This window comes from Clostridium pasteurianum DSM 525 = ATCC 6013, from assembly GCF_000807255.1.
GTDB lineage: Bacteria > Bacillota > Clostridia > Clostridiales > Clostridiaceae > Clostridium_I > Clostridium_I pasteurianum.
This window is the reverse complement of the sequence record NZ_CP009268.1, coordinates 3,690,980-3,806,322: the sequence shown is the minus strand read 5'-3', so window position 1 is coordinate 3,806,322 and position 115,343 is coordinate 3,690,980. Positions and strand designations below refer to the sequence as shown.

The window sequence follows — 115,343 nt, the reverse complement described above, 5'->3', positions numbered from 1 at the left end:
TAACCCTGATGTAACAGCTCATGTAACTTTAAGTGTAGAAAATTACAGACAAATTGTAGAAGTAACTATTCCTTTTGGAGGAGCTATACTTAGAGGTGAGGAGTCTAATACAGATATGTATGCTGCCATAGATTTAGTTACAGATAAAATGGAGAGACAGGTAAGAAAACAAAAAACTAAATTAGATAGAAAGAAATATGGTGCATCTTTAAGGTTCCAATCTATACCAGATTTCGAAGAAGATAATAAAGATGATGTAAAAGAACCATCAATAGTAAAAACAAAGAGATTTGCTATAAAACCAATGTCTGAGGAAGAGGCAGTTTTGCAAATGGAATTGTTGGCACACAATTTTTTTGTTTTTCAAAATGCTGATTCAAGTGAAGTTAACGTAGTGTATAAGAGAAAAGATGGAAATTATGGTCTTATTGAACCAGAGTTTTAATTATATAATTAAAAGAGTGTAGATTTGGAAATCTACACTCTTTTAATGTAAGACTTTATTATATAGTTATAATAATTATTAACATTATATAAGTTGAAGGAATGCATATTAGATGTTATAATTTATTAGATATAATAGATTTGTATAATTTTAGGAATACATTTAAAAAATAGTGAGGATGAATTGCATGGGAATTTTAGGGAAGATATTTGGAACTTATAGTGAAAGGGAAGTAAAGAGGATTATTCCAATTGTAAATAAAGTAGATAGTTTTGATGAAAAGATAGCATCTTTAAGTGATGATGGATTGAAATCAAAAACAGAGGAATTTAAAAATAGATTGAATAATGGAGAAACTTTAGATGATATATTACCAGAAGCTTTTGCCGTAGTAAGAGAAGCTTCTTATAGAGTGCTTGGAATGAAACATTTCAGAGAACAGGTTATTGGTGGAATTGTACTTCATCAAGGAAGAATTTCTGAAATGAAAACTGGTGAAGGTAAAACTTTGGTTGCTACATTACCTTCGTATCTAAATGCATTAACAGGTAAAGGCGTACATATAGTAACTGTAAATGATTATCTTGCAAAAAGAGATAAAGAATGGATGGGTAAAGTCTACGAATTTCTTGGCTTAACTGTAGGCGTTATACTACATAATTTAAATCAAGATGAAAGAAAAGAAGCTTATGCAGCAGATATAACTTATGGAACTAATAATGAATTTGGTTTTGATTATCTAAGAGATAATATGGTTATATATAAAGAGGAAAGAGTTCAAAAGCCATTAAACTATGCTATAGTAGATGAAGTTGACTCTATTTTGATAGATGAATCCAGAACTCCTCTTATAATTTCTGGGGAAGGAGATAAATCTACTGAGTTCTATAAAGTAGCAGATGGATTCGCTAAAACTCTTATAAAGGAAGACTATACAGTAGATGAAAAATCTAATTCTGTAATGTTAACTGATTCTGGGGTAGAAAAAGCAGAAAAGTTTTTTAATTTAGAAAATTATGCAGATCCTGATAATATGGAAATTCAACATCATTTAGCTCAAGCACTAAAAGCTAATTATATGATGAAAAAAGATAAAGATTATATGGTTAAAGATGGGGAAGTAATTATAGTAGACGAATTTACTGGAAGACTTATGGAAGGTAGAAGATACAGTGATGGTCTTCATCAAGCTATAGAGGCAAAAGAATTAGTAAAAGTTCAAAAGGAATCAAAAACTCTTGCTACTATTACATTTCAAAATTATTTTAGATTATATAATAAACTTTCAGGTATGACTGGTACTGCTTTAACAGAGGAAATAGAATTTAGAGAAATATATGGATTGGATGTTATTGTTGTACCAACTCATAGAGGAATCGCAAGAAAAGATTTTCCTGATTTAGTTTATAAAACGGAAAAAGGGAAATTTGATGCCATAGTTGAAGAAATAGCTGAAACTAATAAGAGTGCTCAGCCAGTACTTGTAGGTACTGTAAGTATAGAAAAGTCAGAGGTGCTTTCTATGCTTTTAAAAAGGAGAGGAATAAAGCATCAAGTGCTTAATGCTAAATATCATGAAAAAGAAGCTGAAATTATATCTCATGCAGGTGAAAAGGGCAGCATTACCATAGCCACAAATATGGCAGGTCGTGGTACTGATATTAAACTTGGAGATGGTGTTGTAGAACTTGGCGGATTAAAAATAATTGGTACAGAAAGACATGAATCAAGACGTATTGATAATCAGCTTAGAGGTCGTTCAGGACGTCAGGGAGATCCAGGAAGCTCTAGATTTTATGTTTCACTGGAAGATGATCTTATGAGAATATTTGGATCAGAGAAATTGAGTGGAATAGTTGATAAACTTGGGTTACAAGATGATGAAGCAATTGAAAGTAAGATGGTAAGTAATGCTATAGAAAATGCGCAGAAGAAAGTTGAAGGTAATAATTTTGATATAAGAAAGACTTTATTGAAATATGATGATGTAATGAATCAACAGAGAGAAATTATGTATAAACAGCGATCACAGGTGCTTGAAGGGGAAGATATGAAGTCACAAATTCAAGCTATGATCAAAGAAGTTATTTATACAGCTGTAGATTCACATTTAACGGATCTAGAAGAAAATATTGAGCAGGATTTGGAAAAATTAATTGAATTTTTGGAGGATATTTACCTTCCAAAGAATAAAATTACAGTTGACGAGTTAAAGGTATTATCTGATGAAGAAATTAAAGAAAAACTTTTAAAGATAGCTATGGATATATATGATGAAAAAGAAAATTCTTTTGGCTCTGAGCAGATGAGAGATATAGAGAGAGTAATTCTTTTAAGAGTTGTAGATACAAAATGGATGGATCATATTGATAATATGGATCATTTAAAACAAGGTATGGGACTTAGAGCATATAGGCAGCAGGATCCAGTGCAGGCTTATCAATTTGAAGGTAGTCAAATGTTTGACGAAATGGTCTATAATATTAAAATAGAAACAGTTAAATATTTGTATCGTGTTCAAGTTGAAAGAGCTCCTGAAAGATTAAGAGTGGTTAGACCAACCACTACAAATCATAATGAAGTGGAGGGAGTAAAAGAACCAATAAGGAGAAAAGAAGAAAAAATTGGAAGAAATGATCCATGTCCATGTGGATCTGGCAAAAAATATAAAAATTGTTGTGGAAAAAGAGCTTAGTTTTAAGGACGTGATTAGAATGATTGTAAAGCTAGATGAGTGCTTAACAAATGCAAAAGTGCTTGAACAAAAAATGAAAGAAATAAGGGATTCACTTTGACTTAGCTTCTATGCAGGTAAAAATAGAGGAGTTTGAAAATATTATGCAAGAACCTGAATTTTGGGATAATATGAAAAAAGCTCAAGAGATAACTCAGAAATCTAAAATGTTAAAGGATAGAGTGGAATTAGTTAATTCATTAGATGAGAGATTAGAAGATACTAGATCTCTTATAGAAATGAGTAAAGAAGAAGAGGATGAAGATATATTAAATGAAATAGTTTCTGAAATAAATGAATTAACTGTACGTATAGAAAACTTTAGAATAGAACTTCTTCTATCAGGTGAATATGATAGAAATAATGCTATATTGGATTTACATACTGGAGCAGGTGGAACTGATGCACAGGATTGGACAGAAATGCTTCTTAGAATGTATACAAGATGGGCAGAGTCAAAGAATTTTAAAGTTGAAACTATAGATTTATTACCTGGAGATGAAGCTGGTGTAAAAAGTGCTGCATTAAAAATAACGGGAGAATTTGCCTATGGGTATTTAAAAGCAGAAAAAGGTATTCACAGACTTGTAAGAATATCTCCTTTTAATGCAAATGGCAAAAGGCAAACTTCTTTTGCTTCCGTAGAAGTTATACCTGAACTTACAGAAAATCAAGATATAAATATAAAGGCAGAAGATTTAAGAATTGATACTTATAGAGCTAGTGGAGCTGGTGGACAGCATGTAAATAAAACTGAATCTGCTATAAGAATAACTCATATTCCAACGGGAATAGTTGTTCAATGTCAAAATGAAAGAAGTCAACATTCCAATAGAGAGTCAGCTATGGCTATGCTTAAAGCTAAACTAGTAGAGCTCAAAGAAAGAGCACACAAAGAAAAAATAGAAGATTTAACAGGCGAATTAAAGGATAATGGATTTGGTAGTCAAATAAGATCTTATGTTTTTCATCCATATACTATGGTAAAAGATCATAGGACTGGATTTGAAGTTGCCAATATAAATTCAGTTATGGATGGTAATATAGATAGTTTTATAACAGAATATTTAAAAAAGACTGGTTCTTAAATAAAGTGGAATTATGTCAAAAGGTATATATTAATTAAAATTAAAAATACACGTGATTTGTATTTTATATAGTATCCAAAAAGCTGTCTTGCAATACATATAAATATGCATTGCAAGACAGCTATACTTTATTGTACTTTTGAATAATTATTGAAATCTGATTTTTAATAATTAGGAGAGCTATTAAATGCAATTAATACTTAATCATCTTGAAAATAGTCCCCTTAAGTTATAATAATCAAAAATTGTAATAAAAATGCAAATTCATAAATATAAATAATATAGACTAATTAAAATTTAATATAGAAGAATTAACATCGGAAAGATTTGGTATTATCTTATCTGCCATATTTGGTTCTATGTTAGTTCCTATTCCTATAGCAGTCATGTTAAGAAGCTTTGCTTCATTTAGTCCGTCTATTTCGCTATCAAAAACAACACAATTTTCAGAAGGGATATCAAGCTTTTCAGAAGCTTTTAGAAGCAAAGGTTTAAAGTCGTCATCTAGATTGTTATTTAAAATAACATCAAAAAAATCTTCGATTTTCAACATTTTTATTATATCTAGCATATTGTTATTTTTAGAAATAACAGCTAATTTCATGTCTGACATTCTTAAATTAATTAAGAATCTTTTAAGGTCCTTTAATCCCATTGAGTTTGCAGAATAACTTAAAATGTAGTCAAGGTGAAAAATACATCCTTCTACTTTTTTCAAAATTACACCCCCGTTAATAGATATAATTAATATAAATCTATTAGTATGAAAATAATTTTTATACTAAATATAAAATTTAGTATTTATATTGAAATGCAGATACATTTCAATTCTATTATAGTATAATTTAATATGAATATTACATATGTTAAGAAAAATTAACATAATATAATCAATTTAGAGGAATATCACTAAATTTCACTTGAATTAGATATGGAAATTTTATTTAATAATTAATATAAATGAGAGGTGTAAATATATGAATCAATACTATCCTATAATGTTAAATATAAAAAATAGAAAATGCGGGGTTGTAGGAGGAGGAAAGGTTGCACATAGAAAAATATTATCTTTGTTAGAATGTGGAGCTGAAGTTATTGTTGTATCCAGAGAAATAATACAAGATATTGAAATATTAGTACAAAAAAATAAAATTCAGTATATAGAGGATAATTATAATTTTAAATATATTTCAGATTTATATCTTGTATATGCTGCTACAGATGAATATTATACAAATGTAGAAATATATAATCAATGTAGTAAAAATAATATTCTTGTAAATGTAGTGGATGAACCAGAGGTTTGTAATTTTATAGTGCCATCTAAAGTCAAAAGAGGAGATTTAACAATTGCTATATCTACTAATGGTAAAAGTCCTATGCTTGCAAGAAAGATAAGAGAAGATCTAGAAAAAGTTTATGATGATAGATATGAGATTTTTTTAGGTATAATGGGAAATGTGAGAAAAGAAGCATTTAATATTATAAAAGATAGTAAAAGACGAAGCGACTTTTACAGACACATAATATATTCAGATTTTATAATCAGATTGTCTTATGATAATAGGGATTTAATAGAACAGGAAATAATGAGTATTTTAATGAGTTATAGATGAGTTTTATTTAATTATAAATATTTGTTTTACTATAGTTCTATCTGTATTTATGGAGTATTTTATGTGGAGTTAAAATGTTAAATTAAATTTTTATAAAATTCATTGACATATGTAAAAATATAAATTACAATTAACATTGTATAGAAAAACCATATAAACAAAGCAGAATGCTTGGTGTTAATTGATTTTGATCCATAATTATTTTATTATTGGATTATTTTTATAAGTACTTTTTACCATTTTGGCAAAAACGATAGGTTAAGGGGTTTATAAATGACAAAAGTTATTGATAAGTTAAAAAATATTAATAAAGATGGGAAAAATATTTTCAGTATTGTTCAAAAAAATGGTCCATTGACAAAAGCACAGGTTTTAGATTTAACTGGATTAAAGCTTACAACCTTAAATCGTATAATTAAGCCTATTATTGATGAAAAGTTAATCGTTGAAACAAGCATAGGCGAGTCAACTGGTGGTAGAAGACCTAGTTTATATGATGTGAATACAATGGATTATATTCTTATAGGTATAGATATTTCTAGAATCTATACGCAAGTTATTTTTACTGATTTAAAACTCAATATACTTCATAAAGAACGTTTTAATATGGATAGTTCCTATTCTCCTGAAAAGACAGTTTCTAGGATAAGCAGTATATGTGAGAGTGCAGCTGAGATGAGTAAATTAAAGAATAAAGAAGTAGTTGCAATAGGACTTGGAACAGTAGGACCCATGGATATTAAAAAAGGCATAATGAAAAGTCCTGTAAATTTTATGTCAAAAAATTGGACAGGTATACCTATAAAGGAAATGCTGGAAAATAGTTTGAATTCAGAAGTGTATATAGACAATGGTGCTAATGCAGCAGTTATAATAGAACAGTTATTTGGGTGTGGAAAAAATCTAAAAAATATTGCTTATTTTAACTTTGGTATTGGAATAAGAACAGGTTCAATATCTGATGGTAATATAATAAGAAGTATTAACGATGCAGAAGATGCTTTTGCCCATATGGTAATAAATGTAGATGGTGAAAAATGTATTTGTGGTAATTATGGTTGCGTTGAATGTTATTCTTCTATAAAATCAATTACTAAAAATTTTAAGCAGAGAATTATTAATGGAGAAAGTACTAAAATAAAAAAATCTATAGAAGATATCAATTATATAGATATAAGTTTAGCGGCAGAAGAAGGAGATAATACTGCTACAAAAGTTATAAGAGAAGCTGCAGAAATATTTGGAACAGGATTATCAAACTTTATAAATTTATTAAATCCAGAATTGATTATTTTAAGTGGGCCGCTTATTATGGAATCAGAACTATTTTATAGAATCAGTGTAGATACTGCAAGAGAAAAATTTTATTTGAGCAAACATCATAATATTATTTTTAATAGGGGTGGATACTTTAAAGAAAATGCTATTTCTGCAGGGGCTGCTGCTATGACAATTGAAAATATAATTAAAAGCTGAAAATAATTAAATATGGTAAAATTTTAAGCATTAAATTTAAATATAGAGTTTTATGATAAATGAGGAGGATAATTATGAAAGTAAAAGTAAATGGAGAAGTTAAAGAAATAAAGGATGCAGTAACAATAACAGAAATATTAAAAGTTGAAAATGTTGAAATGCCTGATATGGTGTCAGTACAATTAAATGGAGAATTTGCAGAAAGAGATAAATTTGATACAACTGTTATAAAAGATAATGATGAGATTGAATTCTTATATTTTATGGGAGGTGGAAGCATTGGATTTTAATGAAGAACAAATAGAGAGATATTCAAGACACATTCTTTTAGAAGAAGTAGGTGTAGAAGGTCAAGAGAAATTACTTAATTCAAAGGTTTTAATAATAGGTACTGGAGGACTTGGAGCACCAGCAGCCATGTATTTGGCAGCAGCTGGTATAGGTACTATTGGTCTTGTGGATGGAGATGAAGTAGATCTTTCAAATTTGCAAAGACAGATAATACATCAAACTTCAGATGTTGGTAAATTAAAAGTTCAATCTGGTAAAGAAACAATAAATGCTATAAATCCAGATGTAAAAGTAATTACATATAATGAATTTGCTACATCAGAAAATATATTAGATATAATAAAAGATCAGGATTATGATTTTATTTTAGATGGAACAGATAATTTCCCGGCTAAATTTTTAATAAATGATGCTTGTGTACTTGCTAAAAAACCTTTTTCACATGCTGGAATAATAAGATTCCAAGGTCAGCTTACAACATATATACCTGACAATGGTACTCCTTGTTATAGATGTATTTTTCAATCTCCACCACCAGCAGGGGTTGTTCCAACTTGTAGAGAAGCAGGAGTTATAGGTGCTATGGGAGGAATAATAGGAACACTTCAGGCAATGGAAGCTATTAAATATTTACTTGGACTTGGAACAACTCTAGCAGGATATCTTTTAACTTATGATGCTTTAAAAATGGAGTTTAAGAAAATAAAAGTAAATCATAACAAAAAATGCGGAGTATGTGGTGATAATCCAACTATTGATACGTTAATTGACTATGAACAGGCGGCTTGTGATTTAAAAACTGGGAAATTAGGCTAGGTATGTAAGAATAAATAATAAGTCCAGCATACTGATTTAACTATTTATTTGAATATGCCGGGAACGGGTGATTATATGATTTATATAGAAAAAAAGGAATATGAAAAAATTGTAGAACAGGCTAAAAAAGAATTTCCCAATGAATGTTGTGGATTTCTTGCAGGTAATAAAGATGGTGAAGATTTATATATAAAAACTGTATATCCTTTAACTAATATAGATGCCAGCAGTGAACATTTTTCTATGGATCCAAAGGAACAGTTTAAAACTGTTAAAATTATAAGAGAAAATAAGATGGAATTGGTAGGAAACTATCATTCCCATCCTTATACACCATCTCGTCCTTCAGAAGAAGACAAGAGATTGGCTTTTGATCCAAAGGCAATTTATGGCATATTGTCTTTAGAAAAAGAAGAGCCTGTTTTTAACTTATTTAAGGTAGATAAGGGAAATGTAGAAAAACTTAAATATGAAATTATTTAAGGCATGTGAAAGTGAATAGTAAGTCAAAAATGCAGGAATATTTTGATGGATTATTCGCTTGAATATACCTGAAGCTATAAAATTCGATTTGATGGAGTGATATGTATGATAGAAATAAGTCAAGACCACTTTAAAGCCATAGAAGACTTTAAAGAAAAGGCAGACCAATATAAAAAAGGTGAAATAGATCCATTAAGATTTAAAGCTTTTAGAGTTTCTATGGGAGTTTATGAACAAAGGGAAAAAGAAACTTACATGGTTAGAACTAGAATCCCTGGGGGAGTTATAAATCTTAAACAATTTGAAACAATAAATGATATTGCTAAAAAGTATTCCAATGGAAAAATGCATCTTACTTCAAGACAGGATATTCAATTTCATAGTGTAAAACTTGAGGATGTTTACAGCATAATGAAAGAACTTATAGACATTGGAATAATTACTAAGGGAACTGGAGGAAATACTGTAAGAAATGTAGAATGTGCAGCACTTTCTGGTGTTTCTGCAGATGATGTTTTTGATGTGACTTCCTATGTTAAAGAAGTAACTAATTATTTGATAAAAGATCCTTCAACTATGAATCTTCCAAGAAAATATAAATTGGCTTTTTCAAACAGTCCAATAGACGAAGCTAATGCTACTATATCAGATCTTGGTTTTATTGCAAAAGTAAAAGATGGTAAAAAAGGTTTTGAGGTTTATGGCGGCGGTGGATTTGGTGGAAATCCTAGAGTATCTCTAAAACTTTCAGACTTCATTGAGGATAAGGATGTAATCTATTATGTTCAGGCAATGAAAGAACTTTTTGAAAAAGAAGGCGACAGATCAAATAAAAATAAAGCAAGAATAAGATATATAGTTGCAAGACTTGGTGAGGAAAAGTTCATTCAATATTTTGAAAGAGAACTTGCAAGAGTAAAAAGTGAAAAAGATCTTGATGTTATGATAGATGAACCTTATGAAAAATATGATACTGAAGACATAAAGCCTGCTCTAGGAGAACTTAAGAATGTAATATTCCCTCAAAAACAAAAGGGACGTTATGCTGTATATGTTCATCCTCAAAGTGGTAATTTAACTTCTGAAAATATGGATAAAATTTTTGGCTTTATAGATACTTTAGATTATGGTGTATCTATAAGAGTAACAAATACTCAAGCTTTCTTTGTTAGGGATTTAAAAGAAGAAGATTCAATTAAATTATCAAAAATAGTACTTGAATTTTCCTCAAAGTATAATATAGATAACTCTATAACTTGTGCAGGAGCTTCTACCTGTCAATTAGGACTTTGTCTTTCACAGAGACTTTTAGAGGGTATAAAAAAAGAATTTAAAGATGCTGATGATAGTGTAAAATTTGCTCTTCCAAGATTGTATATATCTGGATGTCCAAATTCTTGTGGTGTACATGAAAAAGGAAAAATAGGTTTAAGTGGAAGAGCTAGCAGAACAGAAGATGGACTTATACCAATGTATACAGTTTTCCTAGGAGGAAAAGTTGGAGCTGGCGGTGCTAAAATGGGAGAAGTTTATGGTGATATTCCTGCTAAAAAAATCCCAAAATATCTTTATAAATTAGCTGAATTAAAGAGTAAATCACCTTATGAAGATTTTGATGAATTTTTAGATAACAATAAGGAAGATATAAAAGAATTAGTAAAAGAATTTAGTACACTGGAAAGTTTTGCGGAAAATTCAGATCTTTATTATGATTTTGGTGCCTGTGATAAGTTTACATTGAAAGGAAGAGGCGCAGGAGAATGTAGTACAGGTGTTATTGATGTTATTAAGCTGGATCTTGCTAATGCAGAAGGAGCACTTCAAAAGTATAACAATACTAATGAAGATGCAGATCTATATTCTTCAGCAGTATCATCAGCTAGGGCATTACTTGTATTAAATGGAGTGGATACAAATAAGGACAGAGAGATATTTAGTTCCTTTAAGAAAATTTTTGTAGAAACAGGCTATGTAAAGGCAGAAATTGCAGATTTATTTGATACACTTATTGATTATAAACTAGGAGATATTAAGAGTATAGCTGACAAAGCTAAAGATATAGAATATCTTTTCAGCAAAGTAAAGGCTATGTATGAATCCTTGGATGGTCAGCTGCATATAACACTTCCAAAGGAAGTTGAAAAGGAAGAAAAAGAAGAAGCTGTTAACAGTGAAGAAAAAAATGCGTATGAAGTAATTGATTTTAGAGGAGTAAAATGTCCTATAAATTTTGTAAAAGTAAAGGTTGAATTGTCAAAAATAAAATCTGGTGAAAAAAGAGGATTTTATCTAGATGATGGAGCACCTATAGATAATGTTCCTAAAAGTGTGGAAAAAGAAGGACATAAAATAGTAAATATAGATACTAACTATGACGGATATAATTTGCTTGTGGTAGAGAAAAAGTAAGATCAATTGATTTGAATTTTACTTAAGTGGAGGTTGTATATGAAATTTAATACTAAACTTATTCATGGTAATCGAAAAGAAGATGAAACGGGAGCCACTAATACTCCAATATATCTTTCAAATGCATATTCTCATAATTCAGCTGAAAAGCTTGAAAGTATAATGATGGGAACTAGTATGGGTTATGCCTATACTAGGATTTCCAATCCTACAATTACTTCTTTTGAGAGGAGAATTGCCAGTATAGAGGGTGGAATGGTTGCTACATCAGCAGCTTCAGGTATGAGTGCAATATATCTTGCTATTACTAATATAGTGGAAACCGGAGATGAAATAATAGCTTCCAGTGGTCTTTTCGGTGGAACTTATACTTTAATGAGAAATTTAAAATCTTTTGGTGTAAATGTAAAATTTTTAGACACCATAAATGAGAAAACCTTAAAAGAAAATATTACAAATAATACAAAACTAGTATTTGCAGAAACTATAGGTAATCCCAAGCTGGATATTTTAGATATAGATGCTGTCTCAAAGGTTTGCAGTGAAAATGATGTAATTTTAATAATTGATTCTACTGTAACAACACCTTATCTTATAAAACCTCTGGAACATGGAGCTGATATTGTGATACATTCTACCTCCAAGTATATTAACGGTACCTCAAATGCTATAGGGGGTATAATAGTAGACGGCGGAAGTGATAAGTACAAGAATGAAAAGTTCAAAAATTTTGAGCTTTTTACTAAAAAGTATGGAAGAATGGCTTTTACAGCAAAGCTTAAAAATACCATTGGAAGAGATTTGGGAGCAGCTCTATCTCCAGTAAATGCCTTTCTAAATCTAACGGGTGTAGAAACACTATCCCTTAGAATGAGGGAACATTGTAAAAATGCTATTGCAGTGGCTGAGTATCTTAATGAAAATAGTAAAGTTGTTTCCGTAAATTATCCAAAGCTTAAGAGCTCTGAGTATTATGATTTAGCTGAAAAGTATTATAGTAAAGGTGCTAGTGGAGTTTTGACTTTTAGATTAGGCAGCAAAGAAAATGCATTTAAATTTATAAATAATTTAAAACTTATCTCCAATTTAACTAATATTGGAGATACAAAGACATTAATTATACATCCATCATCTACTATTTGTGCGGGAAATACAAAAGAAGAAAAATTACAAATGGGAGTTTATGATGATTTACTAAGAATGTCTGTTGGAATTGAAGATATAGAGGATATAATACAGGATATTGAAAATGCTTTAAAGGCAATATGAGGCAGGTGATTGTGTGGGAATAAAGTCAACAAATATAGTTTGGCAGAAAACAAATGTAAGCAGAGAAGACAGAGAAAAACTTTTGAATCAAAAGGGTATACTTATTTGGTTTACAGGACTTTCGGGATCTGGTAAATCTACTGTTGCTACTATGCTTGAAAAAAAGCTTCACGATATGGGAAAACTCACCTATCTTTTAGATGGAGATAATGTAAGACATGGATTAAATTCTGATCTTGGATTTTCCAAAGAAGATAGAATCGAGAACATAAGAAGAATAGCAGAAATTTCAAAATTATTTGTAGATTCAGGAGTCATAACTATAACTACTTTTATTTCACCTTTTATAAAGGATAGAGAAGCAGTTAGAAATCTTTTGAAAGAAGATTTTGTTGAAGTCTATGTAGATTGTCCAATAGAAGTTTGTGAAAAGAGAGATCCAAAGGGTATTTACAAAAAAGCCAGAAAAGGTGAAATAAAGAATTTTACGGGAATAGATTCACCTTATGAACCTCCTGTTAATCCAGAGATAACAGTACAGACCCATAAGAATAGCTTAGAAGAATGTGTAGGCCAAATTATAGATTGTTTAGAACTTGAATAATTTTACAGTAAATAGTATAAATGCACATTAAGATAGTTTAGCAAATTCAGTAATTATTTTAAAGATTTTAGTACCTAAGTCATATTCAAATAAATAACTAGTCAGTGTGTTAGACTATTTTGAATCCTACTGCGTCAGTAGAACCCTCAGATAGCTCACTATCCTGGTCACCTACTTCCTTGTTGGATTCAAAATATTTGTTGCATCTTCGACTTATTATTTATTTTCACATGCCTAAACGGATTTAAAGTGAGGATAATACAAATGAAGTTAGAATCTAAGATTATTAGTACAGATATTCTTATAGTTGGAGGTGGAGCTGCAGGGTGCTTTGCAGCTATTACCGCAGCTAAAGAAGGTGTAAAGGTAACAATTGCAGAAAAGGCAAACATAAAGAGAAGTGGATGCCTTGCGGCAGGAGTTAATGCATTAAATGCCTATATAACAGAAGGTGAAACTCCTGAATCCTTTGTAGAATATGTAAAAAAAGAGTTTGATGGAGTTGTAAGGGAAGATCTTGTATATTCCATTGCAAAAAGGCTTAACAGTGTTACAAGAGATATTGAAAAAGCTGGACTTACTATTTTAAAAGATAAAGATGGTAATTATGTAACTAGAGGTAAAAGAAGTATAAAGATAAATGGAGAAAATATAAAGCCTATATTGGCTGAAGCTGTTAACAAAGTAGAAAATATAGAAGTTTTAAACAAACTTAATATTATAGATTATATTAAAAAAGATGGAAAAGTAGTGGGGGCTTATGCATTTTCTATAGATGATAATAAGTTTTTGGTAATATATGCAAAGGCGGTTATATGTACTACTGGAGGAGCATCAGGAATATATAAACCTAATAATCCTACTTTTTCAAGGCACAAAATGTGGTATAGTCCTTTTGATACTGGTGCAGGTTACGCCATGGGAATAAGATCAGGAGCAGAAATGACTACTTTTGAGATGAGGTTTATAGCTTTAAGATGTAAGGATACTATAGCACCTACTGGTACTATAGCACAAGGTGTTAGGACTCCACAGGTAAATGGAGCCAAAGAACTTTATGTAAAAAATTATGGTAAACCTACAACTATAAATAGGCTGTATGCTACTGTTATGGAGAATAGTGAAGGAAGAGGTCCTTGTTATTTAAATACTGTTGGCATAACAAAAGAGCAAGATCAAGAACTGTTAAAGGCCTATTTAAATATGGCTCCAGCTCAGACGCTTAAGTGGATAGAAAATGGAACATCGCCAGCTACAGAGGACGTAGAAATTGAAGGGACAGAACCTTATATAGTAGGCGGTCATACGGCTAGTGGATATTGGGTTGATACAAATAGAAAAACTACTCTGGAGGGCTTATATGCAGCCGGAGATGTAGCAGGAGGCAGCCCTAAAAAATATGTTACTGGATGTTTTGCAGAAGGTGAGATAGCTGCTATAGAAGCAGTTAAATATATTAAAGATAAAAATATTAATATAGATAAAATTCCTGAAACCAGCATTCAATATGAATTAGAAAAAATTAATGCTTTCTTTAATAATGATTTTTCAATCTATAGTATAGAACAAGTAGAAGAGGCTATGCAAAAGGTAATGGATGAATATTCAGGAGGCATATCTCAAAACTATAGGTATAGCAGTAAAAAGCTTAAAATAGCATCCAAGAGAATTGGAGAACTTATTGATATAACAAATAAATTAAAAGCAAATAATACTCATGAATTGCTTTTTATATATGAGCTGCTGGATAGATTATATGTAGCAAAAGTATTAATTGCTCATTTATCTGCTAGACAGGAAACCAGGTGGAGATGCTATCAGGAAAATGAAGATTATCCACAGAAAGATGATGAAAATTGGTTAAGATATGTTAATTCTGTGTATGAAGATGGCTCTATAAAAATTATATTGAGAGATATAGTTAGAAAGGATGATATCTATGAGCATAAAGATTGATAGTAATAAATGTGTATCTTGTGGTAGATGCCTTGATGTCTGTCCTGGAAGTTTGATATATAAAGATGAAATGAATAAGGCATATATAAAGTACGAAAAAGACTGCTGGGGATGTACGGCATGCTTAAAAGAATGTAAGGTAGCCGCTATTAAGTATTATTTGGGAGCAGATATAGGTGGTAATGGAGCTTGTTTATATGTAAATGAAAATAAGGACGTTTTAAATTGGCATATAATTGACAAGAAAGGTAAAAAGTCCATAATAACTACTAGCAGAAAAGAGTCAAATAAGTATTAGTCTTAAATTTAATATACCTTATCATTGTAAATATGAGTTAATCTGCTGCTTACAATGAACAAACAAAAGGGAGGACAAGATGAAAGGTAAAAAAATAATACTTTCAATTATTGTAATATTAATCCTTGGACTCTTAGCAGGATGCGGAACTAATAAGAGTGACACTGATGATGGTTCCACTGTAAGGATTGCATATTTCCCTAACGTAACTCATGCACAAGCTTTAATTGGTATGCAAAATGGTCAATTTCAGAAAGCTTTAGGGGATACAAAAATACAGTGGAAGCAATTTAATGCAGGATCTTCAGAAGTTGAGGCGTTTTTAGCGGGTGCAGTAGATATTGGATATATAGGACCAGGCCCAGTTATAAATGGATATACTAAATCTAAAGGAGATATACAGATAATTAGTGGTGCTGCTGATGCTGGAGCAGTATTGATAGCTAGAAAAGATAGTACAATAAAAAGCATAAAGGATTTATCTGGTAAAAGAGTTGCAATACCGCAGTATGCTAATACTCAGGATCTATGTCTTAGATTTTTGCTTCAGGAAAATGGACTTAAAGATATGGCTAAGGGTGGAACAGTGGAAATAGTCCAGGCAAATAATCCGGATATACAATCACTTCTTGGAAGAGGAGACATTGATGCTGCATTAGTTCCTGAACCTTGGGGTGCTACCCTTGAAAATACAATAGGGGCAAAAGTGGTTTTAGATTATAATGAAATTTGGAGACAAGGTAAATATCCTGTAACAGTTATAGCTGTAAGAAGAGAATTTTTACAAGAACATCCGGATATAGTAGAAAAATTTTTAAGAGCTCATTTAGAATTAAGTGACTATATAGAAAAAAATAGAGATCAAGCTGCAAATGAAGCAAATGAACAGTTTAAAAATCTAACTAGGAAATCTTTACCTAAGGATGTTTTACATACTTCTTTTAATAGATTAAATATTACTTTGGACCCAGAGATAGAAGCTACTAAAGATATGATTAATATGTCTATAAAGACAGGTTTTATAAGACGACCTTACGATGATAAAGATCTATTTAAATTAGATATTCTCAATAAAATTTTAAAAGAAAAGGGTAAAGATACTGTTAACTAAAAGAAAAGAGGTGATGTAGTTGGGATTAGTAATTGAAGGAGTAAGTAAAAGATTTATAACGAGGAATAAAGAAACCTATACTTTAGACAATATAAATCTTTCTTTTAAAAAGGGGGAATTTATATGTCTTTTAGGGCCATCTGGTTGTGGAAAATCTACTCTTCTCAATATAATTGCGGGCCTTGAAAAACCAACAGAGGGCAGGGTGCTTTTAAATGATAAAGAGGTAAAAGAGGTTGGACCGGATAAGGCGTTTATGTTCCAGGAGGCAGCATTATTTCCATGGCTTAAGGTTATCGATAATGTGGAATTTGGAATGAAAATGGCAGGAATACCAAAGGATAAACGAAGGCAAAAAGCTCTAAAATACCTTAAAATGGTACATTTGACTAAATTTCAAAATTCTTTTGTACATGAGTTGTCAGGAGGTATGAGACAGAGAGTTTCTCTTGCAAGAGCTTTAACCCTTGATTCAGAACTTCTTCTAATGGATGAACCTTTCTCCGCACTGGACAGCCAAACAAAAACTATACTACAACAGCAGCTTCAAAAAATATGGTGGGAAACAAAGAAAACTATAGTTTTTGTTACACATAATGTAGAAGAAGCGGTACTTTTAGGAGATAAAGTAGTAGTAATGTCTGCAAACCCTGGAAGAGTTAAAAGAGAATTTAAAATTGAGCTTGCAAGACCAAGAGAAGCACAAAGCTGTGATCTTGCATATGTAGCTGCACAGGTTATGAAGGATCTCAAGGAGGAGGTGGAAAAAGTTGCAAGGACTGAATACGACAGTGATTGGAGTATTGAAAAGAATAACTTTTTATATAATTCTGATAATAATTTGGGAGATGGTCTATAAAATAGGAGTAGATGTTTTAGGGGTATGGAAGCCCTATACTTTTCCATCTCCTGTTGATGTATTTAGAACTTTGGTATCCCTTGTAGAAGACAATACTCTATTTATTGGAATTGCCGTAAGTCTTAGAAGGTTGGCATTAGGATACATAATTTCTCTGATTATAGGAATAGCACTGGGACTCCTCATTGTAAGATATAAATATTTGGATGAAAATTTTAGCTCTCTTATATTAGGATTACAGACTCTTCCAAGTATATGTTGGCTGCCTTTTGCGGTACTATGGTATGGAATTAATGAAAAATCTATTATATTTGTTATTGCAATAGGTTCTATATTTGCCATATCAATTGCTACAGAGTCGGGGATAAAGAATGTAAATCCGATTTATATTAAAGCTGGTGAAACTATGGGAGCAAAGGGAATAAAACTTTATTGGAATGTGGTACTTCCTTCTGCACTTCCTTCAATAATAACGGGAATGAAGCAAGGTTGGTCTTTTGCCTGGAGAGCATTAATTGCAGGAGAAATGCTTTCTGCCACCAGAGGACTTGGTCAGATACTTATGCTTGGTAGAGACCTTGCAGATATAAGTCAAGTTATGTCGGTAATGCTTATAATTATAGTTATTGGACTTATAATTGATAAACTGATATTTGGTACTCTGGAAAAGAACATTAGGCAAAGATGTGGATTAGACAGGTAAATTTGAAAGAACAAAATATCAATTAGTATTAAAATATAGAATAATTAAGTAAGATAAAAATAGGAGGAATTAATTATGGATCATTTAGACAGATTGGAAGCCGAAAGTATATATATATTGAGAGAAGCATATAAGCATTTTGGAAAACTTGGAATGCTTTGGTCAGTTGGAAAAGATTCAACGGTAATGTTATGGCTTGCAGAGAAAGCTTTTTTCGGAAATTGCCCATTTCCACTAATTCATGTGGATACTACATTTAAAATACCTGAAATGATACAATTCAGAGACAAAGTTGCTAAAGATTATAATCTGAATCTTATAGTAAATACGAACTGGAAGGCATTAGAAGAAGGTATGGGTCCTGAAAAGGGTAGATTAGTTTGTTGTAAGGCATTAAAAACTGATGGACTTCAGGAAGTAGTAAGCAAATATGAATTTGAAGGACTTATTGTTGGAGTAAGAAGAGATGAAGAGGGATCAAGATCTAAGGAAAGAGTTTTCAGTGAAAGAAATGCTGAATCTGAATGGGATTATACTGATCAGCCTCCAGAACTTTGGGATCAATTTAAAACTGATTTCAAAAAGGGAAACCATATAAGAATACATCCACTTCTAGGTTGGAGAGAAATAGATATTTGGGAATACGTTAAGAGAGAAAATATTCCTGTAGTTGATTTGTATTTTGCTAAAAACGGTAAGAGATATAGAAGCTTGGGTTGTGCACCATGTACTAATCCTATAGACTCCACTGCTTCGAATGTGGATGAAATAATAGAAGAATTGAAGAATACTAAAGAAACAGAACGATCAGGAAGAGCGCAGGATCAGGAAGATGCTCATGCATTAGAAAAACTTAGAAAACATGGATATATGTAGTGGAGGTGGCTAAAATGAAGGGCGAAAGAGAAAATTTAAATATTGTAGTAGTTGGACACGTAGATCATGGTAAGTCAACACTTATAGGAAGATTGTTATATGATACAGACTCACTTCCTGCTGGAGCTATAGAAAAAGTAAAAAAGATATCTGCAGAGAAGGGAAAATCTTTTGAATATGCCTATCTTTTAGATGCTTTTGAAGAAGAACAAAAGCAGGGTATAACTATAGATATAACTATGATTCAATTCTTTACAAAGAAAAGAGACTATGTAATAATAGATGCTCCAGGACATAAGGAATTTCTAAAAAATATGATATCAGGGGCAGCTAGTGCAGAAGCAGCATTTCTTTTAATAGATGCAAAGGAAGGTATTCAGGAACAATCTAAAAGACATGGATATATACTTTCATTACTTGGTATTAAGAAAGTTTATGTACTTGTAAATAAAATGGATCTTGTAGATTATTCAGAAGAGAGATTTAATGAAATACAGGAGCAGTTTAATGAATTTTTAAACAATCTTAATGTATATCCTGAAAAGTATATTCCTATATCTGCTTTCAATGGACAGAATATAACTTCAAAACCATCTGAGATGCCTTGGTATAAAGGTGATTATGTACTTGAGTGCATGGATAAAATAGAAAAGGCAAAAGGTATAGAGGAAAAGCCTTTAAGATTCCCAATACAAGATGTTTATAAATTTGATGACAGAAGAATAATATCAGGAAGAATAGAATCAGGTTCTCTAAAAGCTGGAGATGAAATTGTAATTTATCCTAGTGGTAAAACTACAAGAGTTAAGTCAATTGAAGCTTGGCAGAATAAGGATAAAGTTGATGTAATTTCTGCAGGAATGTCTGTAGGAATCACAGTGGAAGATGAGTTCTTTAACAAAAGAGGGGAAGTTATCTGCCATAAAGATGATCATGTAGCTACAGCTAATATTTTTAATGCAAATGTATTTTGGATGGGAAAAAATAATCTTGAGAGAGGGAAGAAATACAAATTAAAAATAGCTACTCAGGAAGTAGAATGTGAGGTCTTCTCAATTAATAAGATAATAGATGCAGCTTCATTAAAGACAAATACTGAATTGAACTATATAAAGAAAAATGATGTGGCAGAAGTTACGATAAAGACGAAAACGCCTATTTGCTTTGATGCTTTTGGAAATATACAGGCTATGGGAAGATTTGTAATTATAGATAATTATGATACTGCTGGTGGTGGAATAATATCAAATGTAGATGATGTTATAAATAGACAAGTGACAAATATAAAGAGTAAAAATATAACTATAAGAAAAAGACTTGTATCAAGAAAAGACAGAGAAGAAGTTCTAGGCCAAAAAGGTAAAGTGGTATGGTTTACAGGACTTCCTGGATGCGGGAAAAATGAGATTGCAGTTAAATTGGAGAAGAAACTTTTTGATATTGGTAAAAAAGTGTATTATATAGATTCTGCTAATGTGAGATTTGGATTAAGCAGTGATTTAGCCTTTTCACCTAAAGATTCCTATGAGCAGACTAGAAGAATATCAGAGGTGGCAAATTTATTTGCAGACAGTGGAACTATAACTATAGTAACTTCAGTAAGCAGATTTAGAGAAGCTAGAGAATATGCTAGAAATGTAATAGGAAAAGAGAATTATGCGGAAGTTTTAGTAGAAGCTTCTAATGAAATATGTAAGAAGAGAAATCCAAATGCCTTTAGTGAAGATTGTGATAGTGTGATGGATTATGAAAAATCAGAATATCCAGTTATAGCATTAAATATAAATGATGCAGAATTTAATTCAGATAAGAAGGCCGAAGCTATTATAGATTTGTTGGATCTATAAATCATAAGTAAAAAATTTACTATATTACTTGTTATTTTATTTAAGATGCTTTAAAATGAGTATTAGAATATTATTAGGATAAGGCAATATTGTGTCTTATCCTAATAATTTTTAAAGAATAATATAGAAGGTGAATAATAATGTATTATTTAGTTATGGCTGGAATTGATTATAAGCACAGTAAACTAGAAACCAGAGAAAAGGTAAATTTCACCTCTAGTGCTATAAAGAGAGCATTCCAAATAATAAAACAGGAAGGTGTTTTAAAGGAAGCTGTAATTCTTTCTACTTGTAATAGAAGTGAGATATATGGTGTTTTGGAAAGGGAAGATGGAGAAGATTATTTACGTAGTTTCTATTCTTCGTTTTTTGACATAGATATGGAAGAAGTTAATACTAATGTAGTCTGTAGATCGGGAGTTAATGTTATAGATCATCTTTTTAAAGTGACCAATGGATTTAAATCTATGGTTCTTGGAGAGGATCAAATACTAGGCCAGGTAAAAAATGCCTATAGTGAGGCACTTAAAAATAAAGCCAGTGGGAAAATTTTAAATAAACTTTTTTTGAGTGCAATTACAAATGCAAAGAAAATAAAAACAGTTACTAATATATCTAAAACCTCTATATCTGTAAGCTCTATAGGCATAAAGCTTATAAGCAGGTATTTTGGAAGTCTTAAGGATAAAAAAGTCCTTGTAGTAGGACTTGGCAAAATGAGTAAAATTGCTATAAAATATCTCTTGTCTGAAGGGGTAGAAAAAATTTATATTACCAATAGAACTAAAAATAAGATTATGGATATGGAAGTTATTGCAGATAATATAGAAGGAATAGATTTTAATAATAAATACAAAGTTTTAAAAGATGTGGATATAATAATAAGCTGTACAAGTGCACCACATTTTGTTATACATAAAGGGGAATTTTTAGATAATTATAATGGAAATTCTATGTGTATATTGGATTTAGCTGTTCCAAGAGATGTAGAACCTAATATAGGTTCAATAGATGGAATTAAATTATATGTAATAGATGATATTGAAAAAATAGCAACAGAAAACGAAAATAAACGTAAGCAGGAACTCAGTATGAGTATGACATTAGTAGAAGAGGATATGTCAAAATACCTAGATTGGCTTAGAGCTGAGGAAATAGATATATTTGGATGTTATGATTTGTTTAAGATTCAAATTGAGAAAAATATTGCTTTATAGGCATATCTCAAACTCTTACCAAGTAAAATTTATTTATTGATATGAGATTGAAAGAGGTTTTTATATGAAGTCCAAAATTATAATAGGTACACGAGGAAGTAAGCTTGCACTTACTCAAACAAATATGGTTATAGAGGCTATAAAAAGGTGTTACCCTGACATAATAGTAGAAATAAAAAAAATTAAGACTACGGGAGATAAAATTCTTGATAAAAGTCTAAGCAAAATAGGCGGTAAGGGATTGTTTATAGCTGAAATAGAAAAGGCATTAAAAAACTATGATATAGATTTAGCAATTCATAGTATGAAGGATGTACAAAATATTGTATCAGAAGAATTTGAAATTTTATCTGTATTAAGGAGAGAGGATCCAAGAGATGCACTTATTACTAAGGATAAAATTTCTCTTTTGGAATTGCAAAAAGGGGCCATTATAGGAACCAGCAGCCTAAGAAGAATGGTTCAGATAAAAAATATTAGACCAGATTTACAATTTAAGCCACTAAGAGGCAATATAGATACTAGGATAAATAAAATGCTAAAGGGAGAAGTGGATGGAATAATACTGGCGGCAGCAGGTCTTAAAAGAATGGATTGGGGAGATAGCATATCTGAATACATAGATATACATAAATGTATACCTTCTGTAGGGCAAGGAGCATTGTGTGCAGAGCTTAGGAACAATGATGTGGAAATAAAGGAAATTGTCAATTCTCTTGTAAACGAAATAGAGTTTAAATGTTTGCTTGCTGAGAGAAGTTTTTTAAAAGAAATGAATGGTGGATGCAGTATTGCTATTGGCGCCCATGCGGTCCAATACAATAATAAGATAGAATTAGAAGGATTTGTAGCGGATGATAATAATATTTCTATTTTTAAAAACAATGTAATAGGATATTTAGATGAGTATGAAAATATTGGAACAAATCTTGCAAAAAAGATTATGGAAATGAAGGGAGATAGGTAATTTGAATGGTATGGTTTATATAATTGGTGCTGGTTCCGGAGATGAAAAACTTGTAACTTTAAAGGCTATAGAGTGCATAAAAAAGGCGGATGTAATAGTATATGACAGACTTATAAACCCTAACCTTCTAGATTATGCAATGGAATCAGCTGAGAAAATAGATGCAGGTAAAAAGGCAGGAAATCACACAATACCTCAGGCTCATATAAATGAAATATTAGCTGAGAAGGCAAAGGAAGGTAGTTGTGTAGTAAGGTTAAAAGGCGGAGATCCTTTTGTGTTCGGAAGAGGCGGAGAAGAAGCTATACATCTTTTTAAAGAAGGTATAGAATTTGAAATAGTTCCTGGAATTTCAGCTGTAAATGCTGTCACTGCTTACGCAGGTATTCCTGTAACCCATAGAAATATAAGCAGTTCTTTTCATGTAATAACTGGACATGAAAATCCATCAAAAGAGGAAGAAGCTATAGACTATAAGGTAATAGCAAAGTTATCAGGAACATTGGTATTTTTTATGGGACTTAATAATTTAGAAACTATATGTAAGAATCTAATAAAATATGGTAAGGAAGAGGATACCCCTGTAGCAGTAATCTCCAATGGAACTCTTAAAAATCAGAAGACTGTGTGTGGAACATTGAAGAATATTACAGATTTTAGAGATGAAATGGAATCTCCAGCATTAATTGTAGTAGGCTATGTAGTTCCACTGAGAAAATACCTTAATTGGTTTGAAAACAAAACTTTTTATGGAAAAAAAGTACTTGTAACCAGAGCTAAAAATCAATCAGAAAAAATATGTTCAAAACTTAAAACTATAAATGCCACTCCTGTGAGTCTGCCAACTATAGAAATAAAAGATAATATTAATATACATAAAAATATCTATGAACACATAGAAAAATATGATTGGATAGTTTTTACCAGTGAGAATGCTGTAAGGATATTTATTAAAGGTCTTATACAATATAGAGGTGATATAAGGGCTATAAGTAAGGCAAAAATAGCTGTAATTGGAAGTTCTACAGAAAAGGTTCTAAATAGTCATTATTTAAAAGCAGAAGTTTCGCCAAAAGAATTTGAGTCAGAAAAATTGGCATTGGAATTAAAAAATAGAGTTGAAAAAGGGGATAAAGTATTAGTTCCAACTTCAAATATTGCTCATAATTCTATCCCTAAAGCCATTAAAGAAATAGGTGCGGAAATTGAAGTAATACACATATATGATGTAGTGACACCAGAATATAAACTCGGTGAATTATCAAAGATTATGGATGAAATAGCTGTAATTACATTTACCAGTCCTTCCTGCGTAAAAGGCTTTATGAAAATTTTTAAAGAAGAAAATCTAAATTTTAAAGTGCTTGAAAGCAAAGAGATAATATGTATAGGACCAATAACTGCAAGGGCTCTTGAAGAAGCTGATATCAAAAATTATAAATGTGCAAAAACTCATAATGTAGATGGTATAATTGATTTAGTGAGATAATAAATAGTATGAGGTGAATTATAATGAAAAATAAACTAAATAATGAGAATTCAGTTGAATTATTTAGAAGAGCAAAGGAAGTTATTCCTGGTGGAGTAAACAGTCCTGTAAGGGCTTTTACAGATGTGGATACAACTCCTCCTTTTATAGTAAAAGCTGATGGAAGTAAAATTTATGATGAGGATAATAATGAATATATAGATTATGTAGGTTCCTATGGTCCTATGATTTTAGGTCATAATCCATCAATAGTAAATGAGAAATTAAAAGAGCAAATAGATAATTCACTGAGTTTTGGAGCTCCTACAAGACTTGAAGTTGAAATTGCAGAGCTAATAAAGGAGATAGTACCTTCTATAGAAATGATAAGAATGGTTAATTCTGGTACTGAAGCTACTATGAGTGCTTTAAGAGCAGCAAGAGGATATACTGGAAGAAATAAAATAGTTAAGTTTGCTGGTAATTATCATGGTCACGGTGACTGTCTTTTGGTGCAAGCAGGATCTGGAGCATTGACTCATGGAGTTCCTAGCAGCAGTGGAGTGCCAGAAAGTATTACGGACAATACAATTGTAGCTGAATATAATAATATAGAATCAGTTGCTAATATATTTAAAAATTATGGCAGAGATATTGCCGCAGTTATTATGGAACCTGTTTCTGGTAATATGGGAGTAGTACCTGCCACTCAGGAATTTATAGATTATGTACGGGAAATAACGAGAGAATATAATAGTGTTTTGATTATAGATGAAGTTATGACAGGATTTAGATTGGCGCTTTCTGGGGCACAGAGTTTATATAAGGTGGAACCAGATTTAACTTGCTTTGGTAAAATAATAGGGGGAGGACTCCCTGTAGGTGCTTATGGTGGTAAAAAGGAGATAATGCAGTGTGTTGCTCCACTGGGATCTGTTTATCAAGCGGGTACTCTTTCTGGTAATCCATTATCTATGATAGCAGGAATAACAACTTTGACATATTTAAAAAACAATTTAAAGATCTATGATGATCTTGAAATTAAAGGTGAAAAGCTTCAAAGGGGAATTGAAAAAGCTATAGAGGATTTCAAAATAGAAGCTACTGTAAACAGAGTGGGATCAATGATAACTTTATTTTTTTCATCCAAAAAGGTAAAAGATTATGAGGATGCTAAGAGTTGTAATACAGAATTATTTGCAAAATATTTTAAAGCTATGCTCAATGAGAGGATATATTTACCACCATCACAATTTGAAACATTTTTTATATCAAATGCGCATAGTGAAAAAGATATAGAAGATACAATAAAAGCTGTAAGGAATACTTTACATAACTTATCTTGTAGCTAATTGTTTGATGCTATGGTAAAAAGTGGTTTTCAAAGGGGGATTAAAATGTCACATATGAGAATAAATCCTATTTCAAAGGAAGCTGTAATAATGTCAGAAAATAGATTAAAGAGACCTACAGATTTTTCTTCAGATAAAACTGAAAATGATAAAATAAGTTTTAAAAAAGACTGCCCTTTTTGTATTGAAGACCAGAACTCATCAAGAATTAAAATTTATGAAGATCAGATTTCATATGGAGTCAAAGTAGTAGAGAATAAATATCCTATAGTATTAAAAAAAGAAGAAGCTGAAAGTAATGTATATGGATTTCATTATGTGGTTATTGAGGGAAGAGATCACAGTAAAAGTTTTTATGAACTTAGTAGAGAACACATAGGGGAGATAATAAAAGCATATATATGTGTTTCAAAAAATATATACCGTAACGAATTTATTAAGTATGTGCAGGTATTTAAGAATCATGGTAAAAATGCAGGAGCATCATTAAGACATTCTCATTCTCAAATTATAGGCATGAATGTTATGCCAGAAAAGATAAAGACGGAAGTAGAAAATAGCAGTAAATATTATAAAGATAATAAAACCTGTGCCTTTTGTGACTTATTAAAAGATGAAATTAAGTCAAAGGAGAGAATTGTCTATGAAGGTAAAGAATTTATAGCTATTTGTCCCTATGTTTCTAAGCATAGATATGAAATACAAATTATAAAGAAGAAACATTCCAGTACTATATTTACTTTGAATGAATTTGAAATAAATGATTTAAGTGATGTTCTAAAAATTGTGACAAATAAGCTTCATAGTGTTCTTGGAAAAGATATTTCTTATAATATATATTATAATTTTCTTAAAGAAGAAAAGGTTAAATATTATCATTTTTATATTGAAATATGCCCTAGAATTGTAAATGGAGCAGGGTTTGAAATTAGCACGGGAATTATGGTAAATACTATTTTACCTGAAATAGCAGCTAAAAAGCTGAGAGAAGCTAATAATTAGCTTCTTCATATTATTTAATTTAAGTATTCTATTTTATATAGTTTATTACATTTAAGTTTCGTTTTGGAGCAGTTAAGTTTTTTGTGTCAGCTTTATAACCTAGGGCTAATCCATAATAGGGTTCATAGTTTTCTGGGATACCAAGCTTCTCTACTTCATCTTTTAATTCAAAAAAGAATCTCACCAATCCAAGCCAAACAGAACCAATATTCAAACTTTCAGCAGCAATAAGCATATTTTCAATTGCAGCGGAGCAATCTACTAAAGGAGCAACAGCATCTTTTCTGCCAGATACAATAATTAGAGTTGGTGCATTGTATATTATATTTACTTTTGGATTTATTCCCATATTTTTTATCCATTCTACATTTGATTTTGACATCAATTCTTTTGATTTGTCATTAATATACTGAATTTTTTCCCTATTTTGTATAACTGTAAAGTGCCAGGGTTGATCATTGTGAGCTGTGGGGGCGTATATACCAGCTTCAAGTATTAAATCCAGATCCTTTTGATCAATTTGTTCTGTTTCATAAGAGCGTATACTTCTTCTGTTTTTTATAGCATTTAAAATTTCATTCATAAAATGATCTTCCTTTCATAAATCATGGTATTAACAATTTACTATTTATAATAATGCTAATCGTAATAAATGTGAAGTACGCACAAATTTGAAACATGGTATCATAAATGATATTATATAATAAAATTTAAAATAATTTAATAGTAAAAATAGGGGAAATGTAAATGTCAAAGTTAAAAAGTATAACAGCAAATTGTCCTATTGACTTGACCATAAATATTTTAAGTGGAAAATGGAAAATAGCAATTTTATGGAATTTGTCAAAGGGAGCTGTAAGATTTAATGAACTTAAGAGGATGTTACCAGGAATTACCCATAAAATATTAACTATGCAATTGAGAGAATTAGAAAGAGATAAAATGATTTATAGAAAAGTATATAATGAGATTCCGCCTAAAGTTGAATATGGACTTACAGAGGTTGGGAAGAGTATAAGACCTGTTTTAAAATCCATGTGTGATTGGGGAAAGGAATATAAAAACCTAATTTGATTAATAAATGAAAATAAGATAGTAATTGGAAAGATATAATTTGACTCAATAATAGGTGATTGATATTATATATAATTGTACTAATAAAATTATTTAAAAATTATCCGATAACAGCGACAGGTTCTTGGATAATTCATCTAAACTTAGGCTGAGTACAAACTTCCAGCTAAGTAAGATTTATTGATATTAAAACAAATAAGAAATGTTTATTATAGAGAAATTAGAGTATACATAATATGTTTAAAGTATGTACTTTTTTAGGAGGAAACTTACATGACAAATATAAATGAAAAATTAGCTGAAGAGTTTAAATTAAATGTAAAACAGATAGATAGTTTTGTTGAAATGCTGGATGAAGGAGCTACAGTTCCTTTTATAGCTAGATATAGAAAGGAAAGAACCGGTGGATTAGATGATACTGTATTGAGAAATCTCAATGATAGACTTACCTATCTTAGAAATCTTGAAGATAGAAAAGAAACGGTAATAAAAGCTATTTCAGATCAGGATAAATTAACAGATGAATTAAAAGAAAAAATTATGAACTCCAATACTTTAACAGAAGTAGAGGATTTATATAGACCTTATAAACAAAAGAAAAGAACTAGGGCAACTATAGCAGTTGAAAAGGGATTAAAGCCTTTAGCAGAGTCTATTTTTAATGGAGAATTTCAAGATAATATAGATGAGTATGCCAAAGGATTTGTTGAAGAAGAAAAAGGCGTAAATAACATACAAGAAGCTTTAGCTGGTGCAGAAGATATTATAAGTGAAATTATTTCTGATGAAGCAGAGTATAGAAAATGGATAAGGAATTTAGTGAAAAAAGAAGGAATTATTGAAACCAGTGGAAGTAGTGAAGAACCTACACCTTATGAAATGTATTACGATTATAAAGAGGCTGTAGATAAAATACCTCCTCATAGAATTCTTGCCATAAATAGAGGCGAAAAGGAAAAGGTTTTATCAGTTAAAATAACTTGTGATGAAGATAAAATAATAAAATATTTAAATGATAGATGTTTAAAGGGAAATGAAAAAACTGATAAATACATAGAAAATAGCGTAAAGGACTCTTTAAAAAGGCTTATATATCCTTCCATAGAAAGAGAAATAAGATCTGAATTATTCGAAATAGGAGAGGATGGTGCTATAGAAATATTTAAATCCAATTTGAAGTCATTGTTAATGCAATCTCCTATAAAAGGTAAAGCAGTTTTAGGATATGACCCTGGTTTTAGAACTGGATGTAAGATAGCAGTACTTGATGAAACCGGTAAACTTTTGGATACTGCAACTATTTATGCAACTGCACCTCAAAATGACGTGGAAGGATCTATAAAGATACTAAAGCAACTTGTGTATAAATATAATGTAGGAATGATTTCTCTTGGAAATGGAACAGCTAGCAGGGAGTCAGAGGAAATAGTAGCAAGTCTTATAAAAGAAGTTAAAGACGAAAAGAACATGGATTTATATTATGTAATAGTTTCAGAAGCTGGAGCATCTGTTTATTCAGCATCGGAGCTTGCAAGTAAGGAATATCCAGATATAAATGTATCTTTAAGAGGAGCTATATCCATTGGCAGAAGGCTTCAAGATCCTTTAGCAGAGCTTGTAAAGATAGATCCTAAATCTATAGGGGTAGGGCAATATCAGCATGATGTTACACCTAAAAAAATGGATGAATCTTTAACGGGAGTAGTGGAAGATTGCGTTAATAGTGTTGGAGTAGATCTTAATATAGCAACACCAGCGTTGCTTTCTTATGTATCTGGAGTTAATAGTAACATAGCTAAGAACATAGTGAATTATAGGGAAGAGAAAGGAAAGTTTAAAAGTAGAAAGGAACTTTTGAAAGTTAAAAGGCTAGGACCTAAAGCTTATGAGCAATGTGCAGGATTTTTAAGAGTTATGGAAAGTGAAGAAGCTCTTGATAATACTGCCGTACATCCTGAATCCTATAAGGCTGCAAAAGGGCTATTGGATATATTAGATTATACAGAAAAAGACATTAAAGAAGGAAACCTCTTAGATATAGATAATAAAGTTAAATTTTTAGGAATAGAAAAACTTGCTGAGAAATTAGAAATAGGAGTTCCGACTCTTTCAGATATAGTTAAAGAAATAAAGAAACCAGGCAGAGATCCAAGGGAAGAAATGCCAAAACCTGTACTGAAAACTGGTATAATTGATATTTCACAGCTTAAACCAGGTATGGTTCTTACAGGTACAGTTAGAAATGTAGCAGATTTTGGTGCTTTTGTGGATATTGGTGTTCATCAGGATGGACTTGTACACATAAGTCAGCTTTCTGATAAATTTGTAAAGCATCCACTAGATGTAGTAAAGGTTGGAGATATTATAGAGGTTACAGTTCTAGAAATTGATGAAAAGAGAAATAGAATATCACTTACAATGAAGAAATAATTTACAATCATCAATAATTATAAATTAAATACTTAGTATTGAATTTTAATAAAAATTGTACTATAATCTAGCTAAAGAATTAAATATTGATAATCTTCAGGGCAGGGTGTAATTCCCTACCGGCGGTATAGCCCGCGAGCCAAATTTTGGTATGATTCGGTGAAATTCCGAGGCCGACAGTAAAGTCTGGATGGAAGAAGAGAGAATTTGTACATGTATTTATTGCCCTGATTGTAAAAATCAGGGCTTTTTTATTACTGCGTTTGAAGATCAATCAAAAATTTGGAGGTAAAACTATGAGAAATTCAAAATTAAATGTTATGACTAAAACAGCAGTACTAAGTGTCATTGGCTTTTTAATTATGTTTATTGAAGTGCCTATACCAATATTTCCAGCGTTCTTAAAATTGGATTTAAGTGACTTGCCTGCACTTGTAGGGGCTTTTGCATTAGGACCTGTTCCAGGAATTATAATTGAGTTATTAAAAAATATATTACATGCTATATTCAAAGGAAATACTGCTTTTATAGGAGAGTTTGCAAACTTTTTAGTAGGTGCTGTATTTGTAGGGATAGCGGGAGTAATATATAAAAGAAAGAAAACTAGAGGCAATGCTATAGCAGCATTATCAATAGGTACGGTAGTAATGTCCATTGCTGCCAGCATTCTTAATTATTTTGTAATACTTCCACTTTATGAGACTGTACTACATTTCCCAATTGAGTCTGTAGTAGATATGGGAAAAGCATTGAATCCAAGTATAAAGGATTTAAATACATTTATAGTATTTTCTATTCTTCCCTTTAATTTAATAAAGGGTGTGGTTGTTTCAGTAGTTACAATGGCAGTTTATAAAGCTGTATCGCCATTGATTCATAAGGAAGCTGAAAAAATTGAAGCAGCACAAAATAAGGCCTAAAATAATAACATATATAGTATAGAATAAGGAAAACCCCATTAAGTAGATAATTTAAAATAAATATTTTAATATCTATTTAATAGGGGTTTATTATTATTTTATATTTCTTTTCCACATTATAAGAGCATCTTCATTATTATCAGCATAATAATTTTTTCGTATTCCTTCTGAAATAAAACCAAATTTACTATAAAGATTTTGAGCAATTATATTAGATACTCTTACTTCTAGAGTAAGAGAAGTAACATTTTCTCCTTTACAAATATCTATAAGAGATTTTAATATAAGTTTTCCTACTCCTATGCATCTGTATTTAGGATCAACTGCGATATTTGTAATATGCCCTTCATCTAGAATTATCCACATACCACCATATCCGATAACTTTATTCTGTTGTTTTACAACTACGTATCTTGCAAAATTATTGTTAAGTTCTCTTTCCATGGCATCTTTGCTCCAAGGATCTTTAAAACTTAGTTCTTCTATAGATAAAATCGAATCTATATATTTTTCTTCGAAAGGACAAACTACTAAATCATTCATCTATACTTTTACCAGTCCTTTTTTCATACTCTCTTTCGGCTTGAGATTTTCTTATATATATAGGTGCTGAATTGTATAAATCATCACTTTTGCCTTCACGCAATTTTTTTATTCCCAACTCTCCTAAAGCAGATGCTCTAACTAGATTTAAATGAGCTGGTGCAAAAAAAGTTTGTGGAAGTGAATTCGATATTTGTTCCTTAAATAAGTTTATTCCATCACCAATAAAGGTAACAGGTTTATTTTGTTTTTCAATTAAAGCTAAAAGTTCTTCTATGGACATAATGTGGTATTCTGTTAATTTTACTAAAGCATCTCTTTTAAATTCATATAAAGAAGTATAAACATTGCCTCTTAAAGCATTAAGTATAGGACATATAATGCCAGGGGTGTAGGCCATATTATAGGCTAGGGCATCCAGACTGGAAATGCTTATAAAGGGTTTATCTGAACCTTGGCTAAGTCCTTTAATTGTAGACATACCAATTCTAAGGCCTGTGAAAGATCCTGGTCCTTTTGAAACTACAAATCCATCCAGTGTGTTTATATCTGTATTTGTATTTTTTAGCAAGTTATCAATTATAGTCATTAAGATAACAGAATGTTGTTTTTTATAATTAAAAGTAATTTCACCAAGAAGTTTTTCATCTTCTATAACTGCACAGCTTGCAGCTTCGGTAGCTGAATCTATACTTAAAATTTTCATAGTTTAATCCCCTTTACATAATTGTATCTATCTCCATAATAATTTAGTACTATTTTTCTATAATTATCTCCTTTTTCAGGAAGTTTTTCTATGACAACAGAAATATGTTCCTTAGGAATAAGTTCTTCAATATATGTGGACCATTCTATTATACTTACAGCATTGCTGAAAATATATTCATCAAAACCTATAGCATATATTTCATCCGGATCATTAACTCTATATACATCAAAATGATATAATTTCAACCTTCCATTATATTCGTTAACTATATTAAATGTAGGACTTGTTATATAATCCTCTATTAAAAGGCCTTTAGCAACTCCTTTAGTGAAATGAGTTTTACCAGTACCAAGGTCTCCATCTAGACATACTATATCTCCGGGATTTAGAACAGAACCTAATTTTTCTCCAAGCTTCATGGTCATATTTTCATTATTGACTATAAATTCCATAAGAGTTCACCTCTTAAATATTTTATATTAAAAATAAAAAAAAGAAAAGGCATTGCCCTTACTTTAATTGTAGTTTCACATGGCTAAATTGGCGTAAGTCTCCAACTTATTCAAGTGGGAGTTCAACGCCAAGTTAGCCATGCATTTGCAGTTCTAAAATTCAGATGGGGTAAAAGAATCTCCACCTGAATTAAGAACTTGCTTCAAAATATATGAATAATTATTTTTCATATGTAGTATTAAAATCGTATTGTTCCAAAGTATCTCTTAATTGTTTTACTGAATCTTTGCATATCAAACCTTCTCCTATCATTCCATCCATTATTGAAAAAGCCATAGGTCTGTCTAAGCCTTTTCTATAGGGCCTGTCCTCTATTAATGCCTGATATATATCACAAACACAAAGTATTTTTGCCTCTTCACAAAGGGTAAAATTATCTAATTTTCTTGGATAACCAGTAGAATTTAATTTTTCATGATGATTAGATGCCCAGTCGCTAATATTGCTGATGTCTTCAATTCTATCCAAAATTATCTTAGTATAGTATACATGAGATTTAATAATTGAGAACTCATTTTTTGTAAGTTCACCAGGCTTATCTAATATACTATTTGGAATAGCAAGTTTACCAATATCATGTAAAAGACCAGCTATTTTCATCTCCAAGCACTTTTCTTTTGGATACTTCATGTGATTTGATACCATCCAGGCTAGATTTGCTATACCTCTTGAGTGTTTAGCAGTAAAAGAACTTTTGTTATCAATTATACTGGCTAAGATATAGGCTATTTTTTCAAATTCATACAAATCAAGATATATATCCAGCTTTGGAGATATATTATCTAAAATGAAATCCATAAAGGATATATTTTCTATATCAAACCAAAAAATATCCTTTTCAGCAATTGATAGAAAGGTATTGACTAAATTTTCAGAAAAAATGGAATTAGAATTTAGTTCAATCCAAGAAGTAATTTTATTTCTTTGTTTATAAGAAGGCTCGTCCTCATTATAAAGTAATTCAACTAGATCAGAAAGCCTTATAATTTGACTGGCCAGTGGAATTTCATCTCCTTTTAATCCCATGGCTCCACTACCGTCAAAATTTTCATGATGATATAATATAACAGGACTTATATTGCTAAATACGGGAAAATTAGCTATTATATTAGAACCATTTTTGCAGTGGTCTAATATAAATGTATTAGTCATATGACTTTCCTTTAAAAAATTTGATGCACCAATATCATGTAATAGGCTTGATATATATAACTCTTTCATAAAAATTTCAGGCAGGTTTAATTGTGCTCCTAATTTTAATGAAATATATGCAGTTCTTTTGGAATGGTTTAGGTAATTGTGTTTTGAAAAATTTATATTTGATATATCTTCTATTATTGTTGAGTTTTTCACGGAACTTATTTCAGCTAAATCCAATGCTATGGCCATTGCTCTTATAGTTTTATCTAAACTTATCTTCATATATTATCCCACCTAAAATTTACTACGCGAACTTTTATGCAATTACATTTTATCATATTTAATTAACTTGTAAATTACTTAATATTAGTTTAATAAAAAATGTTTTCACTAATGTAGAAATAATGCAGTAAATTACTGTATAATGTTATATATACTTAGAAGTTATGCATTTAAACTGAGGTGAAAAAATTGAAAAAAATAATGTGTTTATTTCTTTTATTTACAATAATTATATTTCAGAATAGTTGTAATAAGAACACAAATATTAATTCAAATACTGAAAATACAAAGAAAGTTATAAAAAATTTAGATGTTATGGTAAGTAATAAATACCTATATAACATAGTAAGAGATATTGCAGGTGATAAAAATAATTTAGAATTTATGTTAAAAAATGAAAATGAAAAATTTACATATACAGAAGATAGTATTTCAAATGTAGGTAAACAGGATTTATTTATATATATAGGTGCTGGATTTGAAGAATGGGCAGAGGATTTTTTAAATAATGTGGATAAAAGTAAAGTATCAGTAATAAATTCTTCTAGAGGTATTAGTTTTTTGACCTACGGTAACAAAAATGCCAAAAATTATGGACAGAGAAATCCATATTATATGATGGACATTAATAACTATAAAACAATGCTTCTAAATATAAAAAATGCCATAGAAGAAAAGGATCCCAAAAACAGAAGTACCTATGAAGCTAATTTTAGAAATTGTATCACAAAGGTAGATGAATATAGAGATTCTATGAAAGATATAAGCAATAAAATGAAAGATTATACTATAATTACTGATACGGATAGATTTGATTATCTTTTAAGTAGTCAAAATTTCAATAATATAAAATTTTATAGAAATGATCAAGGATATATTTCCTCTGAAGATAATCAGAGAATATCTATAGAAAAGGACAAAGGAAAAAAATTATGTTTTATATATGATGATGATAAAGATCTGCAGCAAAATAAAGATATAATAGACAGATATGCTATACAACCAATAAAGGTCACAGTTTATAATGCTGATATGGATTATGTAGATATGTTAAAAAGCAATATAGAAAGCTTTAAAAGTGTTATAAAATAATGGAGGTTTTTTAATGTTTTTCATAGGTATATTTGGGATGGGAACTAAGAATAAGGATATAAGGATTATAAATAATATGATTTGTAAATCCTGTGGAAGAATGACTTCTTATAAATTTATAAAAACCTATAACTACTTTGAAATATTTTTTATTCCAATTTTCAAATGGTCAGAAAGATACTATTTGATTTCAAAATGTTGTGGAAGTCTATTTGAACTGTCAAAAGAAGAAGGGGAGCAATTGGCTAAAGGGGACGACTCTATTTTAGATAAGTTAAATATAACTATAGTAGAAGATAATTCACGGTGTGGAAAACTTATGTGTCATAACTGTGGAAAAGAAGTAGACGAAAGTTTTGAATTTTGTCCCTATTGTGGTACAAGGTTAAAAAATTGAAGTGATATAAAAGCATAAAATTATTTTATTAACTGTATTTAGAAGAATATATAGATATTAAATATTAATAGGGAGCTAGTTAGATTAGATTCAATAGTCACTAGTTCTTTTATTTTATAAATTTTTTCTATTTGATTATATGATTATTTAGCAATAAATTTTTAATTTAGGCAATATCATACAAGAAATTTTAAATCTATTTATGATATTCTCAAAATAATACAGAAAGAAAGGGGGGATTATGAATGAAAAAGGAAGTTAGAACCGTTCGATTTGATATAGATTTAAATATAGAAGCTTACACTTTTAAAGGTGTTATGCAAAAATTTCCAAACCACTTTCATGAATATTATGTAATTGGTTTTATTGAAAATGGGAAACGATATTTATCATGTAAAAACAAGGAATATACAATTGAAACAGGGGATTTGATATTATTTAATCCTAATGACAATCACACTTGTCAGCAAATTGATGGTAGGAGCTTGGATTATAGATGTATTAATATTCAACCAGAAATTATGAGCGAAATAGTTTATGAAATAACAGGTAAAAAATATTTGCCTTATTTTAATCAGCAAGTAATTTTTCAGAGTGACTTAATTTCCTCATTGAGTGAACTTCATCTCATGATAATGAAAGAGGAACAGGATTTTAAAAAGGAACAAGTACTATTTTTTTTAATAAGACAGTTAATTGAGGAATATACTGAACTAGCTCTATCTATTGAAATATCAGAACCCAGTGTAGAGATAAAAACAATTTGTGAATTTTTAGAAGAGAACTATACGAAAAATATTACTCTTGATAACTTAAGTGACTTAACAGGATTAAGCAAATATTATTTATTACGTTCCTTTACTAAACAAAAAGGAATTTCACTCTATAGTTATTTAGAAACTGTTCGTATTAATAAAGCTAAAAAGCTGTTAGAGAAATGTATACCTCCTATTGAGGTGGCTTTACAAACAGGTTTTAACGATCAAAGTCACTTTTCAAATTTTTTTAAGAAATTTATTGGACTGACACCAAAACAATATATGAATATTTTTAAGGAAAGTAATAAGTAGAAATTTTATATGTTTTAAGTATTACTTATATTTCAAAGTAAAATAAATTTGAAAGTCAAGGAGAGAATAAAATGGATGAACAAAGCACCAAATGTGTAATTATAATAGATGAAAAGTTACCATTAGGAATTATTGCAAATACATCTGCTATTTTGGGTATTACATTAGGAAAGCATATTTCCAATTTAGTAGGGAAGGATGTGTATGACGCTACAGACAAAAATCATTTGGGTATTATTAAAATACCTGTTCCAATTTTAAAAGGAAGTAGAGAAATACTTAGGAATTTAAGAAAAAAATTATATACTTCTGATTTTGAAGATATGATCGTAGTAGACTTTTCAGATATAGCACAAAGTTGTAATATTTATAATGAATATGTCCAGAAGGTATCAACAATATCAGAAGAGGAACATAATTATTTTGGAATTGCTATTTGTGGCAATAAGAAAAAAGTTAATAGTCTAACGGGTAGCATGCCTTTATTAAGATAGTAATTGTAAAAATATGAGGTAAGCTGTAAAGGCTTCCTCTTTTACAGTATATTTTAGTTCAATAAATTTGTAGAAGTACATACTATTATAAATTAGCTTGATACATAGTAGACATAACTTGTATATAATATTAAATAATAAACTATACTTGACTTTATAGATTTTTTGTAGTATACTATCTTTTGTCAGTAATGGTTACAGTAAAATTTACTAAAATATCTGTAATTATTAATATATTAAAGGGGTATGGCTCAACGGTAGAGTAGTGGTCTCCAAAACCATTGGTTGTGGGTTCAAATCCTACTGCCCCTGCCAAAAACGACACAAAACGTTGATATGACTACGTTTGAACGATTTTATTAGTTCAAAAGTGGTCATATTTTTTTGCATTTTGGAACACCTTTAAGACCACTTTAAGGTCATTTTAAAAGCTCACTTTTTATTAAATTTATTGTTAAAGGAAGTGAGTAAATTCATGCCTAAAGTAAAATTCAAATCAAATTTTTCAAAAATTACTGACGGTCTTGTACCACTTGATGATATGGAACATATAAAAAATAATAATATAACAATTCAACAATTCTTTAAATTACACAATAATTTCATTGATGATAAAAAGCTTGAAGGATTAGCACCAAGGACAATCTCTGACCATATAAAATTATTTGGATTTTTCAAAAAGTATATTATTGATGTAAAAAAGTTCCAAATAGAACAAGTATATCTTAATATCGATATTTTTAAGAATTATTTGTATTATATGTGCATCGATAAAGATTATAAACCTTGTACTGTTAATATAAGGATATCGTCACTTAAATGTTATTTAAATTGGTTATTTAATAAGAAGTATATTCAAGAAAATTATGGATTAATTTTAAGGAAAGTTAAAAGACCAGAAGATACCATAAGACCTTTAAGTGATACAAATGTAAGAAAAATGCTCAATGCTCCTAATAGAAATACTTATGCTGGATTTAGAGATTTTACAATTATGGTAATTATTTTAGATTGTGGAATTAGAATTCAAGAATTATGTAATACAATAATCCCTGATGTTGATTTAAGAAATAAGATATTAACAGTAAGGGGAGAAGTAAGTAAAACAAGAAGAGTAAGAGCGTTACCATTGTCAAAACAATCTGTAATGTTATTAAAACAGCTTATTGAGATAGCAACAGAGAATAAATGTACTTATGTTTTTATGTCTACAAATTCAACAGATAAAATAGATCATGAAGTTATTATAAGAGCCTTTGAGAAATATGGCAAGAAAATGGGAATAAATGTAAGATGTACACCACATGTATTCAGGCATACATTTGCCACAAATGCGGTTAAATCTGGAATGGATGTATTTACCTTGCAGCGTATAATGGGGCATAACCAAATTTCCACAACAAGGCAGTATATACAACTTGAAACTACTGACCTGATAAAAAAACATGAAAAAATGGATTCTGTGAGCAGATATTTGAGGGGGAAGTAGCTATGCTCCACAAGCACATTAAAAAAATAATAGCACTAGCAGCTATAACTATCACAATAACAGCCACAGCTATAATCCATAATTATAATTACAGAAATATTACCTTGCATGAAGATGATATAACTTATATTAGTGACAATCAATTAGTAATAAGCAACACCAAAAATAAAAATATAAAAATTATACGTAAATTACATGGAAAAGATAAAGTTACAGTACTCAAAAACAATATTAAAATCCAAGAATATCCATCTAGTGCAAAGGCAGATTTAATATTTTATAACTATAACAATTTAAAGCTAGAAATTAGTAGATAAAGAAGGTGATCTGTAATGAATGAATATAAATTTTTAAAAGAATTTTATAAGTCAGCAGCACTCATTAATCCAAAAAATATTATTATTCAAGAAGTTGATATTGCAAGAGATTTTGTTTGTATTTATATAGTTACCAAGAATAAAAATATGCTTGATATTTTCACAGCAGTGGGAGATATAGACGAGCCTATAAATAAAGATAGTATAAATCATGTGTTATTGCCAGAATCATTAATAAAACAGTTATTTAAACAACAAATAAAATAAGCCAGTATTCGCAGTACTGACTTATTACTTTGATATCTATACACTTTCCAAAACTAAATATAGATAAACGATACCTTTATTTTATCTCAAAAAGTGAGATTTGTAAAGGTTAGTTTCTTGCTGTCTTTTTTAGGATAGACAACAGGTCAAATGTGTTGAGAATGAGAATAATCACGTTAAAATAACCTGTCAGAAATGGCGATTAACTCCCCCCGATGTGAAAAAAGTCATCAAAGGGCAAGGGGCTTTCTGCGTCTTATAACCGTAACTATAGGGCGTAAATCCCCAGTGTGTACAGTAAGGTGAAACTCCGTACTGGGTTATCAAAAATGTAAGGCTTGGAAGTCTAGGTGTAGAAATACACGACAAGAATATTAAACTGTATTTTACAGTGCAATTATAGGGCTAGAATGTAATTGTTAATAATATTAGTCGTTACGGATGTTGAAGGGATACAATAGCTTATACGCAACATTAGAGTCCTTGTTTCTAACATCAAGGATTCCTATGCCTTCGGAACGTGTCCAAGCATTCCGCAACATTAGTTGATTTAATTCGTAAGTCAAGTTATTTAATCAAAAACTTAATAACATTAATTGGTTAGCTGTAATCCTTAAGCAGCAAAGAGGAATAGGTAATAACATGCGGGACAATGTTCCACAAAGCAATAATAATGAAAATAGTAGAAGTCGTGATGCAATAGCAGATAAAGTTGATATTGGTTCTGGACGTACGTATGAGCGTGCAAAAAATGCAGTTAATAAAATAGATGAACTAAAAAAGAATCATAAAAACAAAGATGCTGAATTTTTAACAGTAGTGTTAAATGAAAGTGTTAGAGGGGCAAAGGATTTAGCTGAAGATGATGTAATATGTTAATAAAAATATATGGAAAATAATAACAAATAGTTATATAATATTATTAATGTAATAAATTTACATTAATATAGTAAAAAAGGGTGGCTATTTGTTATGAAATTAATATCTGATAAAGCTAAGATAGAAGAAATCTTACTTGATCCATATAATCCTAGATTTATAGATTTTGATGCTATGAATCAAAATGAGTTACAAAAAAAAATAATGAAAACTAATGACGCCAAAGAATTGTTAAATAGTATGAGATTAGGAATTAAATGGGTGAATAGAATAGTTGTGAGGAGAATATCAACTCTATCAAAAGAACAAAAACTTAAAATTTTAGGTATTGATAATTATGAATATATAATTGTTGAAGGAAATAATAGACTAGCTTGTTTGAAGGATGAGGTAATGGATGAAACAGTAGATAGAAATTTTCCCATACCAGTATTAATTGCAGAAAAGGAAGATTATGAATCACAAATTGCATATGAAAGCGAATTGAGATTAACGCAAGGAATAGCTAATGTTATGGTTGTAAAGCAGTGGAAACCAGTTGCGAAAGCAAGACATATATATAGATTGTATAAAGATAAGAAGCAGCTTAATGTCTCTGATACAATGAATAAAATATTTAAAAATATTTCAGAAGAATTAGGGGTTAAGCTTTCGGAAGTGCGTACTGCGGTGATTAGGTATAAATTTTATAATGAAATAGCAAAAGAATCTGATACTTTAAATGATAATGATTGGCAATATCTTGAAGCAATAGATACAAATCAAAATATTAGAAGTATGTTCGGAATGATACCAAAGTCTATGGATTTTGAATGGGATATGAATGAAGATGATATTGAAGAAAATGAAAAACTATTTTATAAAAAAGAATTACTAAATTCTATTCCTGAAATTATTTCTACAGTAAAGAATGAGGGATTATCTTCTAAGAAATTTAGAGATATATTTAGAGAAATAATTCCTAAATACAATGATGTAGAAGATTTTAAAAATGATATCTCAGATATTTTGAATGTAGATACTGATAAGAATTGGACAAGACTTGAAAAAGAGATAATTAATAATAGGCATAATGATAAAGATATTTGGAACGAAAAATTAAATAATATTTTAACAGAATTAAATAATTTTCCATCACCAGCCGATTGGGCTTATAATACTATAGATATTTTAGAAAAAATACAAAATAAAATTGATAAACATTTATCTATAATTAAAGAGAATTAATATATGAAAAATCTTAGTGTTAGAGTCAAAAATGCCATTTTTAATTACATGAATAATAATTTTTATCAAGAGAGAGTTCAGCTTGATAAATACTTATTAGATATTTCTGAAAATATTATTAAAAAAAATATATTAAATTTAAGTTTGGATGAATTTATAGATAATATTTGTGATAATACATCTAAATTTTATGAGGATCTAGCAAAAACATTAATAAAGCTATCAGAAAAAATACATACAACAAGTAATATAAATATTGAATATTATTTGCCATATTATTATATACAAAATACACAATTTGGAATTAATTCATTTAAAGGATGTAGAAACAAGTATATTACTATTCTTAATTATATTTGTTCATTACAACAAATTTCCAAAGGTAAATTTTATGAGGAATTTTGTACATTATTTCTCAAAGATATTGGAATTAATGTTGAGACAACTTCATACTCAAAAGATTGTGGTATAGATATAATAGGTACAATTAATATGAAGAGTACTAATTTAATGTCAGATGCAATTCTAAAAAATCCAATATTTTTAATAGCACAAGTGAAATTTCATAAATATAAATTAGATATATCTTTTATTAGAAAAATTATTGGTGATAGCCTTTTTTATAGATTTAATAATGTTAATGATAAAATATTCATAGGAAGCAATCCATTATACTTAATGGTGATTAGCCACAAAGGATTTTATATTAAAACTGAAGAATTTGCACTTAAAAATGGTGTTATATTAATAGATTCAATTAAAATGATAGATATCTTATGTAATATAAATAATACTAGTAATTTAAAAAGCATAAAATATTTACTTAGTTATGATGCTGTATTAAGTAATAAATATTTTAATAAAAAGGTAGTAGATTAATATTCTGCTACCTTCTTCTAATTATATTATAAATAAATGCTGCTATTAATATATCCATATCCTCCCAGGTTTATTATTTATATTCAGTATTTTCATCAATATATTCAATTAAATCAGATAATTTTTTGATATGTAATTTATTTAAAACAATATTAAAGCTTTCTAGTTTTACTGTCAACAAATCTTTATTATCAAACATTTTATACAAAGTTGGTCTCGATACACCAGTGATTCTTTGCAATTCTGATATAGTTCTAATATCCTTTTCAAAACAAATTTTTCTCAAATTACATTTTATCATTATTTAACACCTCGGCTATTATTATAAATTATAAAGATTAAAATGTAAATTAAATAAAATAAATTGTAAACTATAGTTGACAATTTATAAATTAAGATTTACAATATAAACATAAGGTGAATCAAATAAAATCCAAGGGGGAATAAAAATATGTTTTTAAAAGATGGAAATTATAATGAATTTGGTATTGAGGTTAGTTTTAATGAATTTGAGTTATATTTAAATGAGATTAGTGAGGAAACTATTACATTGGATATACATGGAATTGTACAAACTCAAGTAACCTTTGAACAGTTTTGCTGGTATATTAATGAATATAAACATAGTAATAAAAGAACATTGGTTCTTGAGGATTTAACTGAAAGTATATGCTCCGTATTTATTGATATGAAAGATATTAAACATATTATTAAAGGTGTACATTTTTATGAAGATAGTTATATTCTTATCCTGAAACATAATATCATGTACAGACTTATTGTTGAATATTAGAAGCTTGGTAGGTGATTGATATAAATTTCTGTTAAAATGGAAATTAAAATATGGTTTGGGATAAGGTGATTGTATGAAAGAGTTAACTGTTAGTTATTTATCAAGATTAGATACCATTGAGGTTACTCAAGAAGATATAAATTCAATACAGGATTGGTATGTAAAGAATACGAATTATATTAAACAAAATATTGATATAATAAAAGATCCTTTTGAGGAAATTAATATAATTTATGTAGATAATTTAATTTATAAAAATAAAAATGAATTTTATAATTTTATTAAACCAGAAAACAATTCACAATTAAAATATATATATGGCTTTCATTTAGATTTTGAAAAAAGTAAAGAAGATATATTAAATGATAGGTTTATAAATTTTGATTTCTTATATGATGAGGAATTAGAATATAAAAATAAACCTGAATTTATGTCGAAAGCTCAGGAATGGATAAGGCAAGATATAACAACTATAACATTAATATATGTATATATAGCTTTAAATGAAGAATGTGTCATTAGACAGACTAAAACTACAACTAAAAAAATTCAGTCTAAAAAGAATAAAAGAGCAGGAAAAAAACCAAGAACTAAATTAATTAATCAGACCATTATTAGATTAAACACAGATTATATTCAATTGACTGAAGAAGAAAAAAGATATTATGAGAGACATAAACTAGGGTGGACTGTTAGGGGACATTTAAGACACTACCAAAGTGGTAAAACAGTCTGGATTAAACCTCATGTTAGAGGGGATAAGGATAATGTTGAAGGTAAAGTATATGAAATATAATTTTGAGGGGTAATGTAATATGATAAAAACAATGAAATTTAAATTAGCAATTTTATTATTTAGACTAGCAAACTATTTACTTAAAGATAAAATTCAGGAACATAGACAATCAATAGAGGACGCATATGCAGATGCAGACTGGGATTCATTAAATGATTTTTATGATAGAGCAAATGAAGAAGATTACACCAAAGAATTAAAAGCACAAGGAATAATATAAAAATTTTCCATAAAAAAGCTTGACAAATAAAATTTATGGTGCTAGATTTAAACTAATGATTTTAATTGCATATTATTCACATCATTAATGTTGAGATGAAATTGAGTATTACAAAGAGGTAATACTAATATAGATAAGGGAGCTGTAATTTTTAGTGAATCTTAACAGTGCAATTAGATCTAAAATTTAATATAACACTATAAAGAATAATTGTTTTTAATGTGACCGATAAAACTTAAAAAGGATTTGTGATATACAATCTTTGTAGTTTTAAGTCTACAAAATTAAAAACTATTATACTTTAATTGTAAAAATTTTATCCTATATTTATACAGGATAAGTCTATACTTTTTTAGTGTTATATTGTAAATTTTAGATTTAATTACATTGTTAAAATTAACTAAGAGTTTTGGCTCTCTTTAGTTTTTTGTAAATTATATAAGTTAACAATAAGTTGTAATGCAGCTTGTTAAATATAAATTAAAAATCCAAGGGGGAATATATTATGAGAAAACAAAATTTAAAAAGGTACAAGATTTATAAGTTTGGAGAAGGTGATATTAATGGAATCATTGATGCTAGATCTAGTGAATATAAAGAGTTTTATGTTAGTCCAAGCATTAATTTAAAACTTTCTGAAATATCACTTTCTGAAAGTGCATTTTTTAATATTTATCTACAGTATTTTAATAAAAAATATGAGAAAGATATGTTATTAGAAAATGTAATAATAGTTGAGTTAAATAATAAACATGGACTCGCCGAATTACAAACTGGTATAGATTTCAATGGGGAAACTTATACTTATTTAATAACAACGCCTTCATGGACAAAACATGAAGATGATATTAGTAAAGGTGCTTGTATGATGATAAGAAAAAAAGATATAGCATTTAAAATATTCTTTGAGAATCTTATATCATTGGGTGAAATTGAAAAGTATAAGGGGAAAGATAAAAAAATTAATACGGAACATGCAAGATTGGCACTATCATTATCTACAGCTTATATGACTAAATTAAAACCAAAAGCAATAATTGTAGATGAATGTAATGGAATAATAACTAGTGATATTGTAACTGTAATAAATAAAAAAGTAATAGAAATTACTGATAGTATGGGAGATGAAGAATTAAAAAAATATAGAAATGTTCCTGTAACTCAGTTTGATGGATGTGGACTTATGAGTATGGAATTTGCTAATGAGATTAAGATAGATGGAGACTATAAACACCCAATCACTTGGTGTGGCATTAGAATTTATAATACAGCAACCAAAGGATTATTGGTTTCATTCGATTTCAAAAAATATATACATAAATTCTATGGAGAAGATACTGACTACATTGAAAAAAGAGAAAATGGAAAAATATACATAAAGAATATGTTTAATAAATGGCAATGCGTAGATGATGCAGATATTTTAATTAATGCCAGTATGGCAAAGTGGGCAGATCATTTTGGTAGTTTAAAACAAATATACGAAAAAGTAAATGATGAAAAGTATGAGAATTATAAAGATATAATTGAAAATCTATGGATAACCAAAGTTAATAAGCCTTATTCAGAAATTGAAAAATACAACTTAACAAATTATCAATTATTAGGCAACTTAAATTTATCCTCTGATGAACTTAAAGAAATATATAAACCTACTGAAAATATGTTTAATAGATTACTAGATGGTGATATAGATGCAACTTTTTTATATCTAAATTTATTAAAAGGTAAAAAATTTAATAGCGACGGTGAGAATGATGATATAGAAGAAGACGAAGCTATATCTGTATCAACCGTTGCAGAACAATTGATAGCTAAGAATCCTAATCTTATAAAAAGTGATTATGTAAAAAAGCATGTTGCAAGAATGATAAAAAAACAATTAAATTTATTATGCTCAGGAAAAGCATATGTAGAGAGTTATTATAAAACAGTTACACAAGATCCAATTTCATTCTGTGAATGGCTTATTAATAGGACTGAAAATGAAAAGTTTGTTAGCAATCATCGTGGACTTAAAGAGCATCAATTTTATTGCAGTGATACAGAAGATGGCGATATAAGAACTTGTTCAAGAAATCCTCTGGCATCCTTCAGTGAGATTTTAAATCTATCATTTGTACATAATAATTTTTTAGATGATTGGTATGGACATTTAAGTAAAGATTTAGTTATATGTAATTGCCATGATTTAACAAAAGAAATAGCTTCAGGTATGGATTTTGATACAGATACAATAAATGTAGCTAATCATCCTATTATTAGAAATGCTGTTAAGACAGATTTACCATTTATTAATATAGAAGATATTAATAAAGAAAAACCATCAAAAAAGTGGACAGATAACAATAGATATTCTGCTTTTATAACTTCAACAGGAAATTTAATTGGTAAAATAGCTAATATGACGAGTTCCGTTAGTGCGGAAGCTACTAGCTATAACTATTACAATTATATATATAATAAAACAGAAGAAGCAAAGACTTATAAAGAATTGTGGGATGCTTTTCATAACACTTTTACCAAAGATATTGTTAAAGAAAATAAAAGGAATAAAGTATATTTAATTCAAGATGGTAATTATGTTTTAGATTATAAAGGTGAAAAAATACTTAGAGGTAGCTACTTACATTTTAAGACTACACTTGAACAAAATTTTACAAAAACATTAGCAGAATTATCTGAAGAAGAAATACATAAGCAGATTGATAAGGGGTTTGAAGACTATAAAAGAGATTCATATTACCTTAGAATATTAAGCATGAAAGCTATAGATGTTCCTAAAACTCTTATACCTATAGAAAAAGATGAGTATAAAGAAGAAAAAGATAAATACGGTAAGAATCCTTATTTTTTAGGATATAGAAAAGGCTTTTATGATGAGAAAGGAAAAAGAATTAAATATATATTCCACGAAAATGCTTTAGATATAAATGCAAGTAGAATTTATGATGAAATTATAAGTAAGAGAAAAGAGTTAGAACAAGTAAGTAAAACTTCAACATCTAAGGAATTAATTCAAAAATTTTTCTATAATCCTACAGAAAAACAAAATGAGCACTGGGAAGAATGTAAAAATGAGATTGTAAATTTATATGATTATTATAAAAACAATAGAAGTAAGATTAAATTAAAATATGATGAATTAATAAAAAATACTGAAAATGAAGCTGAAAAAGCTAAATATGAAGAAGAGAAGATAAAACTTTATAAGTTACATGATATTGATGTATTAGAAAGAGCTGATGGAATAAGTGCAAAATATAATGACTATAGATTGATTTCTAGTATATTAGCAACAGAAACTTCAGAAACATTTATGTTCAATTATTTTAATTGTGACTGCTTTAAAATGTTGGATGAAACAAGTATTACGGTGCAGAAATATCAATATATACCAGATATAAATGGAGATATAGAGTTTAAATTTAAGAACTATAGAAAAGAACCAATAGAAATAAAAATTAATGATGAAGAATTACAAGAAAATATACGATTAAGATTTTTAAATAAAAAAAGTGATAAATTTAAAGATACTAAGATAAGAATAGGATACATAGATGTTATTAATCATGTTAATTTAGAAAGCTATAAAAATAATAATACTAAATTTCATATTGGGTTTAGAGAATATAAAGAAAGTATGCAGCCAGCTTTATTATTGGATAATACATTTGTAGCTTTTGTATATAATAATCAAGATTTATTATGTGCTAAGGGTGAAGATGTAATTATAAAAGAAATCATAAAAAATAATGCAAAATCAGCAGAAGTAATTGTTGGAATAGCTTAGTACATATAATGGGGCACTACCGTGCCCCCGTTTATGAAAGTGAATTTAAACTCATTTTCATAGATTGAAACAGGAGGAATATTTATATGAAAAAGAAATTTTTTAATTTATACCAAGCAAATATATTCATTGAAAAAGGTGCAATATGTACAGGCTGCGGAATAGAAAAATATAAAGCATTTGTTGAATTTGAAATGAATGATTTGTTTAACGAATTACAATATAAATGGGACAAACATATATTGAGTAAATAAGAAAAATGTTGAAAGGGATGGTTGAATGAAAAGAAAAAAACTAATACAGAATATAGAATATAATTATAGAAATTTAGAAAATAAAGATGGTAGCTTAGATGGAAATTCAGCTTTATATAATAACATAGAATTAATTAAAGATGTGTATAATTCTAATGAAATAGTAAATATTACAAAAAATTGTAAGGATATAACCGATGATATAGTTAATAGTTTTATAGATACATTTAGTAGCAGAGGTGGTGCGACGAAGGATCAAATTTATTTTGCAAAAGAAACATCACAAATAATATATGGTAAATTAAAAGAAAATATTATAACTGTTATTCCTGCACCTTGCGGTTTTGGTAAGTCCAGTATTACATTAGAAATATTAAAAAAGCAAATAAAATTATATAAAGATAAAAAAACAAGTAATGGAATAATTATAGCAACCGATAGATTAGAAAGTTTGAGGCATACTGAAGATTGTTTAAATAAAATGGGATTAGGAGGATATACATATATTCTTGAAGGTTGGAATGAAAAAATGTGCATAAATAAAAAGGTAAAAAAATCTGATGACAAAATATGTACATCTAATAATTGTCCATTTTATGAAAGATGTAAAATATTTACACAAAAATATGAATGTATGAAATATCCAATATTATTGATAACAAATGCAAGACTAAGAGAATGTGCAGAAAGTATTAAAATGTACAATACATATAATATTGATAAAAATAATAAAGGTGAAAGAAATTTATTACTTATAGATGAAAGACCTGATATGCTTGATACAGTTAAAGTTAATAAATCATTATTAAATAAAATATCTACTGATATAGATAAATGTAAATATGAAACAACTGATGATAAAACTAAACTACAAAATAAATGGAAAGATATAGAAGATACTATAATATCTAAAATGCAGAGATTAAGGCAGCAATATAAAAGGTTTATAATATCAAATATTAATAATGATAATATTTGTGAAAATGATATGGATTTTATAACATTATGGGATAAATATATTGGGAAAAATTATAAACGTGAATTGCAGCATATACATGATGTGTTAACAAAAGGTGGATTATATGTATATGAAGGTAAAAATGAATTTATAAGTACTATAGGTAGTAAAAATCTTAGGGAAATATATTGTGATACATTTAAGACTATAATTTTTGATGGTACTGCTCTCTATGACCCATTATATTTAGGTATGTATGATAAAGGTGATTTAAAGTTTTTAGATATACAAAATACCAGATTATATGATAATTTAACGATAAATGTATATAACAAACATAAGTTGAATAGATATAGTTTTTCAGAAAAAAAATATTTAATAAATGCATGTGCCAAATTTATTAACAATAAAATGTTAGGATTTAATAAAAGTTACGTAGTTACATATGGAGACCAATCAGTACAATTAGCAAATTTATTGAAGCATAAAGTAAATATTCCCATGCCAGATGAAGGTGTATCTACTTACTACTTTGGAGCAACAAAGGGAGAAAATAGTATGCAAGATTGTACTAAAATGTTTATGGTTGGATGGCATACACTACCAGACTATGAATATGTAATACAATGGCTCTCTACTTCTATAAAATGGGAGAAGACATTGGTATATTGTACCAATATTGAAAATGCTGAAAAATTAAGTGATGACTTAATATTTAAAGATAGAAGTAGAGAAGAAGTAGGAAATAATACATATACAAGTTTTGGACATAAGATTTATGAGTTTGGACTACCTTTATTGAACCAATTTAAGGCATTATTAATTGTTACAGACTTTTATCAGGAAGTACATAGAACTAAATTAAGAAATTATCAATTTAAAGATAAAATTGAAATACATATTTTTCAACAGAAAAAATTAATATTAGATATGATTGAAAATTTATTTGCAACAACTGTAGGTAAAAAAGTTATTGTTCCGTTTGATAAAGAACTGAAAGAATTTAAAGAATCAAAAAATGATAATAGAGCAAATAAAGGTCAAGCAAATACTAAATTCACAAATTGGTTAGAAAAACAAGATAAGAATAGAGAAGTAACAACAAAAGATTTATACAACGAAACTGGTTTAACTAAAAAACAATTAGATAAATTAAGAGAAAATAATAATTATATAAAAGAGTGGTTTATAGAGCATACAGTAAAAAGAGGAAAATATTTAATATAAAATTATTAGCACCCTATTTCCTTATATAAATATATAGGAGATTAGGGGGTTAAAAAAATAAACAAAAATTAATCATGCGAGTGAAAGGTTGTGGGGTCTGGGGAAGGAAAACTACTCGCAGCTTTTTTATTTTTAATTTTACGGAAACTAGGTTATGACGTAAGGAATAACCTTAGTTGTAGTTAATTTAAAAATAAAAATGTTGGTTAGTTTTCCTTAATCCCCAGTATAGTTTAAATAGCTCACAAATGTGTGTAAAATTTTTTATAAGAGAACTAAGATTTTTAAATAATTATGATTGGATTAAATTTTATATATCTATAGTTGTTTCATGAACTTAACAATTAAGATCATTTAATATAATGGTCTTCTTTTTTTATATTTAAAGTGGGCAAGCTATTTCTAAGTGTCTAACTTCGCCTTTGGCTCGTTATCCACTAAGAAATAGTGCGACTGCACCCACTATTATGGACGTGAATTGAAATACATAATAAAAAATTTAAATAAAAATGGAGGAATAATATTATGGAAAAAATTAATCAGCAACAAAAAGAATTAGGAAATGAAATATCTAGTAAATTAACTGAGATACTAGGCAAAAAAGTAGAAGTAGGATTTTTACTTGGAAAAGATAAGGGTTTTATTTTCGATATTTTTGACGATAAATATGATTACAAAAAAATTCAATTAAATTATCTTAAGGACATAGAAAGTGATTTATATATTTCTTATATATTAGATGCACTAAAACAAGAAAAATATGAATTTCATGAATCAACTCCAGAGGAAAGATATGTAATTGATATATTAGAAGAAACTAAAAGTGAGAATTTATATATAATAGATGGAATCTTGTGTAATATCGGAAATGAATATGAAATTGATTTGTCCTGTGTAGATGCATTAAGTTATAACAGACCTGAATGCAATATTTATATTACCAGTGATGAAGAACAATTTTATATTGATTTAGTGAATGAAAAAATAGAAATGCTTGGAGAAGAATCATATGAAGATGAAGTGGAAACTATAACTCCAGAATTTTTACAAAAAGTTACAGATGAATGGAACAGTTTGAATTATTGGTGTTCACTGGAATTTGATAATAATTTTATATATTTATATGATAAGGAACATAACAAAAAAACAGAATTATTAGCTATAGACGATATACAATTGATAAGATTTAAAGACAATACAATAGACATAGATTTCGATGAAGACGAGAATGGATTTGATTGTTTAAGCATTGACCGATATGGAGTAACTATGTAAAGGTTATATTAAATTAAGAATTAAGGACTGTACACAAATGTGTATGGTCTTTTTTTTATACAAAAAATTAATTAAAATTTAGGAGGATGTATTATGGCAAATGGAATTAAAGATGTAATAGGAGTTTATGGTATTTATAATAAGATAACAGGAGAATGTATCTATGTTGGATCAGGCGGTCTGAGAAATAGAGAATCCACACATTTAGGATTATTAAGGCATGGAAATCATAAAAATAAATTGTTACAAAAGATTTATGATGAAATAGGTGAAAATAATTTAGAAGATAAAATATTAGAGTACTGTGATGATGCAAATAAAAAAGAAGTTGAGACTAAATATTATAAATCATTAAATCCAGTATGTTGTTTGGAAGAACCAAAAGATTGCCCGAGGTATAAAGAGAATTATCCTAAAATGAGTGCAGCACAAAGAGGAAGTAGAAATCCTAATGCCCGTTTAACGGAAGAAGATATAGTACAAATAAAGATTTATATGAGAGATCACACTTATAGAGATATAGAATTAGCTAAAATGTATAATGTGAGCCTTAGTCATATTAATAATATTAGACGAGGATTAAAATGGAAACATGTTGAAATATAAAAGGGATTATATCTATTCCAGTAGATACAATCCAAATGAATTAATGTCAAAATAAATTATACAAATAAAATATAAAAAAGTAAAGGGTGCTTATAATATTGAGCATCCTTTTGTTTAGATTGGAGGATAGTGAGATGGAAGAATTAAAGGAATTATTTATAGTCAACAGAAATAAAATTGCCTATTTATATAGCAATGGCATATTTGAAGATAGAATAGAAAAAATTTATAGAAATGGTCAGGAGCAGTATGCTTTTGTGTTCATAGCTACAGATACAGTTAGAGATTTATTAAAAGAATTTGATGGGGATACAGAACTAAAAAGATTTTGCTCAAATTTTAAATCTGTGGCATTTACAATAAAAAAATATAAAGAGCAGGAGGAATTATTATGATAAAAAATAACAAATTATATAACGCAATTGTTGAAGTTAATACAAAAGGGACTTTTCAGCAGCAGGCTTGGAGTCTTTGCAGAGAAGAAAAGACATACAAAAAACTTATTATAGAATATAGAAAGCAGATAGCCGATATAGATGGTATAAACGTTCCAGTTCTCAAAAAAGATTTGGAATTAATGCTCAATAAATATGAAATTAGATTAGATAATGTTAAAAATGAAATGTGCTATCTAAATAAAAGAATAATAGATTCTTTAGAAGTTATAGAGCCATTTGTAGATGTGGAAGTATTTGTTGAGTTGTTTGGGTTAGATTATAACGATTATGATGAGAACGAGAGTTTCTATAATAACTTATTAACTTCTAGTACTAGAGTTGGACATGTTTGCAGACAGGGATTAATATGGAATGAAAAAATATTAATTTCTGAAATGGAGGAAAAATAATATGAAGAGAATCGGCAATGCTTATTATCTAGTGGTAGAAGAAGATAATAATAAATCTAATAAAATACAAGATATTACAGTTAAAATTAATATTGACGCTGAAGAATTATTAAGAGGTTTAGATAATATAAAATATGAAATATTAGAATTGGAAAAAGAAAAATGTGATGAAATTAAAGATAAGACCATGGCAGAATTAATTGGTAATATAGAGCAGCAGATTAAAATTAATGATAGAATAATTGGAATTAATAATGAATTAATTCGATTTTATGAAAAGGAATTAGATATTATTAATAAGATTATGGAAGTATAATAATCGTTCGACAAATAAAGGACATCATCTTTCACATATAGAAGCTTATAGAAAATATGGTGAAAGGTGAGTGGTATGTATGAAGTTTATTTTAAAATTTAAAGACGGGAGTTCTTTTCCAGCAGAAGTAAATGATACTAATAATGGTATAGGAAAGATTATGTGTGAACAAAATGGCGATTTTCTTAATACTATATTAACAGGAAAAGAACGAGATGAAAGTATTACTTTGTCTGGAGAAAATGGTAAGAAAGAACAAGTAAAATATAATGAGTTATATTCTATTGAAATTATATTATAAGGACTCTTAACAGGATTCTTTTTAGTGTATTGCAATCAATCCAAATAAGATTAAAATATAAGAATAAGTGTTTGTCATTTGTAAATTATACTGGGAAGCCCAAGGATTTAGTCACCCTTGGGTGTTTTAATTTTTGATTAGATAAATAATAGAAAAATATGAATAAATTATTGAATAAATAAAGGAATTTAACCTAATGTTGTAGAATAGAGTAATAAAATACAATATTTAGGGAGATGGGATTATGGAATATAGACCTCATGATTTTGGTATAGATATGGAACGTATCCAAAAAAATATTCAAAAAACTAAACAATATGATAATGGATTTGCTAATATTTTTTATGAACAGCTAGTAAAAGAAATTAATGATTTTGACAAGAGATTAGATGATTCTGAATCAGTTGGAATGAGATTGGTTACATTTGGAAATACTATTCAGTTTAATATTCTTAATATAGGATATCAAGACCCTTACTTAATATATTTTTATGGAGAATTAGAAGATGGTTCACCAATACAATTAATTCAAAATGTCAATCAAATTAGCTTTGTATTAATTGCTATGAAAAGAAAAAATCCAGAAGAACCTAAAAACACTATTGGTTTTAGATAGGAGATGGTGTTATGAGTTCATATAATATTAGAAATACTATTTATTGTGAAAATATAAAAGAAGAAGTTAGACAAAAGTATGATTTTGGTTTATTACCAGCATTTAATGGTCAAGTTAATATTATTCATGGGCAAGATAAATGTTCTGGTAGTTCCATATGCAAATTACAAGATCCATCATTTGAATGCTCTATTTTAAAAAATGAAAAGAATAAAAAAATAGAAGAACAAAAAGAAATATTAGTGAAAAGACGACAGGAAGAAGAAAAATGGAATTTTTAAATGATAGATTAATTAAGTAAGTGCAGCAATTGTGCTTACTTTTTTATTTTTTTGACTGTACTAGATTAATATATAACTAATTAAATATAATTGGAGGGAAAATAAATGATTGGAACATTATTAACTATATTATTAATAGTATTAATTGTTATGTTATTTGCTCCTATAATTGGATGGTTAATAGGAGCAATATTTAGTATATTAGTGTTTAATTTAGGAGCAATAATATTATTGGTATGTAAGATAATAAAAAAAATTATAGGTGAATAGTAATGGCAACATATAGGAAATGTGGTGTATGTGGTAAGAAAGTATTGGAGCATACAGAATGTGAATGCGAGATAGCAAAGAAGAAAGAATACTACAATAAATATAGAAAGAATAGAACGGATATAAAAGAGCAGAAGTTTTATAGGAGCGATAGTTGGATAAGAATAAAAGATTCAGTAAAGGCAAGACAGTTGGGTATGGATATTTATGAGTACATGACAACAGGGTTAGTAATACAAGCAGAGATGTATCATCATATTGTTGAAGTAAAGGATGATTGGAATAAAAGATTAGATAGTGATAATCTTATAGGACTAACTAAAGGCAATCATGTCTATATACATAGTCTATATAATAAGGATGAAGATATAAGAAAGCAGACACAAAAGATATTATTTAATATGCTAGATAAGTTTTATAAAAAATTTGATTTATAATAAGTCATAATATAGTAAATAAATATGTTTAATAATATATTATTTGATACGGGGGGAGTGGTAATCAATAAAAATTATCCGTTGGGAATCTGATGGGCTTAACCAGTCACAAATATATCCCTAAATCAACATTTTATATCAACTGACAATCATTATTAATAGAAACGAATAGAAAGGATGGTGATAAAATTGGCTCGTCCATCAAAAAGTGTAAATACAATGAGTAAACATCTCACAAAAGAAGAAATAGAAAATAGGCAAAAGGCAGAACAAGAATTACGTGGTTCGAGTGACAAGATTAAACCTCCAACCTATTTATCTAGTTCACAAAAGAAGATTTTTAGATACATTGTAAAAGAATTGGAAGCATCAGGGATATTGTCCAACTTAGATATTTATGTTTTAAGTACTTGTAGTATAGCAATAGATAGATTACAGGCAATAGAAACACTTATAAATGAAGATATACAACAATTAAAAAACAAAGATTTAATGGCAAGTAAAGATAAATATACAAAAGACCTTTGGAGAGCAACTAATGAATTAAGTTTATCTCCACAATCAAGGGCAAAATTAGGAAATTTAAATTTGCAAAACAAGGAAAATAAAGAAGACCCCGTTGCTAAAGCTTTAAGGGGTGAGGATTAATGTTATTATTAGATAAAGCATTAGAATATTGTAATAATGTTATTAATGATAAAGAAATTTGTCCTTGGGAAGTAAAAAAACAATGTGAAATATTTTTAGAAAATTACAATATAAATCAATATAAAGATGATTTTGAGTTTTGCTTTAGTGAGAGCAAATTAAAAGTAATTAATAATCTACTTAAACTAATGAACTATGCAACAGGTTTTGTAGCAGGAAAAAATATATTAGAAGGTTTGGCAGGATTCCAAGCCTTATTTTTATGTGCAATTTTTGGTTGGAGATATAAAAATGACATAAATAAGATGATGTATAGAGATGTTGTTTTATTTATACCACGTAAAAATGCAAAAACTTTTATAACTGCAATTGTTTTCATATTGTTAATGCTTACAGAACAAAATTATTCAGAGTTTTATTCTATTTGTATTGATAGAGATTTGGCGAAAGAACTTAGAAAAGCTATGGCACAAATTATAGGTGCAAGTCCTTTTATTGCTAAATATTTTATAGTATCTGAAAGTGAAATAGGTATTATTAAATGTAAATTAACAAAGAGTTATTATTATCCAAGAACAAGCAAAGCAAATAAAAACAACTCGATTAGACCTGCATGTGTTTGTGTGGATGAAATGGGAGCGTTTACAACAAATGGTAATATACAAGCTATGCGTAAAGGTCAGCTTAGTGTAAAAAATCCGATAATGGTGCGTACTACAACTGCCTATGCTGAATCTGATTCTATAATGTTAGAAGAACTTGATTATGATAGAGCAGTTTTAAAAGGCATTATAAAAAATGATAGATATTTTTGTTTACTATATTATGCAGAAAGAGAAGAAGCATGGACAGATGAAGCTATTTATAAAGCTAATCCTTTGAGAATTGAAGAAAATTATAATGAAATAAAATCTGATAGAGAAATTGCTAAGATAAAAACCAAAGAGCAGGAAGAATTCCTAACTAAAAATCTTAATATTTTCTTAGAAACAAATGAGTTAAATAAGTACATAGATATTACATATTGGAAGAAGTGTGTAGTAGATAACATTGATTTTAGTGGTAAAAATGTAATAGTTGGCATTGATATGTCTGTTACAACGGATTTAACTGCTGTTTCTATAATGTATAAAGAAGATAATATTATTTATTGTATGTCTCATGGGTTTTTACCTGCTGATTCACTTGATAAACGTAGAGAAAAAATAGATTATAGGGATTATGCAAAAAAAGGATATTGTGATTTACATAAAGGAATGACGGTAAATTATACACTGGTAGAAGAATACATAAGAAATATAGAAGAAAAATATGGTTGTACAATAAAAATGATAGTGACAGACCCTATGAACGCAAAAGAAATGGTTGAAAGACTTGAAGTAGATTGTGATGTATTAAAGTTAAAGCAAACTTATACAAATTTATCTCCTGCAACAAAAGAATTCAGAAAAAAAGTGTATGATAGTCAGGTTAAATATTTAAAAAATGAATTACTTGATTGGAATATGAGTAATGCAATAACAGATGTAGGTAAATCAGACGATGAAATGCTGGCAAAAGAAGATAAAAACAAGCAAAGAATAGATATGGTTGCAGTATTAATCTTTGCATATACAGAATTACTTGGAGAAGATGATAGTTATAATGCTTTAGATGCACTAGATGAAATGAGTAAAGACTGGTAATAAAAGGGGTGAAAATATGAAAAAAAATAAAACAATTTTTAATAAATTTAAAATACATACGATAAAACCTTATCTTGTGGCTGATATTTTAACTATAACATCCCTTTTTATTATATTTTTAACAACTTTTATGATAAATGCATTTGCAGGAATGTATATTTTAGCATTAGAGCTGTTAATATTGAGCTATTTTATAAGTGGCAAAGGGGGTGAAAAATAATTGTTTTGGGATAGATTGGAGAAAAGAGACACCACAGGGGACACATTTAACTGGACAGCTTGGACTAAAGGTGAGGATACAATATCAGAAAATTCTTTAAGAGAGCAGAATTATATTACTGGATTAAATATCTTAGGGAGTACTATTGCCAAATTACCAGTTTTAATTAAACAAACAACAGACAAAGGTGAAATTGAAGCAAATAAACATTATTTGTGGGATCTGTTAAGATTACGTCCTAATATGTCTATGAATTCTTTTGATTGCCTTAAATCTCTTATAATGTTATATAAACATTATGGAACCAGTGGATTATACATACAAAAAGATTATAAAGGTAATGTTACAGGTTTATATCCTTGTAAAATTAATCAATTTACAGTAGATGATGTGGGATTAATAAAATCTACTAAAACTATTAGTAAAGTATTAGTTGATTTTGATTGTGTTGGCACACAAGGAAGTTGTTTAGATACAGATATGATTATATTAAGAGATAATTCTCTTGATGGAATTAACTGTAAAGCAACTAAAAGCTATGTAAAAGATACGATAGATACTAATTTACAGGCACAAAATTATCAAAAAAATTTATTTGCTAATGGATTAACAAGTAAAGCTGTAGTTCAATTAACTTCTGATATTAAAGAAGAAAGTGAATTGAAGAAAATACAAGCTAAATTTAGCAGAATTTATAGCAGTAATAATCGCATTTTCACTGTGCCTGCTGGATATTCAATTAGTCCTTTAAATTTATCGTTGGTTGACTCTCAATTTGCAGAATTAAAAATAAATGGGAAAAAAGATATTGCCAGTACAATAGGTATTCCTTTTTCTTTAATAGATACTGGGAGCTTAAGTGAAGAAGATAATATTAGTTATTTGACTAATACCATAAGTCCTATTTTGGTTCAAATAGAGCAAGAAATGGATTGGAAATTGCTAACTTCTACAGATAGAAGAAAAGGATATAAGATTAGATTTAATGTAAACAGTATGTTGCGTACAAGTGCAGAAAAGCAAAAGAATATAATAATAGACTATGTTAAAAATGGTGTATATTCTTTAGAATATGCTAGAAACCTTCTTGGAGTAAATACAGATTTTAATAATGAAACTGTAACATTGCCTTCTGGTCAGATTCTATTAAAAGATTTAATAGATGGTAAGGCTACATGGCAAAAGAGTACCGATATCAATACGAAAGGGGGTGCTTAAATATATGGAAAATAGAGAATTTAGAGCCGTAAAAGACTATGAAATTAGGCAGATACAAGATACAAATACAACAGAAATTGATGGATACATAGCTAAATTCGATAGTCCAACAGAACTTTTTCAAGGGTTTTATGAAAAAATTGATAGAGGTGCTTTTGATAATACTTTAAAAGATGGTCATAATATATTTTTATTATATCATCATGACTGGTCAAAACCTTTAGCAAGTACACAAACTGGGACTTTAACTTTATCTGTAGATAATGTCGGTTTAAGATTCAATGCAACTATAAATGATAATTTATCTTATGGAAAAGATGCTATTGAACTAATAAAACAAGGACTTATAAGTGGCTGTAGTTTTGGTTTTACATGTGTAAGAGAATCTAATGAATACAATGCAAATGATGATAGTATTATGAGAACTTTATTAGAAGTTGAATTGTATGAAGGTTCTATTTTATGTATTCCACAGTATGAAGATACTACAGTTTTTGCAAGGGCAAAAGAAATTGATAGTAAAGAAAGAGCAAAATTAGAACAGGCAAAACAAAATGAATTGGATTTAGAGTTAATCAAACTTGAACTTGATTTAGATAATTAAGTTCTTTTTTTATGCAAAAAATTAAAAAAATTTATAGAAAAGGTAGGTAAAAAAATATATGGATATTAATGAAATGAAAAAAGCAGTAGAAGAAAAAAGAGCAGAGGTAAGAGGTGCTTTAGACGCTAAAGACGCTGAAAAAGCAAAAGCATTAAATGAAGAACTAAGAGGATTACAAGATAGTTTAAAAATAGCAGAAGAATTAGAAGCAGACGAAAAAAGAGCATTAGAAAATCAGAAAGCAAAAAAAGAAGAAAGAGGCGATGTTAAAGTGGAAAAAGTAAGTGAAATGAGAGCAATAGTAAAAAGTGTAATGGGTAAGGAATTATCAGCAGAGGAAAGAGCAGTAATAGTATCTAGTGATAATAGTGCTGTATTGCCAAGCCAGTTTGTTAACCAGTTACAAGAAATAAAGAAAGGTTTTGGTTCATTAAAATCAATTTGTGATGTTATACCAGTCACTAAAAACAGTGGAACAATCCCAATGGTTGATTATGACCAAAATAGTTTAGCTGATATAGCAGAAGGTGCGGATATAGTTGATGGTTCATTAGTAACTACTGACTTAAATTTTACTTGCTCTAAAGTTGGTTTAATACAAACATTATCAAGTGAATTAGTTGATGATGCAGAAGTTGAAATTGAATCAATAGCAAGAACTAACTTTTCTGAAATAGCAGTTGCTAAAGAAAATAAAAAGATTATGACAGTTATAGATACAAATGCAACAGCAGTAACTACTCCAACTTCATATGAAGATTTAGAAAATGTTATGGATACTGCATTACCTGCTGTAAAATCTGGATTAATTACATTATGTAATGTAGCAGGATATGCATACCTTAAGAACAAGAAAGATAACCAAGAGAGACCTTTGAATCTAATAACTAATGTAAATGGTGTTGAATATTTCAATAATAAACCAATCATAACTTTTGATTCTTCTTTAGTTACTCCAGGTGCAGGTATGACTAAAATTTTCTATTCTCTTAACTCAAAAGAAGCAGTTAAATTTCTTGAGAGAGCAGGTGTAACTGTAGCTAGAAGTACAGAAGCAGGTTTTAATGATGATACTATTAAATTAAGAATCTTAGAAAGACTTGCAGTTGCAAAAGGTTCTGTAAGAAGTGTTAAAAAATTAGAGTTAGCTTAATTTTAGATGGGGTTGTATATACCCCATTATTTAAAGGGGTGATGATATGACGTTAGATGAAGTTAAAAATTATCTAAGAGTTGATGCTGATTTTATAGAAGATGATGCTTATATACAAACTTTAATAGATAATTCACAAACTTATATAGATTCATGTGTTGGCACTGGTTATCAGACCAATGCTAATTTAGTTAAACTTGCTACTACAGCACAATATAAGCTAATCAATGATTTATATAATAATAGAAGCCAATATATTGATGGTTCATTCAAGCGAGATATAATAATTGACACAATATTTGATATGTTAGCAAGTGCCAGTGACGAGGTGATATAAATGCAACTATATAACAGTGCAGAATTAAATAAACGTATATCTATTGGAGCAATGGCAGTAACAACAAATAGCAATGGATATGAAGAACCACAATGGCAAGATTATTTATCTTCTTGGTCAAAAATATCTAATGTTTCAGGAACAGAAGTATTTAAAAGTGGACATGATTTTAGCCAGACTATGACTAGATTTTTGATTAGATACAGAAGTGATAAAGCAATAGATAATACTATGAAAGTAAAATTTGGTAAAAGAATAGTAGATGGTCAAGTAGTGGATGTATTTTACAACATTAAATATGTTAATAATTACAATTTTAGCAATGAATTTCTTGAAATTATTGGGGAGGTGTTAGTGTAATGTCAGCTAGTTTTGATGTAGATGGCTTTGAAAGCTTAATGTCTAAGCTCCAAAGTATGGGTAAAGAAGGGACAAAAATAGAAGATGAAGCTTTACAGAAAGCAGCAGAGCCTATATTAGTAGATGCGAAAAATAGTGCTCCTGTAAGAACAGGGAAACTAAGAGATGGACTGAAGATAAGTAAAGCTAAAAAATCTAAAGATGGTAAATACGTATTAGTTGGAACAGATAAAAAAGATAAAGATGCACCATTTTGGGCTACATTTATAGAATTTGGTACAAGCAAAATGCCTGCACAACCATTCTTAAGACCTGCTTTTGAGAAAAACAAGAAACAGGTTTTTGAGATAATTAAAGAAGAAATTGCGAAGAAGGTGGAATAAGGATGATAAATAATTTTATAATTAATAGTTTATCTTCTTTAAATATTCCAATAACGTTTCAGAAATATAGTGGAACAGCATCAAAATATATTACTTTTTTTACATATCTTAATCAAGGTGAAGATTTTTCAGAAGATGAAGAAGAAAGCACAGGACATTATATACAATTAGATATCTGGTACAAAACGGATATAGGAGATTTAGCACAACAAATAGTAAATTTATTAAAAATACAAGGATTTAAAAAATTAGATATAAGAGACATGCCTTATGAGGCTGATACGGGGATTTATCACACGGTGGTAAGTCTTTTTTATTTAGAAGAAAATATATAAAATGAAGGGAAGTATGTTTAATGAGTAGACAAATAGGTTTAAGAGATGTAAGTTTTGCACCTTTAACAGTAGATCCAGTAGGAGGTTCAACAACTTATGGCACAATGAAAAAATATGAAAGGTCAATTTCGGCGAAAATAACACCAAAATCTACTAGTGAAAAGCAATATAGTGATGATGATATAGAAGAAATAATTCAAAAGTTTGATTCCATAGATGTAGAAATAGAATTAAATCAACTAAGTCCAGCAACAAGAGCATTTTTACAAGGTGCAAAATTAATTAATGGTATTTTAATTGAAAATAAAGATGATGTTCCACCTTGGGTAGCAATGAGCTTTAGAAGCTTAAAGTCAGACAAAACAAATTATAGATATGTATGTTTGTTAAAAGGTCAATTTCAGCTTACAGCAGATAATTATGATACTGATGCAGATAAATTAAAGACTCAGACAGCAACAATAAAAGCTACATTTATACCTAGAGAAAGTGACGGTAATTGGAGATTGATAGCTGATACAGATGGTGAAGGTGTAGATGCTAATGCACTAGCTGGATGGCTAACAGCAGTCCCAACAATACCAGTACAAGCATAGGAGGTATTTAAATGGGAGTTAAAGGAAAAGAATTAAAAACAATAAAAAACGATATGCAGACTATTGAGGTAGGTGGAAAAACCTATCCAATAGTTTTTGATTTCAATGTACTTTCTGAATTAGAAGATATATATGGTGATGTATCAAAGGCTTTCGAGGATTTAGAAAAGGTAAAAATAAAAGCTATAAGGGCATTAGTATATAGTTTAATAAAAGTAGAAGATGAAGAAATAACATTGAAAGATGTTGGTAAAATGTTAGATATGGATTTTATAAATAAATTTGTAGAGAAGGCTGGTATAGCACTTAATAATGATATGCCAGAAGTAACTACTGGAAATGTGGGGGAATAGAAGCCGAGGGTAATTCTAGTAATGAATGGGATTGGTCTTGGCTCTTTTATTGTGGAACTATTCTTTTAAAAATGACAGAAGAACAGTTTTGGAAATGTACTCCTAAAAAGCTTGATGCTTTATTTAAGACTTATAAAGAAGTAAACGGCATTAAGGATAAAGATAGTGAAATGGATTATATAGATAATGTTTTATTTTAAGAAAGGTAGGTGTAGTAGTTAATGGCAGAAGAGAGTATACAAGGGCTTACGGTCAAAGTTGGATTAGATGATAATTTATTCACTCAGGGGGTTGCTGGACTTAATAAGTCTATGAGTGTTTTAAAAAGTGAATTTAATGCTACATCTGCCAATCTTAAGAATTTTGGCAGTAATACAGACCAGCTAAAGGCAAAAGCTGAATACTTATCTAAGAGTATGGAATTACAGAAGGCTAAAATTGATGCATTAAAAAAGGCTTATGAGCAATCTAAGAGTGAAACAGGACAGTTTAGTGATTCAACTCAAACTTTAGCACAAAAACTTAATAATGCTATAGCTTCTTATTCAAAAACTGAGGGCAGTTTAAATAAAGTCAATGAAGCACTTGAAAAAAGTAAAAAAGAGGTAAATGAAAATTCTAATATTTGGAGTAAGTTTTCTGAAAAAATATCTAATGCTACTAAAGGCATAGGTCAGAGTATTAAAAACGGTATTGGCATGGCTATAGGTAGAGATATCTGGGATAAATTTAAAGAAGGCTCTGTAAGTGTATTAACATTCGGTTCTGATGCACAAAAAGCTATGAATCAGCTTCAAGCTAGCACAGGAATGTCAACTCAAAGCCTTAATGGTATGAAACAAACCATGACTGATATCTATAATGACAATTTTGGAGAAAGTTTTGATGATATAGGACAGGCTTTAGGAGTAATACAGAAACAGTGGAGAGGTAATTCTAATGAGGTTAAGGGGCTTACTGAAAATGCATTATTGCTAAGAGATACCTTCGGTTATGAGGTTAATGAAAGTTTTAGGAGTGCTAATGCTTTAGTACAAAACTTTGGTATAAGTGCACAAGATGCTTATAACCTTATTGCACAGGGAGCACAAAGTGGACTCGATAAAAATGGAGATCTATTAGATACAATGAATGAATATCCAGTAGAGTTTAAATCTCTAGGTCTTAATGCTCAAGATATGTTCAATATGCTTCAAAATGGTGCTAAAGCAGGTGGTTTTAGCATTGATAAAATGGGGGATGCAGTTAAAGAATTCTCTATACGTACAAAAGATGGAAGTACAGGCACTCAACAGGCTTTTCAAGCATTAGGACTTAATGCACAAAAGACTATGGAGAAATTTGCTAAAGGTGGAGATACTGCAAAACAGGCCTTTCAAGAAGTGAATTCTAAATTACTAAATTTAAAAGACCCATTGCAGCAGAATCAATTAGGAGTACAACTTTGGGGTACACAATGGGAAGATTTACAGAAAAGTGGTATTGTGGCATTAACTAATCTTAATGGCTCTATATCTACTTCTAAAAATGCTTTGGGAGAAATGAATAAGGTAAAATATAATGACCTTGGAAGTGCTTTTGAAGGTATAAAACGTAATTTACAAACTGGTATTTTATTGCCTTTAAGCAATGAAGTACTACCTAAACTATCGGATTTTTCTAACTGGTTTCAACAACATATGCCAGAAATAAAACAGGACGTAAGTAATACTATGGCTGTAATATTACCTATTATTCAAAATGGATTTACACTTATGGGAAATGCATTTAATTTTGTAAAAGACCACAGTAGCCAATTTAAAATTGCTTTAGATATATTAGTACCTGCTATCGGTGGACTTGTAATAATAAATCAAATAGCAACAACTATAAATGGATTTGCTAATGCAATAACTGGAGCAAAAATGGCTATGGACAATATGAAAATAGCAGGAGAGTTTTTATCTGGTGGATTTGCTAAGGTTATAGAGGGTGCAAAAAATGGGGCAACTGTCTTTGGAAATGTTGCATCTAGTATAGGTACTGCAACTATAGAGTTAGCAAAAAATACTTTAGAACTAGGGAAACAAGGTCTTGCATGGTTGGCAACTAAAATACAGTTAGTGGCTACTACTATAGCTACTGGAGCAATGACAATAGCACAAACTGCACTTAATTTTGTCATGAGTTTAAATCCTATTACGATTGTCATTGTTAGTTTAGCAGCATTAGCAGCAGGATTAGTAATTGCTTATAATAAATCCGAAACGTTTAGAAATATAGTTAATGGTGCTTTTAATGGTGTGAAGAATACTGCTGAATGGGTAGTTAATGGAATTGTAGATAAATGGAATGGTTTCTGGAATACCATACATGAAATTGGAAGTAAAATTAAATCTTTCTTAGGTGGAATTTTTGATTTTAAGATACCTCATATTCCATTGCCACACTTTACTGCTAGTGGATCACTTAATCCTATTGATTGGGTTAAAGGTGGATTGCCTAAAATTGGTATCGATTGGTATGCTAAAGGTGGTATTTTCAATAGTCCTTCTATAATTGGTGTTGGTGAAGCAGGAAAAGAAGCAGTAATGCCATTAGAACGCAACACAGGATGGATTGATGAACTTGCTAATAAACTTAATAGTAAAATAAGTAATAGTAATGATAGTTCAAGTAGTAAAACACCTATAATATTTCAAATGGTTATGCCTAACGGAAAAGTATTTGCGGAGTACATATTTGACGATTTAGACGAATTACAAGGAAAAAAGAACAAAAGAAAAATGAGGGGGGTTGGTATATAAATGACACAGATAACATTTAATAATAAAAATAGTTATGTAGATTTTGGAATTACGATAGAAAGTATAGATATCCAGCCACCTTCTAAGAAAAAGATAAAGGATTCTGTTCCATTTATGAATGGTAGTTATGATTTTTCTACGATAGGTACTGGAGGAGAAGCAGTATATAACGAAAGAGAAATAAAAATAAGGTTTAATTTGGTAACAAGAGATAAACTCTCTTTGTATTTAAAATATAGTAAAGTTTTGGAGTGGCTATTAGGAACTGGTCAGCAGAAATTGATATTTAACTTTATGCAAGGATATTATTTCCTTGCTGAAGTAGAAAATGCTCCAAGTTTTGAGGAAGTTTTACAAAGAGCAGGAAAATTAGAAGTTAATTTTATTTGTGAGCCTTTTAAATATGGTGCTGATCTTGCAGGAGATTTACTTTGGGACAATATAGATTTTGAATTACCAGATTACATCCAAAACACTTTGTTTACTATTTCTGGTAGTCAAACAGTGACTCTATATAATCCTTCCAATCATTCTATTATTCCTAAAGTTGTTTGTAATTCAAATATGAGTTGTACCTTAAATAGCTACACTGCTAATTTTACAACTACTAAAAATATAGATTGGCAATTTAAGTTATTACCAGGAGAAAACAATATACAAATAACTGGAACAGGCAATATAAGTTTTGAATTTAGAAAAGAAGTTCTTTAAGAGTAGATTAATTTCTACTCTTATTTTTATGTAAAAAAATAGGAAAGGAAGTGCATAAATGAGTTATGCAGATCAAATAAGGGTAGAACCAAATGCTAAAGATATGCGAGAACTTATTGCGGATGGAATAGAAGAAAACAAAAGTGTAGCAGATGATGCAGTGAATACAGCTAATGAAGCTAAAAGTACTGCAGATAATAACAATAATAGAATTGACAATATATTATCTGGCCAGATAGAAGGAAAAGATCAAGAGATAGTAGATTCTCATCATAGTAATATTACTCAAGAAAATTTTAATAATTTGGGTGAAAGATTCGATGGAATTGATTCGACTTTGGCAGATAATACGATTAAAATAGGAAATACTGATATAATTGACTGGATAAAAGAGAACCCCAATGTAGCAGATGGGTTAATTAATTTAAGAGATTGGATGAATGAGAGGGGAATAAATGTGCGTCAGCCTCCATATTTGGCTCCAGCTGATGGAAATAGCCATTTATTGAGTGAAAGATTTAACACCTTAGAAGAAGCACAGTTAATATTCCCATGTGCCACAGATTTAAGTGATGAATTAGATTGGTGTGCATTACAAGCTGCCACGGATTACGTAAGGATAAATGGTGGGCAATTAATAGTCCCTTATACATTTGGAGGGTATGTAATTAACAAGACTTGGACTGCCCAATATCCAGACAGTCAGAGTCCTGTTACTATAATCGGTAACTGTGGTAAAGGATCTTTATTCAATCAAAAAAATATAGTTAAAATAAAACGTAAAACAGGTACAAATGCGACAATGTTTTATGCACTAGGGCAAGGGTTAACACTTGCAAATATTACCTTCCAAGGGAATGAACAGATTGCAAATGCAGTTATAATCGATAGAGGTTTTGAGCTTAAAATGGATAATGTACGTGTAATTGACAATAAGGGATGTGCATACGATTTTAGCAATCTATCTAATGCTAGAATTGGAACATGCCATGCAGATCGGTGCGGTTATGATGGTGGAACAGACGCTACGCATTTCCCAGCTGTGAGGCTTGGAGGCAAAATAGTTGAACAATCAGCTGAGCATATAAGTAATACAGTTCTTTTTGATTTTTTAACTATAGAAAGAAGCAGGGGGACTGCTTTAGCAGTTGCAGTTGGGGCGGGAGATGAAGCAGTAGCTGAATTTATTACATTTAACATGTTACACGTGGAGCAAACTATTGATAACACGGATATGGTAGATTTTTCTCCAAGGCAGGTCGTTCATATTGGGAATGTAAGATCTGTAGATTTAATATCTCCATTTATATATGGTGGTAAAGGTGAATTACTCCGAGTAGAAAAATGGCATAATGTAAGTGGAGATATAACATCTGTTAAAATTTTTGGTGGAGAAATAAAAGGATATACTAAAAATGGAGCTGTAACATCAGGAACTCCAGGAATTTTAGTAAGATTAAAAAGTGGTGATTGTGCTCGTTTAATAGGAACAACATTAGCACATGTAAATACCGGAGGAGCACATCTTTATATAGGTTCTGAAATGGGAAAAGATGTACAATACAATACCATACACTTAAATGATAGTATAGGAAACCCAACGAACATATGGGATGAACGTACAAATAAAAGTGGATTAAGAACAATAAATACAACATGGGTTGAAAATTCTTGGGCACTTATTAATGGATTGGCAGAATTCACATTAATAACAGAGGGTAGACCCAAAATAACATCAAATTCTGGGAAACCTGTTGATTTAACTGAGGTGCGCGGAGTGTCTCTTCCAGTTGTAAGCGATGCTCTAAGCCCTGTAGAACCTAATACTTTATATATTTCAGCCGATACAGGAAAGTTAGTATTTAAAGACTCGAATGAAATAAACCATTATTTATATTAAGAGGAGTTGATTTATAAATGGCTTTACAAATGCAGTATACTGCCAATAGTGGTGTAGTTGCTCAAAACGCTTATATTTATATACAAAGTTTATGTGAAATGAATAGGGAGAGTTTATCTGTACAATTAGCTATTTACTATACTAAAGAGAATAAGATAAATAATAATGTACCTATTTTTTCAGCTGTTTATACATTTAAACCTGATGTGAGTGACACAGCTCAAAACTATAGGAAACAAGCATATATATTTTTGAAAACTTTAGATATTTTTGCAAGTGCTATAAATGTTTTAGAGGAGGGACAGCCTGCATAATATATAATTCACAATATAGGATACTATGACGAACTAATTAAATATCAAAATTCAAAGGATTTAGATTGATTTCTAAGTCCTTTTTATATTTTAAGTCGGATTACAGTATAACTTCATATACTATAACATAGACTTTTAATAAAAATATTGGAGGTAATATAAATGGTTAAATTAAATCTTTTCGTAAAAAGTTTATATAAATATACAAACAATAAATTTATTATTAAGACGATTAATTACATTAGCCTGAAATTAGATAAAAAAATATTAAAATATTAAGTTTTACATTATTCTCTATATATTGTAAAATCACATATATAGGGGGTAGAAATATGGTAAAAAAGAAAGAATTACAAAAATTATCTGATCGAAAATTAGAAGAACTTAAAAAATTATATGATGCAAGATTCTATGATTCTGTTGTTGAACAATCAGGTCTTGTAGTAGAGTATGGTTTGAAAGCTTCAATTTGTAAAAATATAAAAAAGGATATGTATCCAGAGTATGGTAGGTATAAAATACATGAACCAGAAAAATTGATTGATCTTGCAAATTTAAGAAATGATTTAGAGCTAGAAAAGTCAAATAATATTGATTTTTTTGTATCATGGTCTTTATTAAGTAAATGGTCTGTAAATTTTAGATATAGACCAATTGGTAGCAGTGATGAAAAAGAGTCAAAAGAATATATTAAAGCTTTAGATGACCAAATAGGAGGTGTTCATCCATGGATAAGAAAGCATTGGTAGAAGAAATCAGAAAAGTTCTTACTTCTTTTATTGAAGATGAGTGCAAAATAAATATGGCTATGTTGGTTAAAGATTTAGATCACGATACATACACCTTTCTTCTAGCTTCTTATTTCTTGGATTTATTAACACCTTATGATGGTACAAAACTTGTAGCTGAATATTTTTATAAAAATTTGTCTAAAGATGCTTTTTCTATTATATCAAGAATCAATTTAGTAAATACAATGGATTCTAGTATGTCTGCAATTTATGGGATTATGAATGTAACTAATAGTATAGTAAGTATAGAAAAGTGTACTTTTTTTAATGTTTATATAGAAGATGCAATATTATTAGAATCTCACAAGGATTAATTAGTAATAATAAATATTAATAGTTATTAAATAAAGAGTTTTGGAGAAATTCAAGGCTCTTTTTTCATGCTCAAAATTAGAAAGAAGGTGATATTACGTACAAAGTAAGTTTAATAAATAACAACATAGAAACAATTATTCATTATCCTACTGCTAATAAAGAAGCACCACATTTACTTAAAATGAATTTGCAAGAGAAGTTGTCATTACCCGATAACTTCTCTTTTTCTATACCAAAAATGAATGAAGGATATAATAAAGTGTTTGGACTGTCAACAAAGGTTAAGGTTATAGATACTAGAGATAATTCAGTTGTATTTAGCGGTAGAGTAATACCAATCACAGACAGTATGGAAACTGATGGGAAGTTTATCAAGGATGTAGAATGTGAAAGTGCTATGTCATACTTAAATGACACAAGGACTAGAAGATACCATTATCAAGATCAAACTCCTAGTCAAATTTTAACTGATTTGTTAACTAAGCATAATAGTAAAGTAGATGATATCAGAAAAATACAGCTAGGCACTGTGGAAATAACGCAAAGCATCACTATTGATACTAATTACGAAACTACCTTAAATGCAATCATAACAAAGCTTCATAATATTCTTGGTGGAGATTTACAGGTTAGAGAAACAGCAGGAGTATTATATTTAGATTATCTTCAACAAATAGGAAATAACAATGGTGTTCAGATTAGACTAGGATATAATCAAAAAAGATTAGTAAAGGATTATGACCCCAATGATTTAATAACTACACTAATTCCACTTGGCTACGGTGAAGGAATCAACCAGTTAACTATAAAAAGTGTTAATGGTGGATTAGATTATTTAGAAAATACTACAGCAATAAGTAAGTACGGAACTATAGAAGGACAAGAAACAAACAAGGATATACAAAATGCAAATACATTAAAGATATGGGGACAAAATTTATTAGACCAAAATTGCCAAGAAAAGGTAACGGTAAAATGTGATATGTTAGATTTATCTACACTAGGGATTGACCAACAATTAAACCTTGGAGATACAGCAAACATAATAAATAGTGTTATGGATTTCAATGTTAATGCTAGAGTAATTGAAAAAGAAACTGATTTATTAAGTTCGCAGAATCCTAAATTAACTTTAGATACTAGAAAAAATAGCATGAGTGACCAAATAACAGAGTTAAAACAGAGAACTGCTAGTTTGCAAAACGCACCACAAGGAAATACATTTTTAAATTCTATACCTTTTAATGGAAATATGGATGAATCGCATAGTATTAAAATTCCTATTTGGTTGTCTCCAGATATTTTATATGTGAATAGGGTTAGATTATTTATAGAAAGTCAGAAGTTTAGAGCTTATGAAAAGGGTATGGCTGGTGGAGGTGGGACTACAACTACTACTGGGTCATCATCAAAAACTACAAGTGATAGCGGAGGACAAAGCACACAGACATCAAGTTCAGGAGGTAGCAGTACTCAAACATCAAGTTCAGCAGGGCAAAGTACTCAAACAAGTGCAGCAGGTGGAGATCATAAACATGTTATGTTTTATGCTACATCGGATATGAGCATTAGTCCAGTATCTCATAGTGTTTTAACTTGTTCAGATTCAGATGGTAATGGGATAGATTTTAATGTAGATGCAGCAAGTAGTGCAGCAGGAAAGAATTTATATACTATGGGATCAAGTGGCACTCATAGCCATAGTGTTACTACTCCATCACATACTCACAGTGTAACTATACCAGCACATACGCATGATGTAAGTATTCCTGCTCATAGTCATGGTATGGATCATACACATTCTATTAGTATTCCAGACCACACCCATGAAATTCAGTATGGAATCTTTGAAGATACTTATCCAGCAGAGGTGCAAGTAAAAATAAATAATACTGTTATTCCTGGTATAAATCTTACAGATGGTTCAAGTTTAGATATAGAAATATCTCAATATATAGGTGAAGCTGGACAAACTTATACTTTAGAGATTACAAGTAGTCAAAGAGGGAGAGTATCAGGAATTGTTGATATTCAAGCATTTATACAAACTAAATGATATTACTTATAGGAGGTGTGATATGAATAATGAAGTTATTGAAACAAAAATATTAGAACATGACGATAAGATAAAAGAACACGACACAAAAATAAATAATCTCGAAAAATCTGATGTTAAGCATGATGATAATATAAGTCAGTTGTGTGAGAAGATTGATGGTTTAATACAGCAAAATAGTAAATTATTATATGCAGTGCTTGTAGGGATGGCAGGTATATTAGTAAAAATTTTATTTTTTAAATAGGGAGATGTGTTTTAAATGATAATTTCATATGATTTTGGGCATATGGCAAATGGTGCTGATACTTCAGCAAATGGCATTGTATACGAATATGCTGAAATTAGAAGATATGCACCAGTAGCAATTCAAGTTTTAGAACAAGCAGGACATAAATGTATAAATTGTACACCAATTCAATCGGGTATATCATTAAATGAATCATTAGCTTATAGAGTTAATAAGGCAAATGCAAGTGGCAGTCAATTACATTTATGTTTTCATATTAATGCTTTTGATGGAAGTGTTCATGGAGCTGAAGTTGAAATAGCAAGTGATGCAGGAGCAAGATATGGTGAATCTGTATTAACTGAAATATGTAAGTTAGGATTTACAAGACGTGGGGTAAATAGACCTAGTTTATATGTTACAAAGCATACTAATATGACTGCAATACTTATAGAACCATTCTTCTGCGATAATGCTGAAGATTGTAAAATATATAATCCAGTAACTTTAGGCAATGCAATTGCAAAAGGTGTATTGAATGTTATTGGTGGTAATTATAAACCACTCGACAATGGTGCATTTGCCCCACAACAAATAAATATAAATAATATACAAGGGAGTGTTAGTATGAATCCAATAAGGATGGGAGAAAATAGCCCTCGAGTTAGGTTATTGCAGAGTATTTTAAGTGTGTTAATAGGGGGAATCTCCATTGATGGGGATTTTGGACAAGGTACTTATAATGCAGTAGTTAGATATCAGAAAATAATGGGCATTTCAGCAGACGGAATTGTAGGTAATCAAACAATTGATACATTGCTTAATGATTTGCGCCATGGATGGTTTAAAGCTTAGGAGATGATATTATGATAGAAATAATTTTAGGTGTTTCTATCTTTTTTAATGTAATTCTATATTTAAAAAAGCAAAAATATATAAGCATGGTTATAGAAACACAAAGAGCATTGGCAGAAAAAGAATTAGAGTGTGAGTTATATAGAAATAATAAATAAAGGGTGGTAATGAAAATGAATAAACAAATATTAATTAAAAATCTTAAGTCTAAAACTTTTTGGGTGGCTATAGCAGCATTTGTATTATACTTATTACATAGTACAGGTGTTGGAGTTGTAGACGCACAGTATAATGAAATAATTAATGCTGTATTACAGTTATTAGTGTTAATGGGCATACTTAATGCACCACAGGTGGAAGATACAAATACAGTAGTAAAATAATATATATATTAATGTAGAAATTTTTAGGGGTATTACAGAAATGTGATTCCCTATTTTCTCTGTTTACTTGTTACGTCTTTTTAGAAGAATACAACATAGTATTCAATTATGACTATTTATCGCTTTTCTTGCAACTAAACCCCAGCGATATAAATGTTATAGCCAAACAAATGTAAGTAACTCCTGGCAGAATTTTGTTATCGGTGAAGTTTAATATGGATATAATTATAAATAAGATTCCTGCAATAAAATGTAAAGCTCGAGTAAGATTTTTTCCCATAATAACATCCCCCATTTTAAAATTTTGGTGTTACACAATTCCGTATTAATCTATATAACAATTATACATTGGCTTAAGCAGTATTTCTAGGTTTTATTTTAATGTTTTGGGAATTATTGTTGATGCCCTATTTTTTCGTAGGTGGTAGAAATTTTATACTACCTTTATTTTTTAGAGTATTTAAGATATAAACAGAAAAATATCTAAATTAAATATTGTAAAAAGTAAAGAATTAGGACTTGAAATATAAATAGATTTGAGTGTATAATAGAACTTAATAAAGAGTGAGTGAACCATTGAAGTATTAGAACGAAAAATAGGCTTCAATGTAGTTATATAAACGGTTGGGTATGGCTCAACGGTAGAGTAGTGGTCTCCAAAACCATTGGTTGTGGGTTCAAATCCTACTGCCCCTGCCAAAACGTTGATATAAGCGAGTTTACAGAGATTTAAACTCGCTTATATCAACGCTTTTTAAGGTTTTTTCCACAAAAGTTATAGATAGATATAGTTTTTATTATTATATTAATTAATTATGGAAATGAAAGACAAATATTACATCGTCTTAAACCAAGAAGAAATACTTTCAGCCAAAAAACACGAGATTGAAGCACAGTTGGCTCTTATTGACCACAAAAAAGCTAACTATGAAAAATTTTAAATGAAGCATAGCATGCAATGCTAATCAACCTTACCTTCGCCATACATTTTCATGGCGAAACAGCCCACCAAAGGCTGTTATATAACCAGGCCTTGCCGCTCGTCACGGCCGGGCAGATCATGTATTTATGCCGCCGGATATGCAATTTTCTCAGTAGTTGTTGATTTTTTTCAACGTATAGTGGTATAATATAAAAAAGTTGAAATTTGAGGTGAAAAGATGATTTGATTTTCTTGCTAATTTTTAAAGTACAATTGATAAAAAGATAAACGGATGTGTTCTGTTTATTTGGTCGTACTTATGCAAGAAAGTTATTCTTTTTTCTCTTAATATATACTCTTGTGTTATGCTATAATGATTAGCTTAACTAGTATATCTATGAGCTGTAAGAATAATAATTTCTTGCGGCTCTTATTTTTTATAAATAATTCGAATAAGGAGGATAATTAATATTATGAAAAATAAAGACACTTTGCTAACACATGATAATCTCCATATAGAGCCGGATACTAAAGGCGACATTTATATGGAGTAATAACAAAGTCGCCTATTGTTCCGACTTTGTTATTTATACTATTAATTACAGAGGAGGACAAAAATATGTCTTTAATAAATGTTACAAACCTAACCTTTGCCTATGAAGGTAGTTATGATAATATTTTTGAAAATGTAAGTTTTCAAATTGATACAGATTGGAAATTGGGCTTTACGGGAAGAAATGGAAGAGGGAAAACTACTTTTTTAAATCTTTTACTTGGAAAATACGAATATAATGGAAATATTTCAGCTGATGTGACTTTTGAATATTTTCCTTATGAGGTGCAGGAACAAGGAAATTTTACCATAGATATCATAAGGGAAATCAGTCCAAATTCAATGGATTGGGAAATAATTAAAGAATTATCATTGTTAGATATGGATTATGATGCTTTATATAGACAATTTTATACACTATCTAAAGGAGAGCAGACCAAAGCATTGCTAGCTGCTATGTTTTTGAAGGAGAACTCCTTCTTACTTATTGATGAGCCTACAAATCATTTGGATGCTGAAGCTAGAAAAAAACTAAGTAATTACTTGAAAAGAAAGAAAGGATTTATTCTGATTTCACATGATAGGTCTTTTTTGGATAATTGTGTTGACCATATTTTGGCCATTAATAGAACTAATATTGAAATACAGAAAGGAAATTTTTCTTCATGGTGGAGAAACAAAGAATTACAAGATGGTTTTGAACTAGCAGAAAACGAAAAATTGAAAAAGGATATTAGCCGGCTTTCCAGTTCAGCAAAACGCACATCTACATGGTCAGATAGTGTTGAAAGCAGCAAGTATGGAACTACTAATTCTGGGAGCAAATTAGATAAAGGATATGTTGGACATAAAGCTGCAAAAATGATGAAGCGTGCTAAAAATACAGAAGCTAGACAACAGAACATGATTGAAGAAAAATCAAAGCTTCTTAAAAATATTGAATCTAACGAAAGTTTAAAAATAGTACCGCTTACTTTCCATGATAAAAAGCTTGTGGAACTTACAGATGTTTCAATTCAATATGATGATAGAATTGTCTGTGAAGCAGTAAGCTTCACCATAGAGCAGGGTGAAAGAATTTCTATTCAAGGAAAGAATGGTAGTGGAAAATCAAGTATACTGAAATTAATTTATGGAGAAGACATCTTGCATAATGGAATTGTGAGGAAAAATAGTCAGTTAATCATTTCGTATGTTTCACAAGATACATCAGATTTACATGGTAACTTATCTGAGTATGTAGAAAAACATTGTATTGAAGAAAGTTTATTTAAATCGATTCTTAGAAAGCTTGATTTTTCAAGAGAGCAGTTTGAAAAGAATATCGAGGATTTTAGCGGAGGACAGAAGAAAAAGGTATTGATTGCAAAAAGTTTGAGTGAACAGGCACATTTGTATATTTGGGATGAACCATTGAATTTTATCGATGTAATTTCTCGTATGCAGATTGAGAAATTGTTAATTGAATATCAACCGACAATTTTGTTTGTTGAGCATGATATTGCATTTTGTGAGAATGTTGCAACAAAAACGATAAAATTGAAAGGATAGAAATGGGATTAATATGTTTAATACGAATATACAAGTAACACATAATAGGCTCTATGCAAAGTCAGATGTTTTAGGCGACATTTGTATGGAGTAGTATAAGTCGCCAATTATGATGGCTTTGCTTCCTAACTATTAATAGCGAGGAGGAAGCCTACATGAAGCAGACAAAAACAAAATATGAAAAAATAAAACAAATAGTATCAAATTTAAATTTACCAAATTATAGATATATACAGCTTACAAAAGCTATTTTTCATCAAAGGATAGATAATTTTGATGATATGCATATATTACCAAAGGCATTAAGGATAGCTTTAGTAAATAAGTTTGGGAATAATGTATCTAGTGTAATACCTGTTTTTTCACAAAGTTCTAAGCAAGCTCAAAAATTGTTATTCGAATTGACAGACGGAGAAAGAATAGAAGCTGTTCGATTACAGTATAAACAGGGGTGGGAATCGTTTTGTATTTCTTTTCAATGTGGTTGCGGTTTTGGATGTCGCTTTTGTGCAACTGGAAATGCTGGATTTAAACGAAATCTTACTGCTGATGAGATAACTGATCAATTACTTTATTTTTATTTCAATGAACATGGCTTGAACAGTATTTCATTTATGGGAATGGGTGAGGCTTTTGCAAATCCGGAGTTATTTGGTGCAGTAAAAATTTTGACTGATGAAAATTTATTTGGGTTAAGTCAACGAAGAATTACGATTTCAACAATTGGTGTTATACCAGGAATTCAAAGATTGACCAAAGAATTTCCACAAGTGAATCTCGCTTTTTCGCTTCATTCACCATTTGAAAGTCAACGAAGTGATTTAATGCCTATAAATAAAAGATTTCCATTGCATGAGGTAATGAAGACATTAGATGAACATATCATTCATACAGGACGAAGAGTGTTTCTTGCGTATATTATGCTTGAAAGGATTAATGATTCTAAAGAACATGCAAAGGCAGTTATAGGTTTATTAAAAAATCGTGGTTCATGGGAGCATTTATATCATCTTGGTTTGATACCTTATAATTCTACGAACAAAACAACCTTTAAATTTCAATCATCAAGTGATATCAAACAATTTTGTAGTACATTAGAAGCTGGCATTAGTGTAACTGTTAGAACACAATTTGGTTCTGAAATTAGTGCTGCTTGCGGACAATTGTATTGTGAAAATGAATTATGATGTTGGTTCAAAAATATCGTTCTAACAATAGGCCCTCTCAACTAAAAAAAGGGGGGCTAATTCTTAATTAAGTCGGATGTAAGCTTTTTATTCAGTTCATCTACTTTACGCAGACTATCTTCCAATAATCTTTTTTAAACTTATCATATTGTTCCATTATAGTTGAGATATTACTAAGATTTTTTTCATAGTTTCAGTATATTTTTCTATACTACCATAATATTTAATTACCTAATACGCATGTCCTTTTTTAAACTCTTCCAATGTATTAAAATATTTACTCATATCAAATTCTCTAAAACTCATACAACTGGTATTTAAAGCACTCAATCTTTACTAGTTTTATATTCTATCTTTTCAATTTCTTCTTTTGAAAAGTATTTTAGTAAATGTTTTGATAAATGCTTAATTTCATTTTGCATCATTAATTTTTCTTTTGTGATTTTTTAAACACCATTTATAAAAACTGAATTTTTTATAAATGGGGGCCAATTTTTTATATTTTAGTTGTTTTAAGAGAACCTTATCTACACAAATATTCTATCTTGTGTAGATTGAGATAACATATTTGGGATAATATCAGTAGCTCTGTAACCATGGGCAAAGTAACCGATGATTAATGGTAGTTTCTCATATTTTCAATGTTACACAGCAGAGTTTTGTAACATTCAGAATGGCCCAACGGCGGGAATTAAAAAATATTATATGAATACAGTGTTATCGAATATTACATAATTATAAATACTGTATACCAGCCATTTTTCTACATTCTTCTGCACATGTACCACATTCTTGAGTACATTTTTGGCAATGGTCATCTTTAAACATTGCACATTCTTGAGCACATTTATCACAAATAGTAGCACAGAGTTTACAATGGTCTTTTGCAAATTGAGCATCTATTGATATAAGTGTTGATGACATTTGACACATTTGTCCACATTTAACAAAGATGCTTATGTAATTCTTTCTTGCCCCAACATCTGGTTCATTTAAACATGCTTTAAAGTATTCATAACACGCTTGAGCACATTTATTACATTCATCAATACATTTTTGATATTTGTCTGTAGTCATAGTTGCTACACCCATTTAAAACACTTTTTATTTAATTCTTTTAACGAAATTTAGCATGTGAAAAATAAGGCTATTTTATACAAATGAAATTAATAAAAATATTATTTTATATGTAACATTACTTAATTTAGAGATTCATTATATTTTCTATTTAATATTATTCCCTATATTGTGGTTCCTCTGACTTTACAAAATCAAATCTACTTTGAATCGTTTATGCTATATTTTCAGCTGTTTGTGCTAATTGTTTAAAAGTTTGCTTAGATTGCTATTTACTCTTTTCTTATATTGTCTACTAACTAAGGCCACATGATGGATATTAATTCCAGAATGTGGCCTGTTTTTACACGTATGTGGGCTGCATTTTGTGATTTACATTATATGGTGTATGAATTTTCAGTACATGACACGGTTGCTGGTACTAGTCCTATCTGATACAAGATTTAAATGTTCCAGTTCTTAGCTTAACAATTTAAGGTAAATATCATACATTATTAGTAATATAGAAAGTATACGTGAAAGGAGAAGTTATTTTGAGAAGATCGTTACTCGATTTACTTAGAGATGGAGGATATGTACTATATACTAGGCATGGAGAAGCAACAGTTGGAGAAGATCTACCTAATTTAAATTTTCAGTACTGTTTTACCCAAAGAAATCTTTCTGAAGTGGGAAGAAGACAAGCAATTTACTACGGAGAAATTCTTCGTAGTTTGCAAATTCCTATTAGTTATCCCATCCTAACTAGCCCTTTTTGTAGAACTATAGAAACGGCACAATTGGCTTTTAGAAGAGCAAATGTTCGAATCGATCCATTTTGGGTTGAAATTTATAAGTTGAGTGGAAATTTATCTGATTGGAAACAAAAAAGAATATTAGACTCTCTTCAGTCAGAGTTAGAAATCAAACCGCCTCAAGGAAGTAATAAGGTTATTATTGCTCACAGTTTTCCAAAAGGGATTGGTTTGGGTGAAATTCCAAATATAGGGACAGTCATTGTTAAGCCGTTGGGACAGGGAAAGGGTTATGAAATCATCAATAAATTATCCTTAGCAGATTTAGATAATTTGTTAAGGTAGTTTAAAGATGGATATGATTGAAAAATTTTTATTTTACCATAAAATCAAGGCTGAACTGTACCGCATATTACACAGCTTATATTGAAATTATTGATAAAAAATAGTGCACATATACTAGGGGAGCAATCTAGCATATGGACATTATACATAGGGCTTTATATAATTTTAAATTTTATAACTTTTCTATGTTTTAACTTATTAAGCTTACTAAATTTTTATCACACTTTTCCCACACAAATTTCAGAAAGTAATAGTTTATGGCAGAAGGCAATAGTTAATAAATTAAGTAATACCAACAGTTACAGCAAATTATAGAAATCTATAATCTGCTTCTAAACAAAACCATTGGTTCTGGGTTCAAATCTACTATCACTACCAAATCAAGGCTTTCCGATTGAAATTATTTATAGCCTTTTGTAAGTATGTAGTATTCCGAATACTTATAGCATTAATTAAGATATTTAAAGGACTAGCTCTTTGCAGCTGATCCTGTAACTCTCTTTATCTAAATTCTCATCGTTTCAACTGCATTCTTGTTTTGACAATATAAGCACTTTTTCCATAAGTTTCAGTATAAGAAATTCCATGATAGGATTCATCCGGTTCGGTGAGGTCTGGAAATTTTCCATTTGTCCAATCAAAATTACCACTATTTACAATAACACCACCAACCTGTACCACATGTCCATCCATATACTTACTTGTAGAATGAACTATAATATCTGCACCATACAGAAAAGGCTTGCACAATATTGGTGTTGCAAATGTATTGTCAATAATAAGTGGTACTTGATGTGCATGTGCTATTCTGGCAAATTTTTCGATATCCAATACAGTCAATGCTGGATTTGCTAATGTCTCACCAAATACTGCTTTTGTATTCTTTTTAAATGCTGAATTAATTTCTTCTTCACTAGCATTTTGATCTACAAAAATACATTCTATTCCTAACTTCTTCAATGTAAATGCAAAGAGATTAATACTTCCACCATAAATCTGAGTTGCACTAATAAAACTATCTCCTGCGCTGCAAATATTTAAAATTGATAATAAAATAGCTGCCTGACCGGATGTGGTGCATAAAGATCCTATACCTCCTTCCAAATCTGCAATCTTCTTCTCAACAGCCATTACTGTAGGATTTCCAAATCTTCAATAAATTAGACTCTTCATCGGATCATCAAATACTGCTGCCACATCTTCTGTAGAATCATATACATATGTAATACTTTGAACGATTGGCATAACTCTTGGTTCTGAATTCTTTGGTTCATATCCTAAATGTAAACATTTTGTTTCATCTCTCATTTTAAATTCCTCCTCAGTCTCTATTTTCTAGTAACTAAGATTATAATTTAACTTATTTAAATGCAAGCGCATATACGGATACTGTTAGTACTGATTATTAAAATTGCAAAGTTGCATTGCTACGCCATCTTCCATAATTTTGAATCCAAACTTTTCATAAAAAGCCGCATTTTTGATGTCTTCTGGCATAATTTCAAGATATAGATAATCCTTATATTTTTCCTTAATCATTCCAATCATTGTTCCAGCAATTTTCTGTCCTTGATAATCAGAATTTACCAAAACATAGTGCATATATGCTACCATTTCGCTGTCATCCAGTACCCTTACGAGACCGACAAGCTTATCTCCATCCCAAGCTGTTAAGACGGTAGAAGAATTTTTCAATGCTTTATACAATCGACTTGGATACTGGCCAGACACCCAGCCAACAGATAGGAATAATTGCTGTACTTCTTTTTGCGTGAATTTTTTTTCCTCCGTATAAGTAATCTTCATTTGAAAATGCCTCCTTTTCCTTGTTTATAGTCACATTTTTTACATTGCGTCATTGTATTTTCATTATCTTCCTTGTGATAGGCTCCAGACCATATGCAAATACTCTGCAAAATAGGAACCACAGAATTGCCCTTCTCTGTGAGGCAATACTCCACACGAGGCGGGATCTCATCGAATGATTTTCTATGCACAATATCATCTGCAATCAGTTCCTTGAGGGTGGACGCCAGAACTGCATCTGTGATATTGCTCATTTCTTTTCTAAGTGCACTGTATCGTAAAGTGCCTTTTTCAGCCAAAACGCATATAATTCGTGATTTCCACTTTCCACCGAAAACTTCAAGACCATATTCAAGCGGACACCGGATGTCCTCCTCCATTTTATGTTGATACATCAAGATTCACCCCTTTACAATATCCCAAGCACAATACAGCAAAAACAGACTCAATATAAAATTGATGGGTTTGTAGTGTTTTCCGTAAATGCACTGCATCTTAATTCCGAGAAATGCCCATGTCAAACAGGCTGCACTTCCAACACTGACCACTCCAACACCTGCCAAAAGCAAACCTGGCAAAGTGCTAATATAAGGAACAAGATAAACCATCAACAAAGTCATAATATAAAAATAGATTTTTATATTTACAAATTGAAGAGAGAATCCATCTCGAAAGGATGCTTGCCTATCATCCCTATTCTTTAGCGGCTTGCTTCGAAAAATATTTACTGCCAGCCATACCAAATATATTGTTCCAATATATTTCAGCACAGCAAGCACTGGTGTGAGAAAAGTGTTCAATCCATATACCGACAAGGTACAAAGAAATTGCACACAGATATAACCTGCACAAATGCCAAGAATTAGTCGTTTTCATTTTTGCCAGCCAAATTGAGTTGTAGTATTTAGTGCCAGAATGTTTCCAGGGCCGGGCGTAAAAGAACAAACCAACATATATCCTAACATTGTCCCAAAAACTGATATCGACATTTTAACCTCCTGTATTCAAACGAATGTAACACTATTATAGAGGGCTGTCTGTATATTAGCAAGTAACTATGAAATTTATTAGTAACTCATAAATTTGCGGATATCTTTTTCTCTTGGAGTGATTGAAATATAATTATGTCAGACTCGGGCAAACAAAACGAGTTATATTACAAAATTGGAGGTAATACAATGAAAGTAAATGCTTATTTGGAAATAACAATGAAAATCGAAGAAGCCAACCGTGCAGACGCTGCCAAAGTTTATAATGATTATCGTGGGCCGTTTCTGGAAACAATTGAAGGTGCTCTGACCAAAGACCTGCTGATTCGTGACGAGGATGTTCAGGTACTTCACGGCTTCGACAGCGTAGAACACGCGCAGGCTTACCTGTCCAGTGCAATGTTTCAGAATGATGTCTTCGTTGGGCTCAAGCCGCTCTGGAGCACTGAACCGGATGTAAAGATTTATAGCGTGGCATAATTGCTTGAAACATACCGTGATTCCTCCGTGCATCGTTATCCGATGTACGGATTTATTGTTTTAGAATACCACAAGTGGTTCCAAATTAAAAAAATTATGTGAACATAAAGGAGTTGAAATAATAGAAGCAACTGCATGCAAAGATCATATACATATTCAAGAAGATTTAGCATATTGATCCACGGAAACTGAATCCAGATAATAATGTTATTTCTATTGGTTATACTGTACCTGTTTCCGATGATATGCATCTAATTGCAGATGAGGATATTCTATATCCAGAGACAGATCATCATTGGAAGGTAACTTGCTCTTGAAAGGCCATACAGTATTATGAAATTTATATTTTCATATAAGTATCTGTTCTTATTACAGGCTTCTTAGCTACTTGCTTAAATAGATTTCTTCTATATGGTTGATATTTTAAAATATAAAGAATGCTTTGAAAAGGATTTAAAAGGAGCAAAAATTCTCTATGAACATAATGCAGACTATGGGTTAGTATTATTTCATCTTCGACAAGCGGTTGAAAAATATCTAAAAAGATATTTAATTTTAAAAACAGGTATGCTGCAGAAAGATCACAGTTTAATTAGGCTCTGTAAATAATGAGTTTAGAAAGTTTATTAAAGATTGTGATTTTTTAAATGGATATTATTTTTAAGTGAAATATATAGTATAATATTTGTTAGTTGAAATTTAAGTATACAAAGAATAATTTTTATATTTAATAATTTCTAATAATGGATGGGGAAAATAAAGAGATGACAATTGAATTGGAGAAGTACTACAATAAATTTTGCGAGGACAAAAGATTAACTAGAAAATATGGACAAGTTGAATATATTACTTCCATGAAGTATATTCATAAATATTTAGAAAATAATGAGAATGTAAAAATATTAGATGTTGGTGCAGGGACAGGGAGATACTCTGTACAATTAGCAAATGAAGGATATGATGTTACTGCAATTGAATTAGTGAAGCACAATCTAGGTGTTTTGAAGTCAAAAGGAAGTACAGTAAAAGCAATGCAGGGAACAGCATTAGATTTATCTAGGTTTTCAGAAAATATTTTTGACATGACGCTGGTGTTTGGACCAATGTACCATTTATATAAATTTGAGGATAAAGTAAAAGCACTACAAGAGGCAAAAAGGGTAACGAAACTTGGAGGGATTATCTTAGTAGCATATTGTATGAATGAATATAGTGTATTAACCTATGGTTTTAAGGAAAATAATATTCGTGAATGTATTGATAATGGGAGACTTAATGATGATTTCCATATTATATCTGAACCAAAAGATTTATATGATTATGTAAGGATTGAAGATATTAACAAATTAAATGAGGAAGTAAAACTGGAAAGGATAAAATTAATTGCATCAGATGGACCAGCTAATTATATGCGACCTATTTTGAATGCCATGGATGAAGATACATTTCAAATTTTTCTTGATTATCATTTTTCTACCTGTGAAAGACAAGATTTGTTGGGGGCAAGCGCACATACATTAGATATTTTGAGAAAAGAATAAGGCAATGTGGTATATTTTGGGACATCCTATTTTTGCGTATTTGCAATGCAACTAGTAGAGAGATTTTTAAAATAAAAGGCAGAAGTGTGTGGTTATTAACTTTTAGAAAATAAGAATGAAATTAATAGGGTTTAGACAATATAAATAAATTTAATCTTTGATACTGGTTTTGAATAATTGTTGTATTTTAAGAAGAAATAGTATATAATGAGCTTGTGATAATTTTTTAACAATCTTTTGTGAATTATGACTCACACCTAATATATAGTTAAAACCCATACACATTATAATATATTACTTTGATTTTGAAAATAATTGTTAAGGAGGTGTTAACTATGGCTTATGTTATTAATGCTGATGAATGTCAAGCATGTGGTGCCTGTAAAAGTGATTGCCCTACATCTTGTATAAGCATGCAAGAAGGAAGTTATGCAATTGATGCTAGTGTCTGTGTAGATTGTGGAACTTGCCTAAATTCTTGTGGTTTTGGTGCAATTTCAGCTGAATAATTTATTGTGAAAAAACAACCAGAAATTACTATTTTATTATAGTAATTTCTGGTTGTTTTTTTGTCAAATCATTACACATAGTTGCTCACTATCAATGTAAAACATCTTAATTTTACAATTTTTTGGTCCAATATCAGCAAACGTGTCATGAAGTGCAAAGTAACTTCTAGGGATGAAGGTAAAAAATTTTATTACTTTTACATAAATTATGATAATTAAAGGAGCTTATGAGTTCTAAATCAAGTAACTAAAAGTATTTGAATAACTAAATTGTAATAATTATAACTTACTTCCCGATCATTTATATGGTATTATCTTAATTACAATTGAGAAGTACAGTACTATGAATAGACTTGGAGGAAGTTATAATGACCGGAAAAACACATGCGGCAGTGGGAATTTGTTCAGCTGCTTTTATACTAGTACCTAAAGTAGATATAAAAACAGCGTTAATAGGATTGGGATTTTGTATTATAGGATCTTATGCTACAGATGCAGATCTTAAAAGATCTAAAGCAGGACATATTATTAGTGATGCTGTTCATGCAATTTCTATTTTGACACTGTTATATTTATTATTAACATATAAATTCCATTATAACATATGGGATTTACTTGGTATAAATATGCCTGGTAAGCTTAAAATTTTAGGAGTTGTACTTATAGTTGGATCCATAATACTTGGCAGGATTACAGGTCATAGAAAATACATGCATAGCTTGATTGGCTTGGCTATTATGACTTTAGGTGTGTGGTTAATTGCAGGTGGTTTTGCTGTTTGGTTTGGACTTGGATATGCTTTGCACATGATAGTGGATCTTCTAAATGAGAAGCCAGAAGATTTATTATTTCCATTACCAATAGGTAGAGTTTGCTTTTCAATAGTAAAATCTAGGGGAACTGTAAATTCTGCTTTATCTACAATAGCATATGTTGGTTTTACATGTAAGATAATATCTATATATAATATTAATTATCTATATAATATTTTTATAAAGTAGGAGTTAAATATATAAAATTAATAAATCTAAAGGGATTTTTAAAATTTATAATTACAATACAGTTTATAGTTATAAAAATAATATTAAAGAGTATTTGCAGAAATGTGAATTCTCTTATTTTTTTATTTTTATCTAGTTTAATATATAAAAGAAAATTTTTAGTCGTATAGTTTATCTGAAATTTATTATTATTGCCCAGGAAATGACAAGAAAACAGCGAAAGTATATAATTAAACATAATATTTTAGTATAATAGGTATTAATATGAAATAAATGATGAATTAGGAAGTGAATTTTTGATTTCAATTTTAAGAAAAAATACTAGAGTTCTTAATTTCATTCTTTAATTAATGTTCTAAATTATGGAGGTGAATAATTTGAAATCGCTGGAGGAATTAAAAAAGTTACAGAAAGATTTTCAAGAAGATTTAAGAAAAATAAAAAGACAAATTTTAGTTTGTGGTGGAACGGGTTGTATTTCCTCAGGTTGTAGAGAAGTTCAAAATACATTGAAAGAAGAACTAACTAATAATAATTTAGAAAATGAAGTTGAAATAGTGGAAACAGGCTGTCATGGTTTTTGTGAAAAAGGGCCAATTGTAATTGTCTATCCGGAAAAAATATTTTATTGTGAAGTAAGTGCTGAAGATATAAAAGAGTTAGTAGAAACACAGTTTATAGAGGGCAAAATATTAGAAAGATTATTATATAAAAATCCCATTAGTGGAGAAAATATTTTCTATTATAATGATATTGATTTTTATAGTAAACAGCATAAACTTGTATTGAATAATTGTGGTGAAATCAATCCTCAAAATATTAAAGATTACATAGTGAGAGGTGGTTATCAAGCATTAGGACAAGTTCTAACTGAAAGGAAGCCACAGGAAGTAATTGATGAAGTTAAGCAATCAGGTCTTCGAGGACGAGGTGGAGGAGGATTCCCAACTGGACTTAAGTGGCAGTTTGCTCGGGATAGTAAAGGAAGTAAAAAATATGTTATTTGCAATGCTGACGAGGGTGATCCAGGTGCTTTTATGGATGAAAGTGTATTGGTAGGGGATCCACATAAGGTTCTTGAAGGTATGATTATTGCTGCTTATGCTATTGGTTCTGATGAAGGATATATTTATGTCAGAGCTGAGTATCCATTGGCTATTAAACGATTAGAAAAAGCTATTGTTCAGGCACGAGAGTATGGTTTTTTAGGAAATGAATTATTTGGTACAGAGTTTAATTTTGATGTGGAGATTAAAACTGGTGCTGGAGCTTTTGTCTGTGGTGAAGAGACGGCTTTGATAGCATCTATTGAAGGAAAAAGGGGAATGCCTAGATCTAAGCCTCCATATCCAGCTCAGAAGGGATTATGGGGCCATCCCACAAATATTAATAATGTAGAAACCTATGCCAATATTCCAGGAATTATTAGTAGTGGATCTAAAGTATTTAGTACAATAGGCACTGAAGGCAGCTGGGGAACTAAAGTATTTTCTCTCACAGGTAAGATTAATAATACTGGTTTAGTAGAAGTACCAATGGGGACCGCAATGAAAAAAATTATTTATGATATAGGTGGAGGAATTCCTAATGGCAGAGCCTTTAAAGCAGTTCAGATTGGTGGTCCTTCTGGAGGCTGCCTCCCAGAATATAAGTTAGATTTGCCAGTTGATTATGACTCATTATTGAGAGCAGGAGCTATGATGGGTTCTGGCGGATTGGTTGTTATGGATGAAGATAACTGTATGGTAGATATAGCTAGATTCTTTTTAAGTTTTACAGTAGCAGAGTCTTGTGGCAAGTGTGCTCCCTGCTGCGAAGGTACTAAAAGAATGTTAGAGATACTGGAGAAGATAACAGAAGGTAAGGCTGAAATTGAAGATTTAGAACAACTAGAAACTTTAGGAAAATTAATAAAAGATGCGTCCTTATGTGGTTTGGGACAAGCTGCACCTAATCCTGTATTGTCCACGTTGAATTATTTTAAATCTGAATATGAAGCTCATGTAAAAGATAAGAAATGTCCAGCTGGGGTATGTCAGGTATTAGTGAAATATCATATTACTAGTGATTGTGAGGGGTGTGATAAATGTGTAAAAGGATGTCCTGCAGGTGCTATTAGTGGTGAAGTTAAAAAACAGCATAGTATAGATAAAGATAAATGTATTAAATGTGGAGCTTGTATTAAAATTTGTCCTTTTAATGCCGTAGTTAAAGAATAAAAAATACTGATATCTATTTTAAGTATTTATAATTAATAAGAGAGAGGAGTAAAGAATTTTGATTAGAAAAAAATTCTACGATAAAGTAACACAGGAAGGAATTAAAAAAGCACATTCTGATGGAGTAGAGACTATTTGGGATAGACTTGAAGCACAACAACCTCAGTGTGGCTTTGGTCAACTTGGTTTATGCTGTAGAAATTGTAATATGGGACCCTGTAGAATTGATCCTTTTGGGGAAGGACCTTCTAAGGGTGTCTGTGGTGCCACTGCTGCTACAATAGTTTCTAGAAACTTAGTTAGAATGATTGCAGCTGGAGCGGCTTCTCATAGCGATCATGGCAGAGAGATAGCATTGGCCTTTAAAGAGATAGCCGAAGGAGAATTACAAAGGTATGAGATAAAAGATCAAGCCAAGTTAAAACAAGTAGCCTCTAAATTGGAAGTTGATACAAATAGAGAAATTAAACAAATTGCTGAAGATGTTGCTAAAATAGCTCTTTTAGACTTTGGAAAGCAGGATGAAAAGATACTTGCTTTTGCTAATGCCTATGCACCTGAAAGTTTAAAGAAGCTTTGGAAAAGTATAAATGTTGCACCTAGAAATATAGATAGAGAAGTTACAGAAAGTATGCATCGTACACATATGGGAGTTGATGCTGATCATTTTAACTTGAGTCTACAGGGAATCAGAACAGCTCTTTCAGATGGTTGGGGTGGTTCTTTAATTGGCAGTGAATTTTCAGATGTAATGTTTGGTACTCCTCAGCCTGTTCAATCTTATGCCAATTTAGGTGTGTTAGAAGAAGACAAAGTAAATGTAATTACCCATGGACATCTCCCAATTTTGTCTGAAAAGATTGTCGAAGCTGCTGAAGATGAAGAAATGATAGAACTGGCTAAAAGTAAAGGGGCAGCAGGAATTGTGGTAGCTGGTATGTGTTGTACAGGAAATGAAATTACAATGAGACATGGGATACCAACAGCTGGTAATTTCCTGCAGCAAGAATTGGCAATAGTTACTGGCGCTCTAGATGCTATGGTGGTAGATTACCAATGTATTATGCCTTCTCTGGTAGATGTAGCTGATTGTTATCATACTAAAATAATTACCACTTCTGAAAAAGCAAAGATACCAGGAGCAGAACATATTGAATTTTATCCACAACAGGCAGATGAAATTGCTAGGAAAATTATCAAAAGGGCCATTGAAAATTATCCGGCTAGAGCAAAAGATAAGATTAAAATACCTTCAGAAAAGATGGATGGAATTGTAGGATTTTCCGTTGAAGCAATAGTAGAAGCCTTAGGTGGTTCACTAAATCCACTTATTGAGGCAATTAAGAAAGGTACAATCAAAGGAATAGCTGGTATAGTAGGTTGCAATAATCCTAAAATAGAACAGGATAAAAGCCACATTGAAGTTGCTAAAGAATTAATTGCTAATGATATTTTGGTAGTGGGAACAGGTTGCTGGTCAATTGCTGCCATGAAAGCTGGTCTTTTTAAGCTAGAAGGTGCTGAATTAGCTGGAGAGAGTCTGAAGACAATTTGTAGACAACTTGGTATTCCACCTTGCTTACACATGGGGAGCTGTGTAGATAATGCAAGAATCCTTGCGGTTATATCAGCAATAGCAGAAACTCTAGGCGTTAAGACTTCTGACTTACCTGTTGCAGGAGCAGCACCTGAATGGATGAGTGAAAAGGCAGTAGCTATAGGTACTTATTTTGTAGCATCAGGAATCTTTACTGTTTTAGGGAATACACCGCCTATTTTGGGAAGTGTTGAGGTGGTTAAGTTATTAACTAAAGATATAGAAAAAGTTATTGGAGGGAAATTCGCAGTGGAAAGTAATCCTCATAAAATAGCAGAACTAATGCTTAGGCATATTCAAATCAAGCGGGAACAATTGCTAGGGAAGAGAGGATAAATATGAAAAAAATTATAGATGTTGATATGGATAAATGTTTAGGCTGTCATACCTGCGAGATGGAATGTGCTATTGAACATTCTAATTCCAAGAATTTATTTTCAGCTATTCAGGAAATTCCCATACCACAGTATAGGATGAGTGTAGAATTTATAAATGGAAGTAACATTCCGTGGCAATGTCGTCATTGTGATTATGCTCCCTGCGAGACTGTCTGTCCTACAGCTTCCATAGGCAGGAAAAATGATGAAGCTCCAATTGTTATAAATAAGAGTAAATGTATAGGATGTAAGATGTGTATTCAAGTTTGTCCTTTTGGAGTATTGAAAATAAGTAAAGCAGACAACACTGTAATCAAATGTGATTTCTGTATAAAGAGGCTGGAAGGAGAAAAAGAACCAGCCTGCGTTAAAGGATGTCCTACAAATGCCTTGAAATTGATAACTTTAGAAGAGTTATCTAATAAGAAAAAAGAAGCAACAAAACAAAGATTTTTAAGTGCCTTTAAGAATGATGATGATTAAAGAAGAGATTGGGCAGGAGTGATAGGATGAAAGTAAGCATTGATGGTAGAGAAGCTGAGGTGCAGGAAGAAAAAACTATTCTTGAATTGGCAAAGGAGTTAGATATTGAAATTCCAACTCTATGCTATCATGATGGTTTAAAACCTTACGGTGCCTGTAGATTATGTATTGTGGAGATAGAGAAGAATGGAAGTAAAGGACTAGATGCTTCTTGTACTAGATTTATAGAAGATGGTATGGTAATTAAAACAATAAGTAAAGAATTGGTGGAAAAAAGAAAATTAATAGCTGAACTGTTACTGGCTCGAACACCAGGCTCAAAAAAATTAAAAGAAATATTTAAGAAATTAGGAGTTACAAAAAGCAGATTTGAAGGCAAGAATTATGATTGTTTATTATATTGTGGTAGATGTGTTAGAATCTGCAAAGAAAAAATAGGGGCTGAAGCTATAGGGCTTGTAGGAAGGGGTTATGATACTAAGGTTGATACTCCTTTTTCTATTGATTCTGATGTATGTATAGGCTGTGGAGCCTGCGCTGAAGTTTGTCCTATTGGAACTATAAAAGTTAAAGATGAAGGTTCAACTAGATATATTGAATATTTTAATACAAAAGTTGAACTCAAAAAATGTAAGGGGTGTGGAGAATTTTTTAGTACTAAGAAAATGATTGAAAAATTAAAAGAGGATTTTTCATGCTTTTTAGACTTTGATTTATGTGAAACTTGTAAAAAAAATAAAGAGATTAAGAAATTTTGGAGGGTAAAAATATGAAGATAGCTATTTCAGGAAAAGGTGGAGTAGGTAAAACGACTGTTTCTGCAGGGCTTGCTAGAATATTTTCAAGAGAAGGAGAAAAAGTAATTGCTTTAGATACAGACTCTTCTCCAAATTTGATAACTACTCTAGGTGGAAGTCAAGGGAATATTAGACCATTGTCAGAAATGGATGATTTAATTGAAGAAAAAACAGGAGTAAAACCAGGCAGTGGTTATGGACAAATGTTCAAATTAAATTTTACAGTAGATGATATTTTAGATAGGTTTGGGGTTCAATGTAATGATGGTGTGCAGCTTTTAGTAGCTGGATCTATTAGACAAGGAGGGGGTGGATGTTTCTGCCCTGAGAATGCACTTATAAAAAAATTATTACAACATTACTTAAATAAATCTCACTATACCTTAATTATGGATATGGAAGCTGGAATTGAACATCTAGGAAGGGGAACTGCAGAAAATGTAGATGTATTAATAACAGTTGTGGAGCCAAATTTACGTTCAGTTGAAACTGCAGAAAGAATAAATAGATTAGCTACAGATATAGGTATAAAAAATAATGTGGCAGTCTTAAATAAAGTGAAAAATCAAAAAGAGAAAAAAATTATTGAAGATAAATTAAGTATTCCAATTATCTATACTATCCCCTATAGTGATAGTGTTGGTGAAGCTGATCTTAAAGGGACTTCTGTATTTGATGAAGATGAAAAGTTAATGAATATAATGTTAGAATTAAAGCAGAGATTATAGGTATTGCTTTCTATGACAAACAATAGCGACTTTTTAGTATATTGAAATCTAGTGGCAGGTCAATATGCTAAAAAGTCAGATAGCTTTTTGCGAAGGAGAAGCCATTTGTACTGATGATTAGTATTTTACCGTTTTTTGTTTAATTCCTTTAAAAGTTCAGAGGCCTTGTCCGGCGTCATGGCAGGATATACTTTTTCGTTTACAGTCAATACTGGAGATAGTCCGCATGCACCAAGACAGGATACAGTTTCTACAGTAAAGATTAGATCATCGGTTGTAGCTTTTGATTTCGATAGACCTAATTCTTTACGTAGCCTGTCAAGTATAGGAATTGATTTTTTAACATAGCAGGCAGTACCGTCACAAACTTTTATCATATATTTGCCTTTTGGTTCCAGTGAAAAGTTTTTATAAAATGTAGCTACACTATAAATCTCAGTTTCACTGATGCTGAGTTTTTTTGAGAGATATTGAAAAGTCTCCTTGGGTATGTAACGATAATGTTCCTGTATACTCTGCAGAATAGCAATAATTGAACTTTGCTTACATCCAAGGTTATCAACAATATTATCAATGACCTTGAAATCAATTGTTTCATTCATATATGTCCTCCATTCAAAATGATAAATTTGCTTTCAATCAAGCTTTAATGATTGTATTGAAATATAAGTTGAGGATTTCTTGATGTTGCATAATAGTTACTTTCAATTATAATATTATTTTTTAAATATAGACATTGCAATACTGAATTTTTTTATTGTCAATATCATATACTAATCCCAGCGTATCAATATAAGAAAATTAGAGATATAACTTGTAATTATAAGAAATAGGTAAAAATAATAGAGATTTTAGCATTATTGTAATATTCAATACATCTTTAATATGATACTATATAACACGTCGTCGAAAACGACACACTAAAATGAATTTAATTCAATGATAAAAAAATGTTGACAAAATTCTCGATTAGTGATATGATATAAAAGCTGTCAGATGACAGTGATTGATCTTTGAAAATTAAACAGAGTATAAGAATAGTAAGTAAACCAGCAATTCTTTAAATTTTAAGAAATTAAAATTGAGAGTAACAAACTCTTCATTGAGAAGAGAAGCGATGAGCTAACATCAAACTTATAAATTGAGAGTTTGATCCTGGCTCAGGACGAACGCTGGCGGCGTGCTTAACACATGCAAGTCGAGCGAGAAACCTTCGGGTTTCTAGCGGCGGACGGGTGAGTAACACGTGGGTAACCTGTCTCAAAGAGGGGAATAGCCTCCCGAAAGGGAGATTAATACCGCATAATATTAAAGTTTCACATGGAGCTTTAATTAAAGGAGTAATCCGCTTTGAGATGGACCCGCGGCGCATTAGCTAGTTGGAGAGGTAACGGCTCACCAAGGCGACGATGCGTAGCCGACCTGAGAGGGTGATCGGCCACATTGGAACTGAGACACGGTCCAGACTCCTACGGGAGGCAGCAGTGGGGAATATTGCACAATGGGCGAAAGCCTGATGCAGCAACGCCGCGTGAGTGATGACGGTCTTCGGATTGTAAAGCTCTGTCTTTTGGGACGATAATGACGGTACCAAAGGAGGAAGCCACGGCTAACTACGTGCCAGCAGCCGCGGTAATACGTAGGTGGCAAGCGTTGTCCGGATTTACTGGGCGTAAAGGATGTGTAGGCGGATACTTAAGTGAGATGTGAAAGCCCCGGGCTCAACCTGGGGACTGCATTTCAAACTGGGTATCTAGAGTGCAGGAGAGGAAAGCGGAATTCCTAGTGTAGCGGTGAAATGCGTAGAGATTAGGAAGAACATCAGTGGCGAAGGCGGCTTTCTGGACTGTAACTGACGCTGAGGCATGAAAGCGTGGGGAGCAAACAGGATTAGATACCCTGGTAGTCCACGCCGTAAACGATGAGTACTAGGTGTAGGAGGTATCGACTCCTTCTGTGCCGCAGTTAACACAATAAGTACTCCGCCTGGGAAGTACGGTCGCAAGATTAAAACTCAAAGGAATTGACGGGGGCCCGCACAAGCAGCGGAGCATGTGGTTTAATTCGAAGCAACGCGAAGAACCTTACCTAGACTTGACATCTCCTGAATAGCGTAGAGATACGTGAAGCCCTTCGGGGCAGGAAGACAGGTGGTGCATGGTTGTCGTCAGCTCGTGTCGTGAGATGTTGGGTTAAGTCCCGCAACGAGCGCAACCCTTATCATTAGTTGCTACCATTAAGTTGAGCACTCTAGTGAGACTGCCCGGGTTAACCGGGAGGAAGGCGGGGATGACGTCAAATCATCATGCCCCTTATGTCTAGGGCTACACACGTGCTACAATGGTGAGAACAACGAGATGCAATATCGTGAGGTGGAGCTAAACTTGAAAACTCATCCCAGTTCGGATTGCAGGCTGAAATTCGCCTGCATGAAGTTGGAGTTGCTAGTAATCGCGAATCAGAATGTCGCGGTGAATACGTTCCCGGGCCTTGTACACACCGCCCGTCACACCATGAGAGCTGGTAACACCCGAAGTCCGTGAGGTAACCTTTATGGGGCCAGCGGCCGAAGGTGGGATTAGTGATTGGGGTGAAGTCGTAACAAGGTAGCCGTAGGAGAACCTGCGGCTGGATCACCTCCTTTCTAAGGAGTAATTGTAGCAGGATAACTGTTGTATACATTGGTTTCTTACTCTTGTCTCTGTTTAATTTTGAGAGATCAGTTCTCTTAAGATGTACTTTGAAAATTGCATAGAGAAACAAAGTAAAGTAAAAAATAATCCTTTGTATAATATGATTTTAATCGAAAGATTGAAATTAAAACAAATAAAGACTAAGCTCTAAAAGGCTAACGCCTAAAAGAGTAACAAGGTCAAGCTACAAAGGGCGCATGGTGAATGCCTTGGCACTAGAAGTCGAAGAAGGACGTGACAAGCTGCGATAAGCTTCGGGTAGGCGCAAATAGCCTGTGATCCGGAGATTTCCGAATGGGGCAACCCACATGTTTAACGACATGTACTGTATACTGAATTCATAGGTATATGGAGACATACCCGGGGAACTGAAACATCTAAGTACCCGGAGGAAGAGAAAGAAATATCGATTTTCTTAGTAGCGGCGAGCGAAAAGGAATCAGCCCAAACCAGGGACTTTGTCCCTGGGGTTGTGGATAGATCATCACTGCATAATATCTTAACCGAAGAGTTCTGGAAAGCTCTACCGCAGAAGGTAATAGTCCTGTAGGTTAAAAGAGAAAATTGCAAGATCTAATCCAGAGTACCACGAGACACGTGAAACCTTGTGGGAAGCTGGGAGGACCACCTCCCAAGGCTAAATACTAACTAGTGACCGATAGTGAAGCAGTACCGTGAGGGAAAGGTGAAAAGAACCCCGGAAGGGGAGTGAAATAGAACCTGAAACCGTGTGCCTACAACCGGTCGTAGCACTTTTTATGTGTGACGACGTGCTTTTTGTAGAACGAGCCAGCGAGTTACGGTATGCAGCAAGGTTAAGCACTTATGGTGCGCAGCCGAAGGGAAACCAAGTCTTAACAGGGCGACTAGTTGTATGCTGTAGACCCGAAACCGGGTGACCTATCCATGGCCAGGTTGAAGCGGAAGTAAAATTCCGTGGAGGACCGAACCACATTGGTGTTGAAAAACCATGGGATGAGCTGTGGATAGCGGAGAAATTCCAATCGAACTCGGAGATAGCTGGTTCTCCTCGAAATAGCTTTAGGGCTAGCGTCGATTAATTGAGTTATGGAGGTAGAGCACTGAATGAGGTAGGGGCTGACAACAGTTACTGAACTCTATCAAACTCCGAATGCCATATACTTTTATTTCGGCAGTCAGACTGCGAATGATAAGATCCGTAGTCAAAAGGGAAACAGCCCAGATCATCAGCTAAGGTCCCAAAGTGTAAGTTAAGTGGTAAAGGATGTGGGATTTCTAAGACAACTAGGATGTTGGCTCAGAAGCAGCCACTCATTTAAAGAGTGCGTAATAGCTCACTAGTCAAGAGATCCTGCGCCGAAAATGTCCGGGGCTAAAACTTACCACCGAAGCTATGGGCTCGTAAGAGCGGTAGAGGAGCTTCCTGCACCGGTTGAAGTCGTACCGTAAGGAGCGGTGGACAGTGCAGGAGTGAGTATGCTGGCATAAGTAGCGAGAACTAAGTGAGAATCTTAGTGGTCGAAAACCTAAGGTTTCCTGAGGAAGGCTCGTCCGCTCAGGGTTAGTCGGGTCCTAAGCCGAGGCCGAAAGGCGTAGGTGATGGATAATCGGTTGATATTCCGATACCACCTTTCTCCGTTATGAGAGATGGGGTGACGCAGAAGGATAAGATGTGCGCACTATTGGATGTGCGTCTAAGCACTAAGACGTGCAGGCTGGCAAATCCGCCTGATTAGTCAAGGTGTTATGGGGAGCTAATTTTTAGCGAAGTATCTGATTTCACACTGCCAAGAAAAGCCTCTATCAAGGAAAAAGGTGCCCGTACCGCAAACCGACACAGGTAGGTGAGGAGAGAATCCTAAGACCATCGGAAGAATCGTTGTTAAGGAACTCGGCAAATTGACCCCGTAACTTCGGGAGAAGGGGTGCCTGCTTTTAGCAGGCCGCAGAGGATAGGCCCAAGCAACTGTTTAGCAAAAACACAGGTCTCTGCTAAAGCGAAAGCTGATGTATAGGGGCTGACGCCTGCCCGGTGCTGGAAGGTTAAGGGGATCCGTAAGAGTAATCGAAGCGGTGAACTTAAGCCCCAGTAAACGGCGGCCGTAACTATAACGGTCCTAAGGTAGCGAAATTCCTTGTCGGGTAAGTTCCGACCCGCACGAATGGCGTAATGATTTGGGCACTGTCTCAACAACGAATCCGGCGAAATTGTAGTGCAAGTGAAGATGCTTGCTACCCGCGATTGGACGGAAAGACCCCGTAGAGCTTTACTGTAGTTTAGCATTGAGTTTCGGTATTGTCTGTACAGGATAGGTGGGAGACTGGGATACAGTGGCGTCAGCTGCTGAGGAGTCGACCTTGGGATACCACCCTGACAGTACTGGAATTCTAACCGGAGGCCATGAAGCTGGTCACGGGACATTGCTAGATGGGCAGTTTGACTGGGGCGGTCGCCTCCTAAAAAGTAACGGAGGCGCCCAAAGGTTCCCTCAGCGCGGTTGGAAATCGCGCGAAGAGTGCAAAGGCAAAAGGGAGCCTGACTGCAACACAAACAAGTGGAGCAGGGACGAAAGTCGGGCTTAGTGATCCGGTGGTTCCTCGTGGGAGGGCCATCGCTCAACGGATAAAAGCTACCTCGGGGATAACAGGCTGATCTCCCCCAAGAGTCCACATCGACGGGGAGGTTTGGCACCTCGATGTCGGCTCGTCGCATCCTGGGGCTGAAGTAGGTCCCAAGGGTTGGGCTGTTCGCCCATTAAAGCGGCACGCGAGCTGGGTTCAGAACGTCGTGAGACAGTTCGGTCCCTATCCGTCGCGGGCGTAGGAAATTTGAGAGGAGCTGTCCTTAGTACGAGAGGACCGGGATGGACTGACCTCTGGTGCACCAGTTGTCACGCCAGTGGCACAGCTGGGTAGCTATGTCGGGAAGGGATAAACGCTGAAAGCATCTAAGCGTGAAGCCCACCTCAAGATAAGATTTCCCATAGCGTAAGCTAGTAAGACCCCTGAAAGAACATCAGGTTGATAGGTCAGAGGTGTAAGTGCAGTAATGTATTCAGCTGACTGATACTAATAGGTCGAGGGCTTGACCAAAATAAAACGAAGAAATAAAATTACTTTACCAGTTACTATGCAATTTTGAGAGTATAATTTTTTAGTTAAAAATTAAGAATTAAGAGTTAAGAATTTAGGAAAAAACTCCTAAGGAGTTTTAAAAGATTAAATTAAAGGAATTCCATAGGAATTTCATCAATAACTCTCAACTTTTAACTATTCACTCTTAACTTAATATATCCAGTGTCTATGACTTAGAGGTAACACTCCTTCCCATTCCGAACAGGCAGGTTAAGCTCTAATGTGCTGATGGTACTGCAGGGGAAGCCCTGTGGAAGAGTAGGTCGACGCTGGGTTCACAATGATCCGCGATAGCTCAACGGTGGAGCACTCGGCTGTTAACCGATAGGTTGAAGGTTCGAATCCTTTTCGCGGAGCCATTTTATTTTTTTGGTATAATAATAACGCTAATTATAAATGTAATTAGTGTTTTTTGTGTTAAATAATATCAATATTCTTAAGAATTAAATTTTGTAGTAAACTTGTAAATAGAAATGGTAAAAATTTAAGATACATTTATAATTAAAAGTATAAAGAGGGTTGTAAATAATAAGAATGTATTATGAATTAAAATAAATCATATTGTATTAAAATATATTAAAATATAATATGAAATTGTTATTATTTAATATGAAATTGTGTTATAATGTTAATAAACTAGCAAATATGAGGTGAATTAATATGGATAATATACAATTTACAAAAGAGTACATTAGTGATCGAATCAAAGAAATAGGAGTTGATGAGTTTAAGCAAGTATGTATGGATTTTACTAATATATGCAGTAAGTCAGAATTACTAGAAGCTTCTAGGCAAATAGGAGTTACAGTTAAGAAGGGGCAAGGTAAAGGTGTATATTGGATTATGAAAGAGTAATATCAATGACAAAAATTAATATAAAAGAATTGCCTTAAGGTGTTTAAATAAATATAATAAGGCAGTTCTTTATGATAATGTTAAATGATAATTATATTATGAATTTCCCAATTTAATTAATCTTTCAAGCTGATCTTCTGGACAAGTAAAAGAACCTAGAGGATGAGGTGATTTTGAATAGTTTCCGTGGAAATCTGTTCCACCAGTCATAATTAAATCATATCTATTGGCAATTTCTTTTATCTGTTTTTTTACTTCCTCAGAATTTCTTGGATGATTATATTCTGCACCTTGTATTAAACCTTTTTTCGATAATTTTTCTAATAGTTCTATAGAATTAAACTCACCTGGATGAGCCATAATTGCAATTCCACCTACTTCTTTTATCATATCTAATGCTTCATATACACTAGGATATTTAATTTGTACATAATATTTGCCTTTTTTTGAAAGTAATCCTTTATAGAATTCGCCGATTACAATATTGGTGTATCCTAAATCTGCCATAGGTTGCATTATGTGAGTTTCATACATGGATTGACTTTTGGAACTATATCTTTCTATATGTTCCATAGTAATAGGATATTCCCTCATCAACATTTTAGCCATTTCTCTTTTGGCATTTTCTCTATTTATTAAAATTTTATTTAAAAATCCTTGTAGTTTGAACATATTTTTTGGAAAATAACAAAGCATGTGTACAGAACGGTTATTTTCATAGTCAATAGTAGATATTTCTACACCTGGTATTACAGCTATTCCTATTTTTTTACCAAATGTATAGGCTGGAAGTACTCCTGCTAGTGTATCATGGTCTGTAATTGATATACAATCTAATCCTATTTTTTTTGAATAGGAAACAATATCTTCTACACTCAAAATTCCGTCAGATAAAAAACTATGATTATGCAAGTCGGCTTTCATTTTTTACCTCCTATAAGTTTAATTTATTACTTAGATGATTGTAAAATTTATAAATACAATAATTATTAAAATAACAAAAAATAGATATTTTGATAAGAATATATCAATAACATACCATGAAAAATAATTTTTTTCAAGTTATGTATGTGAAATGTAATTGTATATAAGTTTGTGAAAAATAGTTTTATATAATCTGTGTTGACAAAATTATGCTTCAATTATATAGTGAATGTAGAAGTAGAACAGTAAACTTTATATTTATTAGTAACATGTATTTATGTCATAAGCAGCATCTGCAATATATAAAACATATATATAATTGCAATAGTCAATATGCCACATATAAGATCAGAACAATAGTTATAGAGGAACATAAACAATATAAATAAATAATATTCATAGACTTAATATTATTTTATGAAAGGAAAGAAATATGGACAACAATAAAACAGTATTAGATGTAATTTTCTCTAAATTTGATAATTTTTTTGACGCAGAAAAGAAAATCGCAAATTATATTATAAATAATAAAGAAAAGGTTATAGATATGACAATTGCAGAGTTGTCAGAAGCAAGTGGGGCTAGTGAAGCAACTATATCGAGATTTTGTAAAAAATGTGATATGAAAGGATTTCATCATCTAAAAATTAGTCTGGCAAAGGAACTTGTTGAATCAAATGAAGATTCTATGTCAGTATCTAATGATATTAATGAAAATAATGTTACCCAGTCTCTGCAGAATATTTTAGCAAATAAAATGGAAGAACTTAAGCAGACTATATCTATGATTAATGAAAAACAGTTCAAAGAAATATTAAATATAATAAGTAAAGCAAAAAATGTTCAATTTGCAGCAGTGGGCAATACTATTCCAGTGGCTTTGGATGGAACTTATAAATTTAATCAAATTGGAATTAAATCAGTGTCAAATACTATTTGGGAAACACAATTATCTTATACTTATAATCTGACAGAAGAGGATGTGGTTATTGTTATATCTAACTCTGGAGCTTCTAAGAGATTACTTACTTTAGTTGAAGCCTCTAATGAAAAGGGAGCTATAACTATTGCAATTACTAATAATGAATGGTCTCCTATTGCAAAAGCCAGTAAATATCACATAACTACTGCTACAAGAGAAAAATTATTTATGGATGAGTATTATTTTTCCAGAGTATCTGCATCAGTGGTTATTGAAATACTATATTTATTTTTAACTGTTAAGAAAAAAGATGCTTATAAAAATATCAGCAGGCATGAACAGGGCATTGCTGATGATAAATTATAGGTTATGCAGTATAAAATTTTAGTTAAATGTAAACAGATAGTTATCTTAATTATTTAGCTACATGAATATAAAGTGGATTAAAAAGAGGAAGGTGAAAACTCTAATGAAAAAATATAATTGGGCTATTTTAGGAGCTGGTAGTATTGCTAGAGAAATGGCATTAGCACTAAAAGAGGTAAATGGTGAAATCTACGCGGTGGGGAATAGAACTCTTGAAAAGGCTCAAAAATTTGCTGAAGAATTTCATGCTCTAAAGGTCTATGTGGATTGCGACAAGATGATTGAGGATCCCAAGGTTGATATTATATATATTTCAACACCACATAATCTTCACTATGAATTTTTATTAAAAGCAGTAAAAAATGGAAAACATGTTTTATGCGAAAAAGCAATTACGGTAAATGCGAAACAATTAGATGAAATAGTTGCAATCGCAAAAGAAAAAAATCTAGTAGTGGCAGAAGCAATGACAATTTATCACATGCCTATATATAAAAAATTAAAGGAAATTGTTGACTCTGGGGCCATAGGTAAAGTGAAGATGGTTCAGGTTAATTTCGGGAGCTGTAAAGAATATGATGTTAAAAATCGTTTTTTTAGCAAAGAATTAGCTGGTGGTGCTCTACTTGATATAGGTGTTTATGCAACTTCTTTTGCAAGATATTTTATGAAGAGCAAACCTAATGTAGTACTTACTACAGCAAAGTATTTTGAAACTGGAGTAGATGAACAATCTGGTATTATTATGAAAAATGATTGTGACCAAATGGCAGTTATGGCCTTGACTATGAGAGCAAAACAGCCTAAAAGAGGGGTTGTTGCAGGAGAACTTGGTTACATTGAAGTGAATAATTATCCAAGAGCAGACAAGGCAACAATAACTTATACAGAAGATGGAAGAACAGAAGAAATTAAACTTGGAGAGACATCAAAAGCTCTTAATTATGAAGTAGAAGATATACAGGAATATATCACTAATAAAACAGGTAAAAAGCAGCTTCAATTATCAATTGATGTTACTTATTTACTAAGCGAAGTAAGAAATCAATGGGGTTTTGTATATCCTTTTGAATAAGCGAATATATTAATATTCTAAGTTTGGATGAATTGTCCAGAAACCTGTTGCTGTTTCCTCCACCTTATAGAAAAGCAGACAAAACAAAATTTATTTTGTATTTGGTATGAATCGCTGTACAGAGTGCAAGTAGAGAGCCCCAATTTTAATTTGGTGCGAATTACTTTCGCAGAGTGCGGTGGAGTGTTACAGCGGCAAAACTAATATAGAAAATATTTATAATACATTTTTAACTATTATTTTTTAAGTAATTCATTTATAATTAAATATAAGTATATAAAAGGAAGGAGAGAATATTATGAGTGCAACTATAAAAGATGTTGCTGCATTAGCTAAAGTAGGTGTAGGTACTGTTTCTAGATATATTAATAATGAATCAGTTAAGGAAAGTACTCGAATTAAAATTGAAGCAGCAATTAAACAATTAAACTATGAGCCAAATGAATACGCCCGTGGGCTTAAAATGAATCGTACTAATACTATTGCTTTAATTCTTCCCACTATATGGCATCCTTTTTTTAGTGAATTTGCTTACTATGTTGAATCTGCCTTAAGTGCAAGAAATTATAAAGTTTATTTATGTAATTCAGACAAAGATCCTCAAAAAGAGCAGGGATATATTCAAATGGTAACTCAAAATAAAGTGGATGGTATTATTGGAATTACTTATAATGATATTGATCAATACATATCATCTAATTTACCCTTTGTAAGTATTGATCGTCATTTTACCGAAAATGTGGCTTATGTAACAGCAAATAATTATAATGCTGGCGAAATCGCAGTAGAAAAATTAATAGAAAAAGGTTGTAGATTTATTGCTTATATAGGAGGGTATTCACTTTATCCAAATGAAACAGTTAAACGCCTTAAAGGATTTGAAGATTGTGCAGATAGAAATCAAGTCAAGCATGAAATATTATATATGAAAGAACCATTTGAAGATTTACGAGGTTCTGTAAAAAAATTTTTAGAGAAGAATCCTAAAGTGGATGGGATTTTTTGTATTAATGATTTTATGGCCTTAGATGTTATAGATGTATTAAAAGAAGTAGGCGTAAATGTTCCAGAAGATATTCAAATAATCGGTTGTGATGGTATAAAATTATCTCTAGGGAAAAAAGTTATTTTATCCACTATAGAGCAGCCTGTTCAGCAAATGGCAGAAGCTGCAGTTAAATCATTAATTCATCTGATAAATAAGGAAGAAACCCCTCAAAGGATTATATTACCTATTCGTTATGTTGAAGGAAATACTACAAAAAATAAAATTTAACTATTGACTGTAATCGGTTACTATGGTATATTTTATCTATACTTAAATGGAAACGTTTCAAGTTAATTCGAAATAAAATAGAAACGTTTCAAAAATAGAAGGGGGATTAATATAATGAAAAAGAGAAGTATTTGTAGTTTAATACTAGCGAGTTTATTGGTAGTAGGTTCACTAGCTGGTTGCGGCAATAAAACTAGTGGAGAAAGCTCTGGAGGTAAGGGGGATATTACTGCTTGGGTAAATACATCTGATGAAACTCCAGAGGGAGAAGCCTGGGCAAAAATTGCTGATAATTTTAACAAAAAATATAATGGAAAATATAAAGTGAAAATTGAATATATACCTCGCAGTGGAAGTGGCGGAGGATATGAAGATAAGGTAAATGCAGCATTAACTACTAATAGTTTACCAGATGTACTGACTTTAGATGGACCAAATACTGCAGCTTATGCAAAGTCAGGGATTATTGCTCCTTTAGATGAGTATCTTACGGATAAAGAGGATATGAAAGATATTTTACCAAGCATTATTGATCAGGGAACCTATGATGGAAAAATGTATGCTATAGGTTTTTCAGAATCCAATGTAGGTATTTATTATAATAAAAAGATGTTTAAAGATGCCGGAATTGATACTGCATCTTTGCCTACTATTGATAAGCCTTGGGATTGGAATGAATTCATGAGTATTTGTGATACATTGGTAAAAAAATATAATGTACCAGCAATTGACATGAGTTTAAATGATAAAAGTGAAATGCTTATGTATGCGTTTACACCATTTTTATGGTCTCAGGGAGGAGATGTAGTATCTAAAGATGGAACTAAGGCCGATGGGGTATTAAATGATGCTAATGGAGTAAAAGCTTTTACATTTATTCAAGATATGGTTAAAAAAGGTTATACAACTCAATCGCCTGCTAAACAAGCCTTTGAACAGGGAAAATATCCAATGAAATTCAGTGGATCATGGACTATTGAAGATATGAATAAAAATTTTAAAGATATTGATTATGGTATTCTTCCATATCCTGTTTCTCCTGATACGCATAAACTAGTATCTCCATCCGGTAGTTGGCAGGTAGCTGTTAGTAATACTACTGAAAAGAAAGAAGCAGCTGCAGAATTTGCTAAGTTCAGCACTAATACTGAATCTAATGAAATAATGAGTTTAGGGAATTCAGTTTTACCAATGCGTTATTCAACAATTAAAAATATTCAAGACAAAGTCTCAGAAAATATGAAATTCTTAATGGATCAAAATGCAAAATCAGCACATGCTCGTCCTGTAATAGTTGCCTATCCACAAGTTAGTCGTGCTTTTCAAGATGCTGTAACAGATGTAACTTACTATAAGAATAATCCAGATGTAAAAAAAGTTTTGGATACACGAGCTAAAGAAATACAAGCAGCAATTGACAAACAAAGATAAACAGAGTTCTTTGTTTCAGGTGGAGTTTTTTTCGCCATCTGAAACTTAGAAATAGTTATCCAGGGACGTAGTATCCGTTATATCCAACTTTGATAGAAGATGGGAGTATTAGGTCTGGTAGTTATAGGATAAAAAGATAATTTGTCAATTCTATAATTCAAATACAAAAAACAGATATGTATTTGAATTATAGATATAAATAAAAATTTGAAAATAAAGTTTTGGGGGGATTAAAATGGAAGGAAAAACTACCCTAAAAGATAAGGGAATAGCACGTGCTTTTTTTAAAACAGGTAAGACTAGTGAAAAAACTGGATTAAAAGATAATTTGTTGGGATATGCTTTTTTAGCTCCTGCACTAATTCTACTGTCATTATTTTTAATAATTCCAGCGGGAATGGCTATATATTATGCCTTTACAGACTATTATTTATTAACACCTAATCTAAGAAAATTTATTGGAATTAAAAATTTTATACAATTATTTAAAGATCCTATTTTTGTTAAGAGTTTGTTTAATACTTTGAAATTTGTAGTTTGGATTATTCCTCTGCAATTAGGAGCTGCTCTTGGTATGGCATTAATTGTAAATAAGTCTAGAAAAGGGAATATGTTTTTTAAAGTAGCATTTTTTGCTCCAGTAGTAATGTCATTAGTAGTAATTTCTGTATTATGGTTATATTTATTGAATCCTACAGATGGAGTTGTTAATGCATTTTTGCAGAAAATTGGAATAAGTGCACAACCTTTTTTAACTAGTCCCAATCAAGCTATGTACACTATTATTTTTGTATCTGCCTGGCAAGGGGCTGGATATCAAATGTTATTATTTTTAGCAGGTTTACAGAATATATCACCAGATGTATATGAAGCAGCTGAAATTGATGGATTTTCAAAATGGGCTCAATTTCGCTATATTACAATGCCGTTGTTAAAACCTACTTCGCTGTTTATTCTCTTAACTACACTTATTTCTGCTTTCAAATTAATTGTTCAGCCAATGGTAATGACTCAAGGGGGACCGATGAATTCAACTATGACAGTTGTATACTATATTTATCAAACAGGATTTACCGATAGAATGGTTGGTTATTCCAGCAGTATTGCTTTATTATTTGGTACAATTATTGGAGTCATAACAATATTACAAAGAAAGTTTGTTAAGGAGGATGATTAAGAATGAAGAAAAAATTTGGTATAAGTACTGTATTGGAGTACGCAATGTTAATTTTGTTAGCAGCTTTATTCATCTTTCCACTTTTATGGATGCTTGCTTCCTCTATGAAATTAGAAGGGAATGTGTATAAAGATATATCTACTATTAAAGCATTTTTACCTTCAGGTAATCCAGCAGAATGGTTCAAACCTTATATAGATGTTCTATCACGTTTTAATATTCCTCTATATACGATGAACAGTATATTATATGCTTTAACTGTAGCAGCAGGTTCAATAATAGTTAATGGTATGGCAGGATATGCTTTTGCTAAATTAAAGTTTAAAGGTAAGAAGATGATTTTCGGATTATTACTGGCTTTATTAATTATACCTGTAGAAACTATTTTGATTCCACAATTTACTATTGTTCATGCATTAGGAATTGTTAATACTCGTTTGGCGGTAGTATTACCGGCCATAGCTAATGCCTTTAATATATATTTATTTAGGAACTTCTTTATTGCTGTTCCAGAAGAAGTCTTAGAATCTGCAAGATTAGATGGGGCTAGTAACTTCTCTATATTTTGGAAGATTATGCTGCCAATGTCCAAACCAGCAGTGGCAACTGTAGGAACTTTAGCTTTTATTGCTAGCTGGAATGATTATATCTGGCCATTAATGGTATTAATAGATAAATCAAAATTTTCACTTCAAGTAGCGATTACAACTATTAATACTACGCAGCCAGTCTATACAAACCAAGTTATGGCTGTACTTACTATTTCTACTATTCCATTGATCATAATATATATTGTGGCACAAAAATATATATTACAAGGACTAGGGGGATCTGGTACAGGAATTAAATAAAGAATGGGATGGGAGAGTAAAACAATGACTATAAGTAATCAAGAAGAATATTATAACGAAACTATTGAACTAATAAAAAAAGCAAATGAATATATTTCTGATGGAAAAGCAAATGTAAATCAGGAATATCGAAACAATTATCATGTAATGGCTCCAGTTGGATGGATTAATGATCCTAATGGATTCGTATACTATAAAGGTGAATATCATCTGTTCTATCAGCATTATCCCTATGATACTGTATGGGGTCCTATGCATTGGGGACATGTAAAATCCAAAGATCTAGTTCATTGGGAACACATGCCTGTAGCTTTAGCTCCTACAGAAGAGTACGAACTGGATGGATGTTTTTCAGGAAGTGCTATTGAAAAAGATGGTAAACTATATTTAATGTACACTGGACATTACGAAAGAGCTGGTACAAAGCGTGAAGTTCAATGTATTGCTTATTCAGAAGATGGAATCTATTTTCAAAAATATAAAGGTAATCCTGTTATTTCTGAAAATGAAATTAAAGGAAGTGCTTCAATTGAAGACTTTAGAGATCCAAAGGTATTCAAAAAAGGAGACTTATATTATAGTGTAGTTGCCTCTAAAACGAAAGATGAACGAGGCAGAATTCTATTATTCAGCTCTAAAGATTTATTTAACTGGTCCTTTAAATCAGTTTTATTGGAAGGTAATAAAGAGCAAGGCATTATGTGGGAGTGCCCAGATTTATTTAATATAGATGATAAAGATGTATTAATTATGTCACCAATTGAAATACAAAAAAATAAATATGAATTTTATAATATTAATTCAACAGCAGTTTTTATTGGTAATGTGGATTGGCAGACTGGTAAGTTTAAGGTTGAAAATTATCATGAAATTGATTATGGTTTGGATTTTTATGCTCCTCAAACATGCATTGATGAAAAAAATCGTAGAATTATGGTGGCTTGGATGCAAATGTGGAAAAGAAATATGCCTACGAATGATTTAAAACATGGATGGGCAGGGAGTATGACTTTACCTAGAGAATTACATGTGAAAAATAATAGGTTAGTACAATCTCCAATTTATGATATCTATGAATTGATTAAAATTGATACTGCATTTCAGGAGAAAAATATTCAAGATGATACATTAAAATTTGAGAATATCTGTGATGAAAACAGCTATTTTAAATTGAAATTAGATGTAGAAAAAACCGATGATTTTCAAATAAGGTTTGCTAAAAGTGAAAATGAATTTATTTTAATTAGTTACGATGTTAAAGAAGAAGTCTTTACAGTTAATCGTGAAAAAAGCGGTCATAAGATTACTGGTGTTGAAAAGCCTCAGCTATTTGAACGCAGTCTTTCTGTTATTCCAAATAATAATTTACTGATTTTAGAGATATTTAGAGATACATCCTCTTTAGAATTATTTATTAATAAACAATTTACAGTAACTGATACTTTCTTTCCTATAGAAAAGGGTAAAGATTTAGAGATAACTGCTAAGGGGAAATTAATAGTGAAGTTATTGGAAAAGGGAAATGTACATTGAAGCAGGTTCTTAATTCAGGTGGGGATTCTTTTACCCCATCTGAATTTTAGAACTGCAGATGAAGATATAAAAATAAAATATTTGGTTTAGAGCATTTAGTTAATAGCTAGATGCTTTTTTTATTCATATAATATAGTAGATAAATCTAAGGAGGAGAAGAAAGATGGGGGTAGGTTCATTAGTAAAAATAAATGATAATAACTCATGGAATGGGCTTTATGGTATTGTTAGATATTTAGTAAATGATGTAGCTTTTATCTTTTGTGTTCAACATCCAACAGATTTATATATAGCTAAAAAAGATAATGATATAATTTTAATTGAAGAATAAAGAAAAGATAAGGACAATACGAATTATCTATACAGAATTTAAGGCGGAGTAAGTATATAAGCTTTAATTTATATTCCTAATTAAAAATATAGATAGAATGGTAAAAGATATAGATACATCCGGTTGTCCTTTTTGTTACATTAGTTACACTTATTATCTAAATGAGGATAATGTTTAACAGACCAATCTTCAATTTCTTTAATAATTTTAGTGAGTTCTTTACCCTTATCAGTAAGATTGTATTCAACTTTAGGTGGTACCTCAGGGAAAATTTTTTTGGTTAACAATTCATCATTTTCCAGTTCTTTAAGTTTTTCATTTAAAACTTTTTGGCTTATTCCTTTAGTTATTCTCTGAAGTTCTAAAAATCTTTTAGGTTCATCATATAGATGACATAATAAAACTGCTTTCCATTTACCTCTTATAAAATCCATTGCAAAATCCAATAAACATACATATTTTTTACCATTACAGTATATCATTGATCTACCTGCCTTAATTATTATAAAATAATAATATATTAAACTAAATTATATAACAATAACAAGAACATGGCAAATTTAATGATGTTAAATTCAGATATTATAGTAAATCTTACTTTTAAGTAACTTAACTAACTAAAAAGTACGTACTTGTTAATGAAATTACATAACTATATAATAAATTTATGATTGAGTTCTAAAACAGATTTAAAAAATTATAAATATATTATGGAGGGTATATATTATGAAAGTAGTTGCTTTTAATGGCAGTCCTAATAAGAATGGAAATACTTATGAGGCAATAAAGGTTGTAGCGGCAGAATTAGAAAAAGAAAATATAGAAGTAGAGATTATTCATGTGGGAAATAAGGTAATACGCGGCTGTTTAGCCTGTGGTGGCTGCAGTAGAAATATGAATGAAAAATGTGTTATACAAAATGATCAGGTCAATGAGTGGATTCAAAAAATGAAAGAGGCTGACGGTATAATTTTGGGTTCTCCTGTACATTATTCAGCTATAGCAGGAACGATGAAATCATTTTTAGATCGTGCATTTCTTGTGACTTCTGTAAACAATGGAATGCTTAGACATAAAGTTGGTGCCAGCGTAGTTGCAGTAAGAAGATCCGGTGGTGTTTCAACATTTAGTCAATTAAATAATTATATTAATTATTCAGAAATGGTAATGCCTACATCAAATTATTGGAATGTAGGTTATGGGACAGCACCAGGGGAAGTAGCCCAAGATGAAGAAGGAAATCAGATCATGAGAGTTCTAGGTAAAAATATGGCTTGGTTAATGAAAGTTGTTGATTTTGGAAAAGATCATGTAGAGGAAAGTAAAAAAGAAGATAAAATATTTATGAATTTTATAAGATAAGGTATTTCAAAATAAATATACGTATAGTTAAAAGCTGCTTATAATATATAAAGTATTTTCAAGCAGCTTTTAATATATTCATTTAATTAAATCATAATGTTTATAATGAGATTTGTAAAAAGAATTAATGATGTAGTATCAGCTATTGAACTTGAAATCGTAGTATTATTATAAAATTTCAGTTAATTCAAATAAATTTTTATTTTTTATTGACAAAACACAGGATGTGTTTTATTATGTAGTTAGGGAAAACCTAACAAACTAATGAGGTGATCTTGTGGACATCAACAAAAAACTTTATGATACCTATAAACAATTGATGGAAGTAAAGGGGCAGTGTTCCTGTAAACTTATTGATGAACTGAAGATGTCAGAATTAACTCTTCGTCAAATTGAATATATAAAAAAATTTGATCAGCAGGAATGTATTACTACCAGTAAGCTGGCTGAAATTTTAGACTTATCTAAACCGTCAGTTACAGAAATGATAAAGAAGTTCATTAAATTAGATTGTATATATAAGGAAAAATGTCATAAAGATGGTAGAGTTTATTATATTTATCTTACAGAAAGAGGAAAGTGTATTGCACGATTCGATGAATTGACTACTAAAAGAGTAGTGGATAGAATTATGGGAAGTCTCAATGAAGATGAAATTAATACATTAATAGACCTTTTATCAAAAGTTAAATAAGGAATAAAATAAATTTTTTTAACAATATAGTTAGGTTAATTTAAACTAACTATAATAATATAATATATAATTTGCAATTGAATCTGTACATTTAATAAGTGGTAGTAAGCAGAATAGACTTTTATAATTGGCATGATTCATTGTAATATATATAAATTTAGCATTAAAAGGTGAGGAGAATAAAAATGAGAGATGAAGTTATTGAAGTATTAGATGAGATTCGTCCAGCATTACAAAGAGATGGGGGAGATGTAAAATTTATAGACGTTACAGAAGATGGCGTTGTAAAAGTTGAATTACAAGGGTCCTGCAGCGGGTGTCCATTTTCCCAAATGACAGTAAAAAATTTAATTGAAACAGAACTAAAAAATAAAATTCCTGAAGTTAAGGCAGTTGTGGGAGTATAATTAAACTCATATTTTAAAGGAACACTAAGGCATCTTAGGCATATGAAAATAAATAGTAAGTCAAAGATGCGACGGATATTTTGAATCATATAAGGAAACAGGTGACCAGGATAGTGAGCTATCTGAGGGCTCTGTTGACGAAGTAGGATTAAAAATAAGCTAGCATACTGACTAGTTATTTATTTGAATGTGCCTCAATAAACAGAAGGATAAAGATGTCTTAGATCTAAAAATGATAAATTAGATTGCCTGACCAAGGTTTAAGCTAAAAGGATTGGAGATGATTGGAATGAAAGAATGGAACATAAATAGAGAACTACCTGTAGTTGTTATACCAAATACTGTTTTATTGCAGGGAAAGAACATAACAATAAGAACAAGTAAAGAGATCGGTAATCAATTTTATAATACAGTTGCACAAGATGGTTTTTATGGTATTTCATTAGCACTTAAAGAAATGGATAGTAAAAATATCATAAAGAAAGATAATTTTTATACTATTGGTACATTAATTAAAGTTGAAGATAGGAAAATATCAAAAGATGGATATGAATTTACTATAGATGTAGTTGAAAGAATTCAAGTAGAAGAATTTATTCCAGAAGGTGAAAATTATAGAGTAACCTTTAAGCTCATCCCTGACATTATAGACTTAAATGAAAAAAATCAAATAGAAATAATCAACTACATTAAATCTTTGATTTCTGAAATTAGTGAAAATTTTAGAGGAGCAGAATTTTATGTAGAATATATAAATAAGATGGATAATGTTACAGATATAATAGCTTATTTATTTCCATTTATGAAATTATCCTATGAAGAAAGACAGGAATTCCTTGAGATTCGTTCTTTAAAAGAGAAGAGCTTGAGAGCTTTAGACATACTAATAGATCAAAAGGAATCCATAAAATTTCAAATGGAGATAGCTGCAAAATTTAACGATAAAATAAATAAAAATTATAGAGAAAATATGTTAAGACAACAGCTTAAGGCCATTCAGGAAGAGCTAAATGAATCATCAGAAGGCAATGGAACAAAAACTAAAAAGGATTATAAGGCTTTAATAGAGGAAGCAAAGATGCCTGAAGATGTTAGAAAAATAGCATTAGATGAAGTAAGTAAACTAAATAGACAAGCACCTAATAGCTCAGAAGTTAATATTATTGAAAATTATCTTGACTTACTGATAAGTCTTCCTTGGAAGAAAAGTGAGATTAAAGATATAGATATAGAAGTTGCAAGAAAAATATTAAATGAGAGACATTATGGACTTGATAAAGTTAAAGACCGTATAATACAGCATTTAGTGGTTATGAAATTGAAACAGAACAAACAAGGATCAATTCTATTATTAGTGGGACCTCCTGGAGTTGGTAAGACAAGTTTGGGGAAGAGTATTGCGGAAGCTCTTAATCGTAAATATGTTAGAGTAAGCCTTGGAGGAGTAAGAGATGAAGCAGAGATAAGAGGACATAGAAGAACTTATATTGGTGCATTGCCAGGAAGAATTGTTCAGGGAATGAAACGTGCAGGAGAAAAAAATCCAGTGTTTATTTTAGATGAAATTGATAAAATGATGTCATCTGTAAGCGGTGATCCCGCTAGTGCACTGCTTGAAGTCCTAGATCCTGAACAAAACAATACCTTTTCAGATCACTATTTGGAAGTACCTTATGATCTATCAGATGTATTCTTTATTGCAACAGCAAATTCATTGAAAGATATACCTGGACCTTTGCTAGATCGTATGGAGATTATAGATATAAATAGTTACACAGGTCAGGAAAAATTCCACATTACAAAAGAGCATTTGTGGAGTGAAGTACTACAGGCACACGGATTAAATAATGATGAGCTTCAAATTGAAGATGAAGCTTTAAAGGCTATTATTGATAAATATACTAGGGAAGCAGGTGTAAGAGGTCTTAAACGTCAATTGGCCGCAGTGGCAAGGGCGGTATCCGAAAAGATTGTCCTTGGCAAAGTAGATTTACCTTATGTGGTTAAAGAGGACATGCTCTTTGATATTCTAGGACATGAAATTGCCGATCATGATAAGGTTGGTGAAAATAATCCACCAGGAGTTGTAACAGGACTCGCTTGGACTCCAGTAGGAGGAGAAATTTTATTTATTGAAGGTGTGCTTATGCCTGGAAATGGGCAATTGATCCTTACAGGACAACTAGGAGATGTAATGAGAGAATCTGCGAAGATTTCTCAAAGTCTTATTCGTTCAAGATTGGCCTTTAGTTCAAAAAATGTTGAATTTAATAAAAATGACTTGCATCTTCATGTGCCAGCAGGAGCTATTCCGAAAGATGGACCTTCTGCAGGAGTAGCATTATTTACTACCATTGCTTCACTGGTAACAGGACATAAAGTGGACCCAAAACTGGCAATGACAGGAGAAATCTCATTGAGAGGTGCAGTACTTCCTGTAGGAGGAATTAAAGAAAAAGTATTAGCAGCTCATCGTGCAGGAATAAAACGTGTTATTTTACCAAAAGGTAATGAAAAAGATATAATGGATGTTCCTAAAGAAGTTAGAAGTGAACTGCAATTCATTCTTGTGGAAACTATTGAAGATGTTATAAAAGAAACTATAGGTATAGAACTTCCAAGACCAGCTGTTTTGGATATGACAGCAGGAGCTGTGGGTGAAGTTAGAATATAAAATTAGTTGGCTAAATGTTAATTTTTTCAATAATATATTGACATAAAAAGAAAAATTAAAGATAATATATATAGTAAACAAATATAAATAATATATATTATTAAATTCCAAGCATGAAAGTAACAAACAATTAATTATAATAGTATGGTTGACTAGATAACTAGAGACTAATCTTTCTTAAAGAAATTTCAGAAAGATTGGTCTTTTTATTTGTGTAAATTTAAAAATAAAGAATCAACTATGTATAAATTAACTATAACAATAATGATAAATTATTTTTAAACTTTAAAGATCGGGGGGTATATCAGTGCTATGAGTAATTTTATAAATAAATTAACAAATACTAAGATAGACCGAAGAAAATTTCTCAAGGGGAGCGCAGCTGTAGTAGCAGCTGTAGCAGGCTTGCCGCTAGTAGCTTATGATAACACATTAAAGGAAACTACACTGGATGAAAAAGATGTAGCTCATATTAACACGGATAGTGGAAAATGGGTTGCAGCAGCCTGCTGGCATAATTGCGGAGGAAAATGTTTAGTTAAAGCATTAGTAGTTGATGGGGTGGTGGTACGCCAAAAAACAGATGATTTAAGAGAGGATACTGATGATAATCCTCAACAAAGAGCTTGTTTAAGAGGAAGAGCAGAGCAATTTGAGGCACAGGGTGCTGATAGATTGAAGTATCCTATGAAACGTAAACATTGGGAACCTGGTGGAGGAGATAAATCTCTCCGTGGAAAAGATGAATGGGAGAGAATTTCATGGAGTGAAGCATTAAAATACATAGCAGATGAAATTACACAGATCAAAAATAAGCATGGAGTGGAAGCTATTTTTTCTACAAGTGGTGAACCTGGACCTTTACTAAATAAATTAGGTTCTTATGTTTCACATTGGGGTACAAGCTCCTATGGAGCATGGTATGCAA

The 115,343-nt window shown here is 30.7% G+C and carries 117 protein-coding genes, 2 tRNA genes, 3 rRNA genes, 2 pseudogenes and 1 riboswitch (2 of these 125 running past the window's edge); of the genes and pseudogenes, 109 read left to right on the top strand and 15 right to left on the bottom strand.

The window, feature by feature from the left end; translation table 11 throughout:
* From hpf to prfB, 3 genes are all read left to right on the top strand, one after another.
* A protein-coding gene (gene hpf / locus CLPA_RS17195) for a ribosome hibernation-promoting factor, HPF/YfiA family (RefSeq protein ID WP_003445816.1) crosses the window boundary here: on the top strand, positions 1 to 445 show its 3' portion. Its footprint begins 92 nt before the window's first position; only the last 445 of its 537 coding nucleotides appear in the window; its start codon lies beyond the left edge, outside the window; it ends in the stop codon at positions 443 to 445.
* Positions 446 to 632: 187 nt separating this feature from the next.
* Positions 633 to 3,140, top strand: a complete 2,508-nt coding sequence (gene secA, locus CLPA_RS17190) for a preprotein translocase subunit SecA (RefSeq protein ID WP_003445817.1) — start codon at positions 633 to 635, stop codon at positions 3,138 to 3,140.
* 19 nt (positions 3,141 to 3,159) lie between these two features.
* Positions 3,160 to 4,267 (top strand): peptide chain release factor 2 gene (gene prfB / locus CLPA_RS17185; protein WP_179078227.1). Its coding sequence is split into 2 segments (ribosomal slippage): positions 3,160 to 3,237 and positions 3,239 to 4,267, totalling 1,107 coding nucleotides; the frame shifts between segments, so codons are not numbered across the junction.
* A 286-nt stretch (positions 4,268 to 4,553) separates the two neighbouring features.
* Here prfB and CLPA_RS17180 read toward each other — a convergent pair.
* Positions 4,554 to 4,985: an HAD hydrolase-like protein gene (locus CLPA_RS17180; RefSeq protein ID WP_003445819.1), complete on the bottom strand. Its 432-nt coding sequence runs from the start codon at positions 4,983 to 4,985 to the stop codon at positions 4,554 to 4,556.
* A gap of 259 nt (positions 4,986 to 5,244) precedes the next feature.
* Between CLPA_RS17180 and CLPA_RS17175 the strand changes: the two genes are divergently transcribed.
* The 20 genes from CLPA_RS17175 to galT all read left to right on the top strand — a co-directional run bounded on the left by CLPA_RS17175 (position 5,245) and on the right by galT (position 26,887).
* Positions 5,245 to 5,883, top strand: coding sequence for a precorrin-2 dehydrogenase/sirohydrochlorin ferrochelatase family protein (locus CLPA_RS17175; protein ID WP_003445820.1), 639 nt, complete (start codon positions 5,245 to 5,247; stop codon positions 5,881 to 5,883).
* A 273-nt stretch (positions 5,884 to 6,156) separates the two neighbouring features.
* Complete coding sequence (locus tag CLPA_RS17170; RefSeq protein WP_003445821.1) at positions 6,157 to 7,359, top strand: ROK family protein; 1,203 nt, start codon at positions 6,157 to 6,159, stop codon at positions 7,357 to 7,359.
* A gap of 74 nt (positions 7,360 to 7,433) precedes the next feature.
* Positions 7,434 to 7,649 carry a sulfur carrier protein ThiS gene (thiS, locus tag CLPA_RS17165; RefSeq protein WP_003445822.1) on the top strand — a complete coding sequence of 72 codons (216 nt, stop codon included), beginning with the start codon at positions 7,434 to 7,436 and terminating at the stop codon, positions 7,647 to 7,649.
* On the top strand, positions 7,639 to 8,466 hold the full coding sequence (locus tag CLPA_RS17160; protein WP_003445831.1) for a HesA/MoeB/ThiF family protein: 828 nt from the start codon (positions 7,639 to 7,641) through the stop codon (positions 8,464 to 8,466). The genes thiS and CLPA_RS17160 overlap by 11 nt, the downstream gene beginning before the upstream one ends.
* Positions 8,467 to 8,541: 75 nt before the next feature.
* Complete coding sequence (locus tag CLPA_RS17155) at positions 8,542 to 8,949, top strand: M67 family metallopeptidase (protein WP_003445832.1); 408 nt, start codon at positions 8,542 to 8,544, stop codon at positions 8,947 to 8,949.
* A 105-nt stretch (positions 8,950 to 9,054) separates the two neighbouring features.
* Positions 9,055 to 11,358 carry a sulfurtransferase TusA family protein gene (locus CLPA_RS17150; protein ID WP_003445833.1) on the top strand — a complete coding sequence of 768 codons (2,304 nt, stop codon included), beginning with the start codon at positions 9,055 to 9,057 and terminating at the stop codon, positions 11,356 to 11,358.
* Positions 11,359 to 11,397: 39 nt separating this feature from the next.
* On the top strand, positions 11,398 to 12,627 hold the full coding sequence (locus CLPA_RS17145; RefSeq protein ID WP_003445834.1) for an O-acetylhomoserine aminocarboxypropyltransferase/cysteine synthase family protein: 1,230 nt from the start codon (positions 11,398 to 11,400) through the stop codon (positions 12,625 to 12,627).
* 13 nt (positions 12,628 to 12,640) lie between these two features.
* Positions 12,641 to 13,231: an adenylyl-sulfate kinase gene (cysC, locus tag CLPA_RS17140; protein ID WP_003445836.1), complete on the top strand. Its 591-nt coding sequence runs from the start codon at positions 12,641 to 12,643 to the stop codon at positions 13,229 to 13,231.
* 264 nt (positions 13,232 to 13,495) lie between these two features.
* On the top strand, positions 13,496 to 15,187 hold the full coding sequence (locus tag CLPA_RS17135; protein ID WP_003445838.1) for an adenylyl-sulfate reductase subunit alpha: 1,692 nt from the start codon (positions 13,496 to 13,498) through the stop codon (positions 15,185 to 15,187).
* Positions 15,171 to 15,485, top strand: a complete 315-nt coding sequence (locus CLPA_RS17130) for a 4Fe-4S dicluster domain-containing protein (protein WP_003445840.1) — start codon at positions 15,171 to 15,173, stop codon at positions 15,483 to 15,485. Before CLPA_RS17135 ends, CLPA_RS17130 begins: the two co-directional genes overlap by 17 nt.
* 79 nt (positions 15,486 to 15,564) lie before the next feature.
* On the top strand, positions 15,565 to 16,596 hold the full coding sequence (locus tag CLPA_RS17125; protein WP_003445842.1) for an aliphatic sulfonate ABC transporter substrate-binding protein: 1,032 nt from the start codon (positions 15,565 to 15,567) through the stop codon (positions 16,594 to 16,596).
* Between the two features lie 19 nt (positions 16,597 to 16,615).
* Complete coding sequence (locus tag CLPA_RS17120; RefSeq protein ID WP_003445847.1) at positions 16,616 to 17,455, top strand: ABC transporter ATP-binding protein; 840 nt, start codon at positions 16,616 to 16,618, stop codon at positions 17,453 to 17,455.
* A complete protein-coding gene (locus CLPA_RS17115) occupies positions 17,445 to 18,158 on the top strand; it encodes an ABC transporter permease (protein ID WP_143756632.1) in 714 nt (237 codons plus the stop codon). The genes CLPA_RS17120 and CLPA_RS17115 overlap by 11 nt, the downstream gene beginning before the upstream one ends.
* A gap of 75 nt (positions 18,159 to 18,233) precedes the next feature.
* Positions 18,234 to 19,034 carry a sulfate adenylyltransferase subunit CysD gene (gene cysD, locus CLPA_RS17110; protein WP_003445859.1) on the top strand — a complete coding sequence of 267 codons (801 nt, stop codon included), beginning with the start codon at positions 18,234 to 18,236 and terminating at the stop codon, positions 19,032 to 19,034.
* A gap of 14 nt (positions 19,035 to 19,048) precedes the next feature.
* The gene (locus CLPA_RS17105; protein WP_003445869.1) at positions 19,049 to 20,881 is read left to right on the top strand and encodes a GTP-binding protein; all 1,833 of its coding nucleotides are present in this window, start codon (positions 19,049 to 19,051) and stop codon (positions 20,879 to 20,881) included.
* A 140-nt stretch (positions 20,882 to 21,021) separates the two neighbouring features.
* Entirely contained in the window at positions 21,022 to 22,098 is a 1,077-nt protein-coding gene (hemA, locus tag CLPA_RS17100) for a glutamyl-tRNA reductase (RefSeq protein WP_003445871.1), read from the top strand.
* A 64-nt stretch (positions 22,099 to 22,162) separates the two neighbouring features.
* Complete coding sequence (gene hemC / locus CLPA_RS17095) at positions 22,163 to 23,065, top strand: hydroxymethylbilane synthase (protein WP_003445875.1); 903 nt, start codon at positions 22,163 to 22,165, stop codon at positions 23,063 to 23,065.
* Between the two features lie 10 nt (positions 23,066 to 23,075).
* Positions 23,076 to 24,554, top strand: coding sequence for a uroporphyrinogen-III C-methyltransferase (gene cobA / locus CLPA_RS17090; protein ID WP_236900425.1), 1,479 nt, complete (start codon positions 23,076 to 23,078; stop codon positions 24,552 to 24,554).
* Positions 24,555 to 24,577: 23 nt separating this feature from the next.
* Complete coding sequence (gene hemL, locus CLPA_RS17085) at positions 24,578 to 25,885, top strand: glutamate-1-semialdehyde 2,1-aminomutase (protein WP_003445878.1); 1,308 nt, start codon at positions 24,578 to 24,580, stop codon at positions 25,883 to 25,885.
* A 45-nt stretch (positions 25,886 to 25,930) separates the two neighbouring features.
* On the top strand, positions 25,931 to 26,887 hold the full coding sequence (gene galT / locus CLPA_RS17080) for a galactose-1-phosphate uridylyltransferase (protein WP_003445880.1): 957 nt from the start codon (positions 25,931 to 25,933) through the stop codon (positions 26,885 to 26,887).
* A gap of 28 nt (positions 26,888 to 26,915) precedes the next feature.
* Here galT and CLPA_RS17075 read toward each other — a convergent pair whose 3' ends face one another.
* Positions 26,916 to 27,470, bottom strand: coding sequence for a nitroreductase family protein (locus CLPA_RS17075; protein ID WP_003445881.1), 555 nt, complete (start codon positions 27,468 to 27,470; stop codon positions 26,916 to 26,918).
* Between the two features lie 164 nt (positions 27,471 to 27,634).
* Here CLPA_RS17075 and CLPA_RS17070 point away from each other — a divergent pair, with 164 nt between their 5' ends.
* The 3 genes from CLPA_RS17070 (at position 27,635) to CLPA_RS17060 (ending at position 31,311) form a co-directional block, all read left to right on the top strand.
* Positions 27,635 to 27,961 (top strand): winged helix-turn-helix transcriptional regulator, encoded by a 327-nt coding sequence (locus CLPA_RS17070; RefSeq protein ID WP_003445883.1) that lies wholly within the window; start codon positions 27,635 to 27,637, stop codon positions 27,959 to 27,961.
* Between the two features lie 273 nt (positions 27,962 to 28,234).
* Positions 28,235 to 30,391, top strand: coding sequence for a Tex family protein (locus CLPA_RS17065; protein WP_003445886.1), 2,157 nt, complete (start codon positions 28,235 to 28,237; stop codon positions 30,389 to 30,391).
* Positions 30,392 to 30,479: 88 nt separating this feature from the next.
* Positions 30,480 to 30,597: riboswitch (FMN riboswitch) on the top strand.
* Positions 30,598 to 30,687: 90 nt separating this feature from the next.
* Positions 30,688 to 31,311: an ECF transporter S component gene (locus tag CLPA_RS17060; protein ID WP_003445888.1), complete on the top strand. Its 624-nt coding sequence runs from the start codon at positions 30,688 to 30,690 to the stop codon at positions 31,309 to 31,311.
* A gap of 93 nt (positions 31,312 to 31,404) precedes the next feature.
* Here CLPA_RS17060 and rimI read toward each other — a convergent pair whose 3' ends face one another.
* From rimI to CLPA_RS17040, 4 genes are all read right to left on the bottom strand, one after another.
* A complete protein-coding gene (gene rimI, locus CLPA_RS17055) occupies positions 31,405 to 31,854 on the bottom strand; it encodes a ribosomal protein S18-alanine N-acetyltransferase (protein ID WP_003445890.1) in 450 nt (149 codons plus the stop codon).
* A complete protein-coding gene (gene tsaB / locus CLPA_RS17050; RefSeq protein WP_003445892.1) occupies positions 31,847 to 32,560 on the bottom strand; it encodes a tRNA (adenosine(37)-N6)-threonylcarbamoyltransferase complex dimerization subunit type 1 TsaB in 714 nt (237 codons plus the stop codon). Before tsaB ends, rimI begins: the two co-directional genes overlap by 8 nt.
* On the bottom strand, positions 32,557 to 33,015 hold the full coding sequence (tsaE, locus tag CLPA_RS17045) for a tRNA (adenosine(37)-N6)-threonylcarbamoyltransferase complex ATPase subunit type 1 TsaE (protein WP_003445893.1): 459 nt from the start codon (positions 33,013 to 33,015) through the stop codon (positions 32,557 to 32,559). The genes tsaB and tsaE overlap by 4 nt, the downstream gene beginning before the upstream one ends.
* Positions 33,016 to 33,235: 220 nt before the next feature.
* Complete coding sequence (locus CLPA_RS17040; protein WP_003445895.1) at positions 33,236 to 34,498, bottom strand: HD-GYP domain-containing protein; 1,263 nt, start codon at positions 34,496 to 34,498, stop codon at positions 33,236 to 33,238.
* A 189-nt stretch (positions 34,499 to 34,687) separates the two neighbouring features.
* Between CLPA_RS17040 and CLPA_RS17035 the strand changes: the two genes are divergently transcribed.
* The 11 genes from CLPA_RS17035 (at position 34,688) to CLPA_RS16985 (ending at position 42,609) form a co-directional block, all read left to right on the top strand.
* On the top strand, positions 34,688 to 35,590 hold the full coding sequence (locus tag CLPA_RS17035; protein ID WP_003445897.1) for a metal ABC transporter substrate-binding protein: 903 nt from the start codon (positions 34,688 to 34,690) through the stop codon (positions 35,588 to 35,590).
* A gap of 13 nt (positions 35,591 to 35,603) precedes the next feature.
* The gene (locus CLPA_RS17030; protein WP_003445899.1) at positions 35,604 to 35,987 is read left to right on the top strand and encodes a zinc ribbon domain-containing protein; all 384 of its coding nucleotides are present in this window, start codon (positions 35,604 to 35,606) and stop codon (positions 35,985 to 35,987) included.
* A gap of 245 nt (positions 35,988 to 36,232) precedes the next feature.
* Complete coding sequence (locus tag CLPA_RS17025) at positions 36,233 to 37,057, top strand: AraC family ligand binding domain-containing protein (RefSeq protein WP_003445901.1); 825 nt, start codon at positions 36,233 to 36,235, stop codon at positions 37,055 to 37,057.
* Between the two features lie 71 nt (positions 37,058 to 37,128).
* On the top strand, positions 37,129 to 37,551 hold the full coding sequence (locus tag CLPA_RS17020; RefSeq protein WP_003445904.1) for a DUF2000 domain-containing protein: 423 nt from the start codon (positions 37,129 to 37,131) through the stop codon (positions 37,549 to 37,551).
* A 240-nt stretch (positions 37,552 to 37,791) separates the two neighbouring features.
* Positions 37,792 to 37,866 (top strand) — tRNA-Trp (locus CLPA_RS17015).
* Positions 37,867 to 38,026: 160 nt separating this feature from the next.
* Complete coding sequence (locus CLPA_RS17010; RefSeq protein WP_003445907.1) at positions 38,027 to 39,040, top strand: tyrosine-type recombinase/integrase; 1,014 nt, start codon at positions 38,027 to 38,029, stop codon at positions 39,038 to 39,040.
* Between the two features lie 2 nt (positions 39,041 to 39,042).
* A complete protein-coding gene (locus tag CLPA_RS17005) occupies positions 39,043 to 39,357 on the top strand; it encodes a hypothetical protein (protein ID WP_003445908.1) in 315 nt (104 codons plus the stop codon).
* Positions 39,358 to 39,372: 15 nt separating this feature from the next.
* Positions 39,373 to 39,624, top strand: coding sequence for a hypothetical protein (locus CLPA_RS17000; RefSeq protein WP_003445910.1), 252 nt, complete (start codon positions 39,373 to 39,375; stop codon positions 39,622 to 39,624).
* 642 nt (positions 39,625 to 40,266) lie between these two features.
* Positions 40,267 to 40,503 (top strand): hypothetical protein, encoded by a 237-nt coding sequence (locus tag CLPA_RS16995; protein ID WP_003445912.1) that lies wholly within the window; start codon positions 40,267 to 40,269, stop codon positions 40,501 to 40,503.
* 93 nt (positions 40,504 to 40,596) lie between these two features.
* Positions 40,597 to 41,730 carry a hypothetical protein gene (locus CLPA_RS16990; RefSeq protein WP_003445914.1) on the top strand — a complete coding sequence of 378 codons (1,134 nt, stop codon included), beginning with the start codon at positions 40,597 to 40,599 and terminating at the stop codon, positions 41,728 to 41,730.
* Between the two features lie 3 nt (positions 41,731 to 41,733).
* Complete coding sequence (locus tag CLPA_RS16985) at positions 41,734 to 42,609, top strand: PDDEXK family nuclease (protein WP_003445915.1); 876 nt, start codon at positions 41,734 to 41,736, stop codon at positions 42,607 to 42,609.
* Between the two features lie 73 nt (positions 42,610 to 42,682).
* Here the strand turns inward: CLPA_RS16985 and CLPA_RS16980 are convergent, their stop codons facing one another.
* A complete protein-coding gene (locus tag CLPA_RS16980; protein WP_003445919.1) occupies positions 42,683 to 42,910 on the bottom strand; it encodes a helix-turn-helix domain-containing protein in 228 nt (75 codons plus the stop codon).
* A 150-nt stretch (positions 42,911 to 43,060) separates the two neighbouring features.
* Here CLPA_RS16980 and CLPA_RS16975 point away from each other — a divergent pair, with 150 nt between their 5' ends.
* From CLPA_RS16975 to CLPA_RS16785, 42 genes are all read left to right on the top strand, one after another.
* Entirely contained in the window at positions 43,061 to 43,402 is a 342-nt protein-coding gene (locus CLPA_RS16975; protein WP_003445921.1) for a hypothetical protein, read from the top strand.
* Between the two features lie 73 nt (positions 43,403 to 43,475).
* The gene (locus CLPA_RS20155; protein ID WP_003445923.1) at positions 43,476 to 44,198 is read left to right on the top strand and encodes a hypothetical protein; all 723 of its coding nucleotides are present in this window, start codon (positions 43,476 to 43,478) and stop codon (positions 44,196 to 44,198) included.
* Positions 44,199 to 44,217: 19 nt separating this feature from the next.
* On the top strand, positions 44,218 to 44,418 hold the full coding sequence (locus CLPA_RS16965) for a hypothetical protein (RefSeq protein WP_003445925.1): 201 nt from the start codon (positions 44,218 to 44,220) through the stop codon (positions 44,416 to 44,418).
* A 505-nt stretch (positions 44,419 to 44,923) separates the two neighbouring features.
* The gene (locus tag CLPA_RS16960) at positions 44,924 to 48,211 is read left to right on the top strand and encodes a hypothetical protein (protein ID WP_003445927.1); all 3,288 of its coding nucleotides are present in this window, start codon (positions 44,924 to 44,926) and stop codon (positions 48,209 to 48,211) included.
* Between the two features lie 86 nt (positions 48,212 to 48,297).
* Entirely contained in the window at positions 48,298 to 48,465 is a 168-nt protein-coding gene (locus tag CLPA_RS21270; RefSeq protein WP_155760390.1) for a hypothetical protein, read from the top strand.
* A 25-nt stretch (positions 48,466 to 48,490) separates the two neighbouring features.
* A complete protein-coding gene (locus CLPA_RS16955) occupies positions 48,491 to 50,650 on the top strand; it encodes a hypothetical protein (RefSeq protein WP_003445929.1) in 2,160 nt (719 codons plus the stop codon).
* A 525-nt stretch (positions 50,651 to 51,175) separates the two neighbouring features.
* Positions 51,176 to 51,925: a hypothetical protein gene (locus CLPA_RS16950; RefSeq protein WP_003445931.1), complete on the top strand. Its 750-nt coding sequence runs from the start codon at positions 51,176 to 51,178 to the stop codon at positions 51,923 to 51,925.
* A 93-nt stretch (positions 51,926 to 52,018) separates the two neighbouring features.
* Positions 52,019 to 52,531: a GIY-YIG nuclease family protein gene (locus tag CLPA_RS16945; protein WP_003445933.1), complete on the top strand. Its 513-nt coding sequence runs from the start codon at positions 52,019 to 52,021 to the stop codon at positions 52,529 to 52,531.
* A gap of 134 nt (positions 52,532 to 52,665) precedes the next feature.
* Positions 52,666 to 52,926: a DUF5659 domain-containing protein gene (locus CLPA_RS16940; RefSeq protein ID WP_003445937.1), complete on the top strand. Its 261-nt coding sequence runs from the start codon at positions 52,666 to 52,668 to the stop codon at positions 52,924 to 52,926.
* The gene (locus CLPA_RS16935) at positions 52,923 to 53,378 is read left to right on the top strand and encodes a hypothetical protein (RefSeq protein WP_003445939.1); all 456 of its coding nucleotides are present in this window, start codon (positions 52,923 to 52,925) and stop codon (positions 53,376 to 53,378) included. The genes CLPA_RS16940 and CLPA_RS16935 overlap by 4 nt, the downstream gene beginning before the upstream one ends.
* A 1-nt stretch (position 53,379) precedes the next feature.
* Positions 53,380 to 53,694: a hypothetical protein gene (locus tag CLPA_RS16930; RefSeq protein ID WP_003445940.1), complete on the top strand. Its 315-nt coding sequence runs from the start codon at positions 53,380 to 53,382 to the stop codon at positions 53,692 to 53,694.
* Between the two features lie 79 nt (positions 53,695 to 53,773).
* The gene (locus tag CLPA_RS16925) at positions 53,774 to 53,995 is read left to right on the top strand and encodes a hypothetical protein (protein WP_003445941.1); all 222 of its coding nucleotides are present in this window, start codon (positions 53,774 to 53,776) and stop codon (positions 53,993 to 53,995) included.
* A gap of 244 nt (positions 53,996 to 54,239) precedes the next feature.
* Entirely contained in the window at positions 54,240 to 54,611 is a 372-nt protein-coding gene (locus tag CLPA_RS16920; protein WP_003445942.1) for a DUF6173 family protein, read from the top strand.
* 11 nt (positions 54,612 to 54,622) lie between these two features.
* Positions 54,623 to 54,892: a hypothetical protein gene (locus CLPA_RS16915; protein WP_003445943.1), complete on the top strand. Its 270-nt coding sequence runs from the start codon at positions 54,623 to 54,625 to the stop codon at positions 54,890 to 54,892.
* A gap of 105 nt (positions 54,893 to 54,997) precedes the next feature.
* A complete protein-coding gene (locus CLPA_RS21265) occupies positions 54,998 to 55,162 on the top strand; it encodes a hypothetical protein (RefSeq protein WP_155760388.1) in 165 nt (54 codons plus the stop codon).
* A 2-nt stretch (positions 55,163 to 55,164) separates the two neighbouring features.
* Positions 55,165 to 55,599: a hypothetical protein gene (locus CLPA_RS16910; RefSeq protein ID WP_003445944.1), complete on the top strand. Its 435-nt coding sequence runs from the start codon at positions 55,165 to 55,167 to the stop codon at positions 55,597 to 55,599.
* A 189-nt stretch (positions 55,600 to 55,788) separates the two neighbouring features.
* Positions 55,789 to 56,247, top strand: coding sequence for a phage terminase small subunit P27 family (locus CLPA_RS16905; protein WP_003445945.1), 459 nt, complete (start codon positions 55,789 to 55,791; stop codon positions 56,245 to 56,247).
* Positions 56,247 to 57,932 (top strand): terminase large subunit, encoded by a 1,686-nt coding sequence (locus tag CLPA_RS16900; protein ID WP_003445948.1) that lies wholly within the window; start codon positions 56,247 to 56,249, stop codon positions 57,930 to 57,932. Before CLPA_RS16905 ends, CLPA_RS16900 begins: the two co-directional genes overlap by 1 nt.
* 16 nt (positions 57,933 to 57,948) lie before the next feature.
* A complete protein-coding gene (locus CLPA_RS16895) occupies positions 57,949 to 58,152 on the top strand; it encodes a hypothetical protein (RefSeq protein ID WP_003445949.1) in 204 nt (67 codons plus the stop codon).
* Entirely contained in the window at positions 58,153 to 59,370 is a 1,218-nt protein-coding gene (locus CLPA_RS16890; RefSeq protein ID WP_003445950.1) for a phage portal protein, read from the top strand. It abuts the gene before it with no gap.
* Between the two features lie 4 nt (positions 59,371 to 59,374).
* Entirely contained in the window at positions 59,375 to 59,974 is a 600-nt protein-coding gene (locus tag CLPA_RS16885) for an HK97 family phage prohead protease (RefSeq protein WP_003445951.1), read from the top strand.
* Positions 59,975 to 60,032: 58 nt separating this feature from the next.
* A complete protein-coding gene (locus CLPA_RS16880; RefSeq protein ID WP_003445952.1) occupies positions 60,033 to 61,127 on the top strand; it encodes a phage major capsid protein in 1,095 nt (364 codons plus the stop codon).
* Between the two features lie 46 nt (positions 61,128 to 61,173).
* Positions 61,174 to 61,464: a head-tail connector protein gene (locus CLPA_RS16875; RefSeq protein WP_003445953.1), complete on the top strand. Its 291-nt coding sequence runs from the start codon at positions 61,174 to 61,176 to the stop codon at positions 61,462 to 61,464.
* Positions 61,465 to 61,824, top strand: coding sequence for a phage head closure protein (locus CLPA_RS16870; RefSeq protein WP_003445954.1), 360 nt, complete (start codon positions 61,465 to 61,467; stop codon positions 61,822 to 61,824). It abuts the gene before it with no gap.
* Positions 61,824 to 62,207: an HK97-gp10 family putative phage morphogenesis protein gene (locus CLPA_RS16865; protein WP_003445955.1), complete on the top strand. Its 384-nt coding sequence runs from the start codon at positions 61,824 to 61,826 to the stop codon at positions 62,205 to 62,207. The genes CLPA_RS16870 and CLPA_RS16865 overlap by 1 nt, the downstream gene beginning before the upstream one ends.
* A gap of 2 nt (positions 62,208 to 62,209) precedes the next feature.
* Positions 62,210 to 62,542, top strand: a complete 333-nt coding sequence (locus CLPA_RS16860) for a hypothetical protein (RefSeq protein WP_003445958.1) — start codon at positions 62,210 to 62,212, stop codon at positions 62,540 to 62,542.
* A 20-nt stretch (positions 62,543 to 62,562) separates the two neighbouring features.
* Positions 62,563 to 63,138, top strand: a complete 576-nt coding sequence (locus CLPA_RS16855; protein ID WP_003445960.1) for a major tail protein — start codon at positions 62,563 to 62,565, stop codon at positions 63,136 to 63,138.
* An 11-nt stretch (positions 63,139 to 63,149) separates the two neighbouring features.
* Positions 63,150 to 63,491 carry a hypothetical protein gene (locus CLPA_RS16850; RefSeq protein ID WP_003445962.1) on the top strand — a complete coding sequence of 114 codons (342 nt, stop codon included), beginning with the start codon at positions 63,150 to 63,152 and terminating at the stop codon, positions 63,489 to 63,491.
* A 71-nt stretch (positions 63,492 to 63,562) separates the two neighbouring features.
* Positions 63,563 to 63,691: a hypothetical protein gene (locus CLPA_RS21940; protein ID WP_257786223.1), complete on the top strand. Its 129-nt coding sequence runs from the start codon at positions 63,563 to 63,565 to the stop codon at positions 63,689 to 63,691.
* 21 nt (positions 63,692 to 63,712) lie between these two features.
* Positions 63,713 to 66,277: a phage tail tape measure protein gene (locus tag CLPA_RS16845; protein WP_003445963.1), complete on the top strand. Its 2,565-nt coding sequence runs from the start codon at positions 63,713 to 63,715 to the stop codon at positions 66,275 to 66,277.
* The gene (locus CLPA_RS16840; protein WP_003445964.1) at positions 66,278 to 66,988 is read left to right on the top strand and encodes a distal tail protein Dit; all 711 of its coding nucleotides are present in this window, start codon (positions 66,278 to 66,280) and stop codon (positions 66,986 to 66,988) included. It abuts the gene before it with no gap.
* 58 nt (positions 66,989 to 67,046) lie between these two features.
* On the top strand, positions 67,047 to 68,888 hold the full coding sequence (locus CLPA_RS16835) for a hypothetical protein (RefSeq protein ID WP_003445965.1): 1,842 nt from the start codon (positions 67,047 to 67,049) through the stop codon (positions 68,886 to 68,888).
* Between the two features lie 17 nt (positions 68,889 to 68,905).
* Entirely contained in the window at positions 68,906 to 69,202 is a 297-nt protein-coding gene (locus tag CLPA_RS16830; protein WP_003445967.1) for a hypothetical protein, read from the top strand.
* 332 nt (positions 69,203 to 69,534) lie between these two features.
* Entirely contained in the window at positions 69,535 to 69,951 is a 417-nt protein-coding gene (locus tag CLPA_RS16825) for a HEPN domain-containing protein (protein ID WP_003445969.1), read from the top strand.
* A complete protein-coding gene (locus tag CLPA_RS16820) occupies positions 69,930 to 70,307 on the top strand; it encodes a hypothetical protein (protein WP_003445971.1) in 378 nt (125 codons plus the stop codon). Before CLPA_RS16825 ends, CLPA_RS16820 begins: the two co-directional genes overlap by 22 nt.
* A 182-nt stretch (positions 70,308 to 70,489) precedes the next feature.
* Positions 70,490 to 72,364: a phage tail protein gene (locus CLPA_RS16815; protein WP_076719123.1), complete on the top strand. Its 1,875-nt coding sequence runs from the start codon at positions 70,490 to 70,492 to the stop codon at positions 72,362 to 72,364.
* A 22-nt stretch (positions 72,365 to 72,386) separates the two neighbouring features.
* Positions 72,387 to 72,611 carry a hypothetical protein gene (locus CLPA_RS16810; RefSeq protein ID WP_003445973.1) on the top strand — a complete coding sequence of 75 codons (225 nt, stop codon included), beginning with the start codon at positions 72,387 to 72,389 and terminating at the stop codon, positions 72,609 to 72,611.
* A gap of 15 nt (positions 72,612 to 72,626) precedes the next feature.
* Entirely contained in the window at positions 72,627 to 73,448 is an 822-nt protein-coding gene (locus CLPA_RS21780; protein ID WP_003445974.1) for an N-acetylmuramoyl-L-alanine amidase, read from the top strand.
* 11 nt (positions 73,449 to 73,459) lie between these two features.
* A complete protein-coding gene (locus CLPA_RS21400) occupies positions 73,460 to 73,606 on the top strand; it encodes a hypothetical protein (protein WP_162838519.1) in 147 nt (48 codons plus the stop codon).
* A 15-nt stretch (positions 73,607 to 73,621) separates the two neighbouring features.
* The gene (locus tag CLPA_RS16800; RefSeq protein WP_003445977.1) at positions 73,622 to 73,831 is read left to right on the top strand and encodes a phage holin; all 210 of its coding nucleotides are present in this window, start codon (positions 73,622 to 73,624) and stop codon (positions 73,829 to 73,831) included.
* A gap of 1,541 nt (positions 73,832 to 75,372) precedes the next feature.
* Complete coding sequence (locus tag CLPA_RS16790; protein ID WP_003445978.1) at positions 75,373 to 76,857, top strand: Lsa family ABC-F type ribosomal protection protein; 1,485 nt, start codon at positions 75,373 to 75,375, stop codon at positions 76,855 to 76,857.
* 155 nt (positions 76,858 to 77,012) lie between these two features.
* Positions 77,013 to 78,044, top strand: coding sequence for a Cfr family 23S rRNA (adenine(2503)-C(8))-methyltransferase (locus CLPA_RS16785; protein ID WP_003445979.1), 1,032 nt, complete (start codon positions 77,013 to 77,015; stop codon positions 78,042 to 78,044).
* 735 nt (positions 78,045 to 78,779) lie between these two features.
* On the opposite strand, the gene CLPA_RS16780 is transcribed toward CLPA_RS16785, so the two are convergent.
* Entirely contained in the window at positions 78,780 to 79,136 is a 357-nt protein-coding gene (locus CLPA_RS16780; protein WP_034829853.1) for a four-helix bundle copper-binding protein, read from the bottom strand.
* Positions 79,137 to 79,654: 518 nt separating this feature from the next.
* On the opposite strand from CLPA_RS16780, the gene CLPA_RS16775 reads away from it, so the two are divergent.
* Positions 79,655 to 80,200 carry a histidine phosphatase family protein gene (locus CLPA_RS16775; protein ID WP_003445981.1) on the top strand — a complete coding sequence of 182 codons (546 nt, stop codon included), beginning with the start codon at positions 79,655 to 79,657 and terminating at the stop codon, positions 80,198 to 80,200.
* Positions 80,201 to 80,716: 516 nt separating this feature from the next.
* Here CLPA_RS16775 and CLPA_RS16770 read toward each other — a convergent pair.
* The 4 genes and pseudogenes from CLPA_RS16770 to CLPA_RS16755 all read right to left on the bottom strand — a co-directional run.
* Positions 80,717 to 81,508 (bottom strand): annotated as a pseudogene (locus CLPA_RS16770) (aminotransferase class I/II-fold pyridoxal phosphate-dependent enzyme); the annotation flags it as partial.
* Between the two features lie 84 nt (positions 81,509 to 81,592).
* A complete protein-coding gene (locus tag CLPA_RS16765) occupies positions 81,593 to 82,006 on the bottom strand; it encodes a GNAT family N-acetyltransferase (protein WP_003445982.1) in 414 nt (137 codons plus the stop codon).
* A complete protein-coding gene (locus CLPA_RS16760; protein ID WP_003445989.1) occupies positions 82,003 to 82,401 on the bottom strand; it encodes a winged helix-turn-helix transcriptional regulator in 399 nt (132 codons plus the stop codon). The genes CLPA_RS16765 and CLPA_RS16760 overlap by 4 nt, the downstream gene beginning before the upstream one ends.
* 6 nt (positions 82,402 to 82,407) lie before the next feature.
* Positions 82,408 to 82,860: a LysE family transporter gene (locus tag CLPA_RS16755; RefSeq protein ID WP_257786255.1), complete on the bottom strand. Its 453-nt coding sequence runs from the start codon at positions 82,858 to 82,860 to the stop codon at positions 82,408 to 82,410.
* Positions 82,861 to 83,184: 324 nt separating this feature from the next.
* Between CLPA_RS16755 and CLPA_RS16750 the strand changes: the two genes are divergently transcribed.
* The 11 genes and pseudogenes from CLPA_RS16750 to CLPA_RS16705 all read left to right on the top strand — a co-directional run bounded on the left by CLPA_RS16750 (position 83,185) and on the right by CLPA_RS16705 (position 92,727).
* Positions 83,185 to 83,475: a hypothetical protein gene (locus tag CLPA_RS16750; RefSeq protein ID WP_003445993.1), complete on the top strand. Its 291-nt coding sequence runs from the start codon at positions 83,185 to 83,187 to the stop codon at positions 83,473 to 83,475.
* 76 nt (positions 83,476 to 83,551) lie between these two features.
* Positions 83,552 to 83,632 (top strand): annotated as a pseudogene (locus CLPA_RS22185) (IS200/IS605 family transposase); the annotation flags it as partial.
* Between the two features lie 254 nt (positions 83,633 to 83,886).
* Complete coding sequence (locus CLPA_RS16745) at positions 83,887 to 84,084, top strand: HEPN domain-containing protein (RefSeq protein WP_003445994.1); 198 nt, start codon at positions 83,887 to 83,889, stop codon at positions 84,082 to 84,084.
* 155 nt (positions 84,085 to 84,239) lie between these two features.
* Positions 84,240 to 85,016: a class I SAM-dependent methyltransferase gene (locus CLPA_RS16740; protein WP_003445995.1), complete on the top strand. Its 777-nt coding sequence runs from the start codon at positions 84,240 to 84,242 to the stop codon at positions 85,014 to 85,016.
* Between the two features lie 335 nt (positions 85,017 to 85,351).
* Positions 85,352 to 85,525, top strand: a complete 174-nt coding sequence (locus CLPA_RS16735; RefSeq protein ID WP_003445996.1) for an indolepyruvate ferredoxin oxidoreductase subunit alpha — start codon at positions 85,352 to 85,354, stop codon at positions 85,523 to 85,525.
* A 368-nt stretch (positions 85,526 to 85,893) separates the two neighbouring features.
* On the top strand, positions 85,894 to 86,526 hold the full coding sequence (locus tag CLPA_RS16730; protein ID WP_003445997.1) for a metal-dependent hydrolase: 633 nt from the start codon (positions 85,894 to 85,896) through the stop codon (positions 86,524 to 86,526).
* Positions 86,527 to 86,894: 368 nt separating this feature from the next.
* Positions 86,895 to 88,745, top strand: a complete 1,851-nt coding sequence (locus tag CLPA_RS16725; protein ID WP_371877733.1) for an NADH-ubiquinone oxidoreductase-F iron-sulfur binding region domain-containing protein — start codon at positions 86,895 to 86,897, stop codon at positions 88,743 to 88,745.
* A 58-nt stretch (positions 88,746 to 88,803) separates the two neighbouring features.
* Positions 88,804 to 90,678: an anaerobic carbon-monoxide dehydrogenase catalytic subunit gene (gene cooS, locus CLPA_RS16720; RefSeq protein WP_003445999.1), complete on the top strand. Its 1,875-nt coding sequence runs from the start codon at positions 88,804 to 88,806 to the stop codon at positions 90,676 to 90,678.
* Between the two features lie 2 nt (positions 90,679 to 90,680).
* The gene (locus CLPA_RS16715; RefSeq protein WP_003446000.1) at positions 90,681 to 91,202 is read left to right on the top strand and encodes a 4Fe-4S dicluster domain-containing protein; all 522 of its coding nucleotides are present in this window, start codon (positions 90,681 to 90,683) and stop codon (positions 91,200 to 91,202) included.
* 26 nt (positions 91,203 to 91,228) lie between these two features.
* The gene (locus CLPA_RS16710; RefSeq protein WP_003446001.1) at positions 91,229 to 91,975 is read left to right on the top strand and encodes a 2Fe-2S iron-sulfur cluster-binding protein; all 747 of its coding nucleotides are present in this window, start codon (positions 91,229 to 91,231) and stop codon (positions 91,973 to 91,975) included.
* Positions 91,972 to 92,727 (top strand): ATP-binding protein, encoded by a 756-nt coding sequence (locus CLPA_RS16705; RefSeq protein ID WP_003446003.1) that lies wholly within the window; start codon positions 91,972 to 91,974, stop codon positions 92,725 to 92,727. The genes CLPA_RS16710 and CLPA_RS16705 overlap by 4 nt, the downstream gene beginning before the upstream one ends.
* 125 nt (positions 92,728 to 92,852) lie before the next feature.
* Here the strand turns inward: CLPA_RS16705 and CLPA_RS16700 are convergent, their stop codons facing one another.
* The gene (locus CLPA_RS16700; protein ID WP_003446005.1) at positions 92,853 to 93,329 is read right to left on the bottom strand and encodes an NADH-quinone oxidoreductase subunit NuoE family protein; all 477 of its coding nucleotides are present in this window, start codon (positions 93,327 to 93,329) and stop codon (positions 92,853 to 92,855) included.
* A gap of 535 nt (positions 93,330 to 93,864) precedes the next feature.
* Between CLPA_RS16700 and CLPA_RS16695 the strand changes: the two genes are divergently transcribed.
* From CLPA_RS16695 to CLPA_RS16675, 5 genes are all read left to right on the top strand, one after another.
* Positions 93,865 to 95,371: ribosomal RNA gene (locus CLPA_RS16695) — 16S ribosomal RNA — on the top strand.
* A gap of 226 nt (positions 95,372 to 95,597) precedes the next feature.
* Positions 95,598 to 98,495: ribosomal RNA gene (locus tag CLPA_RS16690) — 23S ribosomal RNA — on the top strand.
* A gap of 200 nt (positions 98,496 to 98,695) precedes the next feature.
* A 5S ribosomal RNA gene (rrf, locus tag CLPA_RS16685) occupies positions 98,696 to 98,812 on the top strand.
* The 16S, 23S and 5S rRNA genes sit together here with 1 tRNA gene alongside, the layout of an rRNA operon.
* Before the next feature lie 9 nt (positions 98,813 to 98,821).
* Positions 98,822 to 98,896, top strand: a tRNA-Asn gene (locus CLPA_RS16680).
* A gap of 301 nt (positions 98,897 to 99,197) precedes the next feature.
* On the top strand, positions 99,198 to 99,392 hold the full coding sequence (locus tag CLPA_RS16675; RefSeq protein WP_003446362.1) for a hypothetical protein: 195 nt from the start codon (positions 99,198 to 99,200) through the stop codon (positions 99,390 to 99,392).
* 96 nt (positions 99,393 to 99,488) lie between these two features.
* Here CLPA_RS16675 and CLPA_RS16670 read toward each other — a convergent pair whose 3' ends face one another.
* Complete coding sequence (locus tag CLPA_RS16670) at positions 99,489 to 100,316, bottom strand: PHP domain-containing protein (protein ID WP_003446363.1); 828 nt, start codon at positions 100,314 to 100,316, stop codon at positions 99,489 to 99,491.
* Between the two features lie 433 nt (positions 100,317 to 100,749).
* On the opposite strand from CLPA_RS16670, the gene CLPA_RS16665 reads away from it, so the two are divergent.
* The 8 genes from CLPA_RS16665 (at position 100,750) to CLPA_RS21395 (ending at position 109,278) form a co-directional block, all read left to right on the top strand.
* Complete coding sequence (locus CLPA_RS16665; RefSeq protein WP_003446364.1) at positions 100,750 to 101,604, top strand: MurR/RpiR family transcriptional regulator; 855 nt, start codon at positions 100,750 to 100,752, stop codon at positions 101,602 to 101,604.
* A gap of 103 nt (positions 101,605 to 101,707) precedes the next feature.
* Positions 101,708 to 102,679 carry a Gfo/Idh/MocA family protein gene (locus CLPA_RS16660; RefSeq protein ID WP_003446365.1) on the top strand — a complete coding sequence of 324 codons (972 nt, stop codon included), beginning with the start codon at positions 101,708 to 101,710 and terminating at the stop codon, positions 102,677 to 102,679.
* 298 nt (positions 102,680 to 102,977) lie between these two features.
* Complete coding sequence (locus tag CLPA_RS16655; RefSeq protein ID WP_003446366.1) at positions 102,978 to 103,955, top strand: LacI family DNA-binding transcriptional regulator; 978 nt, start codon at positions 102,978 to 102,980, stop codon at positions 103,953 to 103,955.
* Positions 103,956 to 104,069: 114 nt separating this feature from the next.
* On the top strand, positions 104,070 to 105,386 hold the full coding sequence (locus CLPA_RS16650; protein ID WP_003446367.1) for an ABC transporter substrate-binding protein: 1,317 nt from the start codon (positions 104,070 to 104,072) through the stop codon (positions 105,384 to 105,386).
* 235 nt (positions 105,387 to 105,621) lie between these two features.
* Positions 105,622 to 106,563 carry a carbohydrate ABC transporter permease gene (locus CLPA_RS16645; RefSeq protein ID WP_003446368.1) on the top strand — a complete coding sequence of 314 codons (942 nt, stop codon included), beginning with the start codon at positions 105,622 to 105,624 and terminating at the stop codon, positions 106,561 to 106,563.
* Positions 106,564 to 106,565: 2 nt separating this feature from the next.
* Complete coding sequence (locus tag CLPA_RS16640; protein WP_003446369.1) at positions 106,566 to 107,414, top strand: carbohydrate ABC transporter permease; 849 nt, start codon at positions 106,566 to 106,568, stop codon at positions 107,412 to 107,414.
* Positions 107,415 to 107,438: 24 nt separating this feature from the next.
* Positions 107,439 to 108,947, top strand: a complete 1,509-nt coding sequence (locus CLPA_RS16635; protein WP_003446371.1) for a glycoside hydrolase family 32 protein — start codon at positions 107,439 to 107,441, stop codon at positions 108,945 to 108,947.
* Positions 108,948 to 109,110: 163 nt separating this feature from the next.
* A complete protein-coding gene (locus tag CLPA_RS21395; protein WP_003446373.1) occupies positions 109,111 to 109,278 on the top strand; it encodes a hypothetical protein in 168 nt (55 codons plus the stop codon).
* A gap of 140 nt (positions 109,279 to 109,418) precedes the next feature.
* On the opposite strand, the gene CLPA_RS16630 is transcribed toward CLPA_RS21395, so the two are convergent.
* Positions 109,419 to 109,760: a winged helix-turn-helix transcriptional regulator gene (locus CLPA_RS16630; RefSeq protein WP_003446375.1), complete on the bottom strand. Its 342-nt coding sequence runs from the start codon at positions 109,758 to 109,760 to the stop codon at positions 109,419 to 109,421.
* Positions 109,761 to 110,004: 244 nt separating this feature from the next.
* On the opposite strand from CLPA_RS16630, the gene CLPA_RS16625 reads away from it, so the two are divergent.
* The 5 genes from CLPA_RS16625 to CLPA_RS16605 form a co-directional block, all read left to right on the top strand.
* Positions 110,005 to 110,640 (top strand): flavodoxin family protein, encoded by a 636-nt coding sequence (locus CLPA_RS16625; protein WP_003446377.1) that lies wholly within the window; start codon positions 110,005 to 110,007, stop codon positions 110,638 to 110,640.
* 277 nt (positions 110,641 to 110,917) lie between these two features.
* The gene (locus CLPA_RS16620; RefSeq protein ID WP_003446380.1) at positions 110,918 to 111,334 is read left to right on the top strand and encodes a MarR family winged helix-turn-helix transcriptional regulator; all 417 of its coding nucleotides are present in this window, start codon (positions 110,918 to 110,920) and stop codon (positions 111,332 to 111,334) included.
* A 185-nt stretch (positions 111,335 to 111,519) separates the two neighbouring features.
* Complete coding sequence (locus tag CLPA_RS16615) at positions 111,520 to 111,741, top strand: NifU family protein (protein WP_003446383.1); 222 nt, start codon at positions 111,520 to 111,522, stop codon at positions 111,739 to 111,741.
* Between the two features lie 289 nt (positions 111,742 to 112,030).
* Entirely contained in the window at positions 112,031 to 114,415 is a 2,385-nt protein-coding gene (gene lon, locus CLPA_RS16610) for an endopeptidase La (RefSeq protein WP_003446386.1), read from the top strand.
* Between the two features lie 312 nt (positions 114,416 to 114,727).
* Positions 114,728 to 115,343: the 5' portion of a molybdopterin-dependent oxidoreductase gene (locus CLPA_RS16605; protein ID WP_003446387.1), read on the top strand. 2,054 nt of this gene lie beyond the right edge of the window; the window shows 616 of its 2,670 coding nt (coding positions 1–616); its start codon is at positions 114,728 to 114,730; its stop codon lies beyond the right edge, outside the window.

Excerpts from the sequence above, each read along its gene's own strand:
- secA (WP_003445817.1), top strand. The coding sequence starts at position 633 with ATGGGAATTTTAGGGAAGATATTTGGAACTTATAGTGAAAGGGAAGTA.
- CLPA_RS17175 (WP_003445820.1), top strand. The coding sequence starts at position 5,245 with ATGAATCAATACTATCCTATAATGTTAAATATAAAAAATAGAAAATGC.
- CLPA_RS17170 (WP_003445821.1), top strand. The coding sequence starts at position 6,157 with ATGACAAAAGTTATTGATAAGTTAAAAAATATTAATAAAGATGGGAAA.
- thiS (WP_003445822.1), top strand. The coding sequence starts at position 7,434 with ATGAAAGTAAAAGTAAATGGAGAAGTTAAAGAAATAAAGGATGCAGTA.
- CLPA_RS17155 (WP_003445832.1), top strand. The coding sequence starts at position 8,542 with ATGATTTATATAGAAAAAAAGGAATATGAAAAAATTGTAGAACAGGCT.
- CLPA_RS17150 (WP_003445833.1), top strand. The coding sequence starts at position 9,055 with ATGATAGAAATAAGTCAAGACCACTTTAAAGCCATAGAAGACTTTAAA.
- CLPA_RS17145 (WP_003445834.1), top strand. The coding sequence starts at position 11,398 with ATGAAATTTAATACTAAACTTATTCATGGTAATCGAAAAGAAGATGAA.
- CLPA_RS17135 (WP_003445838.1), top strand. The coding sequence starts at position 13,496 with ATGAAGTTAGAATCTAAGATTATTAGTACAGATATTCTTATAGTTGGA.
- CLPA_RS17130 (WP_003445840.1), top strand. The coding sequence starts at position 15,171 with ATGAGCATAAAGATTGATAGTAATAAATGTGTATCTTGTGGTAGATGC.
- CLPA_RS17125 (WP_003445842.1), top strand. The coding sequence starts at position 15,565 with ATGAAAGGTAAAAAAATAATACTTTCAATTATTGTAATATTAATCCTT.
- CLPA_RS17115 (WP_143756632.1), top strand. The coding sequence starts at position 17,445 with ATGGTCTATAAAATAGGAGTAGATGTTTTAGGGGTATGGAAGCCCTAT.
- cysD (WP_003445859.1), top strand. The coding sequence starts at position 18,234 with ATGGATCATTTAGACAGATTGGAAGCCGAAAGTATATATATATTGAGA.
- CLPA_RS17105 (WP_003445869.1), top strand. The coding sequence starts at position 19,049 with ATGAAGGGCGAAAGAGAAAATTTAAATATTGTAGTAGTTGGACACGTA.
- hemA (WP_003445871.1), top strand. The coding sequence starts at position 21,022 with ATGTATTATTTAGTTATGGCTGGAATTGATTATAAGCACAGTAAACTA.
- hemC (WP_003445875.1), top strand. The coding sequence starts at position 22,163 with ATGAAGTCCAAAATTATAATAGGTACACGAGGAAGTAAGCTTGCACTT.
- cobA (WP_236900425.1), top strand. The coding sequence starts at position 23,076 with ATGGTTTATATAATTGGTGCTGGTTCCGGAGATGAAAAACTTGTAACT.
- hemL (WP_003445878.1), top strand. The coding sequence starts at position 24,578 with ATGAAAAATAAACTAAATAATGAGAATTCAGTTGAATTATTTAGAAGA.
- galT (WP_003445880.1), top strand. The coding sequence starts at position 25,931 with ATGTCACATATGAGAATAAATCCTATTTCAAAGGAAGCTGTAATAATG.
- CLPA_RS17075 (WP_003445881.1), bottom strand. The coding sequence starts at position 27,470 with ATGAATGAAATTTTAAATGCTATAAAAAACAGAAGAAGTATACGCTCT.
- CLPA_RS17070 (WP_003445883.1), top strand. The coding sequence starts at position 27,635 with ATGTCAAAGTTAAAAAGTATAACAGCAAATTGTCCTATTGACTTGACC.
- CLPA_RS17065 (WP_003445886.1), top strand. The coding sequence starts at position 28,235 with ATGACAAATATAAATGAAAAATTAGCTGAAGAGTTTAAATTAAATGTA.
- CLPA_RS17060 (WP_003445888.1), top strand. The coding sequence starts at position 30,688 with ATGAGAAATTCAAAATTAAATGTTATGACTAAAACAGCAGTACTAAGT.
- rimI (WP_003445890.1), bottom strand. The coding sequence starts at position 31,854 with ATGAATGATTTAGTAGTTTGTCCTTTCGAAGAAAAATATATAGATTCG.
- tsaB (WP_003445892.1), bottom strand. The coding sequence starts at position 32,560 with ATGAAAATTTTAAGTATAGATTCAGCTACCGAAGCTGCAAGCTGTGCA.
- tsaE (WP_003445893.1), bottom strand. The coding sequence starts at position 33,015 with ATGGAATTTATAGTCAATAATGAAAATATGACCATGAAGCTTGGAGAA.
- CLPA_RS17040 (WP_003445895.1), bottom strand. The coding sequence starts at position 34,498 with ATGAAGATAAGTTTAGATAAAACTATAAGAGCAATGGCCATAGCATTG.
- CLPA_RS17030 (WP_003445899.1), top strand. The coding sequence starts at position 35,604 with ATGTTTTTCATAGGTATATTTGGGATGGGAACTAAGAATAAGGATATA.
- CLPA_RS17025 (WP_003445901.1), top strand. The coding sequence starts at position 36,233 with ATGAAAAAGGAAGTTAGAACCGTTCGATTTGATATAGATTTAAATATA.
- CLPA_RS17020 (WP_003445904.1), top strand. The coding sequence starts at position 37,129 with ATGGATGAACAAAGCACCAAATGTGTAATTATAATAGATGAAAAGTTA.
- CLPA_RS17010 (WP_003445907.1), top strand. The coding sequence starts at position 38,027 with ATGCCTAAAGTAAAATTCAAATCAAATTTTTCAAAAATTACTGACGGT.
- CLPA_RS17005 (WP_003445908.1), top strand. The coding sequence starts at position 39,043 with ATGCTCCACAAGCACATTAAAAAAATAATAGCACTAGCAGCTATAACT.
- CLPA_RS17000 (WP_003445910.1), top strand. The coding sequence starts at position 39,373 with ATGAATGAATATAAATTTTTAAAAGAATTTTATAAGTCAGCAGCACTC.
- CLPA_RS16995 (WP_003445912.1), top strand. The coding sequence starts at position 40,267 with ATGCGGGACAATGTTCCACAAAGCAATAATAATGAAAATAGTAGAAGT.
- CLPA_RS16990 (WP_003445914.1), top strand. The coding sequence starts at position 40,597 with ATGAAATTAATATCTGATAAAGCTAAGATAGAAGAAATCTTACTTGAT.
- CLPA_RS16985 (WP_003445915.1), top strand. The coding sequence starts at position 41,734 with ATGAAAAATCTTAGTGTTAGAGTCAAAAATGCCATTTTTAATTACATG.
- CLPA_RS16980 (WP_003445919.1), bottom strand. The coding sequence starts at position 42,910 with ATGATAAAATGTAATTTGAGAAAAATTTGTTTTGAAAAGGATATTAGA.
- CLPA_RS16975 (WP_003445921.1), top strand. The coding sequence starts at position 43,061 with ATGTTTTTAAAAGATGGAAATTATAATGAATTTGGTATTGAGGTTAGT.
- CLPA_RS20155 (WP_003445923.1), top strand. The coding sequence starts at position 43,476 with ATGAAAGAGTTAACTGTTAGTTATTTATCAAGATTAGATACCATTGAG.
- CLPA_RS16965 (WP_003445925.1), top strand. The coding sequence starts at position 44,218 with ATGATAAAAACAATGAAATTTAAATTAGCAATTTTATTATTTAGACTA.
- CLPA_RS16960 (WP_003445927.1), top strand. The coding sequence starts at position 44,924 with ATGAGAAAACAAAATTTAAAAAGGTACAAGATTTATAAGTTTGGAGAA.
- CLPA_RS21270 (WP_155760390.1), top strand. The coding sequence starts at position 48,298 with ATGAAAAAGAAATTTTTTAATTTATACCAAGCAAATATATTCATTGAA.
- CLPA_RS16955 (WP_003445929.1), top strand. The coding sequence starts at position 48,491 with ATGAAAAGAAAAAAACTAATACAGAATATAGAATATAATTATAGAAAT.
- CLPA_RS16950 (WP_003445931.1), top strand. The coding sequence starts at position 51,176 with ATGGAAAAAATTAATCAGCAACAAAAAGAATTAGGAAATGAAATATCT.
- CLPA_RS16945 (WP_003445933.1), top strand. The coding sequence starts at position 52,019 with ATGGCAAATGGAATTAAAGATGTAATAGGAGTTTATGGTATTTATAAT.
- CLPA_RS16940 (WP_003445937.1), top strand. The coding sequence starts at position 52,666 with ATGGAAGAATTAAAGGAATTATTTATAGTCAACAGAAATAAAATTGCC.
- CLPA_RS16935 (WP_003445939.1), top strand. The coding sequence starts at position 52,923 with ATGATAAAAAATAACAAATTATATAACGCAATTGTTGAAGTTAATACA.
- CLPA_RS16930 (WP_003445940.1), top strand. The coding sequence starts at position 53,380 with ATGAAGAGAATCGGCAATGCTTATTATCTAGTGGTAGAAGAAGATAAT.
- CLPA_RS16925 (WP_003445941.1), top strand. The coding sequence starts at position 53,774 with ATGAAGTTTATTTTAAAATTTAAAGACGGGAGTTCTTTTCCAGCAGAA.
- CLPA_RS16920 (WP_003445942.1), top strand. The coding sequence starts at position 54,240 with ATGGAATATAGACCTCATGATTTTGGTATAGATATGGAACGTATCCAA.
- CLPA_RS16915 (WP_003445943.1), top strand. The coding sequence starts at position 54,623 with ATGAGTTCATATAATATTAGAAATACTATTTATTGTGAAAATATAAAA.
- CLPA_RS21265 (WP_155760388.1), top strand. The coding sequence starts at position 54,998 with ATGATTGGAACATTATTAACTATATTATTAATAGTATTAATTGTTATG.
- CLPA_RS16910 (WP_003445944.1), top strand. The coding sequence starts at position 55,165 with ATGGCAACATATAGGAAATGTGGTGTATGTGGTAAGAAAGTATTGGAG.
- CLPA_RS16900 (WP_003445948.1), top strand. The coding sequence starts at position 56,247 with ATGTTATTATTAGATAAAGCATTAGAATATTGTAATAATGTTATTAAT.
- CLPA_RS16895 (WP_003445949.1), top strand. The coding sequence starts at position 57,949 with ATGAAAAAAAATAAAACAATTTTTAATAAATTTAAAATACATACGATA.
- CLPA_RS16885 (WP_003445951.1), top strand. The coding sequence starts at position 59,375 with ATGGAAAATAGAGAATTTAGAGCCGTAAAAGACTATGAAATTAGGCAG.
- CLPA_RS16880 (WP_003445952.1), top strand. The coding sequence starts at position 60,033 with ATGGATATTAATGAAATGAAAAAAGCAGTAGAAGAAAAAAGAGCAGAG.
- CLPA_RS16875 (WP_003445953.1), top strand. The coding sequence starts at position 61,174 with ATGACGTTAGATGAAGTTAAAAATTATCTAAGAGTTGATGCTGATTTT.
- CLPA_RS16870 (WP_003445954.1), top strand. The coding sequence starts at position 61,465 with ATGCAACTATATAACAGTGCAGAATTAAATAAACGTATATCTATTGGA.
- CLPA_RS16865 (WP_003445955.1), top strand. The coding sequence starts at position 61,824 with ATGTCAGCTAGTTTTGATGTAGATGGCTTTGAAAGCTTAATGTCTAAG.
- CLPA_RS16860 (WP_003445958.1), top strand. The coding sequence starts at position 62,210 with ATGATAAATAATTTTATAATTAATAGTTTATCTTCTTTAAATATTCCA.
- CLPA_RS16855 (WP_003445960.1), top strand. The coding sequence starts at position 62,563 with ATGAGTAGACAAATAGGTTTAAGAGATGTAAGTTTTGCACCTTTAACA.
- CLPA_RS16850 (WP_003445962.1), top strand. The coding sequence starts at position 63,150 with ATGGGAGTTAAAGGAAAAGAATTAAAAACAATAAAAAACGATATGCAG.
- CLPA_RS21940 (WP_257786223.1), top strand. The coding sequence starts at position 63,563 with ATGACAGAAGAACAGTTTTGGAAATGTACTCCTAAAAAGCTTGATGCT.
- CLPA_RS16845 (WP_003445963.1), top strand. The coding sequence starts at position 63,713 with ATGGCAGAAGAGAGTATACAAGGGCTTACGGTCAAAGTTGGATTAGAT.
- CLPA_RS16840 (WP_003445964.1), top strand. The coding sequence starts at position 66,278 with ATGACACAGATAACATTTAATAATAAAAATAGTTATGTAGATTTTGGA.
- CLPA_RS16835 (WP_003445965.1), top strand. The coding sequence starts at position 67,047 with ATGAGTTATGCAGATCAAATAAGGGTAGAACCAAATGCTAAAGATATG.
- CLPA_RS16830 (WP_003445967.1), top strand. The coding sequence starts at position 68,906 with ATGGCTTTACAAATGCAGTATACTGCCAATAGTGGTGTAGTTGCTCAA.
- CLPA_RS16825 (WP_003445969.1), top strand. The coding sequence starts at position 69,535 with ATGGTAAAAAAGAAAGAATTACAAAAATTATCTGATCGAAAATTAGAA.
- CLPA_RS16820 (WP_003445971.1), top strand. The coding sequence starts at position 69,930 with ATGGATAAGAAAGCATTGGTAGAAGAAATCAGAAAAGTTCTTACTTCT.
- CLPA_RS16815 (WP_076719123.1), top strand. The coding sequence starts at position 70,490 with ATGAATTTGCAAGAGAAGTTGTCATTACCCGATAACTTCTCTTTTTCT.
- CLPA_RS16810 (WP_003445973.1), top strand. The coding sequence starts at position 72,387 with ATGAATAATGAAGTTATTGAAACAAAAATATTAGAACATGACGATAAG.
- CLPA_RS21780 (WP_003445974.1), top strand. The coding sequence starts at position 72,627 with ATGATAATTTCATATGATTTTGGGCATATGGCAAATGGTGCTGATACT.
- CLPA_RS21400 (WP_162838519.1), top strand. The coding sequence starts at position 73,460 with ATGATAGAAATAATTTTAGGTGTTTCTATCTTTTTTAATGTAATTCTA.
- CLPA_RS16800 (WP_003445977.1), top strand. The coding sequence starts at position 73,622 with ATGAATAAACAAATATTAATTAAAAATCTTAAGTCTAAAACTTTTTGG.
- CLPA_RS16790 (WP_003445978.1), top strand. The coding sequence starts at position 75,373 with ATGTCTTTAATAAATGTTACAAACCTAACCTTTGCCTATGAAGGTAGT.
- CLPA_RS16785 (WP_003445979.1), top strand. The coding sequence starts at position 77,013 with ATGAAGCAGACAAAAACAAAATATGAAAAAATAAAACAAATAGTATCA.
- CLPA_RS16780 (WP_034829853.1), bottom strand. The coding sequence starts at position 79,136 with ATGGGTGTAGCAACTATGACTACAGACAAATATCAAAAATGTATTGAT.
- CLPA_RS16765 (WP_003445982.1), bottom strand. The coding sequence starts at position 82,006 with ATGAAGATTACTTATACGGAGGAAAAAAAATTCACGCAAAAAGAAGTA.
- CLPA_RS16760 (WP_003445989.1), bottom strand. The coding sequence starts at position 82,401 with ATGTATCAACATAAAATGGAGGAGGACATCCGGTGTCCGCTTGAATAT.
- CLPA_RS16750 (WP_003445993.1), top strand. The coding sequence starts at position 83,185 with ATGAAAGTAAATGCTTATTTGGAAATAACAATGAAAATCGAAGAAGCC.
- CLPA_RS16745 (WP_003445994.1), top strand. The coding sequence starts at position 83,887 with ATGGTTGATATTTTAAAATATAAAGAATGCTTTGAAAAGGATTTAAAA.
- CLPA_RS16740 (WP_003445995.1), top strand. The coding sequence starts at position 84,240 with ATGACAATTGAATTGGAGAAGTACTACAATAAATTTTGCGAGGACAAA.
- CLPA_RS16735 (WP_003445996.1), top strand. The coding sequence starts at position 85,352 with ATGGCTTATGTTATTAATGCTGATGAATGTCAAGCATGTGGTGCCTGT.
- CLPA_RS16730 (WP_003445997.1), top strand. The coding sequence starts at position 85,894 with ATGACCGGAAAAACACATGCGGCAGTGGGAATTTGTTCAGCTGCTTTT.
- CLPA_RS16715 (WP_003446000.1), top strand. The coding sequence starts at position 90,681 with ATGAAAAAAATTATAGATGTTGATATGGATAAATGTTTAGGCTGTCAT.
- CLPA_RS16710 (WP_003446001.1), top strand. The coding sequence starts at position 91,229 with ATGAAAGTAAGCATTGATGGTAGAGAAGCTGAGGTGCAGGAAGAAAAA.
- CLPA_RS16705 (WP_003446003.1), top strand. The coding sequence starts at position 91,972 with ATGAAGATAGCTATTTCAGGAAAAGGTGGAGTAGGTAAAACGACTGTT.
- CLPA_RS16700 (WP_003446005.1), bottom strand. The coding sequence starts at position 93,329 with ATGAATGAAACAATTGATTTCAAGGTCATTGATAATATTGTTGATAAC.
- CLPA_RS16675 (WP_003446362.1), top strand. The coding sequence starts at position 99,198 with ATGGATAATATACAATTTACAAAAGAGTACATTAGTGATCGAATCAAA.
- CLPA_RS16670 (WP_003446363.1), bottom strand. The coding sequence starts at position 100,316 with ATGAAAGCCGACTTGCATAATCATAGTTTTTTATCTGACGGAATTTTG.
- CLPA_RS16665 (WP_003446364.1), top strand. The coding sequence starts at position 100,750 with ATGGACAACAATAAAACAGTATTAGATGTAATTTTCTCTAAATTTGAT.
- CLPA_RS16660 (WP_003446365.1), top strand. The coding sequence starts at position 101,708 with ATGAAAAAATATAATTGGGCTATTTTAGGAGCTGGTAGTATTGCTAGA.
- CLPA_RS16655 (WP_003446366.1), top strand. The coding sequence starts at position 102,978 with ATGAGTGCAACTATAAAAGATGTTGCTGCATTAGCTAAAGTAGGTGTA.
- CLPA_RS16650 (WP_003446367.1), top strand. The coding sequence starts at position 104,070 with ATGAAAAAGAGAAGTATTTGTAGTTTAATACTAGCGAGTTTATTGGTA.
- CLPA_RS16645 (WP_003446368.1), top strand. The coding sequence starts at position 105,622 with ATGGAAGGAAAAACTACCCTAAAAGATAAGGGAATAGCACGTGCTTTT.
- CLPA_RS16640 (WP_003446369.1), top strand. The coding sequence starts at position 106,566 with ATGAAGAAAAAATTTGGTATAAGTACTGTATTGGAGTACGCAATGTTA.
- CLPA_RS16635 (WP_003446371.1), top strand. The coding sequence starts at position 107,439 with ATGACTATAAGTAATCAAGAAGAATATTATAACGAAACTATTGAACTA.
- CLPA_RS21395 (WP_003446373.1), top strand. The coding sequence starts at position 109,111 with ATGGGGGTAGGTTCATTAGTAAAAATAAATGATAATAACTCATGGAAT.
- CLPA_RS16630 (WP_003446375.1), bottom strand. The coding sequence starts at position 109,760 with ATGATATACTGTAATGGTAAAAAATATGTATGTTTATTGGATTTTGCA.
- CLPA_RS16625 (WP_003446377.1), top strand. The coding sequence starts at position 110,005 with ATGAAAGTAGTTGCTTTTAATGGCAGTCCTAATAAGAATGGAAATACT.
- CLPA_RS16615 (WP_003446383.1), top strand. The coding sequence starts at position 111,520 with ATGAGAGATGAAGTTATTGAAGTATTAGATGAGATTCGTCCAGCATTA.
- lon (WP_003446386.1), top strand. The coding sequence starts at position 112,031 with ATGAAAGAATGGAACATAAATAGAGAACTACCTGTAGTTGTTATACCA.